Here is a 113,837-nt window from a genome sequence, read left to right on the forward strand (position 1 = left end):
CCGCTCTCCCCCGCCCCGCCCTCCACCCGCCCCGGAACGGAAGGTGCCCGCCCGTGCGACCGCCCGCCTACAAGGCCATCGTCGACGAGTACGCGACCGCCATCCGCTCCGGCACCCTCCCGGCCGGCACCCGGCTGCCGACCCACCGCGCGCTCGCCCGCGAACGCCGGATCGCCCTGGCCACCGCCACCCGGGTGTACGCCGAACTCGCCGCCGCCGGGCTGGTGGTGGGCGAACAGGGCCGCGGCACCTTCGTGAAGGTCCGCTCCGGCTACGACGGCATCGAGCCCTCCCGCGACCTGCCCGTCCCCCGGGTCGCCGACCTGTCCTTCAACCAGCCGCTCGCCCCCGGCCAGGGCGACCAGCTGCGGCAGGCCCTGCGCGCCCTCGCCGCCTCCGGTGACGCCGAGGCCCTGCTGCGCCAGCAGCCGCCCGGCGGCCACCGGCACGACCGGGCCGCCGTCGCCCGGTACCTGCTGGACCGCGGCGTCGACACCGCGCCCGAGAACGTCCTGCTGACCGGCGGCGCGCAGCAGGCGCTGGACTGCGTGCTGCGCGCCCTCACCCGGCCCGGCGACGTGCTCGCCGTGGACGCGCTCAGCTATCCCGGCATCAAACTGCTCGCCGGCGCCCACGGCTTGGACCTCGCGCCCGTCCCGGTCACCCCCGCGGGCCCGGACCTCGACGCGCTGGACCGGCTCTGCCGCACCCGCCCGGTCCGCGCCGTGTACACCATCCCGACCGTCCACAACCCGCTCGGCTGGGTGCTCGACCGCGCCCAGCGCGAGCGCCTGGCCGGGATCGCCACCGAGCACGGCTGCATGCTGATCGAGGACGGGACGTACGCGTTCCTCGCCGCGCCCGCGCCCGCCGCCGCCCCCGTCCCCGCGCCGCTGCACGCCCACGCCCCGGAGCGCACCTGCTACGTCGCCGGCCTGTCCAAGAACGTCGCCACCGGGCTGCGGTTCGGCTTCGCCGTCGTGCCCGGCCGCCACGTGCGCGCCGCCACCACGAGCCTGCGCGCGGCCGCCTGGGGCTCGCCCGGCCTGGTCACCGCCCTCGCCACCGGCTGGCTCGCGGACGGCACCGTCGCCCGCCTGGAGGATCAGCGCCGCGCGGACGCCGCCGCCCGCCAGCGCATCGCCCGTACCACCCTGGCCGGCCTCGACCTCACCGGCCACCCCACGTCCTACACCCTCTGGCTCACCCTCGAACCGCACCAGCGCCCGGCCCACGCCGCCGCCCTCCTCGCCGCCGCGGGCATCCTCGTCTCCACCTCCGACGCGTTCAGCACCGGCCCGCACACCCCCGCCGCCCTCCGCCTCGCCCTCGCCACGCCCCCGCTCCCCGCCCTCGCCCCGGCCCTCACCCTCCTCCGCCGCACCCTCGACTCCATCGCCCCCTGACCCCGACCGAAATGGAGGTGCGGAGCGGGCGCCGCGAGCGCTAGAACGAGGGGATGACCGTCTTCCTCTGTGCCACGTGCGGCACCGCGCTCACGCCGGAGCTGACCGAGCTCGCCGCGATCCCCGACCTCCGGGTCCACGAGCGGGACCAGGAGACCCGTCTGCTGCCCTCCACCCTCCCCCGCGGGTACTACGCGATCGACCCCGAGCCGTGGGGAGGGCCCTACGTCCTGCAGGAGGACCAGGAGGACCCGAAGCCGACCCATTCCCGCGGGTTCCTGGTCAGCCGCGAGGAGGGGTGGGTCGTCGCGGCGGGCCCCACGGGCACGGTGGTCGTGCACCCGGGGGACGCGCCCGACCTCCGGCCCCTGCCCGACATGACGGGCAGCGCCGGCTGCTGCGGGCCGACCGGCGAGTCCGGGCTCAACCAGGCCTGCCCGTGCGGTGCCCCGGTCGCCTCGCTCGCGGCGGACTGCTTCGGCCCCTACGAACTGCACCTCGACCCGGTGCGGACCTACCCGTTCGCGCGGTAGGACCGCCGCCACTCGTCCCTTACGGTGTCCATGACCACCGTGTTCGAACAGTCCGCACGGTGGGTCAGACCGGGGGATGGACCATGCACTTCAGCCTTCTCGGCCCGCTCCTCGTCCGCGTCGGCCACCAGGAACGGCCGATCGGCGGCGTCAAGGTCCGCACCCTGCTCGCCGTCCTGCTGCTGGAGGCCAACCGGCCGGTGCCGCCGGACCGGCTCAAGGCCGCGCTCTGGGGCGACCGGCCACCGGCCTCGGCGAACGCCTCGCTGCACAACATGCTGGCCCGACTGCGGACCCAGCTCGGCGACGAGCACGGCGAACGCCTGCGCTCCACCCCGCTCGGCTACCTGCTGGACGTCGCAGGCGACGAACTGGACGTCCAGCTCTTCGACCTGGGCGTCGAACGGGCCCGGGAGGCGCTGCGGCGCGAGGACTGGAACGCCGTGCGGCAGGAGTCGGCGACGGCCCTGGCGCTCTGGCGCGGCGCCCCGCTGGCCGAGTTCCCGGACCTTCCGCAGGCGCAGACCCCTCGCCGCCGGTGGCAGGAGGCCCACCTGCAAGCCCTGGAGTGGCGCATCGAGGCGGATCTGCGCCTCGGCCACGTCCAGGGGCTGGTCCCCGAGTTGACCGGCCTGACCGGCGAGCACCCGCTGCACGAGACCTTCCACGCCCAGCTGATGCTGGCCCTGCACCGCCTGGGGCAGCGCTCGGAGGCCCTCGCCGCCTACCAGCGGCTTCGACGCGCCCTCGTCGAGGAGCTCGGCGTCGAGCCCGGCCCCCGGGCCCGGAAGGCCCACCAGCACGTCCTGCGCGAAACATCCGGCGAGCCCGGCGAGCCCGACGAGCCGGGGAAGCCGCAGAAGCCGCAGAAGCCGGAAGGGCCCGCGCCGGCCATCCAGCCACCGGCCCAACTCCCTTCCGCGCTCTCCGACTTCACCGGCCGCCAGGCCGACCTGCGAACCCTGACCGAGGAACTCACGGCCCCGCCCGCCGGCGACGTCCCCCGGGTCGCGGTCGTCTCCGGCATGGGCGGCATCGGCAAGACCGCCCTCGCCCTCCAGGCCGCCCACGCGGTGAAGCACCACTACCCGGACGGCCAGCTGTACGCCGACCTGCGGGGCTTCGGCGCCGCCCCCGCCCGTGACCCGCACGAACTGCTCTCCGCCCTCCTGGCGGCCCTGCACCCCGGCACCTACTCCGGCCCTCTCCCCGAGCACACCGACGACCGCGCGGCGCTGCTGCGCACGACCCTCGCCGACCGCCGCGTCCTGCTGCTGCTCGACAACGCCCGGGACGCGGCCCAGGTGGAGCCCCTGCTGCCGGGCGGCTCCCGCAGCGCGGTGATCGTCACCTCGCGCAACACCCTCCCCGACCTCCCCGCGAGCGCCCGGCTCTCGCTGCCCCCGCTCGACGTCGAGGAGCAGCGCGCCCTGCTCTCCCGGCTCTGCGGCCCCGGGCGCATCCGGCAGGACCCGGACGGCGCGCTGCGCCTGCTGGCCGCCTGCGCGGGCCTGCCGCTGGCCCTGCGGATCGCCGGCGCCCGCCTGTCCTCCCGCCCGACCTGGTCCCCGGGCACCCTGGCCGGGCGCCTGGACGACAACCGGGGCCGCCTGCGCGCCCTGTCCGTGGGGCGGCTGGCCGTCGACACCACCTTCGCCACCAGCTACCTGGCGATCCGCGACAGCGAGGACCCGGTCGAGCGCGAGGCCGCCCGGGCCTTCCGGCTGCTGGGCCTCTGGGCGGGCCACACCCTGGGGGTGGACGCCGCAGCAGCCCTGCTGGACCGTCCCCGGGAGCACGCCGCCGACCTGCTCGAACTGCTGGCGGACGTCCACCTGGTGCAGACGCCGGAGCAGTGGCGCTACCGGTTCCACGACCTGCTCGGGGAGTTCGCCGCCGAGCGCGCCGTCCAGGAGGAGTCCGACGAGTCCCGGGAGGCGGCCGCGCTGCGGCTGGCCGTCTGGTACGCGGTCGCCCTGGAGGAGGCGGGGACAGCCATCAACCCGACCGGAGAGCCGCGCCTGGCCGAGGCGCCCGCCGCACCGGCCCCCGCCTTCACCGACCCCCAGCACGCCCTGGACTGGTGCCGGCAGGAGCTGCCCGTCATCAAGGAGGTGATCCGCAGGGCCGCGGACTCCTCCCGCCCGGACCTCACCTGGCGGCTCGCGATCTGGCTCATGGGGTACGCGAGCACCTTCTGGTGGACCGGCGAGTGGGACGCCTGCCTGAACCTCGCCCTGGAGTCCGCCCGGGAGCGTGACGACGTGCTCGGCCAGGTCTGGACGCTGCGGCGGCTCGGCGCGTCGCACGGCATGGCCTTCCGCAACGACGAGGCGATCGAGACCCTCGAAGCCGCGCTCGCCGTCGTCGACGGCCGGGACGACCACCACGACGACCTCTGCAAGGCCACCATCCTCGCGAACCTGTCCACGGCCCTCAGCCAGCAGGGCGGGCACGGGCAAGCCCTCACCTACGCACAGCGGGCCTGGAAGCTCCACCAGGAAGCCGGACGAACCGAGGGCGCACTCGGGGTGCTCTCGGCCCTGGCTCAGGCGCTCCTGCAGAACGGGGACTTCGACGCCGCCCACCGGCACTTCCGGTCGCTCACGGAGCTCTGCCGGGCCCAGGGCAACCTGACGCTCATCGCCATCGCCCTGGCCAACCTCGGCGACTGCCTGTGCGCACTCGGCCGGGAGGAGGAGGCCTTCGCCGCCCTCGACGAGTCCCTGGCGATCCGCCGGCACCTGGGCGACCTGAGCGGCATCGCCGACTCCCTGGTCATCACCGGCCGCGCCCACGCCCACTTCGGCCGACCGTCTCAGGCGCGGGCCTGCTTCGAGCAGGCGGCCGGGATCGGCCGCGACCACAACATACCCGCCTTCGTGAAGCAGGGCCTCGACGGCCTCGCCCGGCTCCGGCACCTGAGGCGGTGAACACGCCTGCGCCGCCCGAGGGTTGCTCCTCGGGCGGCGCTGCGGAGACGGCGGTCAGCCGGTGGGGATCCCGGTGGCCACCTGGCCGAGGCCGATCCAGCTTCCGTGGCCGTCGCCGCCGTTCCAGGTGTAGACGGTGGCGGCGTTGGACGGCGGGTCGGTGCGGATGTAGTCCGCGTTGCCGCCGCCGTCGAAGTCGGCGAACTGCACCCGGCTCTGGTCCGTCGTGAGGCCGGTGGCGACCTGGCCCAGGGCCACCCAGCCCCCGCCGGTGTCACCGCCGCGGTTCAGCCAGACCCGCACGGCGCCGCCGGGGTCGATGACGGCGTAGTCGGCCTTGCCGTCCCCGTCGAAGTCCGCGAGGCGGACGCGCCCGGCATCGGAGGTGAGGCCGGTGGCGACCTGGCCGAGGTCCTGCCAACCGCCGTGCCCGTCACCGCCCTTGTTCAGGAACACCCGCACCGAACCGTTCGGATTGATGACGGTGTAGTCGGCCCTTCCGTCCCCGTCGAAGTCCGCGAGCTTCACCCGGGTCGCGTCGGTCGTCAGACCGGTCGCGACGAGGCCCAGGTCCTGCCAACTGCCGTGCCCGTCGCCACCCTTGTTCAGCCAGACGTGCACCGAACCGTCCGCGTTGATGACCTCGTAGTCGGCCTTGCCGTCCCCGTCGAAGTCCGCCAGGCGCACCCGGCCGGGGTCGGTGGTGGCCCCGGTGGCGACCTGGCCGTAGTCCTGCCAACCGCCGTGCCCGTCACCGCCCTTGTTCCGCCAGACGTGCACCGAACCGTCCTGGTTGATGGTGAGGTAGTCGGCCTTGCCGTCCCCGTCGAAGTCCGCGTACCGGACGCGGCCCAGCCCGCCCGACTCGCTGGCGGTGTTGGACGCCACGGAGGCCCGCGCCGCGCCGGCGGAGTACGCCTGGTCCAGCCCGGTGTAGAAGGCCTGCGCCATCTGCTGGTAGCCGTTGTCGTTGGGGTGGAGGCGGTCGGCCATCCCGGAGGACGTCAGGGCCGGCGGCTCCACGTACCGGAAGCTGTTCCCGGCCTGGGCCTCGACCGCCTGCAACTGCCGGGCCGCGTCGTTGTAGGCGGACGGCGAGGTCTGGAGGCCCTGGGTGGTCGGGATCACGCCCTCCATGACCACCGCGACCCCGGGCCGGTCCGCGTAGATCCGGTCGAGGAGGGCCCGGAGGCGGTCGGGCGCGTGGGCCGGGTCCGTGCTGCGGTCGAGGTCGTTGACACCGATGTGCAGCAGGACGACGTCCGGGTGGGCTTCGGCGAGCCACTGGTCGATCCCGGCGCGGATGTCGTCGATCATGTATCCGGAGTGGCCCTCGTGGGCGAGGTCGGACAGCTGCCCGCCGGCCTGGGAGCCCACGTACCGGACGGTGTACCGGGACTGGCCGGCGACCAGGTTCCACAGCGGGGCCCGGTAGGACGACCAGGTCGGGCTGCCGGCGCCCGCGGTGATCGAGTCCCCCAGCGGCATGACGCGCAGCGAGGGCACGGCGGTCGTCCCGGCGGAGGCGGCGTGTGCGGACGGTGTGCCCGGGGCGGCGGCCGCACCGGCCACGCCCAGCGCGGCGCTGAGGCCGAGCATCAGAATGCGTTTCAAGGTTCCCCCCTTGACGAGATGTGCTGTTCGTTCCCGGGCGGGGGATTCGGCTGACGGACCGAAGCCCCCGCCCGTTACGCCGGTGACGGGTGTCCGGCGTCGGTCACGAGTGTCAGGCGCCGGTGGCGACCTGACCGAGGTTGGTCCAGCCGCCGTGGCCGTCCCCGCCGTCGTTACGATAGACGCCGACCGAACCGTTCGGGTTGGTGGTGATGAAGTCGGCCTTGCCGTCGCCGGTGAAGTCGGCGAGGACGACGGCGTTCTGGTTCGTGGTGGTGCCGGTGGCGATCTGCCCGTAGTTGGCCCAGCCGCCGTGGCCGTCCCCGCCTCGGTTCAGGTAGGTGAGGACCGCGCCGCTACCGGTGATGACGGAGTAGTCGGCCTTCCCGTCACCGTCGATGTCGGCGAAGCGCACCCGGCTGGGGTCGGTGGTCAGGCCGGTGGCGATCTTCCCGTAGTTGACCCAGCCGGCGCCGGTGTCGCCGCCCCGGTTGAGGTAGGTGGTGACCGAGCCGTCCCCGTTGATGACGTTGTAGTCCGCCCGGCCGTCGCCGTCGATGTCGGCGAAGCGCACCCGGCTGATGTCGGTCGTCAGGCCGGTGGCGACGATGCCGAGGTCCTGCCAGCCGCCGCCGGTGTCGCCGCCCCGGTTGAGGTAGACGTGCACCGAGCCGTCCGGGTTGATGTAGATGTAGTCGGACAGCCCGTCACCGTCGAAGTCGGCGAGGCGCGCGCGGTTGGGGTCCGAGCCGAGGCCGGTGGCGACCTGAACGGGCGAGCCCCAGCCACCGCCGGTGTCACCGCCGTTGTTCGTCCAGACCGTGACCGCGCCGGTGGAGCCGATGGTGATGTAGTCGTCCTTGCCCCTGCCCCAGAAGTCCGCCCACTTGACCCGGCCGTTGCCCCCCTCGGTGCCGTTGTGGTGGCTGATGGGCCGCTTGACCGCGCGCCACAGGGCGTTGTCGCCCGAGTTGCCCGGCATGCAGGCGGGGGTCTTGTTGTTGAGGACCTTGAGGTAGCAACCGGCGGGGCTGCCCATCAGCGTCCAGTTGTTGCCCGTGTCGAAGCCGTACGTCCAGGGGAACGTGTAGCCGTCGGCACCGCAGGCCACGGACACCGCGTTGGCGTACGCGTCCGTCGCCAGACAGGAACCGCCGCCCGGCACGGCGACATCGTCGAACCAGTTGTGGTTGATGATCGAGAAGTACTGGTCGTCGCTGCTGCCGCAGGGGGTCATCTCGATCGGGTTCGCGCTCCAGCTGGACGTCGCCTGGATGCACAGGCCGGTCGCCTTGTTCTGGACCCGGATCGCGTCGTAGGTCACCGCGGACGCCTGCCCCACGGAGAACGTCAGGCCGGCCACCAGCATGGCGACCACGGTCAGGGCCGCTCTGACGCGGCGGAATCGGAGGATTGCGGTTTTCACACTGTCCTGCCTCTTGCGTCGGGTGCGCGCTCCGGCCCGGACTTTCGCTGCGGGGGCCGGTCACGCGGGAACGGCCCCGAGGCTGGCAGGGCCCTCCAACAGCGGCCCAACAATCCACCAACACGTCGTGACCGGGCCTGACGAGCCGCACCTCGACCCGGTGCGGACGTATGCCGTCGCGCCGGTGAACCCTCGGCCGACAGGGTCCGCGCACGGCCCGGCCGACTTCCTACTCCCCCGCCCCCTCCTCCACCCCGGCCCCCGCGCGGCCGAAGCGGGCGCTCCAGTCGGCGAGCAGCGCGCGCAGCTCGGGCGGGTGGACGACGTGGAACTCCGCGCCGAGGGAGCCGAGGGCCATCGCGGGCCAGTCGAGGGAGTCCGCGGTCATGTGGAGGCGGCAGCGCTCGGCGGTGTCCTCCTCGACGGTGCCCCAGCGGCCGACGTGGGCGCGGACGCGCTCGGCCGGGGCCTCGACCAGCGCCTCCACCCGGTGCGGGCGGGGCCTGCCGCTGAGCCTGGCGCGGACGTACGCGGCGGCGTCGGCGGCCGGGAGGGCGCGCGGGGCGAAGCGGGCGCCGGTGTGCCGCGGGGCGGCGAGCCGGTCGAGCCGGAAGGTGCGCCAGTCGCCCCGGTCGAGGTCGTGGGCGACGAGGTACCAGCGGCGGTCGAGGCTGACCAGCCGGTGCGGTTCGACGTGCCGCTCGCCGGGCCGCCCGCCCCGGGCGGTGTACCGGAAGGCGAGCCGCTCGCCGTCGCGACAGGCCAGGGCGACCACGGTCAGCACGTCCGGGTCGATCCGGGTGCCGGCGGACCCGGCGCCCCAGTCGACGGGCACGGTCATCGCGCGCAGGGCTTCCACCCGCCGCCGCAGCCGGGCGGGCATCACCTGGACGATCTTCGCCAGCACCCGGACCGAGGCCTCGGCGACGCCCTCGACCGGGCTGTCCGCGGCCGCCTGGAGGCCGACCGCCAGGGCGACCGCCTCCTCGTCGTCGATGACGAGCGGCGGCAGCGCGGCGCCCGCCGCGAGCTGGTAGCCGCCGTCGACGCCGCGCTGCGCCTCGACGGGGTAGCCGAGCTCGCGCAGCCGGTCGATGTCGCGGCGCAGCGTGCGGACGGACACGCCGAGCCGGTCGGCGAGTTCCTCGCCCGGCCAGTACCGGTGGGTCTGCAGGAGGGAGAGCAGTCGCAGGGTCCGGGTGCTCGTGTTCGCCATGCCCACGATTCTCCCGGCAATTCAGGTCAGGAAGTGACCGCTGCGGTGCGTACCGTGGTTCTTGTCCGAGGGAACACGACCCGTACGAGAGGCCGCCATCATGACCACCGAGAACACCACCGCCGCCGCCACCGCCCCCGTCACCGGCGAGCGGGCCGACCTGCTGGTGGCCCTGGCCAAGCAGCGGCACTTCCTGCGCTTCACCGCCCAGGGCCTCACCGACGAGCAGGCCGGCCTGCGGACCACGGTCAGCGAGCTGTGCGTGGGCGGCCTGATCAAGCACGTGACCTCGACCGAGCGGGTGTGGGCGAACTTCATCGTGGAGGGCCCCTCGGCGATGCCGGACTTCTCCGCCATGACCGAGGAGGACTTCGCCCGCCGCGCCGACGAGTTCCGCATGCTGCCCGCCGACACGCTGGCCGACGTGCTCGCCGCCTACGAGGAAGTCGCCGCCCGTACCGACGAGTTGGTGGTCACCCTGCCCAGCCTGGACGCCACCCAGCCGCTGCCCGAGGCGCCCTGGTTCGAGGCCGGCGCGGTGTACTCGGCCCGCCGGGTGCTGATGCACATCGTCGCCGAGACGGCCCAGCACGCCGGCCACGCCGACATCATCCGCGAGGCCCTGGACGGCCAGAAGAGCATGGGCTGACGACGGCGCTCACGCCCGGCCGACGAAGGTGAAGCCGGCCCCGTCGACGGCGCCGCGCAGGGCGGCGTCGTCGAGCGGCCGCACCGAGGCGACGGTGACCCGCCCGCCGGCCGCGTCGGCGGTGACGTCGACGACGCCCGGCAGGGCGGCGAGCCCCGCGCTGACGGTCCGCTCGCAGTGGCCGCAGCTCATGCCGTCGACGGCGAGGACGGTGGTGACGGTGGTGACGGTGGTGACGGTGGAATCGGACATGGCGGTACCTCCGGTGGTGTGACGGAATTCGGCTCGGCACCACGACACCGGATTCCGCCGCCCGAGCCCAGGGACACGCCCTGCGGGTGGCACCATCGAGTGGTTCCGGGAACCAGCGGGGCCTGCCGCCCGACACGGGGTGAACGTTCCGGCCCCTTCTGTCCGTTGTGTCCGGTGACGACCTCCGGTCCACCGACCCCGTGAAGGAGCCGCATCCCATGACCCTCCCCCCGACCGGCGGCCGCCGATGAGGGCCCGAATACCCGCGGTCCGCCGCCGGCACGCCGCCCTCGCCCTGCTGTCGGCCGCCGCCGTCACGGCCGGCCTGCTGTGGTGGCACCCGTGGCAGCGCGAGGACGGCCCGACGCCGCTGGCGTTCACCACCGCCCCGGGCGGCTCGCCGCGGTTCGGCACCGGCGAGCACCTGTACCGCTACAAGGTGCGGGTGGAGGACGGCCTGGCCGAGCGCCCCGAGCAGTTCGCCGCCGAGGTGGACGCGGTCCTCGGGGACGTCCGGCGCGGCTGGGCGGCCGGCGGGCAGGCGTCGTTCCAGCGGGTGGCCGCCGATCCGGTGGACTTCACCGTCTACCTGGCCACCCCGGCCTCCACCGACCGGATCTGCGGCCAGTACGGGCTGGACACCGGCGGCTCGGTGAACTGTGGGGTGAACAAGCAGGTGGTGATCAACGTCAAGCGCTGGACGGAGCTGTCCGAGTTCTACGTCGGGAAGCCGGAGCTGTACCACGCGCTGGCCGTGAACCACGAGGTCGGCCACGTCCTCGGCAACGGGCACGTGGACTGCCCGGGCCCGGGCGCCCCGGCGCCGGTGATGATGCAGCAGATCAAGGGCCTGCACGGCTGCGTGCCCAACGGCTGGCCGTACTCCGAGTCCGGCGCCCTGCTGACCGGCCCACCGGTCCAGGCCCCCACCGCCGCGCCGTAGGAACCACCCCCCTCATCCACCTGACCGGCGCAGACGGGATAATCCTGGTCGACCCGGGGCGAACCCGGCCCTGACCACGGAGGAGAACCGTTGGACCGCGTGCCCGGCGCAGAGGACGCCCTGGACTACCCCCGCCTGCTGGCGGCCGCCGAGCGGGCCGCCCGGGCGACCACCGGCCAGGGCCGGGTCGCCGACTACATCCCGGCGCTCGCCTCGGCCGATCCGGAGTCCTTCGGCATGGCCGTGGCCACGGTCGACGGCCGGCTGTACGGCGTCGGCGACTGGGAGCGTCCGTTCTCCGTCCAGAGCATCTCCAAGCTGTTCACCCTGGCGCTGGCCCTGGCGCACGGCGGCGACGGGCTGTGGCAGGGGGTGGGCCGCGAGCCGTCCGGCAACCCGTTCAACTCGCTGGTCCAGCTGGAGACCGAGCACGGCATCCCGCGCAACCCGTTCATCAACGCGGGCGCCCTGGTGGTGACGGACCGGCTGCTGAGCCTGACCGGTGACGCGGCCGGCGCCGTCCGGGACTTCCTGCGCCAGGAGTCCGGCAACCCGCTGCTGGACACCGACGCCGAGGTGGCGGCCTCGGAGGCCGCGCACGGCCACCGCAACGCCGCGCTGGCGCACTTCATCGCCAGCCACGACAACCTGCACAACCCGGTCGAGGCCGTCCTGGAGCACTACTACGCGCACTGCGCGATCGCCACCAGCTGCCGGGACCTGGTGCTGGCCGGCTCGTTCCTGGCCCGGCACGGCGCGCGGGCGGACGGCAGCCGGCTGATGTCGCGCAGCGAGGCGAAGCGGATCAACTCCGTCCTGCTCACCTGCGGCACCTACGACGCCGCGGGCGACTTCGCCTACCGGGTGGGGCTGCCCGGCAAGAGCGGGGTCGGCGGCGGGATCCTGGCGATAATCCCGGGCCGGGCCGCGGTGTGCGCCTGGGGCCCGCGGCTGGACCGGGCGGGCAACTCGGTGGCGGCGGTCACCGCCCTGGACACCCTGACCACCCTCTCCGGCTGCTCGGTGTTCTAGAGCCCGCGAGGAGGCCCCGCGCGGAGGCCCCGCGAAGAGACCCCGCGCGGAGGGCCCGGCCGAAACGGCCGGGCCCTCCCCCGGACACGGCGCCTACTCCACCGTCACGCTCTTCGCCAGGTTGCGCGGCTTGTCCACGTCCCGCCCGAGCGCGACCGCCGCGTGGTACGCGAGCAGCTGCAGCGGGATGTTGAGCAGCAGCGGGTCCAGCTCCGGCTCGCTCTTGGGCACCACGATGCAGTGGTCGGCGAGCTTCTCCTCGGGCCGGCGGTGGGCGACGGCGATGACCCGGCCGGAGCGGGCCTTGATCTCGCCCAGCGTGGTGAGGTTCTTGTCCAGCAGCTCGTCGTCGGGGACGAGGGCCACGGTGGGCAGTTCGGGGCTGATCAGCGCCAGCGGGCCGTGCTTGAGCTCGCTCGCCGGGTAGGCCTCGGCGTGGACGTAGGAGATCTCCTTGAGCTTCTGCGCGCCCTCACGGGCGACCGGGTAGCCGCGGGTGCGGCCGATGAACATCATCCCGGCCGACTCGGCGTACTCGGCGGCGAGTTCGGCGATCTGCTCGCTCTGCTCCAGGACCTCCTGGATCTGCCCGGGCAGCGCCTGCAGCGCGGCGACGATCCGGCGGCCGTCCGCGGGCGAGAGGTCGTGGATGCGCCCGAAGTGCAGGGCGAGCAGCGCGAAGGCGACGACGGTGGAGGTGAACGCCTTGGTGGAGGCGACGGAGACCTCGGGCCCGGCGTGCAGGTAGATGCCGCCGTCGCACTCGCGGGCGATGGCGCTGCCCACGGTGTTGACGACGCCGAGCACCCGGCCGCCCTTGCGCTTGACCTCCTGGACGGCGGCCAGCGTGTCGTAGGTCTCGCCGGACTGGCTGACGGCCACGTACAGGGTGTCCGCCTCGATCACCGGGTTGCGGTAGCGGAACTCCGAGGCGGGCTCGCTGTGGGCGGGGATGCGGGCCAGCTCCTCGATCAGCTGGGCGCCCATCTCGCCCGCGTAGTAGGCGGATCCGCAGCCGAGGATCTTCACCCGGCGGATCTCGCGCAGCTCGCGGGCGTCCAGGTTGAGGCCGCCGAGGTGCGCGGTGGCGAAGCGCTCGTCGAGCCGGCCGCTGAGGGTGCGCTCGACCGAGCCGGGCTGCTCGTGGATCTCCTTGAGCAGGTAGTGCGCGTAGTCGCCGGTGTCGTAGGAGTCGATCTCCCAGTCGACGGTGGACGGCTGGCGGTGGGTGGTGCGGGCGTCGGAGGTGAAGGTGCGGAAGCCGTCGGCCCGGACGGTCGCCAGCTCGCCGTCCTCCAGGTGGACGACCTGGCGGGTGTAGCGGACCAGGGCGGAGACGTCGGAGGCGACGAACATCTCCTTCTCGCCGAGGCCGAGCACGATCGGGCTGCCGTTGCGGGCGACGACGATCCGGTCGGGCTGCTGGGCGTCGAGCACCGCGATGCCGTAGGTGCCGACGACCCGGCTGAGCGCGGCCCGCACGGCCTCCTCCAGCTCGACGCCCGCGGTGGTGTGCGCGGCGATCAGGTGCGCGAGCACCTCGGTGTCGGTCTCGGAGCGGAAGACGGCGCCGTCCGCGGTGAGCTTGGCGCGCAGCTCGTCGGCGTTCTCGATGATGCCGTTGTGGACGACGGCGATCCGCTCGGCGTTGTCCAGGTGCGGGTGCGCGTTGGCGTCGCTGGGCACGCCGTGGGTGGCCCAGCGGGTGTGGCCGATGCCGGTGGTGCCCTTGAAGCGGGCCGGCACGGCGGCGGCGAGGTCGGCAACGCGGCCCTTGACCTTGCGGACCTTGATCCCGCCGCTGCGGCCGGTGACGGCGACGCCGGCCGAGTCGTACCCGCGGTACTCCAGGCGGGCCAGACCCTCCAGCAGGAAGGGCGTCGCGTCCTTGGGGCCGATATAGGCCACGATTCCGCACATACGTGGTCTCCTCTTGAACGTTTTCGGTCGTCGAACACTCATCGGAGCGTCATCGAAGGGTCATCGGCGAGCCCTCGCGGGGCCGTCCGCGCAGCTGCGCCGGGGTGGCCGGCGCTCAGCCGTACACGATCCGCCGCAGCTGGCGGGCCGACAGCTCCGGCGCGGCCACCCGGCGGGCGGGCAGCTCCTCGGCGAGCCGGGCGAAGATCCGCTCGTTGGTCAGGCCGCGTGCCTGCAGCTCGCCGTGGCGGCGGCGCACGTACTCCTCGGTGGTTTCGGAGAAGTAGGCCAGCACCTCCGCCACGATCCGCGCCGCCTCCCGGGGCCCCAGCGGGCTGGTCCGGGTGAGGTGGGCGAGAAGGTCTTCGTGAGGGTGGGGTGAGCTGGACACGGTTGAGGAGCCTAGGCTCATCGACCCCCCGAAGCCAAAGATCCTGCCCGGATTCGGGCAGACATCGCGTTTTTCCGCACTGGCAACTTCCGCCGCTCCCGGCCGTCGCCTTCCAGCCAGACCCTTGAAGCCACCCAGGCCCGAAACGTAGCGTGATCCCGCAATCACTAAGCGGAAGAGCGGAGGCTTGCTGATGTGCGGGATCACCGGATGGGTCGCATTCGAACGCGACCTCACCGCCGAGCGGGGCGTCCTCGAAGCGATGACGACCACGCAGACCTGCCGCGGCCCGGATGCCGGCGGCATCCACCTGGAGCCGCACGCCGCGCTCGGCCACCGCCGACTCGCGATCATCGACATCGAGGGCGGCGTCCAGCCGATGACCGTCGAGCACGACGGCAGACTGCTGGCCGCGCTCACCTACAGCGGAGAGGTCTACAACCACCGCGAGCTGCGCGCGGAGCTGGAGGCGGCCGGACACCGCTTCCGCACCCGCAGCGACACCGAGGTCGTGCTGCACGCCTACCTGGAGTGGGGCGAGCACATGGCCGAACGGCTGAACGGCATGTTCGCCTTCGCCATCTGGGACGCCCGGCACGAGGAACTGCTGCTGGTCCGGGACCGGATGGGCGTCAAGCCGCTGCACTACGCCCCCACCCGGGACGGCGTGGTGTTCGGCTCCGAGGCCAAGGCCGTCCTCGCCCACCCCGAGGTCCGCGCGGTGGTCGACCTGGACGGGCTGCGCGAACTGCTGGCCGTCACCCGCACGCCCGGCCTGACCCTCTACCGGGGCATCCACGACGTGCGCCCCGGCCACGTGGTGCGGGTGCGCCGCCAGGGGATCTCGATGCGCCGCTACTGGGCGCTGGAGGCCCGCGAGCACACCGACGACCTGGACGCCACCGTCGCGACCGTCCGGGCGCTGCTGGAGGACATCGTCCACCGGCAGCTGGACGCCGACGTCCCGCTGTGCTCGCTGCTCTCCGGCGGGCTGGACTCCAGCGCCGTCACCGCCCTGGCCGCCAAGGCCCTGCGGGCCGCCGGCGCCGGGCCGGTGCGCTCCTTCGCCGTCGACTTCGCCGGCCAGGAGGAGAACTTCCACGCCACCGAGCTGCGGCCGACCCCGGACGGCCCGTACGCCCGGATGCTCGCCGAGCACGTCGGCGCCGACCACCGGGTGATCGAGCTGGACGCCGCCGACCTCAGCGACCTCGCGCAGCGCACGGTCGCGCTGCGCGCCCGGGACCTGCCCAGCGGCGTCGGCGACATGGACATCTCGCTGCTGCTGCTCTTCAAGGGCGTGCGCCGGCACTCCACCGTCGCGCTGTCCGGCGAGTCCGCGGACGAGCTGTTCGGCGGCTACCGCTGGTTCCACGACCCGAAGACCGTCGCCGCCGACGACTTCCCGTGGGCCGTCCACAACCTCACCTCCCTGGCCGGCCAGGGCGCCGGCCCGCGCGAGGCGCTGCTCGACGCCGACCTGCTGCGCAAGCTCGACCTGGAGAACTACCGCAAGGCGCGCTACCACGAGGCGCTGGCCGAGGTCCCGCACCTGCCGGGCGTCACCGACCCGGTCGAGCGGCGCCAGCGCGAGCTCGCGTACCTCAACCTGACCCGCTTCGTCTGCATCCTGCTGGACCGCAAGGACCGGATGAGCATGGCCAACGGCCTGGAGGTCCGGGTGCCGTTCTGCGACCACCGGCTGGTCCAGTACGTCTTCAACGCCCCGTGGTCGATGAAGACCTTCGACGGCCGGGAGAAGAGCCTGCTGCGCGCCGCCGTCCGGGACCTGCTGCCGGACGCCGTCGCCGACCGGGTGAAGAGCCCGTACCCGGTGACGGCCGACCCGCACTACCCGGTGCTGCTGCGCCAGGAGCTGGCCCGGGTCGCCGCCGAGGGCACCTCCCCGGCGCTCGGCCTGCTCGACCGGCGGGGCCTGGCCGACATGCTCGCCCCGGACACCGACCCGCAGTCGGTGCGCCTCGGCGTCGACCTCGCGCTGGACCTCGACGCGTGGCTGACGGAGTACCAGGTGACGCTGGAGCTCTGACACCCGGCGCACCGGACGGCGCGGCACCCCGCACCCGGCGGGGTGCTGCGCCGTCCGGGTGTCCGGGTGATCACCGGGAACCATCCCGGCGCCCCGGGGCGTCCCAGCGTGCGGTAGCGTCGCCGAGGTCTCCCGAATGGCGGGCGAAAACGCGGACTCCCGCCACCGCGCCGGTCACGATGGGGGGCGAACCGTCCGTCTCGATCCCCCGGGGGATTCCCGCCATGCAGCCGCGATTCTTCGCGATCGTCACCGCCCTGCTCCTGGGCGTCCTGGGCCTCTGCTCGGTGGCCGTCACCGACTGGTCGCCCGCGGGAGCCGCCGCGGCGGCCGCCGCCCAGGCCCCCGGCGGCACCTCGACCGGCGCCCAGCCGGTCGCGACGACCGCCGGCGCCACCCCGACCGGGGATCCCGCGGTGTGGACCAGGTCGACGCTGCGCAACAAGCTGATGGCCGAGATGGAGGCCAGCGACCCGGGCGTCGCCCTCGCCGACCTCGACAGGATCACCAAGGAGAAGCCGTACACCGTGCGCTTCTGCCACCCGATCGCGCACGAACTCGGCCACGCGGCGGTCAAGCGCTTCAACGCCGACTTCCAGAAGGTCATCTCCTTCCCGCACGAGACCTGCGCGGCCGGCTACCTGCACGGCGCCGTCGAGGAGATGCTGAACGCCTCCACCCAGCCCGAGGTGGACCTGCTCAAGCTGTGCGCGCCGAAGAACACCGGCCCGTGCATCCACGGCGTCGGCCACGGCACCATGTTCGTCGCCAAGCAGGACGTCGCCAAGGCGCGCGACCTGTGCAACAAGTTCACCACCGACCAGAACCGGATCCGCTGCTCCGAGGGCCTGTTCATGCAGCTCTTCGGCCCGGACGAGGAGGACGAGCAGGCCAAGGCCAACCTGCCGGCCGACAAGCTCGCCCAGGACCCGCTCTACCCGTGCAAGGACCAGCCGGCGCTGTTCCAGTCCGCCTGCTACTTCTACGCCCCGACCTTCTACCTCTCCTCGCACGACTACCCGAACCACCCCGAGGTCTACGCCGACGCCCTCAAGTGGTGCCTCAACGGCAAGGCCGGCGGCGGGGCGCAGGACTGCAGCCGGGGCGTCGGCTCGCGCACCATGAAGTACAACCTGGACCGCGAGGACTGGGCCGCCCAGCAGTGCGCGACCTCGGCGGAGGGCTGGCAGCGCAAGGCCTGCGCCGAGGGCCTGGTCAGCTACTACACGGTCAACTACACCGACGCCGGCGCGGCCGGCCGGCTCTGCGCCAAGATCACCAACAAGGAGATGCAGGGGTACTGCCGCTCCGCGAGCGGCCTGTCCGCCTCGCTGGACTGACCGCCCCCGTCCCAGCTGCTGGGCCCGCGCCGCACGGCGCGGGCCCTTTGCGTAGGATCACCCGACCATCGCCCGACCAGGCCCGACCGCTGTCCGACCAGGGTGCGCCGAGGACGCCGCGCCTGCCCCGTACCCCTCCGGAGCGCCCGCCCATGACCGCCGAGGACTTCCGCACCTCCGCCCACGCCGCCGCCGACCTCGTCACCGACTACCTCGCCGAGCTCCCCGCCCGCCCGGTCTGGCAGCCGATGGACGAGGCCGCCCGCACCGCGCTGCTCGACGGCCCGCTGCCCGCCGAGGGCCGCCCCCTCGACGACCTGCTGGCCGCCATCGGCCGGGACGTCCTGCCGTACCCGATGGGCAACGGCCACCCGCGCTTCTTCGGCTGGGTCAACTCCGCGCCCGCGCCCGCCGGGGTGCTGGCCACCCTCGTCGCCTCCGCGATGAACCCCAGCTCGGCCGGCGGCGACCACGCCGACGTCCACCTGGAGCGCGCCGTGGTCCGCTGGATCGCCGAGCTCGTCGGCTTCCCGCACCCCGCCGGCGGCGGACTGCTCACCTCCGGCACCTCGATGGCCACCATCGTCTGCCTCGCCGCCGCCCGCGACCGCGCCGCCCGCCGGGCCGGCGTGGACGTACGCGCGGACGGCCTGGCGGCACTGCCCCCGCTGGTCGGCTACGTCACCGGCGAGACCCACTCCTGCGTCCGCAAGGCCGCCGAACTGCTCGGCCTCGGCAGCCGGCACCTGCGCACCGTCGCCACCGGCCCGGACGGCCGGCTCGACCCGGACGAGCTGCGGGCGGCGATCGAGCGGGACCGCGCCGCCGGGCTGCTGCCCTTCCTCGCCGTCGCCTCCGCCGGCACCGTCGGCACCGGCGCCGTCGACCCCTTCGAGCCGATCGCCGACCTGTGCGCCGAGCAGGGCCTGTGGCTGCACGTCGACGGCGCGTACGGCGCCTTCGGCCGGCTCGACCCGGCGATCGCCCACCGCTACGCGGGCCTGGAGCGCGCCGACTCGCTCGCCCTCGACCCGCACAAGTGGCTCGGCGTGCCGGTCGACTGCGGCTGCGCGCTGGTGCGCGACGCCGGGGAACTGCGCGCCACCTTCAGCCTCGTCCCGTCCTACCTGCGCGACGAGACGGCCGGCTCGCTCGGCTGGTTCTCCGAGTACGGCACCGAGCAGACCCGCCCGTTCCGCGCGCTGAAGGTCTGGGCGACCATCGCCCACCGGGGCCGCGACGGCCTGCGGCAGGACATCGCCCGGTGCACCGCGCTGGCCCGAAAGCTCGGCGAACTCGTCGCGTCGGACGAGGAGTTGGAGCTGCTGGCGGAGGTCCAGACGTCCATCGTGGCGTTCCGTCACCGGGCCCCGGGCCTGGACGGGCCGGCGCTCGACGCGCTCAACCGCGAGCTGCCGGCCGCCGTCCAGCGGCGCGGCCGGGTCTTCGTCACCGGCGCCCGGCTCGGCGAGCGCGAGATGCTGCGCGCCTGCCTGCTCAACGCCGCCACCACCGAGGACGACCTGCGGCTGCTGCTCGCCGAGGTGAAGGCGGCCGCGCGCGAGCTGAGGTCGTAACCTGCCCCGACAGGCCGTAACCGCGAGGTCACGGCCGGTTCGCGGTCGGGAAACACCGTTCGGGCAGGGTGGAGGGCATGGAGCACTCGAAGCCTTCCTCGCGCCGAGCCCACCACTGGCGCCGCGACGCCGTCGAACTCGCCGCCGTCTTCCTCTCGGTGACCGCGGCCGACCTGGTGGCGAAGATCGTCGCCCGGGGCCCGGACGGCCCGGCGGTCCTCGCCGCCTCGGCGGTCGCCCTGGTGGCCGTCGCCCTGCTGCACACCTGGTGGTCGCCGCACGCCCCGCCGCCGACCACGCTCTGGCGGGTGCGCGCCGCGCCCCTCGCCCACACCCACGCGGCCCTGGCCGACCACGAGATCACCCTGCTGTCGCTGCACCCCGGCACCGGGGAGCTCTTCCTGCGCACCCCCCGCTCGCTCTCCCCCGGCGCCCTGGCCGGCCTCCTCACCGCCACCGGCCACACCCTGGCGGACTCCCCCACCCGGATCGCCTGACGCGGTCCGGCGTCAGGCCTCGACCTCGACGGCGGTGCGGATCTCCAGCGCGCGCTCGGCCAGGTCCTGCGGCCGGACCGCACCCGTCAGGTCGTCGACGAAGCCGACCGTGGTCCCGTCCGCCCACACGCAGATCGCCGTCCTGGAACCGGTGTCGGTGGGGACCGTCGCGCACTGGAGCACGCCACCGAGCGAGCCGGTCGGGTAGTCCTGGCGGTCCGTCACGTTCCCGCCCGACACGCCGGGCGCGGTCGGGTGGCCGAAGTACTTGTCCAGCTCCATCCGGGCGTCCGGGAAGCTCCCGGTCAGTCCGACGAACAGGAGTGTGCTCCCGCCCGACCCGCCGGTCCCGTAGCCGACCACCTCCAGCTGCCGGTACGGGCTCAGCGCGGTCAGCCCCGGCCGGAAGTCGCTCCGGGCGGCGGTGACCCACTTGTCGTCCGGCATCCGCACCTGGTCGCCGATCCGGTCCGCCAGCGCGATCCGGTGCGCCGGCGGTGCGCCCGCCCCGGTGACGGCGGCCACGGTCAGGGCGGTGAACAGGCCCACGACCACCACGACCGCCGCGATCACCTTCCGCGACACCCGGCGGTACCAGGGCAGCGGCGCCACGGGCCGGGTGGTGTTCGCCCAGATCGCCTGCAGGCCGGTCGGCTGCTCGCCCGGGTCGGTGCGGTCGGTCTCGGTCATGTCGTCAGTCCATCCAGCGGGCCGGCGGGAAAAGGGGCGAACGGGGCCGAACGCGTGCACGAACGGCGGCGCTCAGGGTACGTCAGTTCGCCGACGACCCGTCCACCCCTTTTCCGAGGCCCTGCTCAGCCGCCGTTCGACGGCTGCACGACGCACGCCGAGTTGGCGAGCATCGAGCCGAAGCCGCCGAGCAGCGTGCCGACCACCGTCCGGCAGGCGGCGGCCTCCTGGGCGTTCTTCGGCCCGTGGTTGTTGCTGTCGGCGGCGGCCGGCTGGGCGAGGGCGAGCGGCGCTGCCAGCAGCAGGGCGCAGCAGGCGGTGGTCAGCGCGGACTTCAGAGCGGTCATCGGGGAGCCCCTTCGGAGAGTCGGATCGGCGGTGAGCCGAGCCATCCCTATCCGAAGGGGCTCCCTCGTGTGCGGACGCTGCGCCGTCCGAGGGCGTGTCGGGTCAGCGCCCGGCGGCCTCGCGTTCCACGGCGCCGATCGCGGCGGCGAGTTCGAGCACGCCGTGCTCCTTCAGCACCGCGTAGTGGTCGCCGGCGAGTTCGACCACGGTGGGCGGGGCGGCGCTGTAGCCGCTGCTGCCCTCGATGAAGGAGTAGTCGTCGCCGGCGGCCTTGAAGACGGTGACCGGCGCGTCCAGCCGCCGCTCGGCGAGCTCGCGGAAGCTGTAGTCGAACTCGTAGGTCTCGCCGACGATCCGGGTGATCCGCCGGATCAGTTCCTCGTCCAGTTCCGGCAGCATCCGGTGGACGAACCGGACGAAGCCGTCCTCGTCCGCCGCCTCGGCCAGGCAGCGCTCCCGGTCGGGGCCGCTGATCGTGCCGGCGAACACCGAGAACAGGATGGACAGGTACGCCGGGTTGGCGTACGAGGACTCCCGGCCCCACCGCTCGCCCTCGCGGGCGCGGACCTTCGGGTTGCCCGGGCAGATCAGCAGCAGGTTCTCCACCCGCTGGCCGGCCTGCTCCAGCTGCCAGGCCGCTTCGAAGGCGACCCGGGCGCCGAAGGAGTAGCCCCACAGCGTGTACGGGCCCTCGGGCTGCACCCGCCGCAGTTCGGCGATGTCGGCGGCGGCCATCTCGCGGATGGTGGCGTACGGGGTCTCGCCGGCGTTGATGCCGTGCGACTGGACGCCGTAGAAGGCGCGGCCCGCGCCGGCCTCGCGGCCGAGCACCCGCAGGTTCATCGGGTAGCCGCCGAGCCCCGGCCAGCAGAACACCGGACTCCTGGTGTCGCCCGGCCCCCGCTGGTCCGGGTTGAGCGGGACGAGCCGGGAGACGGTGCCCGCGGCGCCGTTCAGGTCCCGCTCGACCCGGGCGGCCAGTTCGCCCAGCCGCGGGCACTCGAACAGCACCTGGAGCGGCAGCGTGGTGCCGAGCTCGCGGTTGATCCGGTTGACCAGGGCGACGGCGATCAGCGAGTTGCCGCCGACCGAGAAGAACTCGTCGGTGAGCGAGGCATCCTCGTAGTTCAGCGCCCGCCCCCAGAACCCGGCCAGCCGGCGCTCCACCTCGCTGCTCGGGGCGACGTACTCGCCGCGCACGTCGGCGGTGCGCACCGTGTCGGAGGCGGCGAGCGTCCTGAGGTCGACCTTGCCGTTGGCGGTCAGCGGCAGCGCGTCGAGGACCAGCACCCGGTTGGGCAGCATGTAGTCCGGCAGCAGGGTGGCCAGTTCGTCCTTGATGATCTCGGCCGGGCCCTTCATGTGGACGGCGTCCTCGCGCATGTCCTCGCCGCGGATCTGGTCCTCGCTGACCTTCCCGCCGAGGAAGAAGTACGAGGGGCCGGCGGCCAGGCCGGCCGACTCCAGGATCGCGTCGACGCGGCGCGCGGCGGGCAGCGGGTGGCCGGTCTTGGAGCTGTAGCCGGAGGACATGAAGCCCAGGCCCAGGCCGTTGCGCTGGAGGCGGTGCGCCTGGGTGCCGAGCGCGATGTACTCCAGCCACTCCTCGCCCGCGCCGGCCCGGCCGACCGCGGTGACGCCGAAGGAGGCCCGGGCGTACACCGCCTGGTTGATCGCGATCACGTGCCGGGCTTCGACGACCTCGTCCGCGAGGTGTGTCAACTCGCCGTCCGCGTACCGGTAGAAGCCGCCCGGCAGGCCGTCGATCCGGCCCTCGTGGGCCTGCAGGTACAGCTCGACGGGTATGCCGCGCCGCTCGCCGCCGCCGCGGCCGATCTCGAAGGCGCCCAGGTAGTGGTCCTCCTCGGCGACGTCCAGGCGCTCCCGGGCGGCCGGGTCGAGGCCGAGCGGCCGCACGGCCAGCCCGTACTCGGGCAGCACCTCCTCGAAGACGCCGAGCATGTGGCCGGTCTCGAACTCCAGCACCTCGCGGATGTTGTTCTTGTAGACCGGCTCGATGGCGGCGGTCTTCCCGGCGAAGTGCAGGGTCAGGTACGGCTGCGGGCGGGTCGGCGCGTCCGCGGTGCGGATCAGGGCGTGGTCGACCGGGTGGTAGTAGTACACGCCGGCCGCGAGCCCGTCCAGGCCGCCGGTCTCCAGGTACAGCTGGGTCGCGTACAGCGCGCCGGGCGAGGCGTAGGCGTACTTGGGCAGCAGCCGCTCGGTGCTGTGGAACTGGCCGAACCACCGCAGGATGCGGCCGAGTTCGGGCAGGCTCAGCAGGGCGAGGTCGCGGCCGAAGGCGCCGGCCGGGCGGGGGGCGAGCAGCGCGAGCAGGTCGTCCCGGGTGACCGGGCCGCCCTCGTAGAAGCGGTAGGTCTTGCGGGCGAAGACCGCGCGGCGCTGGTTCTCGGTCTCCCGGCGGCCGGGCAGGTCGATCCGCTCGCGCCCGGCGAGCCGGGCGGGGTCGCGCAGGCCCGGGTCGGAGAGCTGGGCGCGGACCTGCAGCCGGCTGGCCTTGGACTGGTGGTGGCCGCCGTGCACGCCCTGGTCCATCAGGGCGGCCTCGCGGGGGTTGAGCTCGACGCAGGCGACCAGGTTCTGGTGCCCGGTGCGCTCGTCGGCGGTGACGACGGCGGCGGAGCGGCGCACCCAGGTGTGCTCCTCGATCGCGCGGGCGATCTCGTCCAGTTCGACCCGGTGGCCGCGCAGCTTGACCTGGTTGTCGACCCGCCCGGCGAACTGGAGGGTGCCGTCCGGGTTCCACTGCGCGAGGTCGCCGGTGCTGTACAGCCGCTCGGCGGGCGCGAACGGGGAGGGCACGAAGCGCTGGGCGGTCAGCTCGGGCCGGTTGAGGTAGCCGCGGGCCAGCTGGACGCCGCCGATGAAGAGCTCGCCGACGCTGCCGAGGCCGACCGGCGCCAGCTTCTCGTCCAGGATGTAGCACTGGGTGTTGTCCACCGGGCGCCCGATCGGCACCGAGCCGCTGCCGTCGCCGAGGTCGGCCTGGTCGACGAGCTGCGCGGTGGCGTTGATGGTGCACTCGGTCGGGCCGTACAGGTTGACCAGCGCGGCGCCGGGCAGCGCGCGGCCCAGGTCGTGGGCGAGCCGCCGGGACAGCGCCTCGCCGCCGGCGAACACCCTGGTCAGGCCGGTGCACTCGGTGAAGCCCTCGGTGTCCAGCAGGGCCCGCAGCAGGGTCGGCACGCACTGCAGCGTGGTCACGCCGTGCCGCTGGACGGCGGCCACCAGGGCCTCCGGGTCCCGGTGCAGGCCGGGCGCGCCGGCCACCACGCGGGCGCCGACGGCCGGGGCCAGGATCTCCCACTGGGCGGCGTCGAAGCTCATCGGGGTCTTCTGCAGCACGGTCGCCTCGGGGTCGAGGTGGCCGGCGCCGAGCAGCCAGCGCAGCTGGGAGACCACCGAGCGGTGCTCGATCATGACGCCCTTCGGGCGGCCGGTGCTGCCCGAGGTGTAGATCACGTAGGCCAGTTCCTCCGGCTGCGGGCCCTCGCCCTCGACCCGGGCCCGGCCGGCCCGCGCCTCCTCGACGGTGAGGACCGCGGTGCCGCGCGGGGCCAGCGCGGTCAGCCGCTCCCGCAGGTGCTCCTGGGTGAGGACGACGCGGGTGCCGCTGTCCTCCAGCATGAAGCGCAGCCGGTCCTCGGGGTACTCGGGCGCCAGCGGCAGGTAGCCGGCCCCGGCGTACAGGATGCCCCAGGCCCCGGCGACCAGGTCCGTCGACGGCTCGGCGAAGAGGCCGACGCAGCCGTCCGGCCCGGCGCCCAGTTCGCGCAGCCGCGCGGCGAGCCGGCGGGCCTCGTCGGACAGCTCCAGGTAGGACAGCTCGCGCCCGTCCCCGACCACGGCCGGGGAGGCGGACCGGACGCGGACCTGACGGTCGAGCAGATCGGTGAGCGCGCTGCCGGCCGGTGCCCGGCGGGCGTGCGGGACGGCAGGGGTGTCGGTACGAGGGGTGGACGGGGTGAACAACATGGGAAAACCTTTGCTGGACGGAGAGTTGACAAGGCGCTCCGATTGGGGCACGCCGCGATCAGGCTCCACCGTCGCCCGCCCGTTGTCCCAGTCACAAGGGATGCAGGTCTGAACCTCTGGCCGGTTTGTCCCGAGCCTTGGCGCGTTCCCGATCATGCCGCCGGGCCCGCCCGGCCTCGGCGCGCTTCCGGTCGCGCCCCCACACGCCCCAGGAGTCCCAGGCGTCTCAGGGGCCCAGGCATTCGTGCGTTCACGATCACGTAACCGGGCGGAAGCGCGGTCTCGGTAGCGTCAGCGGCATGACGGCATCACGCACTCGCCTCGAACGGTTCTGGCACCGGCCCTTCCGCAGGTCCGACCGCAGGTGTGCGTCGCCCGAGGGCCGGGCCGCCCGGCTGCCCGCGCTCACCGGCGGCCCGTTCCGCCTCGCCCGCCCGCACCCGCCGGTCGACCGGCACCCGGCGCCGGCACCGGCGGCGCTGCCCCCGCTGCGGTCACTGCCGTCACCGGCGCCCCTGCCGTCCCTGCCGTCCCTGCCGTCGCCGCCGGGCCCGTCCCGGTTGTCCCTGGCGGATGGGACCGAGCTCCTGGTCCGCCCGGCCGGTCCCGGCGACCGGACGGCCGCGCTGGCGATGCACGAGCGCTGCTCCCCCGCCTCGCTGCGGCTGCGCTACCACGGCCCGGTCCGCGACGCCGGCCGCTACCTGGACCACCTGCTGGACGCCCGGCACGGCCGCAGCCTCGCCGTGACGGCCCCGGACGGGCGGATCGTCGCGCTCGGGCACCTGATGTGGGACGACGGCGAGGCCGAACTGGCCGTCCTGGTCGAGGACGCCTGGCAGCGGCACGGGCTGGGGACGCTGCTGCTGCGCCGGCTCGCCGCGACGGCCCTGGCCGCCGGGATCGGCACGGTCTACGCCGTCACGCACGCGGGCAACGCCGGGCTGATCGCCGCGATGCGCCGGCTCGCCGCGCCGCTGGACATCCGCGCGGACGGCGGCACCCTGGTGATCACCGCCACGCTGGCGGCGGAGGAGGAGCCGGCCGCCCCCGCCGGTCGGACCGGCCGCTGATCGTACCGTCGTCCCGTCGCCGCCCGGCGCCCTCCCGCGGCGCCGGCGGGCGCGCCGACCCGGCGCGAGCGGGAACCCCGGGCGGCCCCACGGCGTCCTCGACCGTGACCGGCCCGTCCGTACACCGCCCTCCTCGACGGCCCGTCAGCAGCCCCGCCGACCGCGTCGCAGCAGGCGGCGTGGGGTCCGGATCGTGGAGCCGGGCGACGGAGTCGGTAGGCTGATCCCGTCCCCGCCGCCCGCCGGCCCGTTGTCCGGCCCCGGGCGGTGCCGCAGCAAGGAGGAACCACTGAGCATGGCAGGCACCGAATCGGAGCCCACAGGCGCACGCGACGCCTCGCTGCCGGCCCGCGCGAAGATCGCGGTCACGGCCGGGCGGGTCGCCGCCGCGGTGTCCCGCAAGGCCGGGCGCGGAAGCGGCTCGGTGATCGGCGGCAAGGTCGCCCTCAAGCTCGACCCCGACCTGCTCGCCACCCTCGCCGACCACCTGGACGTCGTCCTGGTCAGCGCGACCAACGGCAAGACCACCACCACCCGCCTGATCGCCGAGGCGCTGCGCGCCGCCGGCCCGGTGGTCTCCAACGCCCTCGGCGCCAACATGCCGGCCGGCATCACCTCCGCCCTGGCGGGCGGCACCGACGCCCGCTTCGGCGTCATCGAGGTCGACGAGAAGTACCTGGCGACGGTCGCCCGCGACACCCGCCCCAAGGCGATCGCCCTGCTCAACCTCTCCCGCGACCAGCTCGACCGCGCCGCCGAGACCCGGATGATGGCCGAGAAGTGGCGCGAGGGCCTGCAGGACACCGAGGCCGTGGTCATCGCCAACGCCGACGACCCGCTGGTGACCTGGGCCGCCTCCTCCTGCAAGAAGGTGGTCTGGGTGGCCGCCGGACAGGCCTGGAAGGAGGACGCCTGGTCCTGCCCCGCCTGCGGCGGCGTGATGCAGCGCCCCGGCGACGACTGGTTCTGCCAGGACTGCGGCTTCCGGCGCCCCAACCCGCACTGGGCGCTCCAGGGCACCCACGTGATCGACCCGCAGCGCGGCGCCTGGCCGATCCAGCTGCAGCTGCCCGGCCGGGCCAACCTGGCCAACGCCACCACCTCGGCCGCCGTCGCCGCCGTCTTCGGCGTCGCCCCGCAGGTCGCGCTGGAGCGGATGCAGTCGGTGGCCGCCGTGGCCGGCCGCTACGACGTCGTCCAGTACCAGGGCCGGGACATCCGGCTGCTGCTGGCCAAGAACCCGGCCGGCTGGCTGGAGACGTTCTCGCTGATCGACGGCCCGCCGGCCCCGGTCATCCTGTCCGTCAACGCGCTCGACGCCGACGGCACCGACACCTCCTGGCTGTGGGACGTCGACTACGAGCGCCTCGCCGGGCACCCGGTGTTCGTGATGGGCCAGCGCAAGCTCGACCTGGCCGTGCGCCTGGAGGTCGCCGGGCTGCAGTTCCACGTCGTGGACTCGCTGGAGCAGGCCGTCCGGATGGCCCCGCCCGGCCGGATCGAGGCCATCGCCAACTACACCGCCTTCCAGCAGCTGCGGAAGGTCGTGGCCGGCTGATGCCGCGCCCGAACGCCCAACTTTTCGTGATGGAAGGCCTTCGAGGATGAGTGAGAGCAGCCTGCGCGTGGTCTGGGTCTACCCCGACCTGCTCAGCACCTACGGCGACCGCGGCAACGCCCTGGTCGTGGAGCGCCGGGCCCGCCAGCGCCACCTCAACGTGACCCGGATCGACGTCCGCTCCGACCAGGCGATCCCCACCAGCGGGGACATCTACCTGATCGGCGGCGGCGAGGACCGCCCGCAGCGGCTGGCCGCCGAGCGGCTGCGCGCCGACAGCGGCCTGGTCCGGGCCGCCGAGAACGGCGCGATCATCTTCGGCGTCTGCGCCGGCTTCCAGATCATGGGCCACGAGTTCATCAACGACCTCGGCGAGCGCGAGCCGGGCCTGGGCCTGCTCGACGTCTGGACCCGGCGCGGCGAGGGCGCCCGCTGCGTCGGCGACGTGCTGGCCGACGTCGACCCGCAGCTCGGCCTGCCGCAGCTGACCGGTTTCGAGAACCACCAGGGCGTCACCCAGCTCGGCCAGGGCGTCCGCCCGTTCGCCACGGTCGGCGTCGGCCGGGGCAACGGCACCGGCGACGGCACCGAGGGCGCCTGGCGGGACACCGTCTTCGGCACCTACCTGCACGGCCCGGTGCTGGCCCGCAACCCCGCCGTGGCCGACATGCTGATCAAGCTGGCGCTGGACGTCAACGCCCTGCCGCCGGCCGACACCACCTGGTACGACGCGCTGCGCGCCGAGCGCATCGCGGCCACGACGCGCCCCGCGTAGTACTCCGCGACGCCCCGACCGGTTGCCCGCAATGCGGGCAACCGGCCCGCGGGCGGCCCCGGACGTACGACAATGGGGCTGCCTACTGCACACCCTCCTCGGCAGCAGGCTGCACTTCCACGCGGGGGCGCCGACGGCGCCGCTCCCGCGTCGGCTCCTGCCCGGCCGGACCAGGGGCCGTATGCTCGACTTCGCGGCCGTTTTCGGGCGTTCCGTCCGGATTCGGCCGGTCCTCCACCTCGCGGCCACCTCCCCGCCACTGCGGTGCGGGAGCGCCCCGCCACGGTGGCGGCTCGTCGTTCCAGCCTGTAGTCCGGCCGTTCCTCGGTTGCTCGGGAGTTGCAAAGCTAATGCGTATCGGAGTGCTGACCAGCGGCGGTGACTGCCCCGGACTGAACGCCGTGATCCGTTCCGTGGTGCACCGGGGGGTGGTCGACCACGGCGACGAGATCATCGGGTTCCAGGACGGCTGGCGAGGTCTCCTGGAGGGCGTCCACCGCCCGCTGACCCTCGACTCGGTGAGCGGCATCCTCGCCCAGGGCGGCACCGTCCTCGGGTCCTCCCGGGTGCAGCCCAGCCACCTGCGGGACGGGGTCGAGCGGGCCAAGAAGTACTGCTCCGACCTCGGCATCGACGCCGTCATCCCGATCGGCGGCGAGGGCACCCTGAAGGCCGCCAAGCTGATGAGCGACGCCGGGCTCCCCGTCGTCGGCGTCCCGAAGACCATCGACAACGACATCGCCGCCACCGACGTCACCTTCGGCTTCGACACCGCCGTCTCGGTCGCCACCGAGGCACTGGACCGGCTGAAGACCACCGCCGAGTCCCACCAGCGGGTCATGGTCGTCGAGGTCATGGGCCGGCACACCGGCTGGATCGCGCTCAACGCCGGCATGGCGGCCGGCGCGCACGCCATCGTCGTCCCGGAGCGCCCCTTCCACATCGACAAGCTGACCGACGTCGTGCGCGAGCGCTTCGACCGGCAGAAGAAGTTCGCGATCGTGGTCTGCGCCGAAGGCGCCAAGCCCGAGCCCGGCACCATGCACTGGGAGGAGGGCAGCAAGGACATCTACGGCCACGAGCGGTTCACCGGCATCGCCACCCAGCTCTCCCGCGAGCTGGAGCACCGCCTCGGCAAGGAGGCCCGCCCGGTGATCCTCGGCCACACCCAGCGCGGCGGCACCCCGACCGCCTACGACCGGGTGCTCGCCACCCGCTTCGGCTGGCACGCCGTCGAGGCCGTCCACAAGGGCGCCTTCGGGCACATCACCGCGCTGCAGGGCACCAACATCAACCTGGTCCCGCTGGCCGAGGCGGTCGCCGAGCTGAAGACCGTCCCGCAGGAGCGCTACCAGGAGGCCGAGACGGTCATCTGACCGTCCGCCCCTCCGGCGCCCCCGGACGCGAAGTCCCGCTCCGGGGGCGCCCGGACGTGTTCCTCCACCGGGACACCCCGAACACCCCGTCCGCATCGGCGTCGTGCGACCGGCCCGCGACGCGGACCCGCCGGTGGTCGGCGGGTCCGCGTCGCGGGCCGTGTCCCCCGGTCGGGGGTGGCGTCAGGCCGGGACGACCCGGTAGCTCTGGGCCGGGAAGGGCAGGTTGGACTGGGCGAGCGAGCCGCTGAGCCACGAGTAGCTGCCGGTGCAGCCCGCGCCGGGGTAGAGCTGCACGGAGGCGGAGCCGTTGGCGACCTGGACCGACCGGGCGGGCGTCGACAGGGCGTGGCAGGTACCGAAGTCGTTGAGGTCGACCGTGGTCACCGCGCCGCTCCCGCCGGTGCCCGTGTAGAGGTAGGCGCCCGGCTGCAGCGGAGGCCAGCCGGCGGCCTGCGCCCCTCCGGCGCCGAGGCCCAGCACGGCCGCGGCCACGGCGGCCGTGACGGCCGAACTGCGGAGCACCGCCTTGGGAGTGAACATGTGAACCACCTTCCAATCGTGTGAGGGTGTTGCGGGACCGGCCTCCATCGTTCGTCCCGAACCTTCCTTCCGCATCAGTCATTTGACTGTACGTCGATCATCGGATCGCACGGCTTCGGAAGCGGCGCGCGAGGGCTGCTACAGTCGAGGGGACCTGTAGTCGTGTGATCGAGGAGTGGCAGACGTGGCGGGTGACGACGACATCTCCGGGTGAGATCCGGATCTGACGGCCACCGGCCGGTGCTCCAGCAGCGCCGCCGAGGTGGTCCGTTTCGTCGTACCCCTTTTCCCGTCCCCGCCCAGGGCAGAGGCCCGCCTTCCTGCCCTCGCTCTCCTTCGAGGTCATCTCCATGTCCGACGCTGCCGTCGTCTGCTCGAACGTCTCCTTCGCCTGGCCCGACGACACCCCGGTCTTCCACGACCTGTCCTTCACCGTTCCCGCCGGCCGCACCGGCCTGGTCGCCCCCAACGGCTCCGGCAAGAGCACCCTGCTCAAGCTGATCGCCGGCGAACTCCGGCCCGCCACCGGCTCGGTGACGGTCACCGGCAGGCTCGGGCACCTGCGCCAGAGCCTGCCGCTGAGCGCCGACCTCACCGTCGCCGAGGTGCTCGACGTCGCCGGGATCATCCGCGCCATCGACGCCGTGGAATCCGGGGACGTCGACGAGCGGCACTTCACCACCATCGGCGACGACTGGGACATCGAGGAGCGCACCCGCGCCCAGCTCGACCGGCTCGGCCTGACCGGCCTGACCCTGGACCGCAGCCTGAGCACGCTCAGCGGCGGCCAGATCGTCTCCCTCGGCCTCGCCGCCCAACTCCTCAAGCGCCCCGACGTGTTGCTGCTCGACGAGCCGACCAACAACCTCGACGCGCGCGCCCGGCACCAGCTCTACGACGTGCTGACGGACTTCACCGGCTGCCTGCTGCTGGTCAGCCACGACCGCGCGCTGCTGGACCGCATGCAGTCCATCGCCGAACTCGACGCCGGCGAACTGCGCTTCCACGGCGGCAACTTCACCGCCTACCAGGAGGCCGTCCGGGCCGAGCAGGAGGTCGCCGAGAAGAACGTCCGCAACGCCGAGCAGGAACTCAAGCGCGAGAAGCGGGAGATGCAGCAGGCCCGCGAACGCGCCGAGCGCCGCCAGAGCAACGCCGCCCGCAACCTCAAGAACGCCGGCCTGCCCCGCATCTTCGCCGGAACCATGAAGCGCGGCGCCCAGGAGTCCGCCGGCCGGGCCGGGCAGACGCACGCGGCCCGGGTCAGCGAGGCGAGGGCCCGGCTCGACGAGGCCGGACGAGCCCTGCGCGAGGAGCAGCGCCTCGCCCTGGACCTGCCCGACACCCAGGTGCCCGCCGGACGCAACCTCTTCCTCGGCGAGGGGCTGCAGGTGCGCCACGCCGGCCGGCCGGTGTTCGCCGACCACGGCGTCGACCTGAGCATCCGCGGCCCCGAGCGGATCGCGCTGACCGGGCCCAACGGCGCCGGGAAGAGCACCCTGCTGTGCCTGGTCACCGGCGAACTCGCCCCGGACGGCGGGGAGATCAGGCGCAGCGACGGTCGGATCGCGTACCTCTCCCAGCGCCTGGACCTGCTGGACCTCGACCGCACCGTGGCGGAGAACTTCGCCGCCTTCGCCCCCGAGCGGCCCGAGGCGGAGCGGATGAACCTGCTCGCCCGCTTCCTGTTCCGCGGCGCCCGCGCCCACCTGCCGGTCGGGGTGCTGTCCGGCGGGGAGCGGCTGCGCGCCACCCTGGCCTGCGTGCTGTGCGCGGAACCGGCGCCGCAGCTGCTGCTGCTCGACGAGCCGACCAACAACCTCGACCTGGTCAGCGCGGGCCAGTTGGAGAGCGCGCTGAACTCCTACCGGGGCGCGTTCCTGGTGGTCAGCCACGACGAGCGCTTCCTCGCCGAGATCGGGGTGAACCGCTGGCTCCGGCTGGCCGACGGCGGGCTGGAGGAGGGCGCGGCCCCGGCGGTGTGAGCCGGCGCCGGTCGGGCCGCCCTACCGGCAACGGCCTACCGGCGGTCGGCCCGGTGTGCGGGCGGGAGTCCGGGTGGGAGTCCGGCCGGGAGTGCGGGCGGTTCGGGCAGCCAGTCGCGGGTGGGGTCGTACTCCAGCCAGCGGCTGCGCCCGGCCTCCTCGGCGCAGGCGGCGGCGAGGTCGTTCAGCCCCGGGTGCCCGTTCCCGGTGCACCACAGCAGCGACCAGGCGTACAGCGGCGTGGGGTCGACCAGCGGGACGGAGCGCAGCCCCGGCACGTCCGGCAGCGGCACGTCGGCGGGCACCAGCGCGAACGCCCTTGGCTCGCCCGCCACTTCGGCCAGGAAGTGGGCGAGGCCCAGGTTGACGCCGGTGGCCGTGCGCCGGACGCCGAACCGGTCGGCGAACCGCCGCAGGAAGTCGAGCCGGTCCAGCGCGCCGGGCGCCAGGAGCGTGCTGTCGCTCAACTGGTCCGGCCGCAGGGCCGGTTCGGCCGCGAGCGGGTGGTCGGTGCTCAGCACGGCGTCCACCGGTTCGAGCCGGACGAGGCGGTGGGCGAGCCCGGCGGGCAGCGGCGGGTGGACCCGGCCGAAGGCCGCGTCGATGTCGCCGTGCAGCAGCGCGGCCGTCGCCGAGGGCAGGTCGCGCCCGTGCCCCAGGGCCAGTTCCCCGGCCCGTCCGGCGACTTGGGCCAGGGTGCGCAGCGGCGCGTAGAGGTGCCCCCAGACGTCCACGCGCAGCGGACGGTCCGTCCCGGACACCGCCGCGACCGCGGCGTCGGCGGCGGCCACGGCCTGCCGGGCGGGCGGCAGGAAACGCCGCCCGGCCTCGGTGAGGCGCACCCCGTTGCCGCCGCGGTGCAGGAGCTCGGCGCCGAGCAGGGACTCCAGCCGCGCGATCCGCTTGGACAGCGCCTGCTGCGAGATGCCGAGCGCGGCGGCCGCCCGGCCGAAGTGCAGTTCCTCGGCGGTGCGCACGAAGGCCCGCACCTGCGCCACGTCGAGATCCATGGCCCCCAGCGTAGGCGACAACCGACGGCTGTCGGCCTCGCTCGTTCGTTGTTGGATCGCCGGGCGGCCGCGGCGGTTGCATGGTCCCCATGCAGAGACTGATTCCCACCGCGGAGCCCACCCGTCCCGTCGCCTTCGCCGACGCCTCCCAGCCCGTCCCGGAGCCCGACGAGGCCCTGATCAAGGTCGAGGCGTTCGCCCCCAACCGGGGCGAGACCTTCCTCCTCGAACGCCCCCGGCCGCAGTGGCTGCCGGGCAAGGACATCGCCGGGCTGGTCGTCCAGGCGGCGGCGGACGGCTCCGGCCCCGGCGTCGGCACCCGGGTCGTCGGGCACCCGCCGCAGGGCGGCTGGGCCGAGTACGCCGCCGTGCCCACGCACTCGCTCGCGGTGCTCCCGGACGGCGTCGACAGCGTACGGGCGGCGGCCCTGCCGCTGGCCGGGATCACCGCCCTGCGGCTGCTGCGCACGGCCGGCTCGCTGACCGGCCGGCGGGTGCTGCTGACCGGCGCCTCGGGCGGCGTCGGCCACTACGTCACCGAGCTGGCCGTGGGGGCCGGCGCGGAGCTGACCGCGGTGACGGCCACGCCGGCGCGCGGCGCGCGGCTCGCGGCCCTGGGCGCCCGGGTGGTCCACGACGTCGCGGCCGCCCAGGGGCCGTTCGACGTCGTGCTGGAGTCCACCGGCGGGCCGAACCTGCCCGTCGCCCTGTCGAAGGTGCGCCCGGGCGGCCTGCTCGTCTGGTTCGGCCAGGCGAGCCGCACCCCCGCGACCCTCGACTTCTTCGACCTGCTCAACGGGCCCGAGCGCGTGACGATCCAGCACTTCCACTACGCCGGAGCCCCGTACGGCGACGACCTCGCGGCACTGGTGAGCCTGGTGGAGCAGGACCGGCTGCACCCGGAGATCGGCCGCACCGAGGACTGGGCGCGGACCGCCGAGACCCTGGTCGACCTGCGGGAGCGCCGGATCCGCGGCAAGGCCGTCCTGCTGACCGGCGGAGGACGATGACCGGCGCGAGGTCACGCGGAGCGCGCCGGGAGGGGGGACCGCCCGGCGCGCTCCCGGCGTAGCGGCGCACACTGTGGACGCCCGTGACGCAGGCTTTGCAATTGCATGACAAGCGCCTGCGAATGCTTCCCTCGCCGCCGATCATGATCACAGAATGTCTCGACACCAGGCCGCGATCACCTCCGATTCCGAGGGATCGGCCGCGCGTTTCCATCCCGCAGAAAGCCACGTCGAGCATGCGCAGAACCGGCCCACCGCCACCCGCCCCCCGCACCGCGCCCGGTACGGCCCCGAGCGCCGCACCGCGTACCGCGACCGCCGTACCGGCGCGCGGGAAGGCGGGGCCGTGCTCCGCCACGTGATGCGCAAGGCGGTCGGCTGGCTGGCCATGATCGTGGTCGCCACCAACGCCACGTACGTCCTCGCCTCCTGGTTCCTCGACCCGAGGTCCAACTACCTGGGCACGCGCCCGATCCGCACCGAGGCGGAGATCGACCGGGCCCTGGCGCCGTACAACCTGGACCCGCGGGTGCCGCTGGTGGACCGGTGGTGGCACTGGCTCCGCGACGTGGTGCTGCACTTCGACTGGGGCAAGTCCCCGGTCGGGGCCCCGGTGAACGACGAGATCGGCTTCCGCGTCCTGGTCAGCGGCCAACTGGTCACCGCCGCCACGCTGTTGTCGGTGCTCCTCGGTGTCGCGCTGAGCGTGTCCACCGCGTCCCGGCAGTACGGCTGGTGGGACCGGTTCACCCAGCTGGTCTCGGTCTTCCTGTTCAACGTCCCCACGGCCGTCGCCGCGCTGGGCGTGGTCCTCGTCGGGATCTGGCTCAACCAGAGCCTCGGGCTGCGCTTCCTGTACGTCGCCGGGGAGAAGTCCCCGACCGTCGAGGGCCTGCTGCCCACCCTGGCCGACCGGCTGCAGCACCTCATCCTGCCGACGCTGAGCCTGACCCTGCTGGGCTACGTGGGCTACCACCTGACCCAGCGCACCCTGCTGCTCGACGCCATCGACTCGGACTACGTGCGCACCGCGCGCGCCACCGGGCTGACCCGCGCCCAGGCGATCCGCCGCCACGCGCTGCGCGCCTCGCTGATCCCCACCGCCACCTCCCTGGCCTTCGGCATCCCCGCCGTGTTCACCGGCGCGGTCGTCACCGAGACCGTCTTCGGCTGGAACGGCATGGGCCAGTACTTCACCCAGACCATCGCCAAGAACGACGTGCACGGCGCCGTCGCGGTCGCGGCGTTCGGCGCGGCCATGACCGCCATCGGCGCCGTCCTCGCGGACATCGCCGTCGTCGTCCTCGACCCACGGGTGCGGGTGAACTGACATGACGACATCCGTGATCCCGTCCGCGGCGCGGCCCGCCGCGGGCAGCGGCCGGCTGTACCTGCGCCGCTTCGCCCGCAACCGCGGCGCCCTGCTCGGCGTGGCGCTGTTCGCCCTCCTGGTCCTGTTCAGCGCCTTCGGCGGCCTGTTCTCGCCGTACGCGCCCACCGACGCGGACTTCACCGCGCTCACCCAACCCCCGGGCGCAGCCCACTACTTCGGCACCAACCAGGGCGGCAACGACGTCTACGCCCAGGCCGTGCACGGTCTGCAGCGCTCGCTGGTGATCGCGGTCAGCGTGTCGGCGCTGACCATCGTGCTGGCCGCGCTGATCGGCGCGGGAGCCGCGTACCTGGGCGGCCGGGTGGAGAAGCTGACCCTCGCGGTCATCCACTTCCTGCTGGTGGTCCCGTCGTTCCTGATCCTCGCCCTGGTCTCGCACCGCCTCGCCGGCGACTGGCGGGTGCTGATCGTCGTGCTCACCGTCTTCGGCTGGATGACCACCGCCCGCGTCGTCTGGTCGCTGTCCACCTCGCTGCGCGAGCGCGACTACGTGCTGGCCGCCGAGTTCATGGGCGTGCGGCCGTGGCGGATCGTGGTGCGGCACATCATCCCCAACCTCGGGTCCCTGCTGGTGGTCAACCTGACCCTCGGCGTCGTCGCCACCGTGCTCAGCGAGACGGCCCTGTCGTTCCTCGGCTTCGGCGTGCAGACCCCCGACGTGTCGCTGGGGACGATGCTCGCGGACGGCTCCGGCACCATCACCAGCGCCCCCTGGCTGTTCGTGTTCCCCGCCGGCCTCGTCGTCCTGCTCACGGTGTCGATGACGCTCGTCGGCGACGGGCTGCGCGACGCGCTCGACCCCACCTCGGTATCGGCCGCCTCGGGAGGCGCACGATGAGCATCACCCTCGCACCGGCCCCCGAGCGCCCGGCGCCCGGCGGCGGGCCGGCCCCCGTGCTGTCCGTACGGGACCTGCGGATCACCTTCCCGTCCGAGGCCGGACCGGTCGAGGCGGTGCGCGGGGTCAGCTTCGACGTGCTGCCCGGCCGGACGCTGGGCATCGTCGGCGAGTCCGGCTCGGGCAAGTCCGCGACCGCGATGGGCGTGATGGGCCTGCTGCCGCCGACCGCCCGGATGTCCGGCGAGGTGCTGCTCGGCGGCCGCGACCTGGTCGGCCTGGACGACACCCGGCTGTCCCGGGTGCGCGGCCGGGAGATCGGCATGGTCTTCCAGGACCCGCTGTCCGCGCTCACCCCGATCTTCTCGGTCGGCCGGCTGCTGTCCGACGCGCTGCGCGTGCACCAGAGCCTGTCCAAGCAGGCCGCGTGGGAGCGCGCGGTGGAGCTCCTCGACCTGGTCGGCATCCCCGAACCCCGGCGCCGCGCACGGTCGTTCCCGCACGAGTTCTCCGGCGGGATGCGCCAGCGCGTGGTCATCGCCCTGGCCATGGCGAACGCGCCCTCGGTCATCGTGGCCGACGAGCCCACCACCGCCCTCGACGTGACCGTCCAGGCCCAGATCCTGGACGTGCTGCGGACGGCCCAGGCGGAGACCGGCGCGGGCGTCGTGCTGATCACCCACGACCTCGGCGTCGTCGCCGGGTACGCCGACGAGGTCGCCGTGATGTACGCCGGGCGGATCGTCGAACGGGCGGGCGTCGACGCGCTGTTCCGGCGCCCCACCATGCCGTACACCATCGGGCTGCTGGGCGCCGTCCCCCGCCCCGACGCCCCGCAGGACCGCCCGCTGGTACCGATCGGCGGCGAACCCCCGTCCCTGGTGGCGCTGCCCACCGGGTGCCCCTTCGCGGACCGGTGCCCCGCCGTGCTCGACCGCTGCCGCACGGCGGAACCCGAGGCGGTCCCCGTCGCCGGGCACGGGCAGGTCGCCTGCCTGCGCGCCGAGGAGATCGCCGACGGACGGCTGCGGGCGGACGCGCTCTTCCCGGCGCCGGCCGGCAGCACCGTCGACACCGGAACCACCGGCGAAGTGGTCCTGCGGGTCTCCGGCCTGGCGAAGACCTTCCCCGTCACCAAGGGCGCGTTCCTCAAGCGCCGCACCGGCACGCTGCACGCCGTCAGCGACGTCGAGTTCGACCTCCGGGCCGGCGAAACCCTGGGCCTGGTCGGCGAGTCCGGCAGCGGCAAGACCACCACGCTCCTGGAGGTCCTGCGGCTCAGGCCGCCGGAGCGCGGCCGGATCGAGGTCGCCGGGACGGACGTCGCCGGGCCCCTCCCCGCCGACCGGCTGCGGGAGCTGCGCGGCGCGGTGCAGATCGTCATGCAGGACCCGATGGGCTCCCTCGATCCCCGCCTCACGGTGTTCCAGCTGCTCGCCGAACCGCTGCAGGCGGTCGGCGTCGACCGGCCCGCGGTCCGGGCCCGGGTGGCCGAACTCCTGGGCCTGGTCGGCCTCGACGCCTCGGTGACGGAACGCTTCCCCGCCGCCCTCTCCGGCGGGCAGCGCCAACGCGTCGGCATCGCCCGCGCCCTGGCCACCCGGCCCCGGATCGTGGTCCTGGACGAGCCGGTCTCCGCCCTGGACGTCTCCGTGCAGGCCGGCGTGGTCAACCTGCTCACCCGGCTCAAGCGCGAGCTCGGCCTGGCGTACCTGGTCGTCGCCCACGACCTTGCCGTGATGCGGCACTTCGCCGACCGCATCGCCGTCATGTACCTCGGACACGTCGTCGAGAGCGGCAGCACCGAAGCCCTCTTCACGGACCCCCGGCACCCGTACACCGAGGCCCTGCTCTCGGCGATCCCCGTACCCGACCCGCGGCGCGAACGCACCCGCGAACGGATCGTCCTCGACGGCGAGCAGCCGAGCGCCACCGACCTGCCGCAGGGCTGCGTCTTCGTCGACCGCTGCCCGCTGTACCGGCGACTCACCGACGACGGGCTGCGCGAGCGCTGCCGTACGCAACGGCCCGCCCTGGGCCCGGCCGCGCCCGGCTCCGACCACCGCCACGCCTGCCACGCCCGCTGAACACCCCACCGCACAAAGGAATGAGGACCCACTCCGCCATGCGATCGAGAATCGCCGTCCCCGCAGCCGCCCTCACCGCGGCCCTCGCCCTCGCCCTCTCGGCCTGCAGCTCCGCCGGCCCCGGCGCACCGGACGCCGGCAAGGCCCCCGGCCAGGGCAGCTCCGCCACCGCGGCCTCGGCGAAGGTCGACTACAACCCGCAGCCCTACGACAACGTCAAGGAGGGCGGCACCTACACCAGCGCGGGCACCATCGACGACCAGGGCAATCCCTTCAACGCCAACGCCACGCTCACCGCCAAGCGCGTCTGGTTCTGGTACAACCCGGACGTCATCACCTACTCCCCCACCGGCGAGGTGCAGTACAACCCGGACTACCTCAGCGACGTCAAGTCCGAGGTCGTCGACGGCAACCAGCGGGTCGTCCTCACCCTCAACCCGGCGGCCACCTACAACGACGGCACCCCGATCGACTGGACGGCCGTCAAGGCGACCTGGCAGACCAACAGCGGCGCCGACAAGGAGTACAACGCGGCCGACACCGAGGGCTACAGCCTCATCACCTCGGTCACCCGCGGCACGGACGACAAGCAGGCCGTCATCGAGTTCAAGGGCGCCGCCCCCTGGTGGTCCAGCCTGTTCACCACCTTCCTGCACCCCAAGGCCGCCACCGTCGCCGGCTACAACGACGCCTACGTCAAGGCCGTCCACCCCGAGTGGGGCGCCGGCCCGTACACGGTCGGGACCTTCGACGCCAAGACCGGCGACCTCACCTTCGTCCGCAACCCCAAGTGGTGGGGCAAGAAGGGCAAGCTCGACAAGCGCGTCTACGTCAACCTGGAGTCGGACGCCGCCGCCAACGCCTTCAAGAACGGCCAGATCGACTACACCTCCGCCGGCGACGCCGAGGGCCTGAAGCGGCTCTCCGGCGTCCAGGGCACCGGGATCCGCCAGGGCGGCAGCCCGTTCGCCTACTCCTTCTACCTCAACGCCAAGTCCCCCAACCTGCAGGACATCCAGGTCCGCAAGGCCCTCCTGGAGAGCGTCGACCGGGCCCAGATCGCCAAGATCCAGTTCCAGGGCCTGGGCGACTACAGCGAGCCGCTGCCCGGCTCCCTGCTGCTCTTCAGCTTCCAGAAGGGCTACTCCGACAACGTCGGCGCCGTCATCAAGCACGACCCGGAGGACGCCAAGAAGACCCTGGACGCCGCCGGTTGGAAGCCCGGCAGCGACGGCATCCGCGAGAAGGACGGCAAGAAGCTCACCGTCACCTACACCCTGCGCGGCAACGACCCCCTGGAGAAGGCCACCGCCGGCGCCCTCGTCCAGATGCTCAAGCCGGTCGGCATCCAGATCGACCTCAAGACCTCCACCGCCGCCGACTTCAGCAAGATCCTCACCGACCACAGCTTCGACATCTTCCTCGTCGGCAACCGCGCCCCCGACCCCTTCGGCACCCGCTACCTGTGCCAGTTCTACTGCAGCGACAGCAGCTCCAACATCGTGAGCATCGGCTCCCCCGACCTCGACAAGGAGATCCACGCCGTCGCCGCCATCGCCGACCCCGACCAGCAGACCATCCAGGCCAACGCCGTCGAACGCAAGGCCCTCGAACAGTACGGCTACCTGCCCCTCTTCAGCGGCCCCTCCATCTACGGCATCAAGACCGGCCTCGCCAACGTCGGCGCCACCATCTTCGCCACCCCCCTCCCGGAAACCGTGGGCTGGCAGAAGTAGCCCCCTCCCGCAACGCCCTGTGGCCGCCCCACCGGACCCCGATCCGGTGCGGCGGCCACCGCCACGCGCGGGCGTCAGCAGCTCAGGGCGGTCACCAGGTGCCGATGTCGGCGGGGTCGACGTCCGTGGTCCAGGGGACGGTGCGGTTGGTGGGGGGCTGGGTGGCGTGGTCGACCCAGGCTTCGAGGGCTTTGAAGGCGGTGCGGTAGAAGGGGAGGAGGGGGCGGAGGCGGTCGGGATAGGTGTCGCAGAAGCCGTCGACGTGGTTGCCGGCCTCGATGCGGTACTGGCGGTGGAGGTGGGCGCGGCCGGCGGTGGCGACGAGGTGGGTGTAGCGGTCGGAGTGGAGGGTGATGGGGAGGAGAGCGTCCAGGGTGCCGTGGAGGGAGAGGAGGGGTTTGCCGATCGCGCCGGTGAGGGAGACGCGGGCGACGGCTTCGCGGACGGCCGGTGGACGGGTGGGGTAAGGGTAGTCGGCGTCGGGGCCCGGGTAGTGGGGGTCGAAGACGGCGCGGTAGGTGCGTTGGGTGAAGTCCCAGTAGAGCTGGTGGTGGAGGTCCCAGAGGAACTCCGAGCCGGGCGGCAGGCCTGCCTCGATCAGCCGGACATGGGCGTCCGGGTCGGCGCCGTCGCGGTAGGCCGGGTAGTGGGCGAGCACCGCGGGCAGGTGGGTGAGCAGGTTGGGGCCCTCGGGGAGCCAGAGCGGGCCCTCCCAGTCGACGCCGCCGTCGTAGAGGTCGGGGAAGCGCTCCAGCTGGACCCGGGTGAGGTAGCCGCCGTTGGAGATGCCGGTGACGTAGGTGCGCTCCGGTTCGGTGCCGTAGTGGTGCCGGACGGCGGCACGGGCGGCGAGGGCGAGTTCGTGCAGGCGGTCGGTCCATTCGGCGAGGGCGTCGCCCGGCTCGCTGCCAACAAGAGAGAAGTCGGGCCCGGAGTTCCCCTTGTCGGTGGCGGCGTAGGCGTAGCCCTCGGCCAGGGCGTGGTCGGCGATCAGCCGGTCGGCGGCGTACTGGCGGCGGATGCCGGGTGCGGCGGTGACGACCAGGCCGCCGTTCCAGGCGGCGGGCAGCCGGAGGACGAACTGGGCGTCGTGGTCCCAGCCGTGGTTCGGGTTGAGCCGGGTGGCGGAGGGGAAGCAGCCGTCGACCTGCCATCCCGGCACCGGGCGGGCCGGCTGCGGGGTGTCCGCGCTGTGGAGTCCGTCCCAGTCGGCGAGGACCGTGTGGCCGCGGGACAGGGTGCCGGCGGTGGTCAGGTCGTCGAGGGCCACCGCGTGCTGCCGTTCGGCTCCGGGCACGCGCGGTGCCCATCCGGTCGGGGCGGTCGGGGCCGGGGCGCCCGTCATCGCGGGTCTCCTTCCGTTGGGGCCGGGTGATGGGGCCGGGTGATGGGGCCTAATCACGGGGCCGGATCACGCAGCTTCGTCGGGGCGCGCGGCCCCTGGCCAGGTGGCCGACCCCCACAGAGGGACGGTCGAGGTGTGCGCCACCGCCATAGGACGGACACGACGGAATCCGTAGCGTGTCACGCACTCGGCCCTCGGCTCGGAGGAGTGAACACGGCATGTGGAGAAGCGGTAGGCGAAGAGGCGCGGGCTGGGTGCTCGCGGGCGTGCTGGCGCTGGTCGGCGCGATCATCCCGTCCGGAACGGCCACGGCCGATGCGACAACAGCGGCGGTGCCGGCCAACCTGACCCTGGAGGCGACCTACCCCACCGTCGCCAACGGCTGGGACCACGTCGAGCGGTACCTCGACACCACCCCCGGCTTCCGGCAGGAGCAGTATCCGCCGGACGGCCGCGGCAATCAGGACGGCCAGCGCCTCACCTTCTTCGGCGGCGTCAAGCAGCCCTTCTCCGGCCGCTTCCTGCTCTACTCGGCCCCGGGCTGGAACACCGGCGCGCACCAGGTCCCGGTGCTGCTGGTGCACGGCGCCAACGACAACCCGGACCGGGCCTGGGCCAACCCCGGCGAGTCCGGCGGCTACGGCTGCGGCGCCGCCTCCTGCCCGAGCACCGGGCTGATGCAGAAGCTGGCCGGGCAGGGCTACCGGGTCTTCGCGATCGGCTTCGCGCACAAGCAGGGCGACAACCTGATGCAGGCCCAGGAGGTCGGCGACGCGGTCGCGCTGATCCGTGCCAAGCTCGGCGTCCCGCAGGTGGACCTGGTGGGCTGGAGCAAGGGCGAGATGTCCACCCGCGCCTACGTGTCCTCGGTCAAGCCCTCCTGGGGCCGCCCGTACGCGGGCGACGTGCGCAAACTGATCACCCTCGGCGGGCCGAACGGCGGCTACGACTACCCCTTCGCACACGGGTGGGCGCACGACTTCTCGATCTGGCCGCAGTGCGGCGGCGCGATCAACGCCCCGTCCCCGCACCTGCACATGACCTGCTACGGCACCTACACCGCGCACCCCGAGTTCTCCTTCACCCCCACGAGCGGCTACGACGACTACCCGGGGCAGCGGCAGATGCTGGCGCGCTGGGACTCGGTCTTCGGCATCGACCAGACCCAGCAGGACTGGTACACGACCTACTACGGCGGCCAGGGCTTCTACACCGACGGCGGTGGCATCCAGGCCGCGATCGACGCCGGCTCGCTGGTCGCCCCGCTGAAGCAGGCCGGGGTCCCGGCCTCGGTGACGGCCTACCTGCTGGCCGGCGGCACCCCCAACATCCTCGGCATCTACAACGAGAACCGCGGCCCCAGCGACGGCGTGGTCTTCGTGTCCAGCGCGCTGGACACCACCGGCTTCGGCACCGTCGGCGGCACCGCGCTGATCGCCACCGCCAACCACCTGGAACTCGGCTGGGACGGCGCGGCGAGCGCGCAGGTCGCCGGCTGGCTGAACTGAGGACGCCCCGGATGATCACCGACCGACTGACGGCCACCGACCGGTTGACCGTCAACTACGCCGAGGTCGAGGGCCGCACCACCGGGGAGCCCGTGGTCCTCGTGCACGGCAACGTCTCCTCCAGCGTCTTCTGGCACCCGACCATGGCCGCGCTCCCCACCCGCTACCGCCCGCTCGCGCCCGACCTGCGCGGCTTCGGCGGCACCGAGCCGCTGCCGGTGGACGCCACCCGGGGCCTGCGCGACCACAGCGAGGACCTGCTCTCGTACGTCCGGGCCCTGGCGCTCGGCCCGGTGCACCTGGTCGGCTGGAGCATGGGCGGCGGCGTGGTGCTGCAACTGCTGCGCGACCAGCCGGACTTGGTCCGCTCGCTCACCCTGGTCAACCCGGTCTCCCCGTACGGCTTCGGCGGCACGCACGGGGTCGACGGAACGCTCAACTCGCCGGACGGCGCGGGCTCCGGAGCAGGCGGCGCGGCGCCGGAGTTCGTCCGGCTGCTGCGCGAGGGCGAGTCGGGCGCCGGGTCGCCGTTCGCGCCGCGCGCGGTGCTGGACACCGCCTACGTCAGCGAGCCGTTGACGGAGTCGGACCGCTACGTGGCCGCGATGCTGACCACCCGGATCGGGGACGACCACTACCCGGGCGACAGCCGGACGAGCGAGGCCTGGCCGGGCTTCGGGCCCGGGGAGCGCGGGGTGCTCAACTCGATGGCGCCGACGCACTTCCGGATCGACGACCTCGAACTGGTCGAGCCGAAGCCGCCGGTCCTGTGGATCCGCGGCTCGGCCGATGTGATCGTCTCCGACACCTCGCTCTTCGACCTGGCCCACCTGGGCGCCATCGGCGCGGTGCCGGGCTGGCCCGGAGCGGACACCTGCCCGGCGCAGCCGATGGTCGCGCAGACGCGCGCCGTGCTGGACCGCTATGCCGCGGCGGGCGGCCGGGTGCGCGAGGTGGTGGTCGAAGGGGCCGGGCACAGCGTGCAGTTGGAGCGGCCGAAGGAGTTCCTGGCCGCCCTGGTGGAGGCGCTCGGCGACGCCTGACCGAACGACCCCGCACCCCCTGGCCGGTTGGAGCCGGCCAGGGGGTGCGGGCGGGTCAGCGCCGCGAGCGGCGGACGGCGATCAGGCTGCCGCCGAGCACCAGGAACAGCACGGTGATCAGCAGCGCCGGCACCGGGTTGCGACTGCCGGTGGGCGGCAGCGGCGGCTTGGGCGTCGGGCCCGGGCCGGGCGTCGGGCTCGGGCTCGGGCTCGGGCTGGGCGTCGCGCTCCGGACGGTGGTGCTGGTCGAGCAGGTGCCGTCCGCCGCCCGCCGGGCGGCCTCGCCGCCGGAGCAGTTGGAGCCGTCCGCCGTCAGCCGGTTGACCAGGGTCTTGCCGCCCGCGTCCGGCCGCACGGTGACGGTGTACGTGAGCGTCTCCGTCGCACCCGGCCGGACGTCCAGGGTCCACGTCAGCCGCGGCGCGGAGTAGGCCGTCCGCCCGCTGCTGGCACGGGCATCGGCGCCGTAGCTCGCGCCGTCCAGGACCCCGGAGAGGTCGTCGGTGACGACGGCGCCGAGGTACGTGCCGCCGGCCCGGTTGGTCGCGGTGACGGTGTACGTGACGGTGTCGCCGGCCTTCGGGTGCGCCGGGCTCGCCTGCTTGGTGAGCAGGAGGTCGTGCCGCACGGTGATCGGCTCGGTCGGCGTCGCCACCGCCGTGTGGGCGGTCGCCGCCGGGTCGGGACCGCCGGTGACCACCGCCGTGTTGACCGGGACGGCCGTGGCGTCCGGGTCCAGCGTGCCGGACAGCGTCCAGGACGCCGTCGTCCCCACCGGGATCTCGACGGCCGGGCAGGTCGCGACCCCGTCCGCGACCGGGCACGGCGTGCCGTCCGCGTCGGACGCCATCGACGCGCCGCCCACCCCGGCGGGCACCCGGTCGGTGACGACCACGTTCCGCGCCAGCGAGGGCCCGTCGTTGGTGACGGTGACCCGCCACCGGATCTGCTGCCCGGCGACGACCGGGGAGGTCAGCAGCACCTTGGCGACGGTCAACCGCGCTTGCGGCGAGGGCGAGGCGGACGGAGAAGCGACCGCCGTACGGGTCGGGTCGCTCGGGTCCGGCCCACCGGTCACGGTCGCCGTGTTGGTCGGCGTGACGGTGGCCCCGGCGTCCAGCGTGCCGGACAGCGTCCAGGTCATCGAAGCACCCACGGCGATCTCGACGGCCGGGCAGGTCGCGACGCCGCCGACGACCGGGCAAGCCGTGCCGTCATCGGCCGCCATCGAGGCGTTCGACACCCCGGCCGGGACGTGGTCCACGACGACGACATCGCGGGCCCTGGCCGGTCCCCGGTTGGTGACGGTCACCCGCCACCGGATCTGCTCCCCCGGCACCACCGGGTCGGTGAGCAGCACCTTCGACACGGTCAACCGCGCCTGCGGGGAAGGCGAGTTGGAGGGCGAGGCGACCGCCGTGTGGGTCGGCGTGCTCGGGTCCGGACCGCCCGTCACGACCGCCGTGTTCGTCGGCGTCACGGTCGCGTTCGGGTCCAGCGTCCCGGACAGCGTCCAGGTCCGCGTCTCCCCGGCCGGGATCTCGACCGCCGGGCAGGTCGCCGTACCGCCGCTGATCGGGCACGCGGTACCGTCCGCGTCGGACACCATCGACACGTTCGACACCCCGGCCGGCACTCGATCGGTCACGACCACGTCCCGAGCCCGCGAGGGCCCGTTGTTCGTCACCGACACCTGCCACCGGATCTGCTCCCCCGGCACCACCGGGTTCGTCAGCAGCACCTTCGACACGACCAGATTCGCCTGCGGCGACGGCGAGTTCGACGGCGAAGCCACCGCCGTGTGCGAGGACGCGGACGGATCCGGACCACCCGTCACCACCGCCGTGTTCGTCGGCGTGACGGTGGCGTCGGCGTCGAGCGTCCCGCTCAGCGTGTACGAGGCCGACTGCCCGACCTCCAGCTCGATGGCGGGGCAGGTGGCGACGCCGGTGCCGATCGGGCAGGCGCTCCCGTCCTCGTCCGAGACCATCGCGGCTCCGGACACGCCGTCCGGCACCCGGTCGGTGACCACGACGTCGCGCGCCCGGGACGGACCGTTGTTGGTCACCGTCACCCGCCACGCGATGGCCCCGCCCGGCACCACCGGGTCGGTCACCAGCACCTTGGCCAGGCTCAGCCGCGCCTGCGGCGACGGCGAGCCGGTCGGCGAGGCGACGGCCGTGTGGGTCGGCGTGCTCGGGTCCGGGCCGCCGGTCACCACCGCCGTGTTCGTCGGCGTCACGGTCGCGTCCTGCGCGAGGGTGCCGGAGAGCGTGTACGTCACCGTCCGGCCGACCGGGATCTCGACCCCCGGGCAGGTGGCCACGCCGCCCGCGACCGGGCAGGCCTCCTTCGTCCCGTCCGGGGACAGCGAGGCACCGACGACGCCGTCCGGGATACGGTCGCTGACCACGACGTTCCGGGCCTGGCTCGGTCCGTTGTTGGTGACGCTGATCCGCCACTCGATCAGTTGCCCGGGCACGACCGGGTCGGTGAGCAGCGCCTTCGACACGGTGAGGCGGGCCTGCGGCGACGGCGAGCCGGTCGGCGAAGCGACGGCCGTGTGCGCCGTCGCGGTCGGATCGGGGCCGCCGGTGACGGTGGCGACGTTGACCGGGGTGCTGGTCGCGGTGGAGTCGAGCGTTCCCGTGACGGTGTAGGACACGCTGCCGCCGGCCGGGATCTCGACGGCCGGGCAGGTCGCCGTGCCGCCGCTGATCGGGCAGGCCGAGCCGTCCGCGTCCGAGGTCATGCTCGGGCCGTCGACCAGGGCCGGGAGGGTGTCCGTGACGACGACGTTCCGCGCCCGCGACGGGCCTCGGTTGGTCACCGTCACCCGCCACTGGATCTGCTGCCCCGGGACGACCGGGTTGGTCACCAGCGCCTTGGCGATGCTCAGGTTCGCCTGCGGCGAGGGCGAGTTGGTGGGCGAGGCCACCGCCGTGTGCGCGGTCGCGCTCGGGTCGGGGCCGCCCGTCACCACCGCCGTGTTCGTCGGCGTCACCGTCGCATCCGGCGCCAGCGTGCCGGTCAGCGTGTACGAGGCCGTCTGCCCGACCTCCAGCTCGATCGCCGGACACACCGCCGTCCCGTTCGCGACCGGGCAGAGGCTCGCGTCCGCGTCCGACTGGAGAACGGCGTTGCCGACGCCGTCCGGGATCCGGTCGGTGACGATGACGTTCCGCGCCCGCGAGGGGCCGTTGTTGGTCACCGACACCCGCCACTGGATCGTCTCCCCCGGGACGACCGGGTTCGTCAGCAGCACCTTCGACACCGACAGGTTCGCCTGCGGCGCGGGCGAGTTGGTGGGCGAGGCCACCGCCGTGTGCGCGGTCGCGCTCGGGTCGGGGCCGCCCGTCACCACCGCCGTGTTCGTCGGCGTCACCGTCGCGTCCTGCACGAGCATGCCGGTCAGCGTGTACGACGCCGTCTGCCCGACCTCCAGCTCGATCGCCGGACACACCGCCGTCCCGTTCGTCACCGGGCAGACGCTCCCGTCCGCGGCGGTCATGCTCGCCGCGCTGACGCCGTCCGGTACGCGGTCCGTGACCACGACGTCCCGCGCCCGCGACGGGCCGTTGTTCGTCACCGACACCCGCCACTCGATCTGCTGTCCCGGCACCACCGGATCAGTGAGCAGCACCTTCGAGACGACCAGACTTGCCTGCGGGGAGGGCGAGTTGGTGGGCGAGGCCACCGCCGTGTGCGCGGTCGCGGTCGGGTCGGGGCCGCCCGTCACCACCGCGGTGTTCGTCGGCGTCACCGTGGCGTTCGGGTCGAGCGTCCCGGACAGCGTCCAGGTCCGCGTCTCCCCGGCCGGGATCTCGACCGCGGGGCAGGTCGCCGTACCGCCGCTGATCGGGCAGGCGGTACCGTCCTGCGCGGTCATCGACGGGCTCGACACCCCGGACGGCACCTGATCCGTGACGACCACGTTCCGAGCCCGCGAAGGCCCGTTGTTCGCCACCGACACCTGCCACTGCACCTGCTGCCCCGGCACCACCGGGTTGGTCAACAACACTTTCGACACGACCAGATTCGCCTGCGGCGACGGCGAGTTCGACGGCGAAGCCACCGCCATGTGCGAGGACGCGGACGGATCCGGACCACCCGTCACCGTCACCGAGTTCGCCGGCGTCACCGTCGCATTCGGGTCCAGCGTGCCACTCAACGTCCAACTCACCGACGAACCCACCGCGATCTCCACCGCCGGACACGTCGCAACACCACCACTGACCGGACACACCGACCCGTCCGACGCCACCATCGAGGCGCCACTCACACCCGCCGGCACCTGGTCCGTCACGACCACGTTGCGCGCCCGCGAGGGGCCGTTGTTCGTGACGGTCACCCGCCACTGGATCTGCTTCCCCGGCACCACCGGATCAGTGAGCAGGGCCTTGGAGACGGTGAGGCCGGCCTGCGGCGACGGGAAGGTCGACGGCGAGGCGACGGCGGTGTGCGCCGTGACGGACGGGTCGGGCCCACCGGTGACCACCGCCGTGTTCGTCGGCGTCGCCGTCGCGTTCGGATCCAGCGTGCCGCTCAACGTCCAACTCACCGACGAACCCACCGCGATCTCCACCGCCGGACACGTCGCAACACCACCACTGACCGGACACACCGACCCGTCCGAAGCCACCATCGAAGCACCACTCACACCCGCCGGCACCTGGTCCGTCACGACCACGTTCCGCGCCCGCGAAGGCCCGTTGTTCGTCACCGAAACCCGCCACTGCACCCGCTCCCCCGGCACCACCGGACTCGTCAACAACACCTTCGACACCGCCAGGTTCGCCCGCGGCGAGGGAGACGAGGTCGGCGAGGCGACGGCCGTATGCGACGACGCGTGCGGATCCGGACCACCCGTGACCACCGCCGTGTTCGTCGGCGTCACCGTCGCGTTCGGATCCAGCGTGCCGCTCAGCGTCCAACTGGCCGTCCCGTTCACCGGAATGGTCACGGCCGGGCACGTGGCAACCCCACCACTGATCGAACACGCCGACGCGTCCTGGTCGTTGACCATGCTCGCGCCGGTCACCCCGGCCGGGATCCGGTCGGTGACGACCACGTTCCGGGCCGTCGACGGGCCGTTGTTGGTGACCTCGACCTGCCACTTGATCGGCTGGCCGGGAACGACCGGGCTGGTCAGCAGGGTCTTGGACACCACCAGGTTCGCCTGGTGGTCGGGCGGGACGGGGTTGGCCCTGCTGGTGCAGTCGGGCGAGCAGCCGGGGTCGGTGGCGCCGCTCGGCGGGGTGACGGTGGCGCGGTTGTCCAGGGAGCCGACGGCGTCCGGCGGAACCGTCCCGGTGAGCCGATAGCTGACCTGGCCGCCGGCCGGGATGTCGACCGTCGTGTTGATGTTGCCGGTGCCGCTCGCCGCGCCGCCGCAACTGCTGCCACCAACCGCCGTACAGGTCCAGGTGAAGTTCTGGATCGCGGCGGGCAGGGTGTCGCGGACGGAGGCGCCGACCGCGTCCGAGGGGCCGTCGTTCTTCACGACGATCGTGTAGGTCAGCGGCTGCCCGGGCACGTACGGGCTCTTGTCGGGCGTCTTCGTCACCGACAGTCCGGTGGTCACCCGCCCCGGCGTGTCGACGGTGCTGGAGCAGGTCGGCCCGCAGTTCGGGTCCGTCGTGGCGCTCGGGCGGGTCACCGTCGCGGTGTTCGAGAGCGTGCCGGTGGTGGAGGAGGGGACGGTGCCCGTCACCGTGTACGTCACGGAGTCGTTCGCGGCGACTGTCGCCGTCGTGTCGATGCTGCCGGTGCCGCTCGCGGCGCCGCAGGCGCTGCTCCGGGAGCCCGCCGCACAGGTCCAGGTGAAGCCGGACAGCGCGGACGGCAGCGCGTCGCGGACGGCCGCGTCGACGGCGGGCGCCGGCCCCGCGTTGCTCACCACGACGGTGTAGGTGAGCGTCTGCCCCGGGACGTACGTGGTCGGGGCGGCCGACTTCCGGACGGACAGGGCGACCTGGGTCACCCACTCGATGACGATCTGGCCGTTGCCGCCGTTGCTGTAGCCGCCGCCGTCGCCGATGCCGCTGCCGCCCACGTACTGGGCGTCGGTGCGCCCGCCCGAGGTGCCGCCCACGCCGTTGCCGGTGCTGTTGGTGCCGTTGGAGGTCTGGGTGTTGGTGACGCCGGCGCCCCGGTTGTAGCCGGATCCGCCGCCGCCCATGCCGTTTGCGTCCAGGGCTCCGCCGCGCTGGCAGGCGCCACCGCCACCGCCGTAGTAGCCGCCGCCACCCCCGCCGCCGCCCTCGTACTGCGGCGCACTGGCACCCCGGCCGCCCTGGTACTGGCTTCCGGCTCCGGCGGTCGCGCAGGAGGTCTGGGTGGCCGCCGCGCCGCCCGCGGTCTGGGTGCCGCCCCGGCCGGAGGCGGTCGGTTGGTTGTCCTGGCCGCCGTTGGCGCCGCCACCGCCGCCGGCCGCCGGGGTGAGGGCGTCGGCGCCGGGCGAGGATCCGCCGCCACCGCCGGCGATGAGCAGCGGGTTGCTGCCGGAGGCGCCGTTCCACACGGCGCTCATGCCGCCGCCGCTGCCGCCGGTCGCGCTGGCCCCGGCGCCGTTGGTGAAGCCCTGGCCGCCGGCCCCGCCGCCGCCGTACGTCGAGCTGGTGCTGTTCAGCTGCCCGCCCTGCCCGACCGTGAGGGTCAGGGACTGGCCGGGGGTCACGGCGAGGGCGCCGGTGGTGTAGCCGCCACCGCCGCCGCCGTACTGGCCGGTGTAGTACGGCCGGGGGGAGCCCGCGCCGCCGGCGCCGAACACCCGGGCGTAGACGCTGCTCACTCCGGGCGGCACGGTGAAGGTCTGGTCGCCGCCGCTGTAGGTGAAGCGCGCGCAGTTGGTGAAGCCGGTGCTCGGCGTGCACGCGACCTGCGCCCGCTGCTTCGCGGGCAGGCTCCGCGGCGCGTGGGCGGGCGGGGCGGCGGCGAGCGCGAGTCCGCTCTGGGGCACGAGGCAGAGCAGCGCGAGCACGCCTCGCATCGCCGTCGAGAACCGACCGCCGAGCAACGACTTCACCGGAGCCATCCGGCGTCTCCTCTCGCGACCCGCGCCGCCGCGCACCTGCGCCGACGCGGATGTGCGGGCGCGGCTGTGCGGGCGCGGCTGTGCGGACAACACGACAGTCAGGGGAATGCGCGCATGCGCGATCAGAGGATTGCCGAGGTCAGGCGCACGTCAGCGGGACCTGACCTCGTGTCATCGGCTTTTCACAGCGGAATCCGCGCGTTCGGCCCAGCCCGCACTCCGTTCGGCGCAGCGGGCCCGGACGGATCGAAGAACCACCGGACGGAGGCGGAACGCGGGGCGGGCGGCGTCAGCCGAAGGCCGGCACCGTGTCCAGGATCGCCAGGCGCGCGTTGGCCGTCCTGATGCTGCCGCAGAGCACCTGCGCGCCGCCGACGCGGTAGTCCTCGCCGCTGCCGGTGGCCTTGATGACGGCGCCCTGCAGCGAGTTGTACTGCTTGTCCTGGAGGTCGTCCTTGCGCAGGTCGCGGACGACGATCAGCTTGCGGACGAGGTCGCCCGCGCCCTGCTGGGTGGCGAGGGCCTTCTTCTGGTCCTCGGGCAGCTTGGCGAAGGCCGCGTCGTTCGGGGCGAAGACGGTGACGTTCTCCATCGAGTCGAAGATGTCCTTGGCCTTGGCCGTCTTGACCAGCGCGGACAGCTGGGAGAGGTCCTTGGTCTGGTCGATCGCGGTCAGCACGGGCAGGCCGCTCATGGCCCCGAGGCTGCCGGGGCCGTCGCCGGGCAGCGCCGCGCAGGCCTGGCCGAAGGCCTTCTCCGGCGGCGGGGGTGCGGCGACGACCGGGGCGGCCGCGTCGACGCCGCCGCTGCAGCCGGCGAGCGGGGCGAGGGCGAGTGCCAGGGCCACGAGCGTGGCGGGGCGGTGGGTGCGACGGCTCATCGTGGAGGTCCTCCTAGGGGAACCGGCCGAGTCGTTCCGGTGACGCCGGTACGCCGATTGGCGCCGGTACGTCGATACGCCCCAGATGGTGACACCGCGTCAGTCGGCCGCCGGGGAGGTCGGGCCCGCGCGGGGCCGCGTCACCCGTTCCGCCGACCCGCGGACGCGCCTGCCGGGCCGGGCGCTACCGGTCGCGGACGGCGCACAGGGATCGCGGTGATGTGGTACCCGGGTACGGCCACCGGGCACCCTCGCTCCGGCCGGCGGTGAACGCCCCCGGCCCCGGTCGCGTACCCCCGGGCGAGTCGCTTCGCTGGCCCACCGCCCCGCGGCCGGCGGCCCGTACGGAAGGAGCGTGCGCCATGCGCCGTGTCGCCTGGGCAGCCACCATGCTGCCCGCCCTGGCCCTCGCAGCAGCGTGCAGCAGCGGCGGCGGCAGTGCCAAGCCCGCCGCACCGAGCCCGCCGGCCTCCTCGGCGCCGGCCCCCTCGACCAGTCCGCCCGCCAGCCCGCCGAGCACGGGCGGCACGACGGTCGCCGTCCACAGCAACAAACTCGGCATGATCCTCACCGACAGCCAGGGCCGCACCCTCTACCTGTTCGAGAAGGACTCGCCGACGATGTCCGCCTGCGACGGCGCGTGCGCGTCCGCGTGGCCGCCCCTGACCACCACGGGCGCCCCGCAGGCGGGCAGCGGCGTCGACGCCGCCCAGCTCGGCACCGTCACCCGGGCCGACCACAGCCTCGAGGTGACGTACCACGGCCACCCGCTCTACTACTTCTCCGGGGACCAGAAGCCGGGCGACACCAACGGCGAGGGCTCGAAGGCCTTCGGCGCCGGCTGGTACGTCCTCGACCCCTCGGGCAGCAAGATCGACAACGACTGACGCTCCCGACCGTGGTTGTCGGTGGGGCCTGCTAGCGTCCGGCCATGATGAAGACCGTGCCGTACACCGGCGAGGAGAAGGAGAGCCTGCACACGGCTCTCGACCGGCACCGCGACGTGGTGGTCTGGAAGGTCCAGGGGCTGGACGACGAGCAGCTGCGCCGGCCCATGACGCCGTCCGGGACGAGTCTGCTGGGGCTGGTCAAGCACCTCGGCGGGGCCGAGCTCTGGTGGTTCCGCGAGACCTTCGGCCGGGAGACCGGTCCGATGCCGTTCGACATCGAGGCCGACGAGACCTCCGACATGCGGGTCGAGCCGCACGAGTCGACCGCCGACATCCTGGCCTTCTACGCCCGGGCCAGGGCGGCGGCCGACGAGGTGATCCGCGAGCTCGACCTGGACGCCACCGGCACCTCGTACTCCGGCACGACCGTCTCGCTGCGCTGGGTGCTGATCCACATGGCCACCGAGACCGCCCGGCACGCCGGCCACCTGGACATCCTGCGCGAGCTGGCCGACGGCGCGACCGGCGACCACGACCGTAGCTGAGGAGTCGCCGGCCGACCGGGGTGGGCCGAGGGTCAGTAGTAGTGGCGCCGGCCGCCGACCGCGTGTCCGACCGCGCCTGCCACCCACAGGACGAGGCCGATGGCGACCAGGATGAAGCCGATGGTCCACAGGATCGGGATCCCGAAGAAGAACCCGATGAGGAGCAGGATGACGCCGAGAACGAGCACGGTGTCGTCCCTCGGATGACGGGGACGGTTGTCGGACGGGGCCCGGTCCCGGCTCCCCCGCGCCGCGGCCACCACCTGTCCGGGGTGGCGGCCGCGGCATCTCCTGCCGTGCCCACGTACCGCGTCTACCGCTTCCGGGCCGTACCAAACCCCGCGAGCGCCCGGGTGTCGGCCGCCGCGGTTCGGGCAGACGCCGGGGCATGAACCCGATCGAACGCGGACTGCGCGCGGTGGACGGCCTCCAGCAGCGCCACCGCGCGCCCGCCGTGGTCGTCGGCGTCGTGCGCAAGTACGGGGACGACCGGGGCGGCCTGCTCGCCGCCCTGATCACCTACTACGGCTTCGTCGCCCTGATCCCGCTGCTGCTCCTGCTCAGCACCGTCCTCGGCTTCGTCCTGCACGGCCACCCCGGAGCGCAGCGGTCCGTGCTGAACTCCGCGCTCGCCGACTTCCCGATCATCGGCGACCAGTTGCGCCAGAACGTCCACTCGCTCCAGGGCAGCGGTCTGGCCCTGGCCATCGGCGGGTTCGGCCTGCTGTACGGGGCGCTCGGCATCACGCAGGTGCTGCAGCACGCGATGGCCGAGGTCTGGAACGTGCCGGGGGTCCAACGGCCGGGCTACTGGCCGCGGTTGGGGCGGGGCCTGCTGCTGCTTGTGGTCCTGGGCGGCGGTCTGGTGCTGGGCACCGCCGCCGCCTCGCTGGTCGGTACGGCGCTGGGCGGGGTGCCCGCCCGGGTCGGCGGCCTGCTGGTCTCGGCGCTGCTGAACACCGCGCTGTGCCTGCTCTGCTTCCGGGTGCTGACGCCGCGCGAGGTCACCACCCGCGCGCTGTGGCCCGGATGCCTCGTCGCCGGACCGCTGTTCACCGCGCTCCAGGCCTTCGGTTCGCTGCTGGTGACGCACGAACTGCGGCACGCCACCCAGGTCTACGGCTTCTTCGCGACGGTGATCGGCCTGCTCTCCTGGCTCTACCTGGCCGCGCAGATCACCGTGTACGCGGCGGAGGCCAACGTCGTGCTGGCCCGGCGGCTGTGGCCCCGCAGTCTGCTGCAGCCGCCGCTCACGGCGGCGGACGAGGAGGTCCTGTCCTCCGTCGCCCGCCAGGAGGAGCGCCGCCCGGAGCAGCGCGTCGAGGTGCGCTTCGGGGAGGAGAAGGAAGCGGAGGGGAAGGAAGCGGAGGAGGAGGACGGCGACGACGACAGCGGCGCCGAGGCCGACCGCCCCCGGGCTCCCTAGCCGGCCTAGCCGGCCTGGCCGGCCATTCCGTCCCGGAGCCGCGCGGCGTCGAACTCGGCCCAGACCGTCTTGCCCGGGCCGTTCGGCTCCGCGCCCCAGCGGTCGGCGATCCGCTGCACGATGAACAGGCCGTGGCCGCCGGGCAGGGCGGGGTGGTGCGGTTCGCGGAGGGCGGGCAGGTCCGCGGTGCGGTCGCTGACCTCGATCCGCAGCCGGCCCGGGGTGAGGTCGAGGACCAGCTCCCGGGGGCCGCCGCCGTGCAGCATGGCGTTGCCCACGAGTTCGGCGACGACCAGGACGACGTCCTCGGCAATGCCCTCACCGGTGCCCGGCCGCAGGAAGGGCTCGCACCAGTCGGCGAACGCCCGGGCGGTGTGGGCCCTGGCCAGGGCGACCGGCTTGGGGAGCCCCGCGAGGGGCAGCCGGCGCCGCTGGCCGCCGGCGGGCAGCACCGGGCCGGTCTGGTGCGGGTCGCCGTCCAGGGCTCCCCGGCTCATCGTCATCTGAGGGCACCCTTTCGGATCGACGACGCTTTCGCAGCTCGGTTTCCCGGCGGCTCCGGGATTATGCCTGCCCCCGGTCCGCCCTCGGCGGACGGCAGCCGGGCGGGGCGGTCGGCCGCCCCGCCGCTCAGCCCGCCAAGGCCGCCTCGACCGACTCGCGGAGGGCGAACACCACGTGGGCGCCGGTCAGTTCGAGCACCCGCATCACGGTGGGTGCCACCGCCGCGAGGCGCAGCTCCGTACCCTCCTGCTCCGCCGCGATGCGGGTCTTGAGCAGGAGGTTCAGCCCGGAGGAGTCGCAGAAGGCGACTCCGCGCAGGTCGATGACCAGTGTGGGGGGCCGCCGTGCGACCAGCTCGGTGAGCGTCGCCGCGGCCGGGGCCAGGGTCTCGACGTCGAGGTCGCCCGCCAGCGCGCAGACCGCCGCGCCGGTCCCGGTGACGCGGGTGGTCACCGTCAGGCCGCTCCCGGGTGCGGGCGTCACCAGGGCGGTGTCCCCCAGGTCGTCGTCCGATGGCGTCATCGTCGCCCCCTCTGTGTCCGTGCCTTCCGACCATACGCAGCCCGGGCCCCTCGGCGGAACGGGTCGGCCGGACGGAATCGGGCGGACCGGCGGGGCGGGCGGGTCCGCCGGGTGGGTGGCGGCGCGCCCCCTCAGGTGTCCTCGGGTTCGAGCCCCTCCCGCAGCCGCCGCAGCGTGCGGCTCAGCAGCCGCGAGACGTGCATTTGGGACAGGCCGAGGCGCTCGCCGATCTGGGACTGGGTCAGGTCCTCGCAGAAGCGCAGCGACAGGATGAGCCGGTCCCGCTCCGGCAGCGCGGCGACGAGCGGCTTGAGCGCCACCAGGTCCTCCACCCGGGCGAGGTCCCGGTCCTCCTGCCCGAGGCGGTCGCCCAGCGGGCCGGGGCCGTCGTCGCCCTCCGCGCCGCCGAGGTCCAGGGAGCCCGCGGTGTGCCCGTTGGCGGCGGTCAGCCCCTCGACCACCTCGTCGACGGAGACGGCGAGGTCCTCGGCGAGTTCGGCCACCGTGGGGGCCCGGTCGAGGTCCTGCGACAGCCGGTCCTGGGCCCTGGCCAGCGCGATGCGCAGCTCCTGGAGGCGGCGGGGCACGTGGACGGCCCAGGTGGTGTCGCGGAAGTGGCGCCGCATCTCGCCGAGGACCGTCGGCATGGCGAAGGTGGTGAACTCCACGCCGAGGTCCGGGTCGAAGCGGTCGATGGCCTTGATCAGGCCGACCGCACCGGCCTGGAGCAGGTCCTCCCTCGGCTCGCGGTGCGCGGTGAAGTGGCGGATCGCGTACCGGACGAGGGAGAGGTTCATCTCCACCAGGGTGGTGCGGACGTACGAGTACTCCCGCGTGCCCTCCTCCAGCGCGGCGAGGCGTCGGAGCAGGACCCGGGTGAGTTCCCGCGCTTCGGCGGGCGCGATGTCCTTCGGGTCCGCGCCCCCGGTCAGCTCCGCGGGGAGCGGGTCCGCCGGGCGTGGCTCCGCGGCGACCGGGTCCGCGGGCCTTCCGCCGGGGACGGCCGCGGGGGCGAGCAGTTCACCGGTGGGCGTGGGCATGCGAGTCCTTTCCCTGACGACACGACGGGACTCCGGGTACCCCCGGTCGGCGGATGGATGCGACCGACCGTGGTGAAGGTTCCGTGAAGTCCGTTCCCGGCCCGCCGCACGGCGTCGCCGCCGCGCACGCCGGCGCGGGCGGGACGACCGCCGTCCCGCCCGCGCTGCCCGGGCCCGTCCCGCCGACCGGCGCGGGTCAGCCCGCCAGGAGTCGTGCGAGGTCGTGGTCCCAGTCGATCCGGCTGTGTTCCGACCCGGCGGGCACCAGCTCGTCCGTGGCGGCCAGGAACCGGTCGAGCTCCTCGGTCCGGACGGCGAGCAGCGCCACGCCCTCGACCCCGCCGAGCGCGATCAGCGTCCTGGTCCCGTCGAACGGCGAGACGTGGACGTCCCCCTCGCCGGCGGGCGTGCGCACGCCCGCCGCGAGCAGGTCGCGCGAGAGCTCCCACACCGCGTCCGAGCCGGAGCCGCGGAAGTCGAGGCTGATCACACAGGGGTCGTCGGGCCGGTAGGACCAGGCGACGTCCAGGTCCCGGGTGTGGCGTTCGCCGGTGATCAGTCGCATGGTGATCGGCGTGGTCAGCGCGTGCATGCGGTTCCCCTTCCGAAGTCTTCCGAGGTTCTTCCGAGGTTCGTCCGAAGTCCTTCCGCGGGCGCGGCGCGATCGCGGCCACCCGGTGCGGCGCGGTTCGCGGCGGGCCCGGCGGGCTCAGAAGATCCGGCCACCGTAGAACGGGTCGTAGTAGAGCCCGTAGCGGTCGCGCAGGTCGGCCGTCACGTCGTTCGACCCGTCCTCGCCGAGCCCGGGGCCCCTCTTGATGTCGTCCTTCGAGCGGTCGACGTACACCTTCTGCTCGCCGATCTCGATCCGGATGACGGTGTACGCGGGCAGCAGCACCCGCCGCCCGAGGAACCACGGGCCGGTGTCGACCACCAGGTACCGGGCGCCGACCTCCTCGGACAGCTTGTCGATCCGGCCGACCGGCCCGTCGATGGCCTCGACGTGGAAGCCGATGAGGTCGGTGCCCGCGGTGTGCCCGGCGGTGTCCCGGAACTCCCAGATGTTGACGCGCTCGTTCACGATCGTCTCCTTCCCTCCGTTGCCGTGCACCCGGCCCGGGGCCCCGCCCCCGGGCCGGGTGTCGGCTGCGGCTGCCCCCGATCCCGGGGTTCATGCCACCGAACCGCCGGCCGTCACCGGGGGCCGCGGCCGTCGACCGCTACCGGGACACGGCCGCCGACCGCCGGTGCGGGCCGCCCCGCCGGACGGCCCGCGGGGCCCGACTGCCCCGATCCCGGCCAGGTATGCGCCCGGCAGGCATGGATCCCGCCGAACGGGAAAACGGCGGACCCGGGACCGGCCCGGCTGCCGGGGCCGAGGAAGGAGAACGAACGTGTGGTGGATGCTGATCCGATTGCTCCTGGCCGGCGTGGGGGTGGCGCTGACCACCTGCGTGCTGGACCGGGTCGCCGAACGGCTGGTCGGCAGGCTCGCCGCCCGGCGGCCCGGCAACGGGACGCCGGACCTGCTGCACGGCTGCCGGCGCCCGCTGCTCGCCCTGGTCGCCGCCTCGCTGGCGCTCGCCGCGCAGCCCTGGGTCGGCGGTTCGCCGCAGACCCGGGACCGGCTGCACCACGCCCTGGTCCTGCTGGCGATCGCCTCCGGCGGGTGGGTCGGCGCCCGGGTCGTCGGGCTCGTCGTGGAGGGCGCCGTCCGGCTCGCCGTCCACCGCCGCGACCCGTCCTCCGCCGGACGCGCCCGCACCCAGGCCGGCCTGCTCGGCCGGATCTGCCAGGCGGTCATCGCGATCGTCGCGCTCGGGGCGATGCTCCTGACCTTCCCGTCCGTACGCGGCATCGGCACCAGCCTGATCGCCTCAGCGGGCCTGGTCGGCGTGGTCGCGGGCATCGCCGCGCAGAGCGTCCTCGCCAACCTGTTCGCCGGGGTGCAGCTGGCGTTCGGCGACCTCGTCCGGATCGGCGACGTCGTCGTGGTCTCCGGCGAGTGGGGCACCGTCGAGGAGATCACCCTCACCGCGGTGGTGATCGCCACCTGGGACCAGCGGCGCCTGGTCATGCCGATGTCCTACTTCGCGAGCCGCCCCTTCGAGAACTGGTCCCGCCGCTCCAGCCGGATCACCGGCACCGCGTTCCTCCACCTCGACCACCGGGCCCCCGTCCCGCTGCTGCGCAAGGAGTTCGAGGCGTTCCTGGCCGACCACCCGCTCTGGGACGGCCAGGGCAGCGCCCTGCAGGTCGTCGACACCACCCCGAGCACGATCGTGGTCCGGCTGCTGGCCACCGCCGCCGATGCCGCCGACGCGTTCTCGCTCCGCTGCGAGCTGCGCGAGCACCTGGTCAGCCACATCTGCGCGCACCACCCCGAGGCGCTCCCCCGGGTCGCCGTCGATCCGGGGCCCCGGCCGCCCGGTGACCACCCCGGGAGCCGGTGACCACCCCGGGAGCCAGTGACCGCCCGGGGGCGGACACGACGGGACCCCCGCCCCGGCGGACTCCTGGTCTCGCCGGGGCGGGGGTCGGGCCTCAGGCGGTGTAGCCGCCGTCCACGGCGAGGGCGGTGCCGGTGACGTAGCGACCGCCGGGGCCGGCCAGGAAGGCCACGGCGGCCGCGATGTCCTCGGCCTGCCCGTACGTCCCCAGCGCGGTGAGCGAGCGCTGGAAGTCCGCGGAGTCGCCGTCGGCCGGGTTCATGTCGGTGTCGATCGGGCCCGGGTCGACGATGGTGGCGGTGATCCCGCGCGGGCCGAGCTCCCGGGCCAGGCCCTTGGTCAGCCCGGTGAGGGCGGTCTTGGCGGTCGCCTGCAGCACGAAGTTCGCGCCGGGGACGCGCCCGTTGAAGCAGGACCCGATGCTGATGATCCGCCCGCCCTCGCCCAGGTGCCGGGCGGCGGCCTGGGCCGCGAGGAACACCGAGCGGATGTCGACGGCGAGCACCCGGTCCAGCTCCTCGACGGTCACCTCGGCCAGCGGGCCGTAGGTGAGGAAGCCGGCGTTGTTCACCAGGATGTCGAGCCGGCCCAGCTCCCGCACGGCCGTCTCCACCGCCCGCTCCGCGGCCCCCGCCTCGGCGAGGTCGGCCCGGACGGCGACGGCCCGGCCGCCGGCCGCCTCGATCTCCTTGACCACCGCGCGGGCCTGCTCCTCGGCCCGTACGTAGGTCAGCGCCACCGCCGCGCCCTCGGCCGCCAGCCGCTTCGCCACCGCGGCGCCGATCCCCCGGCTGCCGCCGGTCACCAGGGCCACCTTGCCGGTCAGCTCGCTCATCGCTCTTCCCCCTTCGTGGATGCCGCGTCCGCGGCTCATTCACGGTAGGAGTTGACACCGGTGTCAGGTTCAAGCGCTTTTCCGCGCGGCGGCCGGCCGGCGTGCCGGGCGGCACCGGCCCCGCCCCCGGGAACCCGTACGGAGGGGGTGGGGGCACCGGCCGGGGTAAGGCCCGCCTAGGCTGTAGGCCAAGCAAAACGGGCGAACCGGACCCATCCGTGGGGCCACGAGGACGGAAAGCAGGACCCGCCGATGGGCGACGGAATGTCAGGCATGCACCACCACGGCGGGATGACCCGGCTAGGCCCGTTCACCTTCGACAACGTCTGGACGTGGTCCCCCGACTGGGTCTTCCTGCTCGGCGGGCTGGTCGCCCTCGGCCTCTACCTGGCCGCCGCCGTCCGGCTGTACCGGCGCGGCGACAAGTGGCCGGTCGGCCGGGTGGTCGCCTGGGCGGCGGGCGTCGGCTCGATGCTGCTGGTCACCTGCACCGGGCTGAACGACTACGGCATGGTGCTGTTCAGCGCGCACATGATCCAGCACATGGTGCTGTCCATGCTGACGCCGATCCTGCTGCTGCTCGGCGCGCCGATCACGCTGTCGCTGCGCGCGCTGCGCCCGGCCGGCAAGGGGCGTCCGCGCGGCCCGCGCGAGCTGCTGGTGGCGCTGCTGCACAGCCGGTACGTCCGGGTGGTCTCGCACCCCGCGTTCACCATCCCGCTGTTCATCGCGAGCCTGTACGGGGTCTACTTCACCCCGATCTTCGACTTCCTGATGCAGTACCGCGCCGGGCACATCTTCATGATGGTGCACTTCCTGGCCACCGGCCTGGCGTTCTTCTGGCCGATCATGGGCGTGGACCCGGGCCCGCACCGGCCCGGCCACGTGATGCGGATCATCGAGCTGTTCATGGGGATGCCGTTCCACGCGTTCTTCGGCGTCGCCGTGATGATGGCCAGCCACCCGCTGGTGACCACCTTCACGGTGGACGGCGCGCCGCCCGGGACGAACCTGCTGGAGGACCAGAAGCTGGCCGGCGGGATCACCTGGGCCTTCGGCGAGATCCCGACCGCGATCGTGCTGGTCGCCCTGGTGTACCAGTGGATGGGCTCCGAACAGCGGCAGGCCCGGCGGCGCGACCGGGCCGAGGACCGCAGCGGCGACGCCGAGCTGGAGGCGTACAACGCCTACCTGGCCTCGCTCGACAAGCGCGGCCAGCGCCCGGCCCCGGCCGCCCCGGCTGCCGACGCGGGCTGAGCCCCGCCGGGCCCACCCCGCAGGACCCCCGTTCCGCCCCAGGAACGGGGGTCCTGTCGTACGCGTTCGACCAGACATGCACGTCCTGCTCCTGCCCGCCCTCCTGCTCACCGGCTACGTCCTGCTCTGGCTGCTCGGCTTCCTCGGCTGCGCGCTGCGCCAGCGGCGCCGGGCGCTGCCGGAGGGCGCCGACTACCTGGTGGTGCTGGGCGCGGCGCTGGACGGCTGCGAGCCCGGCCCGGCGCTGGCGGCCCGGCTGGACGCCGCGCTGGAACGCCTAGCCGCCGAGGAGGCCGCCGGGCACGCGCCGCTGCTGCTGGTGACCGGCGGGAAGGGCCCGCACGAGGAGTGCACCGAGGCGGCCGCGATGGCCCGCTACCTGATCGCCCGCGGCGTCCCGGCCGGGCGCGTGCGGCGCGAGGAGCGGGCCGTGAACACCGCCGAGAACCTGCGCTTCAGCGCCGCCCTGATGGCCGCCGAGCGACCCGGCTACCGCTGCACGGTGGTCACCAGCGGCTTCCACGCCGTCCGCTCCGCCCTCGCCGCCCGCCGGGCCGGCGCCCCCGGCCCGGTGCTCGGCGCGGACGGCCTGCTCGCGCACGGCCCGTACGCGCTGCTGCGCGAGGCGGTGGGCACCGCGCTGGCCTGGCCCCGGGCCAACGGCGCCGCGCTCGTGCTGCTGGCCGGCGGCGGGGTGCTGCTGGCACTGGCCTGATCCCGCGGCCGCCGCACGGACCTCTGGATCGCCTCGCGCCGCTGCATTAGTTTGAGAACGGAACCGAGCGCGGAGGGGGGCTCTGTGACGTACCGACCGACTGGCGGACCAACTGGCGGACCGACGGACCGGACCCGGGGCGAGTGGAGCACGCTGCAGCGGGCCTGCGTGCCGGTGGCCCTGGTGGCGACCGTGGTCGCCACGGTGGTGGGCGGGCTGGCCGTCTGGCAGTGGCTGGCCGACGACCGGGGGGTGCGGTCCGCCTACGCCTTGGCCCTGGGGGCGGCCGTGCTGGCCTGCGGCGTCGCCGCCGTGCCGTTCCGGCGGCGGGACGTCCTGGCCGACGCCGTGGGGGTCGTCGTGGTGTTCCTGCTCCTGCCGACGCTGGTCGGTGTCGGCGCGGTGGCGTCCGCGACCAGCGACATCCGGGAGTGGAGGCGCACCAGCCAGGCGGTGACGGCCACACTGAGCGGCTGCTACGTCTCCGGCTCGCAGCCGATCGACACGGACCGGGGCACGATCGGCTTGGACGACCTCTACAGCTGCACCTACCGCTGGACGGCGGCCGGCCGGGACTGGGAGCAGGTCCGCCGCTCCCCGAACGGCGACCACCCGGACGGTTACCGGGAGCAGGTGTGGGCGGACGGCAAGACCGGCGAGGTGGCCGAGCACCACCCGATCAGGATCGGCCTGTGCCTCCTGCTCGCCCTCGGCTGCCTGATCGTCGCCGTGCCGTCCTGGATCGTGCACCCGTGGATGCTCCTCGAGTACGGCCTGCTCGGCCGCCGCCCGAAGGCCGACGCCTGACCACGCCTGAACACGCCTGAACACGCCGCAGGCCCCGGGTCCGCCATCGGACCCGGGGCCTGTGTCAGCTCAACTCGACCGGTTTCAGCCGAGGTTGGCGAGCGCCTCGTTGAAGGTCTTGGACGGGCGCATCACGGCGGCGGCCTTGGCCGGGTCCGGCTGGTAGTAGCCGCCGAGGTCGACCGGCGAGCCCTGGACGGCGATGAGCTCGTCCACGATGGCCTGCTCCTGGCCGGTCAGCGCCTCGGCGAGGCCGGCGAAGGCCTGCGCCAGCTCGGCGTCCTCGGTCTGCTCGGCCAGCTCCTGGGCCCAGTACATGGCCAGGTAGAAGTGGCTGCCGCGGTTGTCGATGCCACCGAGGCGGCGGCTCGGCGACTTGTCCTCGTTGAGGAAGGTGCCGGTGGCGCGGTCCAGGGTGTCGGCCAGCACCTTGGCGCGGGCGTTGCCCGCGGTGGTGGCCAGGTGCTCGAAGCTGGCGGCCAGCGCGAAGAACTCGCCCAGGCTGTCCCAGCGCAGGTAGTTCTCCTTGACGAGCTGCTGGACGTGCTTCGGGGCGGAGCCGCCGGCGCCGGTCTCGAACAGGCCGCCGCCCGCCATCAGCGGGACGACCGACAGCATCTTGGCGCTGGTGCCCAGCTCCAGGATCGGGAACAGGTCGGTCAGGTAGTCGCGCAGCACGTTGCCGGTGACCGAGATGGTGTTCTCACCGCGGCGGATGCGCTCCAGCGAGAACGTGGTGGCCTCGACCGGGGACTTGATCTCGATCTGCAGGCCGGTGGTGTCGTGCTCCGGCAGGTACCGCTCGACCTTCTCGATCAGCACGGCGTCGTGGGCGCGCTGCGGGTCCAGCCAGAAGACGGCCGGGTCGCCGGTGGCGCGGGCGCGGGTGACGGCCAGCTTGACCCAGTCCTGGATCGGCGCGTCCTTGGTCTGGCAGGCGCGGAAGATGTCGCCGGGCTGGACGGCCTGCTCCAGGACGACGTTGCCCTCGGCGTCGACCAGGCGGACGGTGCCGGCGGCCGGGATCTCGAAGGTCTTGTCGTGGGAGCCGTACTCCTCGGCCGCCTGGGCCATCAGGCCGACGTTCGGCACCGAGCCGATGGTGGCCGGGTCCAGGGCGCCGTTGGCGCGGCAGTCGTCGATGACGGCCTGGTACACGCCCGCGTAGCTGTGGTCCGGGAGGACGGCCAGGGTGTCGGCCTCCTTGCCGTCCGGGCCCCACATGTGGCCGGAGGTGCGGATCATGGCCGGCATCGAGGCGTCGACGATGACGTCGCTCGGCACGTGCAGGTTGGTGATGCCCTTGTCGGAGTCGACCATGGCGAGGGCCGGGCCCTCGGCCAGCTCGGCCTCGAAGGAGGCCTTGATCTCGGCGCCGTCGGCCAGCGCGTCGAGGCCGGCCAGGATGCCGCCGAGGCCGTTGTTCGGGTTCAGGCCGGCGGCGACGAGCACCTCGCCGTACTGGGCGAAGGTCTTCGGGAAGAAGGCGCGCACGACGTGGCCGAAGATGATCGGGTCGGAGACCTTCATCATGGTGGCCTTGAGGTGCACCGAGAACAGCACGCCCTCGGCCTTGGCGCGGGCGACCTGCGCGGCCAGGAACTCGTTCAGGGCGGCGGCGCGCATCACGGAGGCGTCGACGACCTCGCCGGCCAGCACCGGGACGCTCTCGCGCAGCACGGTGGTGGTGCCGTCCTGGCCGACCAGCTCGATGCGCAGGGCGCCGTCGGCGCCGATCACGGTGGACTTCTCGGTGCTCGCGAAGTCGTTGTCGGCCATGGTGGCGACGTTGGTCTTGGAGTCGGCCGTCCAGGCGCCCATCCGGTGCGGGTGGGTCTTGGCGTAGTTCTTGACCGACAGCGGCGCGCGGCGGTCGGAGTTGCCCTCGCGCAGGACGGGGTTGACGGCGCTGCCCTTGACCTTGTCGTAGCGGGCGCGGGCGTCCTTCTCCTCGTCGCTCTGCGGGGCGTCCGGGTAGTCCGGCAGGTCGTAGCCCTGGGCCTGCAGCTCGGCGATGGCGGCCTTCAGCTGCGGCACGGAGGCCGAGATGTTCGGCAGCTTGATGATGTTGGCGGCCGGGGTCTTGGCCAGCTCGCCCAGCTCGGCGAGGGCGTCGCCGATCCGCTGGGCCTCGGTCAGACGCTCCGGGAAGCTGGCGATGATGCGCCCGGCCAGGGAGATGTCACGGGTCTCCACCCGCACGCCCGCCGTCTTGGCGTACGCCTGGACCACCGGCAGGAACGAGTAGGTCGCCAGGGCCGGAGCCTCGTCGGTGTGCGTATAGATGATGGTCGAGTCAGTCATCGGTACTCCGCTTCACGTCTCCAACGTCTTGACGTCAAGATATCTCGTCCCGGGCCTCTCGCTCCACCTCCCCCCGCCCCGGAGCGCGCGCCGGGCGCCCCGGGGGGCGCGAGCACGGCCGGCTCCACCGTCCCCCGGGGCGCCCGCCGCGGCAAGCCGGGCGGGCTCAGACCGAGGTCAGCCGGGCCGCCAACTCCTCCTCGTCGGTGAGGAACCAGAGCTGCCGGCCGCGGTTGCTCTCCCGGACGAAGTCGCGCAGGGCGTCGGAGGCGGCGATCTGCTCGGCGATGTCGCCGAGCACGACCAGGCCGACGCGGTAGTTGACGAACTTCTGCACGATGCCGCCGGCGACGCGGGTGCGCAGCGCGAAGAAGTCCGGGTGCAGCCGGGCGACGGGGGCGACGACCCAGGTGGCGCCGTGGCCGAAGGCGTCGCCGATGACGTCCATGGCGTCCTGCTCGGTGCGGATCGGCGCGCCCTCGGCGGGCAGCCGCAGGACGGTCGGGCGGTCGGTCACGTCGGTCATCACGTTCTTCCTCAGCTGAAGGTGTGGACGATGGCGAGCAGTGCGGCGGTGTCGGCCGGGTCGCCGAGGAGGATCAGCCGCAGCGTGCGGCCCTGCGGGTCGTGGACGGCTTCGACGTGCAGCGGGCGGCCGCCGTCGCGCGGGCCGGCGACGGCGGCGAGGACGGCGGTGCTGAGCCGGTCGGCCTCGGCGCGGTCGACGTCCTCGATCCGGACGACGGCGGACACCTCGGCGCGCCGCCGGGCGGGGGCGACCGGGGCGCCGGTGAGCGCCTCCAGGTCGACCTGGGCGATCCGGTACTGCTTGCCGATCCGGGTGGCGGCGAGCCGCCCGTCGCGGATGTAGCCCCGGACGGTGCGCACGTGCAGGCCGAGGAGCTCGGCCACCTGTTCCACCGAGTAGTACTGCGCCACCTGCGGCCACCCTCCAAGGCTTCCCTATCCGCACACAAGATAGCACTCAGTAGGTGCGTTTAGGGAAGGATAAGGAGTGGTGTAGTCCATTCGAGGGACCCCGGCGTCAGGAGTGCGTCAACACATCACCCCATCAGGTCAACGCTGCGTCAGGACCGGCGACGGCCGGCCCGGGCAGGCCTAGCGTCGACTCGGAAGCAGTTCCGACAGGCACCACCACCCCACTCGGGAGCACTCGCATGGCCCGCGTCCTCTGGCACGTTCCGGTCACCGCCTCCGGCACCGGAAGCACCTCCGCCCTCCGCCTGTTCCGCCTGCGCGACGGCCGCCGCTGCGCGGTCGGCTTCTCCACCCCCGAGGCCCTGGCCGCCCTGCTCGGCCCGGACCAGCCGTACACCGAGCTCGCCGAGCCCGCGCTGCGCGACCTGACCGCGCCGCTCGGCGTGGACACCCTGGTGCTGGACCCGCGCCTGGTCGCCCCGCCCGTCGCGGCGGCGCCGCCCGCCCCGCTCGCCCCCGCCGGACCGGCCGCGCAGTTGCAGGCCCGGTGACCGCCCTCCACCTGGTCCCGGGCGGCCGGGAGCCGGAGCCCGAGCCGGCCCGGCCGCTGCACGCCGTCGCCCGGGTCAGCTACGGGCCGCTCCCGCTGGACTTCGACCGGCTGGCGGCGGAGTTCCCGGCCGTCCGCGGCGGCCTGGCGCTCGCCGGGGACGCCGACCTGGAGCTGCGCCTGGCCTGCACCGGGCCGGCGGAGTTACGGGCGGTGGCGGCGGCGCTGCACCGCGCGGGCGCGGCCAGCGTCCGGATCGACCTGGTGCTGCGCACCCTCACCCCGGGGCCGGTGACGCTGCGCCCGGTGAACTGACGAGGGATCAGTCCTCGTAGCCGGGGCGGGGGTTCGGGTTGACGCCCTGCCCGTCGATCGGCTGGCCCCAGGCGTCCTCCCCCTCCCCGCCCACGCAGTAGCCGCTGCCCTGCACCTGCCCGCCGGCGGCCCGGCACTGTTCGGCGGTGACGTCGCGGAGGCGGTCTGGCGCCGCCGCGGCCGGGGTCGCGGCGGCGAGGGCTATGACGGCGGTGACGGCGGCCGCGAGGGCCGCCCGGGCGCGCAGCGTTGTGGTCATGCGGCCCAGGACAGCACGGCCGCGCGGCACCGGCGACCACAGCGCGCCCGCCCGGGTGGACCGGCCGGCGGCCGCGCCCGGACCGGCCGCGCCGCATCGCTATGCGGTCGCCGCCATTCCCATGAACCGGAGCAGGCACCAATGGTGCCCGACCGGCGACCGAAGCTCAATTGCCGCTCAAATGCTGAACCTACTGGTCGGTCACGTAATAACCCGGAAAGCGGGGTGCCCCCTACCTGGGAGAATGTCGGGAAAAGAAAGTAAACATTCAGCAATGGAATCTGTGCAGAGGCCTATGAATAGCCCTACTGTGTGGCAACTCTCCGAGCTCCGCCCACCCCGGAGCCCCCACACACAGAGAGATCGCCCATGGCTTCCCTCAACCAGATCTCGCCGCCCGGCCAGAGCACCGGCACCGGCGCGACCACCCACCGGTCGCTCAAGCGCCACGTCGGCCTCGTCGGCCTCATGTGGGCCTCGGTCGGCTCGATCATCGGCTCCGGCTGGCTCTTCGGCGCCAAGAGCGCCGTCACCGCCGCCGGGCCCGCAGCCGTCATCTCCTGGGGCATCGGCGCCGTCGCGATCGTGCTGCTCGCGCTCGTCCACGCCGAGCTCGGCGGGCTCTTCCCGGTCGCCGGCGGCACCGCCCGCTACCCGCACTACGCCTTCGGCGGCCTGGCGGGCATGTCCTTCGGCTGGTTCTCCTGGCTCCAGGCGGCCACCGTGGCGCCGATCGAGGTCGAGGCCATGATCGGGTACGCCAAGGACGTACCCGGGTTCGGCGGTCTGCAGAACGCCGACAAAACCCTCACCACCAGCGGATTCATCGCCGCAACCCTGCTGATGGCCGTGTTCGTCGCGGTCAATTTCCTCGGCGTGAAGGTCCTCGCCCGGACCAACAGCATCGCCACCTGGCTGAAGATCTTCGTTCCTCTGCTCACGATCTTCATGCTGGCGATCACCAGCTTCCACGGCTCCAACTTCACCTCGCACGGCTTCGCCCCGTTCGGCGCCAAGGGCGTCCTCGCCGCGATCAGCACCAGCGGCATCATCTTCGCCCTGCTCGGCTTCGAGCAGGCCATCCAGATCGCCGGTGAGAGCCGCAACCCCAAGCGCGACATCCCCCGGGCCGTGCTCGGCTCCGTCGCCATCGGCACGGTGATCTACACCCTGCTGCAGGTCGTCTTCATCGGCGCGCTGCCGGTCACCGCCTTCGCCAACGGCTGGGACAAGCTCGACTTCCCCGGCATCGACGGCCCCTTCGCCGGTCTGGCCACCCTGGTCGGCCTCGGCTGGCTGTACTACGTGCTCAAGGTCGACGCGGTGATCTCCCCCGGCGGCACCGGCCTGATCTACACCACCTCCACCTCGCGCATCTCCTACGGCCTGAGCCGCAACGGCTACGCGCCGCAGAAGTTCGAGCAGCTGGACAAGAACGGCGTGCCGTGGGTCGGCCTGATCCTCTCCTTCGTCACCGGCGTGGTCTGCTTCCTGCCCTTCCCGAGCTGGCAGCAGCTGGTCAACTTCATCACCTCCGCCAGCGTGCTGATGTACGCCGGCGCCCCGCTGGCCTTCGGCGCGCTGCGCCGCCGCCTGCCGGACCGCGAGCGCTCCTACCGGCTGCCGCTGGGCGGGCTGATCTCCCCGGTCGCCTTCGCGGTCGCCAGCCTGATCATCTACTGGGCCGGCTGGGACACCCTGCTCCGCCTGGGCATCGCGATCGCCCTCGGCTACGGCCTGCTCGGCAGCTACGCCGCGTACGCGATCATCAAGCGCCTGCCGAACGCGCCGCGGCTGAACTGGAAGGCCGCCCAGTGGCTGCCGGTCTACCTGCTGGGCCTCGGCCTGATCTCCTGGCAGGGCGGCTTCGGCAACGGCGCCGGCCGGATCCCGCTGTGGGCCGACATGGGCATCGTGGTCGTGTTCTCCCTCGCCATCTACTACTGGGCGATCCAGGTCGCCCTGCCGGCCGAGGAGATCGAGCGCGAGATCGCCGACGTGGAGGTGGTCGACGCGGGCGGACACTGATCATCACCGATGCCTGACACGCGGACGGGCCCGCCGGTCATCACGACCGGCGGGCCCGTCCGCGCATGCCGGCCCTACAGGCTCAGCACCGTCCGCAGCGCCGCCGCCACCTCGGCCTCCGCGTCCCGCGCCGGGCCGGGCGAGCGCCAGGCGACGAAGCCGTCCGGGCGCACCAGCACGGCGCCCTGCGGGCCGAGGCCGTGCAGCTCGGCGAAGTCGGCGCCCGGCTCGGGTGCCAGGTCGTCCTCGGCGCCGGAGCCGATCCGGTAGGCGTCCAGCGGGACGGCCAGCCGGTCGGCGGCCCGCCGGGCGCCCTGCTGCCAGTCGGCGCCGCCCGGCCCGGTGAGCAGCACCATCGCCTGCTCGTACAGGTCCAGCGTGGACAGCCGCACGCCGGCCCGCAGGAGCCACTGGTGCGGGGCCCGGCTGCCCGGCTCGCCCGCCGACTCGAAGGCGTCCGGGACGACCGGCCCCGCCGGGTCGGTGCCGGCCACCGCGCCGACCGGGTAGCGGTAGCCGAGCGCCACCGCCAGCACCCCGGCCTGCCGGCCCACCCCCGGCACCACCGCGTAGCCCGGGTGGCTGTGCTCGGCCGAGCGGGCCGACGCGCGCTCGCCGGTCACCCGGGCGACCGGCAGCCGCTCCTGCCCGTACGTCTCCAGCAGGCCCGGGCCGGCCCAGCCGCACAGCACGGCGGCCAGCTTCCAGGCCAGGTTGTGGGCGTCCTGGATGCCGGTGTTGGAGCCGAACGCGCCGGTCGGGGACATCTCGTGCGCCGCGTCCCCGGCCAGGAAGACCCGCCCGACGCCGTACCGCTCGGCGACCCGCTCGGCCGCGTGCCAGGGCGCCCGGCCGGTCACCTCCACGTCCAGCTCCGGCAGGCCGACCGCGGTGCGGATGTGCCGCTCGCAGCGCTCGTCGGTGAAGGCCTCCAGCGGCTCGCCGTGCTCCGGGTGCCAGGGCGCGTGGAAGACCCACTCCTCCTGGTTGTCCACCGGCAGCAGCGCGCCGTCCGCCTCCGGGTTGGTCAGGTAGCAGGCGATGAAGTGCCGGTCGCCGACCACCTCGGCCAGCCGCTTGGCGCGGAAGGTGATGCTGACGTTGTGGAACAGCTCGCCCTTGCCGCTCTGCCCGATGCCCAGGCGCTCGCGGGCCGGGCTGCGCGGGCCGTCCGCCGCGACCAGGTACTCGGAGCGCACCACCCGCTCCTCGCCGCTCTCCCGGCTGCGCAGCAGTGAGGTGACGCCGTCCGCGTCCTGCTCGAAGGAGACCAGCTCGGTGCCGAAGCGGACGTCCCCGCCCAGGTCGCGGGCCGCCTGCAGCAGCACCGGCTCCAGGTCGTTCTGACTGCACAGGCACCAGGCGGTGGGGCTGAACCGGGCCAGCCGCCCGCCCGGGTCGATCTCCCGGAACAGCCACTCCTGCTCCTCGCCGGTCAGCGAGGGCGCCTGCAGGATGCCGTGGTTGCGGGCCAGCACCGAGGCCGCCGCGCGGATCGCGGGCTCGATCCCGGCCGTCCGGTAGAGCTCCATGGTGCGGACGTTGTTGCCCCGGCCGCGCGGGTGGTGCGAGGTGTCGGCGTGCTTCTCGACCAGCAGGTGCCTGACGCCCAGCCGCCCGAGGAACAGCGAGGCGGACAGCCCGACCAGCGAGCCGCCCACGATCAGGACCGGCACCCGGTCGTCGACCTTCGGATTCATCAATTGCTCCGCCCTGTAGGGGGATTCCGCGGCGCGGCGAATCGGCTCGGCGCCGCCCTCGACGGGCCCGCACGGCCGGGGCCCCGGTTCTCCATCCCCCGCCCGGCCGCCGTTGTGCCGCCCCTTCGCCCGGATGGCCCGCAAATCTCGCGGGCTCGCCGAGCGGCCGATGACGATCGACCTCAGGCCTGGCGCCGATCGCCCGGGCCGGTGTGGCCGAGAGCAGAAAGTGGATCATGACTACCCTGTCCGAACCGCAGCGGAAACAGCCCTCCGACGACAACGACTCCCGGCTGAGGGTGGTGCTGATGCTGGAGATCCAGGACGGCGCCCAGCAGCGCTTCCTCGACGTCTACGAGCAGCTGCGGCATCAGGTCGCCTCGGTGCCCGGCCACGTCAGCGACCAGCTGTGCCAGTCGATCAACGACCCGCGCCAGTGGCTGATCACCAGCGAGTGGCGGGACCAGGAGACCTTCCTGGAGTGGGTGGACAGCCCCGCCCACCGCGAGATGGTCAAGCCGATGCACGGCTGCGTCAGCGACAACTTCCGCTCCCTGCGCTACGCCGTGCTGCGCGAGACCTCGGCGGCCGGTTCCACCGGCACCCGCGCCCCGATGGAGGTCCCGCCCGGGCTGCCGCGCACCGAACCCGCCGCCGGGCAGGCCGGCCCGCCGAAGGCCGACCCGGGCCCGGACGGCGTCGTCCGCCACGCGCTCACCTTCACCGTCAAGCCCGGCAGCGAGCCCGAGGTGGCCCGCATCCTGTCCGGCTACGCCTCGCCCAAGGCCGAGGTGGACGAGCACACCCGGCTGCGCCGCACCTCGCTGTTCCTGCACGGCAACCGGGTGGTGCGGGCCGTCGAGGTGGAGGGCAGCCTCGGCGACGCGCTGCGGCACGTCGCGATGCAGCCCGAGGTACGGGCCGTCGAGGAGGCGCTCAACCCGCACCTGGAGGAGGCCCGGCAGCTGGGCGACCCGCAGTCCGCGCGCGCCTTCTTCGCCAAGGCCGCGCTGCCCGCCCGGCACCAGGCCATCGCCAGCGCCCCCTGCTCCGGGCGGCTGCACCGGCACGCCGTGCTGTACCCCGTCCGGCCGGGCTGCGGGCCGGCCGTCGCCGAACTGCTGGCCACCTACGACAACCTGGCCACCGCCGACCCGACCGGCCCGGTCGCGGCGAGCACCGTCTTCCACCGGGACGACGTGGTGGTGCGCCTGGTCGACCTCCGGGTGCCGGCCGAGGCCGACCCGGTGGCCGCGCTCGGCGTCGCCGGCGAGCGGGAGGCCGCCGCGCTCGGCGCGCTGCTCGACCTCGGCCCGCACGGGGACCTGCGCACCGTCGCCGGCCTGAGCGCGCTGCTCGCCGCGCGCGCCATGAGCCCGCTCACCGACCGCAGCGCGCAGGAATCCTGACGACACCCCGACCCATCGGAGGCAGCACACCATGACCACCACGCCGTTCCCACGGATCGTCTCCGTCCACGAGGCACCGGAGAACCGCCGCCACGGAGCCGAACTGCGCACCATGCTCACCCCGCCGAGCTGCGGCGCGACCAGCGGCTTCATGGGCCTGGCCATCGTCCGGCCGGGCGAGCGGATCAACGAGCACTACCACCCGTACTCCGAGGAGTTCGTGTTCGTCATCTGCGGCGACCTGGAGGTCGACCTCGACGGGAAGACCTACCCGCTCAAGCCCGAGCAGGGCCTGATGATCCCGATCAACGTGCGCCACCGCTTCCGCAACGTCGGCGCCACCGAGGCCCGGATGGTCTTCCACTGCGGCCCGCTCGCCCCGCGCCCCGACCTCGGCCACGTGACCACCGAGGAGGCCGACGCCGCCGGCCCGCCGGAACCCGCGAAGGTCGCCTCGTGACACGGCGCGTCGCCGTCACCGGGATCGGGGTGGTCGCGCCCGGCGGGGTCGGGGTTCCGGCGTTCTGGGAGCTCCTCACCGCCGGCCGCACCGCCACCCGGGGCATCACGCTCTTCGACCCCGCCGGATTCCGGTCCCGGATCGCCGCCGAGGTCGACTTCGACCCGGCGGCCCACGGGCTCGGCCCGGACGAGGTCCAACGGGCGGACCGCTACGTGCAGTTCGCGATGGTCGCGGCGGACGAGGCGATCGCCGACGCGGGCCTGGACCTGAGCGCCGAGGACCCGTGGCGGATCGCCGTCTCGCTCGGCACGGCGGTCGGCGGCACCACCCGGCTGGAGCACGACTACGCCCTGGTCAGCGCGCACGGCGCCCGCTGGGACGTCGACCACCGGCACGCCGAGCCGCAGCTGCACCGGGCCTTCGCGCCCAGCACGCTGGCCTCCACCGTCGCCGAACGGGTCGGCGCGCACGGCCCGGTGCAGACCGTCTCCACCGGCTGCACCTCCGGCCTGGACGCGATCGGCTACGGCTTCCAGGCCGTCGAGGAGGGGCGCGCCGACATCTGCGTCGCCGGCGCCTCCGACTCCCCCATCTCGCCGATCACCGTCGCCTGCTTCGACGCCATCAAGGCCACCAGCGAGCGCAACGACGACCCGCAGCACGCCTCCCGCCCCTTCGACGCCCACCGGGACGGCTTCGTGCTCGGCGAGGGCGGCGCCGTCCTGGTGCTGGAGGAACTGGAGCACGCCCGCCGCCGCGGCGCCCGGATCTACGGCGAGCTCGCCGGCTTCGCCACCTTCGGCAACGCCTACCACATGACCGGCCTCACCACCGAGGGGCTGGAGATGTCCCGGGCGATCGACCACGCCCTCGACCACGCCCGGGTGAACCGCACCGACGTCGACTACGTCAACGCGCACGGCTCGGGCACCAAGCAGAACGACCGCCACGAGACCGCGGCGGTCAAGCGCTCGCTCGGCGGACACGCCTACGAGACGCCGATGAGCTCGATCAAGTCGATGGTCGGGCACTCGCTCGGCGCGATCGGCGCCCTGGAGGTGGTCGCCTGCACCCTGGCGCTCGCCCACAACGTGGTGCCGCCGACCGCCAACTACGAGACTCCGGACCCGGAGTGCGACCTCGACTACGTGCCGCGCACCGCGCGCGAGCTGCCGCTGAGCCACATCCTCTCGGTCGGCAGCGGATTCGGCGGCTTCCAGTCCGCCGTCGTGCTCAACAGAACGGGGTGAGTTCCATGACGTCACGTCAGCAGGGCCGCCGGGCCGTGGTCACCGGCCTCGGCGTGGTGGCGCCGAACGGTGTCGGGGCCGACGCCTTCTGGAAGGCCACCAGGCAGGGCGTGAGCGTCCTCGACCGGATATCCCGCGAGGGCTGCGGCGGCCTGCCGCTCAAAGTCGCGGGCGAGGTACGGGACTTCGACCCGCAGGCGGTGATCGACAGCCGCTACCTCGTGCAGACCGACCGGTTCACGCACTACGCGATGGCCGCCGCCGACCTCGCCGTCGCGGACGCCCGCTTCACGCCCGACCCCGAACAGCCCTACGCGGTCGGCGTGGTGACCGCGGCCGGCTCCGGCGGCGGCGAGTTCGGCCAGCGCGAGCTGCAGCAACTCTGGGGCCAGGGGCCGAGGTTCGTCGGCCCGTACCAGTCCATCGCGTGGTTCTACGCGGCCAGCACCGGCCAGATCTCGATCCGCGGCGGCTACAAGGGCCCGTGCGCGGTCGTCGCCAGCGACGAGGCCGGCGGCCTGGACGCGCTCGCGCACGCCGCCCGCTCGATCGGGCGCGGCACCGACGCGGTGGTGGTCGGCGCCGCCGAGGCCCCGCTGGCGCCGTACTCGATGGTCTGCCAGCTCGGCTACCCCGAACTGAGCCTCGCCGAGCGGCCCGAGGCGGCCTACCTGCCGTTCACCGCGCAGGCCTGCGGCTTCTCGCCCGCCGAGGGCGGGGCGATGCTGCTGCTGGAGGACGAGCAGGCGGCCCGCCGCCGCGGCGCCACCGTCCGGGCCCACCTGGCCGGGCACGGCGCCACCTTCACCGGCGCCTCCCGCTGGGAGGAGTCCCGGGACGGCCTGGCCGCCGCCGTCCGGGCCGCGCTGGACCAGGCCAGGATCGCGCCCGAGGAGATCGACGTGGTCTTCGCGGACGCCCTCGGCGTGCCGGCCGCCGACCGGGCCGAGGCCCTGGCGCTGGCCGACGCGCTCGGCCCGGCCGCCGAACGGGTGCCGGTCACGGCGCCCAAGACCGGTACCGGGCGCGCCTACTGCGGCGCGCCGATGCTGGACGTGGCGGCCGCCGTGCTGGCCATGGAGGACGGCGTCCTGCCGCCCACCCCCAATGTCACCGAGGTCTGCCACGACCTCGCCCTGGTCACCGGCCGCGCCCGGCCGGCCGAGCTGCGCACCGCCCTGGTGCTCAGCCGCGGCCTGATGGGCTCCAACTCCGCGCTGGTGCTCCGGCGCGGCGAACGGCCCTGACCTCTCCGGACAACGCTCCCCGAAGGGACACCCCGTGAGCAACACCCTCAGCTACCCCGAGCTGGCGGACCTGATCCAGGCCCGGGCCGGCGTCAGCATCACCCCGGCCGACCTCGAACAACCCGGCGCCCACTTCGACGACTTCGGCGTGGACTCGCTCGGACTCCTCGGCGTCGTCGGCGAGTTGGAGAACCGGCACGGCCTCAAGGTCACCACCGGCGCCGAATCCGCCAAGACCCCGGCCGAGTTCCTCCAGCTGGTCAACTCCTCCCTCTCCGCGAAGGCAGGCGCCTGAGATGCCCGGACACACCGACAACGAGATCGTCATCAACGCTCCGCTCGACCTGGTCTGGGAGATGACCAACGACCTGGAGAACTGGCCGGACCTGTTCAGCGAGTACGCCTCCGTGGAGGTGCTGGAGCGCACCGGCGACAGCGTCCGCTTCCGGCTCACCATGCACCCCGACGAGAACGGCAACGTGTGGAGCTGGGTCTCCGAGCGCACCACCGACCGGCCCTCGCTGGCGGTGCGCGCCCGCCGGGTCGAACCCGGCCCGTTCGAGTTCATGGACATCCGCTGGGAATACGCCGAAGTCCCGGCCGGGACGAAGATGCGCTGGATCCAGGACTTCGCGATGAAGCCCACCGCGCCGGTCGACGACAACGGCATGGTCAACCACATCAACAAGAACTCCCGGATCCAGATGCAGCTGATCCGGGAGAAGGTCGAGAAGCGGGCGGCCGAGCGATGACCGGAACCGGAGGCGGGATCCACCGCGCCCTGATCGTCGCCCGGATGAAGCCCGAGGCGGCCCCCGACATCGCCGAGGTGTTCGCCGACTCCGACCGGGGCGAACTGCCGCACCTGATCGGCGTCACCGGGCGCAGCCTCTTCCAGTTCGGCGACGTCTACCTGCACCTCATCGAGGCCGACCGCCCGCCGGGGCCGGCCGTCGCCAAGGTCACCGGACACCCGGAGTTCCGGAGCGTCAGCGACCGCCTCACCGCCTTCGTCCAGGCCTACGACCCGGCCACCTGGCGCGAGCCGAAGGACGCGATGGCGCGCGAGTTCTACCGCTGGGACCGCTGACGCACCACGCGTCACCGTGTCCTCCATGGGCCCGCCCCCGGCCGTGCGCCGGGGGCGGGCCCAGGTGCGCGCGGGGCCCGCGCGGGCGTCGCGGCCGTCGCGGCCGTCGCGGGCGGTGTAACCCGGCATCACCCGGATCGCCGGGGCACCCGGGTGAACACACCCGGGACTCCACCCGAAGGGCGCACCGACCGTGGCGGCGCCGCCACGCTCCGGTGGCAGGCGGCCGCACGGTGGATGACGGTGGATCAGGCGCCCCTCCCCGCGACTCCCCTCGACCGGCACCCTGTCGGCGGTCGCGGCCCGTGCGCCGGAAGGATCATCCTCATGCGTTCTGCACGCACGCTGCTCGCCGGAGCCGCCGTCGCCGCCGTCCTCACCGCCGGAGCCCCCATGGCCTTCGCCGACGGCTCCGCCGACCAGGGCAAGAACCTCACCTGGCAGGAGAAGACGGACAAGCCCGCCGACGCCCCCAAGACCACCGACGACAAGAAGCCCGCCGCCCCGACCGAGGAGCACAAGGGCTCCGAGAGCAAGGGCACCGAGCACAAGGGCACCGAGAGCAAGGGCACCGAAGGCAAGGGCACGGAGAGCAAGGGCCTGGAGGGCAAGGGCACCGAGGCCAAGGAGGAGGAGCACAAGGCCCCGCACGGCGGCGTGCACACCGGCGGCGGCGGCCTGGCCCTGTCCGGCGGCGGGCTCGCCTCCGGCGCCGTCCTGCTGCTCGGCGGCCTCGGCGCCGGCGCCTTCGCCCTGCGCCGCGGCCGCCGCACCTCCGCCGCCCTCTGACTGCTCCCCCACCTCCTCCGCCGCCTCTGGGCGCCCCCGCTGCCGGGGCGCACCGGGGGCGGCGGGCCGTCCCGGAAGGGTGAACGATGGCCGGTCCCGGAATGCCCCGCTTGCTGCGCGCCGGCATGGGCGCGGCAGCGGTCGGCCTGCTGCTGATCTACAACTCGGTGGACACCACGCCGGCCGGCGACCCGGCGGCCGCCCCAGCCGCTCCCCCGGCCGCCACCGCGGCTGCGTCCCCGCCCCCCTCCCCGGCCGCCCCGGCCGCCGCGCCCGGCGCGCCGGTGCTCAAGCGCGCCAAGCCGACCCGGCTGCGCATCCCCCAGATCGCCGTCGACGCGCCGTTCACCGAGCTCGCTCTCGGCCCCACCGGCCAGCTGGACGCGCCGCCGCCGGACGACAAGAACCTGGTCGGCTGGTACCGCGACGGCGTCACCCCCGGCGAGCGCGGCAGCGCCGTCGTGGCCGGGCACATCGACACCAGCAAGGGCCCGGCGGTGTTCCTGCTGCTGAGCCTGCTGCTGCCGGGCAACAAGGTCGAGGTGAGCCGTGCGGACGGCACCGTCGCCGTCTTCTCGGTCGACTCGGTGGAGACCTTCGCCAAGAACGCCTTCCCCGACCAGAGGGTCTACGGCAAGACCCCCGACGCCCAGCTGCGCCTGATCACCTGCGGCGGCACGTACGACAAGCAGAAGCGCGACTACCTGGACAACGTGGTCGTCTTCGCCCACCTGGAGTCCTCCCACAAGGCCTGAGCGGGGCACACCAACGGCCGCCGCCCCGTCGAGTCGGGGAGCGGCGGCCGTTGGGCGCGGTGCGTGCGGGCGTCAGCGGACGGTGGCCTCGAAGGCGTGGAGGTAGGGGTTGACCGGGCGGACCTCGGTGACGGTCAGGCCGGCCTCGGTCATCAGGCGGACCATGCTGGCCTCGGAGTGCTTGGCGCCCCCGACGTTGAGCATCAGCATGAGGTCCATCGCGGTGGTGAAGCGCATCGAGGGGCTGTCGTCGACGAGGTTCTCGACGACGACCACGCGGGCGCCGGGGCGGGCGGCGGCGACGACGTTGGCGAGGGTGCGGCGGGTGCTGTCGTCGTCCCACTCCAGGATGTTCTTGATGATGTAGAGGTCGGCGCGCACCGGGATGTCCACCCGGCAGTCGCCCGGCACCAGGCGGGCGCGGTCGGCGAGGGCGCCGCCGTCGCGCAGCCGGGGGTCGGCGCCGGCCACGACCTTGGGCAGGTCGAGCAGGGTGCCGTGCAGGGCCGGGTGCTTCTCCAACAGGCTGGCGAGGACGTGGCCCTGGCCGCCGCCGATGTCGACCACCGTGTCGATGCCGGTGAGGTCGAGGTAGTCGGCGAAGTCCCGGGCGGACTGCCGGCTGGAGGTGGTCATCGCCTTGTCGAAGACCCTGGCCGAGTCGCCGCCCTCGCTGTGCAGGTAGTCGAAGAACTCCTTGCCGAACAGCTCGGGGAAGACGTTGCGGCCGGAGCGGACGGCCTCGTCGAGCATCGGCCAGGCCTCCCAGGTCCACGGCTCGGTGCACCAGAGGGAGATGTAGCGCAGCGAGTTGGGCGCGTCCTCGCGCAGCAGGCGGGACATCTCGGTGTGCTCGAAGCGGTCGCCGGCGGTCTCGGCGAAGATGCCGTAGCAGGTGAGGGCGCGCAGCAGGCGGCGCAGCGCGCGGGGTTCGGTGTCGAGGGCGGCGGCGAGTTCGTCGACGGTGGCCGGGGTGTCGTCGAGCGCGTCGGCGACACCGAGCCGGGCGGCGGCGCGGACGGCGGCGGCGCAGGCGGCGCCGAAGACGAGTTCGCGCAGCCGCATCGCGGCCTGGGGGTTGGCGGGGGCGGTGGTCATGGCGGTCCTTCGCGGTGAGGGGGGCGGCGGGCGTCGGGAGCGGGCGGGCGGTGGGCGCGGGTCAGCAGAGGCCGGACGGCTCGGAGACCGAGCAGGTGTTGCGGGCGAAGACGTTGCCGGCGCCGCTGTCGCGGTCGGCGAGGTCGGCCGGGGCGTTGCCGCTCAGGTGGTTGCCGGTGACGGTCGCCCGGGTGTTGGGGACGCCGACCGCGCTCTTGAAGAGGACGATGCCGCCGGAGAAGTCGGAGCTGCCGCGGTTGTCGTGGACCTCGTTGTCGGTGACCCGCGTGTCCTCGGTGCCGGTGAGCACGATGCCGGCGCCCTGGATGGCGCCGAGCCGGGGGTTGGCCGGGCAGAACTTGTTGTTGGCGACGACCCGGTTGCGGCGGACGTCGAGGTCCCCGGCGCGCGGCACGCCCTCGTCGCCGACCACGAAGACGCCGGCGCAGTTGCCGCTCATCTTGTTGTCCTGGACGGCCAGGCCGCGCAGCCGGCGGACGGTGACGCCGACCCGGTTGCCGCGCAGGTCGTTGCCCTCGACGACGGTGCCGCCGGTGTCGGGCGCCCCGCCCTCGCGGTAGGCGTAGTTGGCGAGGAAGACGCCGGACTGGCCGTTGTCGACGGAGCGGTTGTCGATGATCGTGGCCCGGGTGGACATCTCCTGGCTGATGCCCTGCTGGGCGTTGTCGTGGACGTAGGTCGACCGGACGGTCAGACCGGTGGTGCCGCTCGCGTCGATGCCGTTCTTGCGGAAGCCGGTGACGGCCAGGGCCTCGACCGTGACGCCGGCCAGCGGGGCCTGCTCGGTGCCGTCCACGCAGACGCCGTGCCCGGCGGCGGCGCAGGCGTTCTCGGTGCCCGTCCCCGGGGTGATCACGGTGGTCGGGCCGGCGCCGCGCAGGGTGAGGCCGGGGGTGGTGATGCGCACGCTGCCCGCGTAGGTGCCGGGCATCAGCTGGACGGTGTCGCCGGGGCGGGCGGCGTCGACGACCTGCTGGACGGACTCGCCGGGTTGGACGAGGTGCAGGGTACCTTCGGCGGCGGCGTGCGCCGGGGCGGCGGCGGTCAGGGTGGCGAGGACGGTGGTCAGGGCGGTGGCGGCGGCGGTGGCCGCGGCGAGGAGGTGGACCCGTCGCGTGGGCATGTGTGGTGACCTGTCTTTCCGGCGAGCCTCGTCGTGGACGCCGTGTGAGCGGGCGGTGACGGCCGGTGGGTGCGGCCGAATCGACGCTATGGGTGCCCGGGTGGGGCCGCCACCAGGGGTGGGCTGCGGGACTGACGGGGCGTCGGCCCCCGGGCGTGTCCTGCCGGACGGGGCGCCGTACGGGTGCCGCCCGGGCCCGTGGCATGCTCGGGGCCATGAGCACCGCGCCCGTTCCGTCCCTCGCCGACCTCCGCAACCCGATCGGGGCGCACGTCCCGGTCGCCGGGAAGGGACTGGTCGGAACGGGCCTGGCGTACGCACGGCGGGTCGGCGCCGAGACGGTGCAGGTGTTCACCGCCAACCCGCGCGGCTGGGCCACTCCCGCCGGCAACCCGGCGCAGGACGAGGAGTTCCGGGCCGCCTGCGCCGAGCTGGGAATGACGGCCTGGGTGCACGCCCCGTACCTGATCAACTTCGGCTCCGACAACCCGGCCACCCGGGAGCGCTCGGCCGCCTCGCTGCGGCACTCGCTGCGCCGCGCGCACGCGATCGGCGCGCTGGGCGTGGTGCTGCACACCGGCTCGGCGGTCGGGACGGCGCCCGGCGGCGGCTCGCGGCGGGCCGAGGCGATGGCGCAGGTGCGCGCCGACGTCCGGCCGCTGCTGGCGGAGCTGGACGGGCTCGGCGAGGACGCGCCGTGGCTGCTGCTGGAGCCGACCGCCGGGCAGGGCAGCTCGCTGTGCTCGCGGCTGGAGCAGCTGGCCGAGTACGTGGAGGCGCTGGACGGCCACCCGAAGGTGGGCGTCTGCCTGGACACCTGCCACGCCTTCGCGGCCGGGCACGACCTGGCCGTGCCGGGCGGGGTGACGGCCGCGCTGGACGCGCTCGCCTCGGCGGCCGGGCCGGGACGGCTGCGGCTGATCCACGCCAACGACTCGGAGGACGTGGTCGGGGCGCGCAAGGACCGGCACGCCAACATCGGCGCCGGGATGATCGGGGCGGAGCCGTTCCGGGAGCTGTTCGAGCACCCGGAGACCTCCGGGGTGCCGCTGGTGGTGGAGACCCCGGACCGCAAGCACGGCGGGGACGGCACCGGGCACGCGATGGACATCACGGCGCTGAAGGGGCTGCGGGCGCGGGCGGCCGTCGCCGTCTGAGGGCCGCCCGCGCCTGGAGCTGCCGGGTGGCGCGACCGGTGTCAGGCTGGAACGAGTCTCCGCCTCTGGGGGTAGTGCCGTGTCCTCGACCTGGAAACTCGCCTCGCTGCCGTGCGGGCGCCGGAGCAAGTGGGTGGTGCTCGCCCTGTGGTTGGTGCTGCTCGTCGCCCTCGGCCCGCTGGCCGGAAAGCTGACGGGCGCCGAGGACAACCAGGCGTCCAGCTGGCTGCCGGGCAGCGCCGAGTCCACCGTCGTCCTGAACGAGCAGCGGACCTTCCAGCCGGTGGACACCGCGCAGGCCGTCGTCGTCTACCAGCGGACCGGCGGCGTCACCCCCGCCGACCGGGCGGAGGCCGCGCGCGAGGCCGCCGGCTTCGCCGCCGTCCCGCACGTCGTCGGCCCGGTCGTCGGGCCGGTGGTCTCCGGCGACGGCCAGGCGATGCAGACCGTCGTGCCGATCGACATCAGCGGCAGCAACGGCTGGAACGCCCTCAAACCCGCCGTCGAGACCCTGCGCAGCACCGCCGCCGCGAACAGCCAGGGCATGACCACCCACGTCACCGGCCCCGGCGGGATCGGCGCTGACCAGGCCAAGGCCTTCGCGGGCATCGACAGCTCCCTGCTCGCCGCCACCGTCAGCGTGGTCGTCGTCCTGCTGCTGCTCACCTACCGCAGCCCGGTGCTGTGGCTGCTGCCGCTGCTCTCCGCGGCCGGCGCGCTGACCGTCTCCCAGGCGTTCATCTACCTGCTGGCCGAGCACGCCGGGCTGACCGTCAACGCGCAGAGCGCCGGCATCCTGATCGTCCTGGTGCTCGGCGCGGGGACGGACTACGCGCTGCTGCTCACCGCCCGCTACCGCGAGGAGCTGCGCCGCCACGAGGACCGGCACGAGGCGATGGCCTTCGCCCTGCACCGGGCCGGTCCCGCCGTCCTCGCCTCCTCGGCCACCGTGGTCGCCTCGATGCTCTGCCTGCTGATCGCCGAGATGAACTCCACCCGCGGCCTCGGCCCGGTGCTGGCGATCGGCGTGCTGGTCGCCCTCGCCGCCATGCTGACCCTGCTGCCCGCGCTGCTGGTGATCGTCGGCCGATGGGTGTTCTGGCCGGTCAGGCCCGGGTACGGCACGCCGGAGCCGACCCGCAGCGGCCGCTGGGCGCACGTCGGGGCGTGGATCGCCCGGCGGCCCCGCGCGGTGTGGGTCGGGACGGCGCTGGCGCTCGCGGTCTGCTGCGTGGGGCTGGTCTCGCTGAACGCCTCCGGGGTCAGCACGGCCGGGACGTTCACCGGCAAGCCCGACTCGGTGGTCGGCCAGCAGGTGCTGGAGCAGCACTTCCCCGGGGGGACGGGCGCCCCGCTCAGCATCGTGTCCACCGCGGCCGACGCGCCGGCCGTCCGGGCCGCCGCCCGGTCCACGCCCGGGGTGGCGGACGCCTCGCCGCCGATCGTCCGGGACGGGCGGGCGCTGTTCCGGGCCACCCTCACCGACCCGCCGGACAGCCGGGCCGCCAAGGACACCGTCGACCGGGTGCGCGCCGCCGTGCACGCCGTGCCGGGCGCGGACGCCAAGGTGGGCGGCAACACGGCCGTCGTGCTGGACGCCGGGCGGGCGGCCGCGAACGACAACCGGGCGATCATCCCGCTGGTGCTCGGCGTGGTGCTGCTGATCCTGGCCGTACTGCTGCGGGCCGTCACCGCGCCGCTGGTGCTGATCGCGACGGTGGTGCTGTCGTACGCGGCGGCGCTCGGGATCAGCGCGTTCTTCTTCGCGAACGTCTTCCACTTCCAGGGCCAGGACCAGGCGTTCCCGCTGTTCGTCTTCGTCTTCCTGGTCGCCCTGGGGATCGACTACAACATCTTCCTGATGACCCGGGTGCGGGAGGAGTCCGCCCAGCACGGCACCCGGCAGGGCGCGCTGACCGGGCTGTCGGCGACCGGCGGCGTGATCACCTCGGCCGGGCTGATCCTGGCCAGCACCTTCGCCGTGCTGGGGACGCTGCCGCTGGTCGCCTTCGCCGAGATCGGCTTCGCGGTGGCGCTGGGCGTCCTGATGGACACCCTGGTGGTGCGCTCGGTGCTGGTCACCGCGCTGACCATGGACCTGGACCGGCACATGTGGTGGCCGGGGCGGCTCTCCCGGCGGTCCGCCGACGCCCAGGCGCCGGAACCGGCCGGTCGGCGGCCCGGACAGCCGTGAGCCCGGGGCCGCCGAGGCGGTCCCGGGCCCAGGGCCGGATCAGCTGGATCGGCCGGATCGGCCGATCAGCAGTCGCCGGCGCAGAAGTCGTCGGTGTACGAGTCGGCGTTGAGCCAGTTGGCGTGCGGGCCGAACAGGCCGACGCCGGCGGAGCCCGTGCTCATGCTCATGGCGGACTGCGCGTCCGACACGTGCCAGGCCGCCATCGCCGGAGCCGGCGCCGCGAGGGCGGCGGCACCCGTCACGACGGTGATCACGGCGAGCTTGCGGATCTTCCCACGAAGCGACATCCGATGTCCTTTTTTGTTCGTCTCTGGTCCTCAACCCGCGCCCCCGAACGGTCAGTTCGACCGCAAGACAGAACGGGCGGCGCCCCACCTCGGAGCGCCGCGCCAAGGTTGGCACACGAACGCGGACCGGCGGGCGCTCGCCGCAACCGCGCTGGGACATCCGGGTGACACATCTCCCCCGCGCGGACGAACACGGCCGCACGCCCGCATATCGGGTCGAACGGCCTCGCGAAGGGCGCCGGACGAGCGCCGGACGAGCGCCGGTGCGGCCCGGGTGCGACCGGAAATCTTGCGGTGATCGGCTCGCCCGGGCGAACAAATCCCATCGATTTGGTGCACAGTTCGCCCTGGTCCGAGCATGAACGGTCGCTCCACCGAGCGCGAGCAGGACCACGAAAGGCGCACCACCCTCATGCAGACCAGCCCGGCCGCACCCCGGCAGGCGACCCGACCGAGCGGACCGGACACCCCGGACCAGGTCACCCCCGGACCCGAGAAGGCCGGCTCGACGAGCGGCTCGAAGAGCGGCTCGAAGAGCGGCCGCTTCGGGCTGCCGACCGCCACCGCCCTGGTCATGGGCAACATCATCGGCGGCGGCATCTTCATGATCCCGGCGGCCGTGGCACCGTTCGGCACGCTCAGCCTGGTCTCCTTCGTCGTGCTCACCGTGGGCGCGATCGCCCTGGCGCTGGTCTTCGGGCAGCTGGCGCGCCGCAACCCGCGCACCGGCGGGCCGTACGTCTACGCCCGCGAGGCCTTCGGGGACTTCGCCGGCTTCCTGTCCGCCTGGTCGTACTGGATCACCACCTGGGTGAGCAACGCCGCGCTCGCGGTCGCCGCGGTCGGCTACCTCGACGTGCTGGTGCCGGTCGCGCACAACACGGCCGTCAGCATCGCCGTCGCGCTCGCCTTCCAGTGGCTGCCCGCGCTCGCCAACCTGGCCGGCACCCGGTACGTCGGAGTCGTCCAACTCGTCTCCACCGTCCTGAAGTTCGTCCCGCTGGCGATCGTCTCGGTGGGCGGCCTGTTCTTCTTCGACCCGAAGAACCTCGGCCCGTTCAACGCGAGCGGCCAGGGCGCGCTCGGCGGCATGAGCGCCGCGGCGGCGATCCTGCTGTTCAGCTACCTGGGCGTCGAGTCGGCCGCGATGAGCGCCGGCCAGGTCCGCGACCCGGAGCGCAACGTCGGCCGGGCCAGCGTGCTCGGCACCACCGGCGCGGCCGTGGTCTACTTGCTGGGCACGCTCGCGGTGTTCGGCACCGTCGCGCACGACACGCTGGTGCACTCCAGTGCGCCGTTCTCGGACGCCGTGAACGCCATGTTCGGCGGCACCTGGGGCGGCACCGCGATCGCCGTCGCCGCGCTGGTCTCGATGACCGGCGCGCTCAACGGCTGGACCCTGCTGGCCGCGCAGGCCCCGTACGCGGCGGCGAAGGACGGGCTGTTCCCGGCCGCCTTCGGCAAGGAGAAGCGCGGGGTGCCGACCTTCGGCGTGATCGTCAGCGTCGCGCTCGCCTCGGTGCTGACGGTGGCCAACTTCGCCAGCGGCGCCAAGGGCGCGTTCGACATGCTGGTGCTGGTCACCACCTTCACCGCGACCGTCCCGTACCTGCTCTCCACCGCCGCCCAGCTGTACTGGCTGGTGCGCGGCGCGAGCGAGAAGGTCGACGGCGGGCGGCTGGTCCGCGACGCCGTGCTGGGCGTGGGCGCGTTCGGCTTCTCGCTCTGGCTGCTCGCCGGGGCCGGCTACGCCGCCGTCTACCAGGGCGTGCTGTTCCTGTTCGCCGGCATCCTGGTCTACGTGTGGATGGCCGGGCGCCGCCGAGGCGCCGAGGACTGACCGCACCGGCCCCGCACACAAGCCGTCCGCACCGGGGATCGCCCCGGCGCGGACGGCTTGTTCGTGGCCGGATAGGCTCCCGGCCGGGAGGGATCATGACGGGTCGGAGCTGGTACGAGGACCGGGACGGCGACGCGGACGCCGAGCGGGTGGCCGAACGGGCGGCGCGCGCCGAGCGCTTCGGGTGGATCGCGATCGCCGGGGTCAGCGGGCTCCTCGTGGTCGCCGTGCTCGCCGCGGTGGTGCTGGCCGTGGTCGCGGTCGTCGCCGGCTACCTCCTCCTCACCGCCTCGCGGCCGTAGGGGCCGTAGGGGCCGTCCCGCTACGGCTGGCGGGCGGGGCCGTCCTGGCGCAGCCGGTCCAGCTCGACGGCCTCGTACAGGGCCTTGATGTTGGAGGATCCGAAGGTCTCGGCGCCGAGTCGCTCGATGACCTCGAAGAAGAGGGTGCGCCGCGGGTGCGTGGACCGGGTGAAGACCTGGAAGAGCTGCCCGCCGTGGTCCTCGTCGACGAGCAGGTTCAGCTCGCGCAGCGCCTCCAGGCCGTGCCGGCGCAACTCCACGCGTCGGGCAAGCAGTTCGTAGTAGGTGGCGGGGGTGCTCAGGAACTCCACGCCGCCGCCGGACAGGGCTCGGACCGAGCCGACGGCGTCCTCGCTGGAGAAGGCGATGTGCTGGACGCCCGAACCGCCGTGGTTCTTCAGGAAGTCGTCGATCTGGCCGGGGTCGGCGGCCGGGTCCGGCTGGATGACGGTGAAGGTGATGTCACCACTGCGGCTCTGCACCACCTTCGACAGCATCGCCTGCGATCCGACGGCGATGCGCTCCTCAAAGATCTCCCGGAACCCGAGGGCCTGCCGGTAGAACGCGACCGTCTCGTCGAGCTCACCGACGTTCACGCACACGGCGAAGTGGTCGATCTCCAGCAGCCCGGGTTCCGGACCGTCCGAGCCGGCGCCGGTTGCGGTGCCGGCGCCGGTTCCGGTGTCGACGGGCCGGAACCCGGGCGGGAGCCCGTCGTCGGCGGCGTCGCGTTCGACCAGGGTGTGGACGACGTCCCCGAAGCCGGCGAGCTCGGCGACGGCGGTGCCCCCGACCTCGCCGGCCAGCGGCCGGGCTCCGCGGTCCACCGCGTGGGCGAGGGCGGCCGACGCGTCGCCGGTGCGCAGGGCGATGCGGGCCACGCCCGAGCCGTGGCGCCGGACGTAGACGGCGGCCGGGTGCTCCTCGTCGGTGCCTTCGGTGAGCACCAGGAGGATCCTGCCCTGACGCAGGGCGAGGCTGCGGCACCCGTCCGCCGGCCCGCCCGCGGTGCCGACGACGGCGAAGCGGTACCGGCCGGTCCACTCGGCGGCCGCGCGCTCCAGGTCCTCGACGTAGAGCTCCACGTGGTCCAGCCGGAGGTCGTCGACCGGGAGGACGGCGGCGGGCCGGGGGGCCTGCCGGGGACGATCGTGGCGCTCGAAGTCTTCCGTGACGGTCATGCGTGAAGTCCGATTCCGGGTCGGATCCGGCGCGCACGGCACCGGATCACGACCACTCCCCCGTCGCCCGGTGCGAGACATTCGGCCGGGCGTTCCCTCGCCCCGTGAAACGGGTTACCCAACCCATTGCGGACGGAGCGGAAACCGCCCGATCGGCGGCTCGGAGATCAGTAGATGCGCTCGAAAGCGAGCGCGTCAAGTGACCCACGACACGGTCCGGCCAAGGTGGCAGGGTCCGGCCAATCCGGCGCGAAGGAGACGGATCCGGCGGCCTCTTTGTGTCACGGGCGGCGAATTCCGGAAAGTGAAAGAACGTAACAGAAAAAGCCCGGCAATGGCCTTCGCCCCAAGGCCCGCAAGGCCGGCGTCGGTTTCGTCGAGGCCGCCGTGTTCCGCATGCCGGACGAGCCGCCGAGGGCTGGCGTTCCGGCCCCGTCCCGTGCAGTACTGTGAGGGAGATCCCGGCGCAACCGCCGGTCGACCGCGTGCGTCTCAGTGCGCAAGTCGCTATCGCATGGATGGCGCTCGCGCGGAAAGGGTAACGTCCGAACCGGGCGCACGCGAATGCCGCAATGCGGCGGCGATGACTCCTCCCGGTCCGTGCGGGGCACGGCAGAACCGGGACGGCCGCGCGGCGATCGAACGAGCGACGACAATTCCAGAGCACACAGGCATTCCACAATCACGGGGGGACATCGTGGTTCCGATGGAAAATGAAAGTCACACACGGAATTCCACCGGGGGGCGTCACGGCATCGAAACGGTGCACGGGCTGGTCCGCCGGTGCGCGGAGGAACGGCCGTCCGCGGTGGCGATCGTGTCCGGCGACCGGCGGGTGACCTACCGCGAACTGCAGGCACTCGCCGACGACTACGCCGCCGAGCTCGCGCGCCACGGCGTCGGGCGGGGCGATCTGGTGCCGGTGCTCATGGCCCGCGGCCCGGAGCTCGTCGCGGCCCTGCTGGCGGTGCTCGAACGCGGCGCCGCCTACTCCGCCCTCGACCTCCGGTGGCCGCGGGAGCGGCTCACCTCACTGATCGCGGCCCTGGACGCGAAGCTGCTGGTGACCTCGGAGGCCGGCGCGTGGCCCGTCCCGGTGGTGGCGCCGCCCCGGGTGGCGGACCTGACGGACACCCACGTCACCGCGGGCCGCGCACCGCAGCGGATCGAGGTGCGCGGCGGCGAGCCGTTCGCCGTGTTCTTCACCTCGGGATCGAGCGGCACGCCCAAGGCGACCGTCGTCCCCCACCGCGGCATGGTCAGCCTCTTCGAGGAGTGCGACTTCGCCGACTACGGCCCCGGCAACGTGGTGCCGCAGCTCGCGCCGGCGACCTGGGACGGGTTCTGCCTCGACGGCTGGGGCGTCCTGATGAACGGCGGCACGTCGGTGTTCGTCGACGACGCGGTGCTGGTGCCGGCCACGCTCCGCCGACTGGTGGCCGAGCACGGCGTCAACGGCGCCTCCCTGACGGCCACGCTGTTCAACATGATCGTCGACGAGGACCTCGACGCGTTCGAGGGGCTGCGCTGGCTGATCACCGGCGGCGAGCGCGCCTCCGCCGGCCACATGGGGCGCTTCGTGGCGCGCTTCCCGGCCGTCGCCCTGCACAACATGTACGGCCCCGTGGAGACCACCGCGGTGGTGACCGCGCGCCGGGTCACGGCCGAGGACTGCGTCGACCCCGCCGGCGTCCCGCTGGGCCGGGTGCTCGACGGGACGACGATCCTCGTCCTGGACGGGGACCGGCCCTGCGCCCCGGGCGAGACGGGTGAACTGTGCATCGCCGGGGCCGGGCTCGCGACGGGCTACCTCGGCGACCCGGAGCTCACGGCGAGGAAGTTCCCCGAGGTCACCGTCGACGGGCGGACCCACCGGGTGTACCGGACCGGCGACCTCGGGCACTACTCGGCCGAGCACGTGCTGTACTTCGACGGCCGCCTCGACCGGCAGGTCAAGATCCGCGGCCACCGGATCGAGCCGGCCGAGATCGAGCGGGCCGCCACCCGCGTCGCCGGGATCACGGCCGCCGCGGTGGTGGTGCTCGACGGCCCGGAGGGGCGCGGCCGGAGCCTGTGCCTGTGCTACGCCGGGCGCGGCGAGAACGTGCCCGACGAACCGGCCGTGCGCGCCGAACTGGCCACCCGGCTGCCCGGCTACCTGGTGCCCGACCGGATCCGCCGGCTCGCGGCGATGCCCCTGCTGGCCAGCGGCAAGGTCGACCAGCGGACGGTCGAGCGGCTCGCCGCCGAGGACGAGCACGACGAGTACCCGGACAACGCGCCGGGGGCGCAGCACGCGCTGGACCCCGTCGAGACGCGCCTGGCGGCCGTGTTCGGCCAGATCCTCGGCCGTGCCGGTGTCCCGCCGGAGCGCTCGATCTTCGAGCTGGGCGCCAACTCGCTCGACGCGGCCCGGCTCTGCGCGAAGGTGGCCGCGGAGTTCGGGGTGGCGGTACCGGCCTCGCAGGTGTTCGTGACCTCGACCGTGCGCGACCTCGCCGTCGCGCTGAAGCCGCTGCTGGACGCCCGGGAGGCGGGTACGGGCGGTGCCGCGGCGCACGGCACCGCGGCGGAGCAGGCCGGCGGCCCGGTCGCGCTGCCCGTGCACTACGCGCTGGCCCTGTGGGAGGGCAGGTCCGAGGCCTCCGACCTCGCGTACCTCTGCTCGATGGCGTGGTGGCTCGACGGCACCCCGGACCTCGGGGCGCTGTCCCGGGCGATCCTCGACGTCCACGGCCGCCACCAGGCGCTGCACTCGCGGTACCTGATGGACCCCGGCCCCACCGCGGTGCCCTCCCCCGACCTGCCCGGACCGGAGCTGCGGCAGCTGCCGGACGAGCGCACCGAGGACGAGGCGGTGGCCGCCCTGCACGCCGCGCTCTACCGGCCGCTGTCGCTCGCCGAGGGGAGGATCTGGCGCTGCGCGGTGGTGCGGAGCACCGACAGCGGACGCCTGCTGTTCGGTCTCATCGTCCACCACGTGGCGTTCGACGGCGCGTCCCAGGAGCCGATGGCCGCCGACCTGGCCACCGCCTACCGGGCCCGACTGCTCGGCCGCGCCCCGGAGTTCGCGCAGCCCGCCCAGACCCTGGCCGAGATCGCCGACATCTACCGGCGGCGGCGCGCGGCCGCCGACGTGGACGGCCAGATCGGCTACTGGACGCGGGAGCTCGACGGCCTCCCGCAGCTCGCCCTGCCCGGCCGGCTGCCCTCCTCGGCCACCGACGGCCCCCGGGTGTCGGTGTCCCGGCAGGTCTCCGCCCGGGAGATGGAGCCCTGGGACGCCGCCGTCCGCCGGCAGGGGTCGACCAGGCTGGCGGCGCTGGCCGTCGCGTACTCCTCGATCCTGCGCGGGCTGTCCGGCCAGGACGAACTCGCCCTGCTGGTGCCGTTCTCCAGCTGGGCCGGCGACCCCGGCCGGTCGATGTCCACCCGGATGGACATGTTCTGCCTGCGGCTGCGCCCCGCGACCGCCGAGAGCGACGTGTGGGACGGCGCCGGGCGGGCGGTCGGCGCCGCGCTCGCCGCCCAGGACGTGTCCTTCGCCGAGGCGGCCATGCCGGTGCTCGCCGGGATGGGCCAGGAAGCGCTCGGCCGGCTGCCGGTGCTCCTGGTGGAGAACCTGAGCGATCCGGAGCTGCCGCTGCCGTCCTGCCGCTCCGAGTTCGTCCGCATGGACGCCCCGACCACGATGAGCGAGCTGGAGACCGAGGTCTGGTACGCCGCAGACGGCGGAGTGCGGCTCAACGTGTGGGTGTGGACGGACCGTTACCCCGTGGAGTTCGCCGAGCACCTGGCCGACGCGTTCCAGCACGTCCTGCGCGCGGGGCCGGCGGCCCTGGCCTGAGCCGACCCGCCGCGACCTGACGGAGCGTCACCAACTAGCGTGGGTCCCTCGGCATCCCGGAGGAAGAGAGGCACGATGTTCACGACTGACGTCGAGACCATGGACGGCGTCGTCCGCGGACGACGGGCCCCGCGCGCGGTGCAGTGGCGGTCGATCCCCTACGCGGCCGCACCGGTCGGGGAGTTGCGCTTCCGGGCGCCGCAACCGGTGCGGCCGTGGACGGGCGTGCGCGACGCCACCAGGTTCGGCGACGCGGCCGTCCAGCGCCGCAACCCGATGGTGGGCCTGCGCCCGACCGGCGAGGACTGCCTGACCCTGAACGTGACCGCGCCACCGGACGCCTCGACACGGCCACGGCCCGTCATGGTCTTCCTGCATGGCGGCAGTTACCTCTTCGACACCGCGGCCCGATACCCCGGCGACTCGCTCGCGGCGCGCGGCGACGTGGTGGTGGTGACGGTCAACTACCGCCTAGGGGCGCTCGGTTACGTCGACTTCAGCGAACTCTCCAGCGCCGACCGGCCGTTCGAGTCGAACCTCGGCCTGCGGGACCAGCTGGCGGCGCTGAAGTGGGTGCGCCGCAACATCGCCGCGTTCGGCGGCGACCCGGACAACGTCACCCTCTTCGGCGAGTCGTCCGGCGCGGACGCGGCGCTGACGCTGATGGCCACCCCGGCCGCGGACGGGCTGTTCCACCGCGCGATCGCGCAGAGCCCGGCCGCGGACTGGGCGGCCGTGGAGCCCGCGGAGGCCAGGCGGTTCGCCCGCCGGCTCCTCGGCCACCTCGGCGTCACCCCGGCCGCCGCGGCGCGGGCCCTGCCCGAGGCGGCCGCCAAGGACCTCTGCCGGGCCACCGAGCGGGCCGTGCGGGACACCGTGCGGGCCAATCCCGGCAGTTACCCGATCGCACCGGTGATCGACGGGGACCTGCTGCCGCAGGCCCCGCTGGACGCCCTCGCCAAGGGCGGCGCGCGGGCACTGCCGCTGATCATCGGCACCAACCGCGACGAGAACACCCTCGCCCAGTTCGACGCGACCGTGCCGACCACCGCGCCCGCGCTGCGCGCCGCGCTGGAACGCTGCGGCGCCGACCCCGACCGGGTCGCCGCCGCCTATCCGGGGTACCCGAAGCGGGCGGCCGCGATCCGGGTCAGCACGGACTTCGTGCTGTGGCGGCCCGCGCAGGCCGTCCTCGAAGGCCACAGCCGCCGCGCCGCCACGTACTGCTACCGCTTCGACTTCGCGCCCCGCGCGCTGCGCCTCGCCGGGCTGGGGGCCATCCACGGCATCGAACTGCTGCCGGTGTTCGGCGGCGTTGACAGCGCGCCGGTGCGGCTGCTGACGCTGGCCGGCGGACGGCAGGGCTTCCGCGCCGTGCAGGACGAGGTCCAGGACCACTGGCTGGCCTTCGCCCGCACCGGCCGGCCGCTGGACTCCTGGCCGGCCTACACGCCGGAGCAGCGGAACACCCGCGTCATCGACCACCCGTCCCGGATCGAGGTGGACCCGCAGCGCGACCGCCGGCTCCTCTGGGAGGGCGTCCGCGTCCCCGCCGCGGACTGAGCCGGCCCTCGGCGGCGGGCCGTTCGGCGGCGGGCCGGTCAGTCGCGTCCCGTTCGGCGGCGGGCCGGTCAGGGGCGGGTGGCGACGGCGGCGCGGCCGGGAGGCCCTGCGGTGGGACCGGGCCCCGGCCTGCGACCATGGAGCCGTCCGCAAGATCGTTTGCAGGGGGATCCATGGAGCTACGGCAGCTACGCTGCTTCGTCGCCGTCGCGGAGGAGTTGCACTTCGGGCGGGCCGCCGAGCGGCTGCTGCTGGGGCAGCCCGCGGTGAGCCAGCAGGTGCGGCGGCTGGAGCGGGAGGTGAAGGTCGAGCTGTTCGACCGTTCGCCCCGGTACGTCCGGCTGACGCCGGCCGGGGAGCGCTTCCTGCCCGCCGCCCGGCAGGTGCTGGCCGCCGAGGACGCCGCCCGGGCGCTCGCCGCGGAGCTGGCGGCGCCGGCCGTGCTGCGGCTCGGCACCGTCACCGGGCTCGGCGAGCGGCTCGACCTGATCCTGGACGCCTACCAGCGGCGTGCCCCGGAGGTGCTGGTCGAGCTCCGGGCCGAGCCCGTGCGGGAGCGGCTCGCGCAGCTGGCGGACGGGCGGCTGGACGCCGCCTTCGTCCGCGGTGCCGTCGCCGAGGTCAGCCCCGAGCTGCGCTTCCTGCCGGTCTGGCAGGAGGAGTTGGTGCTCGCGCTGCCCGCCCGGCACCCCCTCGCCGAGCAGCCGGCCGTCGACCTCGCGGACCTCGCCGCCCTGCCGCTCCGGTTGACCGAGCGCCACAACCACCCGGCGCTGGTGGACCTGGTCCTGGACGCCTGCGCGCGGGCCGGGTTCCGGCCGAGCCTCCTCCCGTCGCAGAGCATCCTCCAGGACACCCTGGCCTCGATCGGCGCCGGCGCCCCCTCGTGGACGGTGGTGTACGCCGCCAACACCCGGATGACGACCACCCAGCGGATCGTCTTCCGGCCCTGCCGGACCCCGCTCGCCCTGCCGGTCTCCGTCGCCGTGCGCCGCTCCGCCCCGCTGCCCCGACTGCTCCTGGAAGCCTGCCGAGCAGCCTGACCTGCGACGATCAGGATCCGTGATCGCTGCCAGAGCGATTCGGGTCTGGGTGCGGACGGGCCCGATCGGGTGAACTGGTCTCAGCCGGAGGAACCGGCGGGACACCCCCGAAAGAGGAGCCGAAGATGCCGATCGTCACCATCCAGCAGGGCCCGCGCACCGTCGAGCAGAAGCGCGAGCTGGTCAAGAAGGTCACCGACGCGTTCGTGGAGGCCCTGGAGGTCCCCGCGGAGAGCGTGATGGTGTGGGTGCAGGAGTACCCGGCGGAGAACTGGGGCGTGGCCGGCACGCTCACCGCGGACAAGTAGCCGCCGGACTCCGCGGACGGGCGGCGGCCGCTACCCACGCGGTAGCGGCCGCCCGTTCGCCGTGCGGGTGCTCAGGCCCGTCAGGAGTCGCGGGAGGGCGCGGCGGCGTCCGGCGCGTCGGCGCCCGGCCCGGCGGCATCGGCCGCGAAGCCCGGCATGCCCGCGACGGCCTCCGCCCGGTAGGGGATCCGGGCGCCCAGCTGGCTGAGCATCGCCATCTCGGCCATCCACACCCGCTGGAGCTGCACGTGCTCCGGCAGCATCACCATGCGCTCCCGAAGGACCTCCGCGTCCTTGGTGAGCGTGGCCCTGCGCACCGCCTCGCGCAGCCACGCGCGGTCGAAGGTGAAGACCTCCTCGGCCAGCGGCTGGACGAGCATCTCCAGCGAGCGGGTCAGCCAGCCCCAGTCCTCGGGCTCCCCGCTCCCCCCGCCCCGGCCGCCCTTGCGCTCCCTGAGGAGCCCGGCCTCGCGCATCAGCGCGACCATCCGCTCCGGATCGCCGTCGACGCAGGCCCGTATCATCTGGCCCATCGACGGGATCGGGCCGTCCGGCAGCCGGACCACGGCGCCGAAGTCGAGCACCCCGAGCCGGCCGTCGCCGGTGAGGCGGAAGTTCCCCGGGTGCGGATCGGCGTGCAGCAGGCCGCAGCGGTTCGGCCCGGCGTGGTTGAACCGGGCGAGCAGCAGGCCCAGCCGGTTCCGGTCCTCCTGGGTGCCGTCCGCCATGACGGCGGAGGCCGGTGTGCCGTCCAACCACTCGGTCACCAGGACGCGTTCGGTCGCCTCGACCACCGCGGGCACGAGGAAGTCCGGGTCGTCGGCGAAGGCCTTCGCGAACACGGCCTGGGACTCGGCCTCATGGAGGTAGTCCAGCTCCTCGATCGTCCGCGCGCGCAGCTCCGCCACGATCTCCTTGACGTTGAGCTCGCCGCCGGTGACCCGGTCGATGATCGGGCTGATCCGGATCAGGTGGCCGAAGTCCGAGGCGAGGGCCTCGGCGGCGCCGGGGTGCTGGACCTTGACCGCGACCTCCCGGCCGTCGCGCCAGCGCCCCCGGTGCACCTGGCCGATGGAGGCGGTGGCCACCGGCTTGTCGCCGAACTCCGGCAGCGACTCCCGCCAGTCCTCGCCGAGGTGCTCGCGCAGCACGGCGTGGACGGTACGGACCGGCAGAGCGGGCCCGCTCTCCTGCAGGCTGGTCAGCGCCGCCCGGTAGGGCCGCACCAGGTGCTCCGGCAGCGCGCTCTCCATCACGCTGAGCACCTGGCCGAACTTCTGCGCACCGCCCTTGAGTTCGCCGAGCACGGCGAAGAGCTGCCGGGCGGTGCGTTCCTCGATCTCGGTCCTGATCAGGTCCTCGGCACCGCCCGCGAGCCGCCGGGCCAGCCCGAACGCGGTGCGCCCGGCGAATCCGACCGGCAGTGACGCCATCTTCATGAAGCGCCGCGCCGTGCCCTTCGGCAGTTCACCGTCCACAGCCGCTTTCCCCTCCCGATCGGCGGGGATCCGGCCGCGACGGCAGCCACCCTCCCGGGGAGCATTGTCGAAAATCCCCATGGCTCAGTCAAAGCGCGGCCGGTAATCAACACACCGCATTCACCTGGCAGTTGCCACTGCAGACGGCCACCGGACCGGCCACGCACCTCCTCCGGCCTGCGGATCTCCGCACGGCCCGGCCTCCCCACGCGGGATTCGCCACCCGTGCCGGCGGCCGCCGAAGCATCGAATTCGGCCAATTCCGGCCCGAACGGTTTCGGTCACGATCCGCCCCGCGGACGACACCGGAGCGGACAAATGGCTCACTTGCACACGCTCCCGCCCCCTCCGCACCCCCTGTTAGCATCCCGACCATCCATCTCAGCCCACGACTCTCCGACCTGAATTCGTTTCAGCCAACGAGCACCGCCCTGCCGCTGACGTGCTGAGACACCGTCGAGCAGCGCGCCGGGCCGCTCGTGAAGACCGTCACGCATGGCCGCACCGGATCTCCAAGAGCAAGCCTCCCAAGACGCTTCGACCGTGAGGATGGATCGACTATGAGCACGTCCGCGCCCGCCGCCGGTGACAACGCCGTGGGCTCCCTGTACGACCAGCTGACCGACGCGCTGTCCGCGGCGCTCGGCGACAACATCCATTTCGGGTACTGGGACGACGAGCACGACGACAGTCCGATCGACCGGGCCACCGACCGCCTCACGGACCTGGCGGGCGAGCGGCTCGTCCCGGCGGACGGGATGCGCGTGCTGGACGTCGGCTGCGGCAGCGGCCGGCCGGCGGTGCGGATCGCCGACCGGCACCGCGTCCACGTGACGGGCGTCAGCATCAGCGAGCACCAGATCAAGGTCGCCCAGGACCGGCCGGAGGTCGGGCAGGAGGCCGGCCAGGTCGCCTTCGAGCTGGCCGACGCGACCGAACTCCCCTTCGCGGACGGCTCCTTCGACGGCGCCTACGCGATCGAGTCGCTGGTGCACATGGCGGAGAAGGAGGCGGCCGTCGACCACGTCGGCCGGGTGCTGCGGCCCGGCGCGCGGTTCGTGATCGTGGACTTCTTCCTGGACGGCGAGGTCTCCCCGGAGCACGCCGAGGTGCTGGCCACCGCCTGCGGGCTGCTCCAGTTCGCGCCGCTCATCAGCCGCGCCGACTACCAGCGGCTGCTGGACCGGGCCGGCCTGGACCTCGTCGAGTTCACCGACATCCGGACCAACATCGGCCGCTCCTACCGGGTCGCCTCCGACGCCTTCCACCAGGCCCTGCGCGCCATGGTCGGCGGCGAGCTCGGCCCCGAACACGAGGCCGCGGCCAAGCTGTTCGAGACCTTCGGGGCGCTCCCCCCGGTCGGCTACGCGCTGATCACCGCCGTGCGTCGCTAGGCCGCGGGGCCGGATCCGGGCCCGGTGGCCGGGGGGCCGCGTCCTCAGCCGGGGCCGCGGCCCAGCTCCGCCCGCACCCGGCGGCGGACCCCGGCCACGGCCGGGGAGCCGGCGAAGGCGTCCGCGACCCTGACCAGCCAGGCCACCTCCTCGTCGATGCCGACCTGCCCCTCGGCGGCGACGTACCCGGTCGACGGTCCCGCCGGGTAGCGATGCCCGGCCGCGGTCGCCTCCAGGGCGGCGGCGATGCCGGCCGCCTCCACCGTCACCGCGAGCTGGTCGCGCCCGGCCGCGTCCGCCGTGAACTCGGCGACCCACGACGGCACGTGCGGGTGCACGTACGGTCGCAGCGCGAGCTGCCCGTCGCGGATCTCGATGACGCGGCGGTACAGCGCGAACTGCGCACCGTGCGGCGCGCGCCGGCCCGTCCGCGCGGTGTCCGGCAGCAGTTCCACCGCCGGTACCGTTGCCCGCAGCGCCGACCAGAGCGGCTCCAGCCGGCGGTAGGCGTACCGGGCGCGCAGCGGCCGCGACCAGCGCGCCAGCCGGCCGCGCCAGAGCGGCGCGGTCGCCCCCGCGAGCATCAGGACGACGCAGGCGAGCGCCACCACCGCGGACGCCGCGCTCTCGCCGCCGGCCACACCGCCGGTGGTCAGCGCCTCCACCACGTCGATGACGTTGCTGGCCGTCCAGAGCAGCCCGATCACGGTGCCGAAGGCCATCATCCGCACGCCCGAACGCAGCGCGCCCGGCGGCATCCGGGCGGCGGAGCGGCCGACCAGCAGACCGAACACGACCAGGCGCCAGACCAGGTGGGCCGTGAGCAGCCCGACATAGACGACCAGCAGCGCCCGCCCCCGGCCGTCGTCGACGACCACCCGGTTGCCCACCTGGGCGGGGTCCGCCGCGACGTACGCGGTGACGCTCAGCAGCCCGGCCCCCGCCGTGACGGCCGCCTGCCGGCGCAGCCCGGCCCGGAGCCCGCCCCGGACCGCGTCCGGCGGCTGGATCGAGTGGGCCAGCATCGCCAGGGCGCCGACCGCGAGGAGCTCCAGCTCGTCGCCGACCAGCCGCAGGCAGCCGGACCCGAGCCAGGGCCACGGCCAGGCCCGGGCGCCGGGCAGGCTCGCCGCGGCGAAGGTCCCCGGCGCCGAGAGCGCCAGCCCCAGCGCCATGCACAGCCCGGCGGTGTAGACGTGGCGCAGCGCCGGATCCGAGCGCCGCCCCCGGTCCGACCAGGCCTTGCCGGCCGTGCCGACGAGGGTGACCAGGCAGGCGAGGTAGTCGGCCGCGTCGGCCAGCCGGTCACCCACGGTCCGCCGCACGGGGGTGCCTCGGGGCCGGGCCGAACACGGAGCCCAGCCGGGCCACCCGGTCGTCGGCTTCGCCGGCGTCCGGGCGTGGGGCCCGGGCCCGGTGCCGGGCGCGCTGCAGGACGAGGGTGGCGATCAGTTCGGCCTCCTGCTCCTGCCGGTCGGAGTAGGCGGAGCGGCCGAGCACCCGCCGGATCAGCTCACCGGACAAGTGGGGCATCAGCGCCTCGGACGCGGCGGAGCCGAGCGCCGTCGCCCCGGTGTGCCCGCAGAGCAGGTGGCCGACCTCGTGGAGCAGGATGTGCTGCTGGTGCAGCACGCTGGTGTCGGAGGGGTACCCGATGTAGTCGGCCCGGTCGGTGCTGGCCAGGATCCCGCACGGGCCCCGGCTCCGCCCGGGCAGCGGCACCAGTTCGAGCGGCCGGCCCCGGGCCTGCGCCAGGGTCGCGGCGAGGGCCGTCACCTCGAACGGCTCCGGCAGCGGCAGCGCCTCCGCGATCTCCCGGCACCTTCGCCACAACTCCGCGTCCCCACCACGGTCCGCCCGCCTCACGGTTCCTCCCCCCGGCGCTTCCACAGCGCGCCGAGGAATGATCTCAGGCGTGGATGACGGACCGCCAGGATTCAGGCCGGTTCGGAGCCGTCCCGGGCGGCGGACAGGCGCAGCTGGAACGGCGACCCGGGGGCGTCCGGCCGCCAGCCCCGCGACCGTGCGGCCCGGATGCCCGCGGCGACCTCCCCCGGCAGGACGAGCTCGGCCGGCAGCAGGCGCGGTTCCTGGACGAACGGGCGGCCGGTCTCCACGACGAGCGTCGTCCCGGGGCGGTCCGCGTGCTCCACCGCGTACGCGAGGGTGCCGCCGTCGTAGTCGCAGCACCAGTGCTTCCGGCTCGTCCGCCAGCGGTACGCGACGCCGTCGACGACGATGCGGCGGGAGCCCTTCTTGACCAGTGCCACGCCGCTGCCCCTCGCCCTTCGACCGTCCGCCGGGCCGCCGGCCCGGTCACCGCTGTGCAGTCTCCTCGCGCGGGCCCCCGGTGTCACCGGGTTTTGCCCACTCCGTCACCCCCGTGGTCGCGTACGCGCGGACGGTGCCGACCGGGGGCATCGGGTGCGCGGCGTCCACGGGCGGGGCGGGTGGCACGGGAGGGGTGGCGCTACCGCGCCAGTGGCGGTGTCCCGCCTGGTCAAGGCTCGGTCATGCCGGTCAAAGCCTCGGTCATGGCATGGACACCATGCTTGTTCGCCGGTGCGGGCCCCGCTACCTTTCTCGCACTGGAGCCGCCAAGGCTCGGCACCACACCCCTGGCATGTCCTGGACACCCCCAGCTCCGCCCGGCCCCCGTCGCCCCATCGGGCTGACGCCCCCGGCCGCGCCGAGCCCCCGGGCAGCCGTCTGCACGTGCGCGTCTCCCCTCACCCCGGGCCTGCACACGGGCGGCCGCCTCACCTCGGCGCGCCCGCACGCCCGGGGCCCGACCCCCAACCGGGAGGGCTCCGTTGCACCAGCTCATCCGCTCCGTCCTGCGTCACGGCGGACCCCGTGCGAGCAGACTCCGCGCGAGCACCGCGACGCTCGCCGTCGGCGCCGTGGTCGCCGCCGGCCTCGCCGTCGCCGCGCCGGCCGACGCCACGGGCGCCACGGGCACCACCGCGCCCGGCGCGAGCGTCAGGCACGCCTGCGCCAAGCCGACCCAGCGTCACCAGATGGCCTGCCAGGCCCTGGTGCGCACCGACGTGGTGCAGCCGCACGCGTTCTCCCTCCACGCGGTGTCGCCCGACGCCACGCCGTCCGGCTTCGGGCCGAGCGACCTGCAGAGCGCCTACGGCCTGACGGCCAACGGCGGCGCCGGGCAGACCGTCGCCATCGTGGACGCCAACGACGACCCCAACGCGGAGTCCGACCTGGCGACCTACCGCGCGCAGTACGGGCTGCCCGCGTGCACCACCGCGAACGGCTGCTTCAAGAAGATCGACCAGAACGGCGGCACCAACTACCCGGCCGGCGACACCGGTTGGGCGGGCGAGATCTCGCTCGACGTCGACATGGTCTCCGCCGCCGCGCCGAACGCCCACATCCTGCTGGTCGAGGCCAACGCGGCCACCATGAGCGACCTCGGCACCGCCGTCAACCAGGCCGTCGCCCAGGGCGCGAAGTTCGTCTCCAACAGCTACGGCGGCTCCGAGGACTCCACCGACACCACCTCGGACAGCCAGTACTTCAACCACCCCGGCGTCGCCATCACCGTGTCCTCGGGCGACTCCGGCTACGGCGCCGAGTACCCGGCCGGCTCCCAGTACGTCACCGCGGTCGGCGGCACCTCGCTGAACCGCAACTCCAGCGCGCGCGGCTGGGGCGAGACGGTCTGGGGCTCCAGCGGGGGCGGCAACGGCGCCGGCTCCGGCTGCTCGGCCTACGACCCCAAGCCGAGCTGGCAGAGCGACAGCGGCTGCTCCAACCGGACCATCGCCGACGTGTCCGCCGTCGCCGACCCGGCCACCGGCGTCGCCGTCTACCAGACCTACGGCGGCAGCGGCTGGGCCGTCTACGGCGGCACCAGCGCCTCCGCGCCGCTCATCGCCGCCGTCTACGCCGACGCGGGCACCCCGGGTGCGTCCGATTACCCGGCCAAGTACCCGTACCAGCACACGAGTTCGCTGAACGACGTGACCAGCGGCGCGAACGGCAGCTGCTCCCCGTCCTACCTGTGCACCGCGGGCGCCGGCTACGACGGCCCGACCGGCCTGGGCACCCCCAACGGCCTGGGCGCCTTCAAGTCCGGCACCAGCACCGGCAACACGGTGACGGTCACCAACCCGGGCAACCAGAGCACCACCACGGGCAGCGCCGCCTCCCTGCAGATCCACGCCAGCGACTCCGCCTCCGGCCAGACCCTGACGTACAGCGCCACCGGCCTGCCGACCGGCCTGTCCGTCAACTCCTCCACCGGCCTGATCAGCGGCACGGCCTCCACGGCGGGCAGCTACAACGTGACGGTCACCGCGAAGGACACCACCAACGCCACCGGGTCGGCCTCCTTCACCTGGACGGTCTCCACCTCGGGCGGCGGGGGCGCGATCGTCAACGGCGGCTTCGAGACCGGCAGCCTGAGCGGCTGGACCGGCGCCGGTTCGTCGGCGGCGAACACCGCGGCCGCCCACAGCGGCGGCTACGGCGCCCAGGTCGGTTCGGACAGCCCGGGCACGGACTCCTCGATCGCCCAGACCTTCACCGCGCCGGCCGGCTCCAGCAAGGTGTCCTTCTGGTACAGCAACACCTGCCCGGACACCGTCACCTACGACTGGGCCACCGCCACCCTGAAGGACAACACCACCGGCACGACCACCACCGTCCTCGCCAAGACCTGCGCCGCGTCCGCGAGCTGGGTCAACAGGACGGCCACCGTCACCCCCGGGCACTCCTACACCCTCACCCTGAGCAACCACGACGACGACTACCCGGGTGACCCGACCTACACCTACTACGACGACGTGACCGTCTCCTGACCCGCACCACGTCGACCGGTGGGGCCGCGGACCGACCGCGGCCCCACCGCCGCGTCCGCCGTCAGGCCGGCTCGACCGTGACGGTGCACAGCCGCTTGGTGGCCCGGGTCAGCGCCACGTACAGGTCCCGCTCCCCGCCGGGGCGGGCCGCGACGATCTCCTCGGGGTCGAGGACGACGACCCCGTCGAACTCCAGGCCGCGCGCCTCGGACGCCGGCACGACGCGGGCGTGGCGGGCGACACCCCCGGCCGTCAGCTCGCCCGCCCTGGAGTCCGCGCAGACCACCCCCAGCAGCTCGCCCGGGTGCGCGGCGCTCTGGGCGCGGAGCTCCCGGAGGACGGCGGCGACCAGCCCGTCCGGCGGTGCGGTCACGGTGCGCGGGCTCTCCCCGCTGCGCAGTGACCGGGTGGGCCGCTGGTCCGGGGCGATCCGCGCGAGCAGGGCCCGGACGCTCTCCAGGATCTCCTGCGTGGTGCGGTAGCTGACGGTCAGCTCGTGCAGCTTGAACCGCGGTCCGACGTGCGGGCCCAGCGCCTCCTTCCAGTCGCGGGCCGTCGTGACCGGGCCCGCCTGGGCGAAGTCGCCCACCAGCGTCATCGCCCGCGCCGGGCAGCGGCGGACGATCATCCGCCACTGCATGGCGGTCAGTTCCTGCGCCTCGTCGACGACGACGTGCCCGTACGTCCGCCCAGGGGGGCCGTCGACCAGGCTCGCCGCCTCGTCCAGCAGCGGCACGTCGGCCTCGGTCCACGGGTCGTCCGGGCCGCCCAGCAGCAGGGACCGCTCCGGCGCGGTCAGGCGGGGCAGGTGCTCGGCGAGGGCGTCGGCGTCCGCCAGGAGCGCCCGCACGAGCTCGCCGGGCTCCAGCCGCGGCCACAGCGCCTCGACCGCCCGGTCGACGCCGTCGTCCTCGAGCAGATCGGCCCGGACGGCGTCCAGGTCCAGCTCGTGGGCCGGCCCCGGCTCGGCCGCGCCCTCGGCCCGGCGCCGGTCGGCTCCCGTGAACCGGTCGAGGTCGAGGCCCGTCATCCGCTCGGCGTCGGCGTCGATCTGCTCCAGGACGTCGCCCATGTCCCGCTGCAGCGCGTCGGCGACGGCGTCGACCAGGAGCTCCCTGAACACCTGGCGCGCGGGGTTGTGCCCCGGTACGGCCGCCACCGCGGCGTCACGCGCCTCGGCGACCTCCTCGCCCGACAGGTGGACCAGGTCCCGCCCGACCCGCACGGTGAAGTCGCCGGCGGGGGCCTGACGGACGCGCAGCAGGCCGGCCAGCGCCTCGGCGAGGTCGGAGCCGCCCTTGAGCCGGGCCGCGTCGGACGGGCCGACCGCGCCCGGGGTCACTCCGGCCAGCTCCCGGCAGGTCGCCAGGACGACGTCGTTCTCGCCGAGCGAGGGAAGGACCTGGGAGATGTAGTCGAGGAAGCGGGCGTTCGGGCCCACCACCAGCACGCCCTCCTCCGCGGCGCGCGGGAACGCGTACAGGACGTACGCCGCCCGGTGCAGGGCCACCACCGTCTTGCCGGTGCCGGGCCCGCCCTGCACCACCGTCACCCCGCGGTGGGCGGAGCGGACGATCTCGTCCTGCTCGGCCTGCAAGGTCGCGACGGCCGCCTGCATCCGGCCCGTCCGCCGCGCCGACAGCGCCTCGACCAGCGGGCCGTCCCCCACGACGTCCTCCTCGGTCGGGGCCGTCCCGTCCAGCAGCTCGTCGCTCACCGAGACGACCGTGCGCCCCTCCAGGCCCAGGTGCCGGCGCCGCCGCAGGCCCATCGGGTGAACCGGCGTCGCCTCGTAGAAGGGCCGCGCCGCGTTCGCCCGCCAGTCCACGAGCAGCGGCAGCTCGTCCTCCTCGGAATACAGCCCGATCCGCCCGATCCGCAGGGCCGAGCCGTCCGCCCGGTCGATCCGCCCGAAGACCAGCCCCTTTTCGGCGCCCTCCAGCCGGCCTATTTCCCGGCCCAGCCGCTCGGCGGCGATTTCCCTCTCGTACGCCTCACCGGCGCTTTCCGCCGGAGCCTTCAGCACACCCGCCCGCTGCGCCCGTGCCTCGGAAAGCCTCTCCGCGAGCAGCTCGTACAACGAGGACACGTAATCCCGCTCCGAGTCAAGAGCGCCACGCATTCCGTCGTTCCGCATATTGCAGTCACTCCCCCGACGCCCCACCGAACTTGACCGACTGGAATATAAGTAAGCCCCACAGCACTGTCAAGCCCGGAATTCCCCGCCAAAACCATTGCGCCCGGACGAACGCTATGCCTCTGCCGAATGTGCGGAACGAGCGGTTTTTGTGCCCTGGCGGGATTTGCGGGTCGACGGAATTCATGCCTCTGCGGCACCGGTCGGTCGGGGCGTGCCGCGCGGCCCGACGTCGTTCACCCGTTTGCCCCGCCGCCACCCGCCGCCACCCGGCGCCGCCCCGTCCGGCCGTCGTCCGGCCCGCTCGCCCGGGGGCGGGCCGCCCGCTCCGGACGTAGGTTGCGGGGCATGACCAGTGACGAGACGACGACCCCGGCCGTGGGGGTGCGCCCGCTGGCCGAGGTGTTCGACGCGATCGAGACGGCCAACCGGCGCCCGCAGCCGTGGACCGGGTTCGAGCACGGAGTGCTGGGCGCCTACCGGTGGGCCGCCGGAGCCCAGGTCGCGGCGCCGGTCACCGCCGCTGCCGCGCTCGGTGCCACCGGCCCCTGCCGGGCCCAGTTGCTGGCCGAGTGCCAGGCCGCCGCGGTCCGCCTGCGCGAAGCCCTGGCCGCGGGCGCGGACGGCGTGGGTGCCCTGGGTGCCTACCAGGCGCTGGCCTGGCTGTGCGGCCACCACGACGACCGTCCCTGACCACCGCACCGCCCGTAGCCGGGGGAGGAATCGTCCGTGAGCAACGACGGCGCACCGGGCCGCGACGAGACCGCGCAGGAGCGGGCCGACCGCCTGTGGACCGACATGCTCCAGGAGGTGCGCGTCTGCCAGACCGGCGCGCAGATCCTCTTCGGCTTCCTCATCGGCGTCGCGTTCACCCCGCGCTTCGCCGCCCTGCCCGACTTCGACAAGAACCTCTACACCGCCACCGTGATCCTCGGCGCCGTCGCCACCGGCGCCCTCGTCGCGCCCGTGGCCTTCCACCGCCTGCTGGCCGGCCGCGGCATGAAACCCGAACTCGTCCACGTCGCCGGCCACCTCATCGCCGCCGGCCTCGTCACCCTCGCCCTCACCATCGCCGCGGCCCTGCTGCTCCTGCTGCGCACCGCGACCGGTAGCCCGACGGCCGCGTGGATCATCAGCTCCGTCGTCCTCCTGTGGTTCACCACCACCTGGCTCGTCCTGCCCCACGTCGTGCTGCGGCGCGCGGCGGCCCGCCGGTCGGCCACGGACGACGACGGACGGCAGCGGTGAAGCGGGACGGATCACTCCGCGTCCCCGCTTAGGACCGGCCGACCCGGGCAGGCGCGAGGTCCGGAACATCCCGCTACCCGTGAGAGAGGCCGACTCCCATGCTCCTCCTCGTTCTCGTCCTCCTGCTCGCCCTGGTCCTGGGCGGCGCCGGCTTCGCGATCCACATCCTGTGGTGGATCGCCCTGGCCGTCCTCGTCGTCTGGGCGCTCGGCTTCGTCTTCACCGCCGGCGGAGCCTCCGGCGGTCGCCGGTGGTACCGATGGTGACCGGCCACCACACGTCCCCCGATCCGACCGTGAGCGGCTCCACGAGCGCCGTCGGTTCCTCGCTCCGCCGTGAGCGCGGGGCGTACGAGCCGGAGGGCGATCAGCCGATCGGCGGCTACCTCGCCGTCATGGCCGCCTACCTGGGCTGCGTCGGCGCGCTCACGGCCTTGGCCCGGCGGACGGGACGGCCGCTGCCGACACCCGGCCCGTGGGACGTGCTGCTCACCGCCGGCGCCGTGCACAAGCTGTCCCGGCTGGTGACGAAGGATCCGGTGACCAGTCCGCTCAGGCTGCCGTTCACCCGCTTCCGCGGCCAGGCCGGTCCGGCCGAACTCGCGGAGGACGTCCGGGGACAGGGGGTGCGACGCGCCATCGGCGAGCTGGTCACCTGCCCGTTCTGCACCGGCCTGTGGATCTCCACCGGCCTCACGGCGGGTCAGGTCCTCGCTCCGGAGGCGACCCGGCTCGTCAGTTCGGGGCTGTCCGCGCTCGCCCTCTCCGACCTGCTGCACTTCGCCCGGGTGGGGCTCCAGGACGTCGCGTCACGGTAGGTGCCCTGCGCGGCTTGCCGGGCGGTGCGCTCGCGGTGTCCCGGGGAGATGATGGGAGCCGGACGGTCGACGAAGCATCGGAGTCCCATGTCCGACCAACCGGACCGGCACGACACGGCGGGGCAGGCCGACGTGCGACTGCGGGTGACCGCGCGGGAGCGCGCCGTCCGGGCGCTGGTGTGCCGGCTCGCCGGTGAGGCGGACCACGAGACGAGGGCCGCCCTGGACGAAGCCCTGGCCGAGGCCGTGGCCGCCGGGCCCGACCTGCTGGTGGTCGACCTCGCACCGCTCACGTTCTGTGACTCCAGCTGCCTGAACGCGCTCCTCCGGGCCCGTGAGGACGCCGAGGCCGCGGGCGTCTGGCTGGTCCTGGCCGGGCCCGGGCCGCAGATCAGGCGGCTTCTCGCGATCACGGGAACCGATCAGGTCTTCACGGTGCGCGCGAGCCTTCAGGCCGCAGTGGGCGTCAGCAGGCTCCCGCACGGGTGATCCCGACCGGAGGCGGCCGCGGCGACCGGCGTGAGCGGGACGGCCGAGCCACGAACCCGGGCTTCTGGCACCGCCCGGGGCGTGACATGCTCGTTGCATGGCGGACCGCGAGCAGGTGGAAGAGCCCGTGCCGGGCGGCGGCCCCGCCGCGGAGGCCGGCCTCGCGGTGGTGCGGGAGGTCCTGGCCGGCCTTCCCGGTTCGGTGGTCTTCCTCCGGCCGGAGTTCGGGCCGAGCGGTGAGGTGGTGGACTTCCGGATCGCGGCCGCCTCGCCCGACGCGGTCGACATCGGCGGACGCGACGGTGCGCGGCTGGTCGGGCGCAGTGTGCTGGGCACGTACCCGGGCATCGACACCACCGACCTGTGGCGCGGCTACCTGGACGTGCTGGCGACCGGTGCCGTCCACGAGGGGGAGCTGGAGTACGAGGAGGCGGGGGCCGGTATTCCGCACCGGTCCCGGTTCGGCGTCCGGGCGTCCGCCTGTCAGGGCGGGCTGATCGTCTCCTGGGACCGGCTGGACGCCGGAGAGCGTGAGCAGCGCCGGCTGGCGCTCATGCAGCGGCTGGGGCGGATGGGCTGGGTGGATCGCGACCTCGTGAACGGCACGATCGTCTGGTCGGACGAGGTGTACTCGATCTTCGGCAGGGACCGGGCGCTGGGCCCGATGACGTTGGAGGAGCTGTCGGCCCGCGCCGAGGGCGAGGACCGTGCGGCGATGGAGGAGGCGGTGCGGCGCCTGCTCAAGAGCGGGGAACCGATGGACCGCACCTTCGGTGTCCGGCTGCCCGGTCCGGAGGTGCGCCAGGTGCGGGTGGTCGCCGAGACCGAGACGGATGTGCACGGTGACCCGGTGCGGGTCCACGGTTTCTTCCAGGACGTCACCACCGCCAAGCACGCCGAACAGCTGCTGCTCGAACACCGGCAGGCCGCGCTCGCCCAGCAGAGCCTGCTGGCCGCCGAACGCGATCTCGCCGCCCGCCTCCAGGACACCCTGCTTCCGGTGCCCCAGCAGACGCTGGAGCTCGCCGGCCTGTCCGTCGACGTCGCCTACCTGCCGCTCCAGAAGGGCCTCAGGCTCGGCGGCGACTGGTACAGCGCCATCGAACTGCCCGACGGCAGCGCGCTGCTCGTCGTCGGCGACGTCGCGGGCCACGGGCTGGACGCCGTCGCCACCATGGCCCTGCTGCGTTTCACCGCCAAGGGCATGGCCATCACGGGCACGCCGTTGCCCACCGTCCTGGCCAACCTGAACACCCTCCTGCTGCACACCCCGGACCGCACCGGGTCGACGGCCACCATGATCATGGCCGTGTACCAGCCCGCCGTCTCCCGCCTCACCTGGGTGCGCGCCGGCCACCCGCCGCCCCTGCTCGTCCGCGATGACCGCGCCCGGTTCCTCCCCACCGCCGGCGGCATCCTCCTCGGCGCCACCCCGTCCCCCCGCTACGAGGCCTCCACCGTCGACCTGCTTCCCGGCGACCACCTGCTGCTCTACACCGACGGCCTGGTGGAGAGGCCGAACGAGCCCATCGACGAGGGCCTCGCCCGCCTGGCCGCCACGGCCCTGGCCCACGCCCGCACCCCACGGCCCCTCGACGGCATCGTGCGGTCCCTGGTCGCCCCGCACGCCCGTCGCGACGACGTCTGCGTCCTGCACATCAGCCGATGACGCGGCCCCGTGAGCTCCGCCCGCCCGGCCGGCGCCGGGCTCCGCAACTCGAATGGCCGCCACCCGACTAGGTCAACTGGACGGCGAGGCAAGGGATTTGACCCTACTCTGCGACGAGGGGGTCACCTGAGCGAGAGGTACGCACTGACATGGCTGGGAAGTTCGAGCTGTACACGGACGAGAGCGGGATGCACCGGTTCCGGCTCAAGGCGAGCAACGGGACGATCGTGGTCACCGGTGACCCGCAGGAGAGCAAGGACGACTGCCTGAAGAGCATCGAGTCGATCCGCAAGCTCGCCCCGTACGCCGAGCTCAAGGAGACGGCCGGATCGGCCTGACCTCGCGGTACGTGTGCGCGGGCGGGTGGTGCGAACCACCCGCCCGCGGCTGTTCGCGGGGCTCAGGGCCGGCTTTCGATCCAGTCCACGACCTGCCGCCGCGCCCGGGCGTCGAGGGCCTGCTCGTGGGGCTCCGCGCGGTCGAAGCGGTGGAAGTACGCGCCGCGCACGCCGGCGAGTTCGGTGTCGAGGGCGACCCGGAGGACCGCCAGCGTCCCGTCGTCGAGCGTGGAGACGACCGGGAGGCCGCTCTCCCTGACCAGGGGCGTGGGCATCTCCCGTGCCGGGTGGACGACGTTGACCGGAACGCCGTCGCGGGCCAGCTCGATCGCGGACATCACCAGCGCGACCTTGCTGCGGCAGTAGGCCCGGATCCCGTCGTAGCCGCGCTCGAAGTTCAGGTCGCGCAGGTCGAGCGGCAGCTGGCCCATGCTGCCCACCTGCACGATCCGCCCCGCCGGGGACAGCGCGGCGGACAGGTCCCGGGCGATCAGGTGCGGAGTGACGGCGTTCACCGCCATCCTCAGCTCGACCCCGGCGGCGTTGGTCTCCCGGACGGTGGTGTCGGCACCGCCGCCGGCCGCGGCGTTGTTCACCACGAGGTCCAGCGGGCCCTCGCCGGCCAGGGCCCGGCACATCCGCCGGACCGCGGCGTGGTCGGACAGGTCGCACTCGACCACCCGCGGCGCGGGGGCACCCGTCCTCCCCGCGGCCGCCACCAGCTCGTCCGCCCGCGTCGAGGTGCGCACGGGCAGCACCAGCCGCCAGCCGCGCCGCGCCAGGTCCAGGGCGATCTCGCGCCCGAGCCCGGAGGCGGCGCCGGTCACCACAGCAGTCTTCACGTCATTCATGTCTTGAAGACTATCAAGACCTTGATGATGCTCAGGGCCTGTAGGATAGCGGGCATGGCACTGGCGGCGAGCGAACGGCTCGGGTACGACATCAAGGCCGCCGAGGCCGCGTTCATGGCGGCGAAGGCCGAGGCACTTCGGCCGATGGACCTCACGGTGGCCCAGTACGCCACCCTGCTGGCGCTTCGCGACAACCCCGGGATCAGCGGCGCGGGTATCGCCCGGGCCTGCCTGGTCACCCCCCAGGCATCGGCGGCCACCCTGAAGACCCTGGAGGCCAAGGGGCTGGTCGTGCGCGAAGCGGACGACTGGAACCGCAACAGCCGGCCCAACCGCCTGTCCGAGGAGGGCCGGCGGCTGGTCGACCGCGCCGACCGCGCCGCCGGCGCCGTGGAGCAGCGCATGCACGACGCGCTCTCCCCCACGGACCGCGACACCCTGCGCCGGCTCCTCGGCCGGTGCCGCGCCGCGGCCGCCTCGACCTCCTGACCCGGACGGCCCGGGCGCACGCCCGTCTGCCCGCCTGACGTGCTGCGGCCTGGGACGTTCTGGTTCGATGGGGGCGCCGTCACCGCCGCCCGCAAGGAGCAGGACCCTGAGCACGTCGTTCGCAGAAGCGCTGTCCGTCGGACTGCTGGTCCTGGTGCTGGTCTGCGCGGTGGTGCGGCCGTGGGGCTGGCCGGAGGCGGTGGTCGCGGTGCCGGCGGCGGGACTGGTGGTCGCCACCGGCGCCATCCCGTGGGCGCACGCGGTGGCCGAGGCGGAACGGCTCGGGCCGGTGATCGGGTTCCTCGCCGCCGTGCTGGTGCTGGCCCAGCTGTGCGACGACGAGGGGCTGTTCCACGCCTGCGGGGCCTGGATGGCCCGCACGTCGGCCGGGAGCCCGCGGCGGCTGCTGGCGCAGGTGTTCGCGGTCGCCTCGGTGATCACGGCGGTGCTCAGCCTGGACGCCACCGTGGTCCTGCTGACGCCGGTGGTGTTCGCCACCGCCGCCCGGCTCGGTGCCCGGCCCAAGCCGCACCTGTACGCCTGCACCCACCTGTCGAACACCGCCTCGCTGCTGCTCCCGGTCTCCAACCTGACCAACCTGCTGGCCTTCGCCGCCAGCGGGCTGAGCTTCACCCGCTTCGCCGCGCTGATGGCGCTGCCCTGGCTGGCGGCCATCGCGGTGGAGTACGCGGTGCTGCGCCGGTTCTTCGCCGCCGACCTGGACGCGGGCGCCCGGGCCGAGGGCGAGGTGGCGGCGCCGGAGATGCCGGTGTTCGCCCTGGTCACGGTGGCGGGCACGCTCGCCGGCTTCGTGCTGACCTCCGCGATCGGGGTGGATCCGGCCTGGGCGGCGTTCGCCGGCGCCCTGGTGCTGGCCGTCCGGGCCCTCGCCCAGCGCCGTACCGCTCCGGCCGCGATCGTCCGCTCGGCCGCCGTGCCGTTCCTGGCCTTCGTCCTCGCGCTCGGTGTCGTGGTCCGGGCCGTGGTCGACAACGGGCTGGCCTCCGCGCTCGGGCACCTCGTCCCGCACGGCACCTCGCTGGCCGCCCTGCTCGGCGTCGCGGCGCTGGCGGCCGTGCTGGCGAACGTGATCAACAACCTGCCCGCGACCCTCGTCCTGCTCCCGCTGGCCGTGCCCTCCGGGTCGGGTGCCGTCCTGGCGGTGCTGCTGGGGGTGAACATCGGCCCCAACCTCACCTACGCGGGCTCGCTGGCCACCCTGCTGTGGCGGCGGATCGTCCGCGAGCACGACACCGAGATCGGATTGGGCGAGTTCACCCGGCTCGGACTGCTCGTCGTGCCCGCTGCCCTGACGCTGGCCGTGGTGGCACTGTGGGGGTCCCTGCACGTCATCGGAGGCTGAGGAGGCCGACGCCCGTGACCGTCGTCGTCTGGATCGCCGAGGGCACCTGGCCCGCCTGTGTCGACGCCGCGCGCGTCCACGCGCCGCAGGACGCGGAGATCGTCCTGCTCCACGTCAGCGACCAGGACGTCCCCGGCGTCGCGCACGGCGCCTTCGCCGGCCTGCTCGGGCGCGGCCACCGCGAGCGCGACCCCGGCAACCGGGTGGAGCACCTCGCCACCGCCTCGGCCCGGCACCTCCTCGCCGCCGCCGCCGACCGCCTCCAACGGCCCTGCGCCCGCCTGGAGCGCACCGGCCGCACCGAACGCGAGGTCGTCGCGGCGGCGGCGGGGGCCGAGCTGCTCGTCCTCGCCCGCGACGGCGACCGCACCCGCCTCGGGCCGCACAGCCTCGGCCCCGCCACCCGTTTCGTCGTCGACCACGCCCCCTGCCCCGTCCTGTTGGTCTGGCCGGAGCCGGCACCGGGCGCCGAGACCCTCCCTCCTCCCCCGCCGCACCACCACCGGTGACCGACGATCAGCGCCCGGCGTCAGCATGGTGTCCATCCGATCGGGAGCGTCACGCGGCGGTGTCGAAGCGCTTCGACTCGAACATTCACCAAATGATTCGGGTTTCCTGATGGCGTGTCAGTGAAGAAATCTGCGCGCGGAGAATTCCGAGGAATTCATCGAATCGGTGTCGAATATCCGGCGAATCAAAGGCGTGCGGTCGAGCCGTCGAGCCTCGGTCGAGCGTCCCAGGACGAGGGAGGGCGGGCGGCCGGCTCGCCGCCGACCGCCCGCCCTCCGTGGGACCTCCCGCGAGGCCTGCCGCTCAGGCGCCGTGGCGGCGCCGGACGGCGGCGTACAGGACGACTCCGCCGAGCAGCACCAGCGCGCCGCCCGCGCCGGCGAGCAGGAGTGCCTCGCTGCCGGTCGGGGGCAGTTCGGGCAGCCGGTCGTTGTCGACGGTCAGCACGACCTCGCCGGCCTCGCCGATCCGGATCTCCGCCTCGGTGACGGGGTCGCCGGGCAGCCGGTAGCCCTTCGGAGCCTCGGTCTCCTTGACCAGGTACCGGCCGGGCCGCTGGGCGCCGAAGTCGCAGACGCCGTCCGCCCCGGTGGTGCAGGGCGGGCCGATCCGCGCGTCCCCTCCGTCAGCGCCGCCGGCGCGGTGCCAGAGCTCGAACACGGCGCCGGGCAGCCGCTGGTGGCTCCTGCGGTCCTGCTTGACGACGCGCAGGGCGCCGGGAAGCGGCCGGTCGACGGCGGTGGTGCCGACGCCCTGCCGCCAGTTGTCGGCGGTGAGCACCAGCGGGCCGAGGACCGCCGGATCGGGGAGCTGGTAGCCCCGGGGCGCCCGGGTCTCCTGCCAGTAGTAGGTGCCGAGCGGCACCGCCGCCGCGCACCGGCCGTCATCGCCCGTGGTGCACGGGCCGCCCGACTTCGTGCCGCCGCCCGCCGGATCGCCGTTCCACAGCTGGAACTCGGCGCCGGGCAGCGGCCTGCCCTGCGGGTCGGTCTTCAGCACCGAGACCTGGCCCCGGGCGGGCTGGTCCACGGCGGTGACGGTCAGCCCGGCGTCCGTGGCCGCCTCGGTCAGCGCGAGCGGCCCGGACACGGCCGGCCCGGGCAGCTGGTACCCGGCCGGGGCGGCGGTCTCCTCCCAGTAGTACGTGCCCGGCGGTACGGTCGCCGAGCAGCGGCCGTCGGCGCCGGTGGTGCACGGCCCGCCGACCTTCGTGCCGCCGCCCGCCGGGTCCCCCTGCCACAGCTGGAACACGGCCCCGGCCAGCGGCCTGCCGTCCGGATCCGTCTTCAGCACGCTGACGGCGCCCTCGGCCTGGTGGAAGCCGAAGTCGACGGTGTGGTCGTTCTCGCCCGGTCCGCCGGTGGTGAGCGCGTACTCGGGGTACCGGCCTCCGGGCGGGACGACGCCCTTGCTGTCGACGAACCGGTTGTCGCCCGCCCGGGCGACGGTCGGCACCCAGCGGTACAGCGGTCCGCCGCTCGCGTAGTCGGCCGGGTCGTCGACCCGGACGGTGTACGCGGTACGCGGCTTCAGGCCGCCGGGCACGTTGGTGTCGTCGAAGTAGTACTCGCCGCGCGCGGTCGTCCTCGTCGTCGCGATCCGCTGGCCGTCGGCGTCGTACAGGTGGACGGTGGCGTCCGGGACGGGCGCCTCGCCCGGGTCCTGGAGGCCGTCGCGGTCGACGTCGTACCAGAGCCGGTTGCCGATCTGCAGCGGCGCCTGGTCGCACAGGACTTCCAGGTCGGCCATCGAGCCGGCCTTGCCGAAGGAGGTGGTCAGCTGGTTGCCGACGCCGTCGCTGTGGGCGCCGGTGCGGGGGAAGAAGCCGGTGCCGCCGGTGTAGACCGTGGCGAGCGGGTCCATCGCGGAGGACGCGATGGTGGACTCGACCTTGGACAGGGCGATGCCGGCGAAGGCCGCGTTGTAGTGAAAGACGGTCCGCTGGGTGTCGTAGAACTTGTTGCCGCGCCCGGTCAGTCCGCAGCCGCCGTTGGCGTCCAGCACGAAGGTCCCGCCGGGGCCCGGGCACGCCCGGTCGAGGTCGCCGCCGGAGGCCACCGAGGAGATCCTGGGGTCCGTGGCCGAGTTCCGGGCGTTCACGCCCATCTGGTCGGCGAACCGGTCCCGGAAGCCGAGGATCATGCTGCCGTCGGTGTCGATCACGATGTC

Annotated in this window: 98 protein-coding genes (1 of these 98 running past the window's edge); 61 read left to right on the top strand and 37 right to left on the bottom strand. The window is 73.9% G+C overall.

The window, feature by feature from the left end:
* Positions 1–53 precede the first annotated feature (53 nt).
* The 3 genes from VM95_RS07295 (at position 54) to VM95_RS07305 (ending at position 4,872) form a co-directional block, all read left to right on the top strand.
* A complete protein-coding gene (locus VM95_RS07295) occupies positions 54–1,406 on the top strand; it encodes an aminotransferase-like domain-containing protein (protein ID WP_045693230.1) in 1,353 nt (450 codons plus the stop codon).
* 53 nt (positions 1,407–1,459) lie between these two features.
* Positions 1,460–1,939 carry a hypothetical protein gene (locus VM95_RS07300; RefSeq protein ID WP_045693231.1) on the top strand — a complete coding sequence of 160 codons (480 nt, stop codon included), beginning with the start codon at positions 1,460–1,462 and terminating at the stop codon, positions 1,937–1,939.
* A gap of 83 nt (positions 1,940–2,022) precedes the next feature.
* On the top strand, positions 2,023–4,872 hold the full coding sequence (locus tag VM95_RS07305; RefSeq protein WP_045693232.1) for an AfsR/SARP family transcriptional regulator: 2,850 nt from the start codon (positions 2,023–2,025) through the stop codon (positions 4,870–4,872).
* A gap of 54 nt (positions 4,873–4,926) precedes the next feature.
* Here VM95_RS07305 and VM95_RS07310 read toward each other — a convergent pair whose 3' ends face one another.
* The 3 genes from VM95_RS07310 to VM95_RS07320 form a co-directional block, all read right to left on the bottom strand.
* Positions 4,927–6,486 carry an FG-GAP-like repeat-containing protein gene (locus VM95_RS07310; protein ID WP_157882006.1) on the bottom strand — a complete coding sequence of 520 codons (1,560 nt, stop codon included), beginning with the start codon at positions 6,484–6,486 and terminating at the stop codon, positions 4,927–4,929.
* A gap of 112 nt (positions 6,487–6,598) precedes the next feature.
* The gene (locus VM95_RS38610; RefSeq protein ID WP_078859684.1) at positions 6,599–7,855 is read right to left on the bottom strand and encodes an FG-GAP repeat domain-containing protein; all 1,257 of its coding nucleotides are present in this window, start codon (positions 7,853–7,855) and stop codon (positions 6,599–6,601) included.
* 286 nt (positions 7,856–8,141) lie between these two features.
* Entirely contained in the window at positions 8,142–9,128 is a 987-nt protein-coding gene (locus VM95_RS07320) for a helix-turn-helix transcriptional regulator (protein WP_045693234.1), read from the bottom strand.
* Between the two features lie 100 nt (positions 9,129–9,228).
* Between VM95_RS07320 and VM95_RS07325 the strand changes: the two genes are divergently transcribed.
* The gene (locus tag VM95_RS07325; RefSeq protein WP_045693235.1) at positions 9,229–9,777 is read left to right on the top strand and encodes a DinB family protein; all 549 of its coding nucleotides are present in this window, start codon (positions 9,229–9,231) and stop codon (positions 9,775–9,777) included.
* 9 nt (positions 9,778–9,786) lie between these two features.
* Here the strand turns inward: VM95_RS07325 and VM95_RS07330 are convergent, their stop codons facing one another.
* Positions 9,787–10,029 carry a heavy-metal-associated domain-containing protein gene (locus tag VM95_RS07330; protein ID WP_045693236.1) on the bottom strand — a complete coding sequence of 81 codons (243 nt, stop codon included), beginning with the start codon at positions 10,027–10,029 and terminating at the stop codon, positions 9,787–9,789.
* 247 nt (positions 10,030–10,276) lie between these two features.
* On the opposite strand from VM95_RS07330, the gene VM95_RS07335 reads away from it, so the two are divergent.
* Positions 10,277–10,972, top strand: a complete 696-nt coding sequence (locus VM95_RS07335; protein WP_052707185.1) for a DUF3152 domain-containing protein — start codon at positions 10,277–10,279, stop codon at positions 10,970–10,972.
* 120 nt (positions 10,973–11,092) lie between these two features.
* Positions 11,093–12,004, top strand: coding sequence for a glutaminase (locus VM95_RS07340; protein ID WP_045693314.1), 912 nt, complete (start codon positions 11,093–11,095; stop codon positions 12,002–12,004).
* Between the two features lie 93 nt (positions 12,005–12,097).
* On the opposite strand, the gene glmS is transcribed toward VM95_RS07340, so the two are convergent.
* On the bottom strand, positions 12,098–13,924 hold the full coding sequence (glmS, locus tag VM95_RS07345; RefSeq protein WP_045693237.1) for a glutamine--fructose-6-phosphate transaminase (isomerizing): 1,827 nt from the start codon (positions 13,922–13,924) through the stop codon (positions 12,098–12,100).
* A 115-nt stretch (positions 13,925–14,039) separates the two neighbouring features.
* On the bottom strand, positions 14,040–14,315 hold the full coding sequence (locus VM95_RS07350; RefSeq protein WP_244178662.1) for a hypothetical protein: 276 nt from the start codon (positions 14,313–14,315) through the stop codon (positions 14,040–14,042).
* 193 nt (positions 14,316–14,508) lie between these two features.
* Here VM95_RS07350 and asnB point away from each other — a divergent pair, with 193 nt between their 5' ends.
* The 4 genes from asnB (at position 14,509) to VM95_RS07370 (ending at position 19,779) form a co-directional block, all read left to right on the top strand.
* Positions 14,509–16,365 (top strand): asparagine synthase (glutamine-hydrolyzing), encoded by a 1,857-nt coding sequence (gene asnB / locus VM95_RS07355; protein ID WP_045693239.1) that lies wholly within the window; start codon positions 14,509–14,511, stop codon positions 16,363–16,365.
* A 224-nt stretch (positions 16,366–16,589) separates the two neighbouring features.
* A complete protein-coding gene (locus tag VM95_RS38615; RefSeq protein ID WP_052706832.1) occupies positions 16,590–17,705 on the top strand; it encodes a hypothetical protein in 1,116 nt (371 codons plus the stop codon).
* Positions 17,706–17,857: 152 nt separating this feature from the next.
* Positions 17,858–19,282 carry a pyridoxal phosphate-dependent decarboxylase family protein gene (locus tag VM95_RS07365; protein WP_045693240.1) on the top strand — a complete coding sequence of 475 codons (1,425 nt, stop codon included), beginning with the start codon at positions 17,858–17,860 and terminating at the stop codon, positions 19,280–19,282.
* Between the two features lie 77 nt (positions 19,283–19,359).
* Positions 19,360–19,779, top strand: coding sequence for a hypothetical protein (locus tag VM95_RS07370; protein ID WP_045693241.1), 420 nt, complete (start codon positions 19,360–19,362; stop codon positions 19,777–19,779).
* A 12-nt stretch (positions 19,780–19,791) separates the two neighbouring features.
* On the opposite strand, the gene VM95_RS07375 is transcribed toward VM95_RS07370, so the two are convergent.
* The 3 genes from VM95_RS07375 to VM95_RS07385 all read right to left on the bottom strand — a co-directional run bounded on the left by VM95_RS07375 (position 19,792) and on the right by VM95_RS07385 (position 24,813).
* Positions 19,792–20,469, bottom strand: a complete 678-nt coding sequence (locus VM95_RS07375) for a hypothetical protein (protein WP_045693242.1) — start codon at positions 20,467–20,469, stop codon at positions 19,792–19,794.
* 125 nt (positions 20,470–20,594) lie between these two features.
* Positions 20,595–20,816: a hypothetical protein gene (locus tag VM95_RS07380; protein WP_045693243.1), complete on the bottom strand. Its 222-nt coding sequence runs from the start codon at positions 20,814–20,816 to the stop codon at positions 20,595–20,597.
* Positions 20,817–20,919: 103 nt separating this feature from the next.
* Positions 20,920–24,813 carry an amino acid adenylation domain-containing protein gene (locus VM95_RS07385; protein ID WP_045693244.1) on the bottom strand — a complete coding sequence of 1,298 codons (3,894 nt, stop codon included), beginning with the start codon at positions 24,811–24,813 and terminating at the stop codon, positions 20,920–20,922.
* A 299-nt stretch (positions 24,814–25,112) separates the two neighbouring features.
* Here VM95_RS07385 and VM95_RS43600 point away from each other — a divergent pair, with 299 nt between their 5' ends.
* The 4 genes from VM95_RS43600 (at position 25,113) to VM95_RS07405 (ending at position 29,595) form a co-directional block, all read left to right on the top strand.
* Positions 25,113–25,886: a GNAT family N-acetyltransferase gene (locus tag VM95_RS43600; RefSeq protein ID WP_052707186.1), complete on the top strand. Its 774-nt coding sequence runs from the start codon at positions 25,113–25,115 to the stop codon at positions 25,884–25,886.
* Positions 25,887–26,181: 295 nt separating this feature from the next.
* Complete coding sequence (locus VM95_RS07395) at positions 26,182–27,444, top strand: MurT ligase domain-containing protein (RefSeq protein WP_045693245.1); 1,263 nt, start codon at positions 26,182–26,184, stop codon at positions 27,442–27,444.
* Positions 27,445–27,490: 46 nt separating this feature from the next.
* A complete protein-coding gene (locus VM95_RS07400; RefSeq protein WP_045693246.1) occupies positions 27,491–28,219 on the top strand; it encodes a type 1 glutamine amidotransferase in 729 nt (242 codons plus the stop codon).
* A 350-nt stretch (positions 28,220–28,569) separates the two neighbouring features.
* The gene (locus VM95_RS07405) at positions 28,570–29,595 is read left to right on the top strand and encodes a 6-phosphofructokinase (protein ID WP_045693247.1); all 1,026 of its coding nucleotides are present in this window, start codon (positions 28,570–28,572) and stop codon (positions 29,593–29,595) included.
* Positions 29,596–29,778: 183 nt separating this feature from the next.
* On the opposite strand, the gene VM95_RS07410 is transcribed toward VM95_RS07405, so the two are convergent.
* Positions 29,779–30,138 (bottom strand): hypothetical protein, encoded by a 360-nt coding sequence (locus VM95_RS07410; RefSeq protein ID WP_045693248.1) that lies wholly within the window; start codon positions 30,136–30,138, stop codon positions 29,779–29,781.
* 350 nt (positions 30,139–30,488) lie between these two features.
* Here VM95_RS07410 and abc-f point away from each other — a divergent pair, with 350 nt between their 5' ends.
* Positions 30,489–32,123 carry a ribosomal protection-like ABC-F family protein gene (gene abc-f, locus VM95_RS07415; RefSeq protein WP_045693249.1) on the top strand — a complete coding sequence of 545 codons (1,635 nt, stop codon included), beginning with the start codon at positions 30,489–30,491 and terminating at the stop codon, positions 32,121–32,123.
* A gap of 35 nt (positions 32,124–32,158) precedes the next feature.
* Here the strand turns inward: abc-f and VM95_RS07420 are convergent, their stop codons facing one another.
* Positions 32,159–33,133: a LysR family transcriptional regulator gene (locus tag VM95_RS07420; protein ID WP_045693250.1), complete on the bottom strand. Its 975-nt coding sequence runs from the start codon at positions 33,131–33,133 to the stop codon at positions 32,159–32,161.
* An 89-nt stretch (positions 33,134–33,222) separates the two neighbouring features.
* On the opposite strand from VM95_RS07420, the gene VM95_RS07425 reads away from it, so the two are divergent.
* The 5 genes from VM95_RS07425 to VM95_RS07445 all read left to right on the top strand — a co-directional run bounded on the left by VM95_RS07425 (position 33,223) and on the right by VM95_RS07445 (position 40,197).
* Entirely contained in the window at positions 33,223–34,143 is a 921-nt protein-coding gene (locus VM95_RS07425; protein ID WP_045693251.1) for a zinc-binding dehydrogenase, read from the top strand.
* Between the two features lie 346 nt (positions 34,144–34,489).
* Complete coding sequence (locus tag VM95_RS07430) at positions 34,490–35,473, top strand: ABC transporter permease (RefSeq protein WP_045693252.1); 984 nt, start codon at positions 34,490–34,492, stop codon at positions 35,471–35,473.
* A gap of 1 nt (position 35,474) precedes the next feature.
* Positions 35,475–36,374 (top strand): ABC transporter permease, encoded by a 900-nt coding sequence (locus VM95_RS07435; protein WP_045693253.1) that lies wholly within the window; start codon positions 35,475–35,477, stop codon positions 36,372–36,374.
* Entirely contained in the window at positions 36,371–38,461 is a 2,091-nt protein-coding gene (locus VM95_RS07440; protein WP_107072875.1) for a dipeptide ABC transporter ATP-binding protein, read from the top strand. Before VM95_RS07435 ends, VM95_RS07440 begins: the two co-directional genes overlap by 4 nt.
* A 38-nt stretch (positions 38,462–38,499) precedes the next feature.
* Positions 38,500–40,197 (top strand): ABC transporter family substrate-binding protein, encoded by a 1,698-nt coding sequence (locus VM95_RS07445; RefSeq protein ID WP_045693254.1) that lies wholly within the window; start codon positions 38,500–38,502, stop codon positions 40,195–40,197.
* Between the two features lie 91 nt (positions 40,198–40,288).
* Here VM95_RS07445 and VM95_RS07450 read toward each other — a convergent pair whose 3' ends face one another.
* Positions 40,289–41,542, bottom strand: a complete 1,254-nt coding sequence (locus VM95_RS07450) for a tannase/feruloyl esterase family alpha/beta hydrolase (RefSeq protein ID WP_045693255.1) — start codon at positions 41,540–41,542, stop codon at positions 40,289–40,291.
* A 218-nt stretch (positions 41,543–41,760) separates the two neighbouring features.
* On the opposite strand from VM95_RS07450, the gene VM95_RS07455 reads away from it, so the two are divergent.
* Together VM95_RS07455 and VM95_RS07460 are read left to right on the top strand one after the other, a co-directional pair.
* Positions 41,761–43,050 (top strand): esterase/lipase family protein, encoded by a 1,290-nt coding sequence (locus VM95_RS07455; RefSeq protein WP_052707187.1) that lies wholly within the window; start codon positions 41,761–41,763, stop codon positions 43,048–43,050.
* Positions 43,051–43,061: 11 nt separating this feature from the next.
* The gene (locus VM95_RS07460; RefSeq protein WP_052707188.1) at positions 43,062–44,093 is read left to right on the top strand and encodes an alpha/beta fold hydrolase; all 1,032 of its coding nucleotides are present in this window, start codon (positions 43,062–43,064) and stop codon (positions 44,091–44,093) included.
* Positions 44,094–44,148: 55 nt separating this feature from the next.
* Here the strand turns inward: VM95_RS07460 and VM95_RS07465 are convergent, their stop codons facing one another.
* Together VM95_RS07465 and VM95_RS07470 are read right to left on the bottom strand one after the other, a co-directional pair.
* Positions 44,149–51,129 (bottom strand): DUF7927 domain-containing protein, encoded by a 6,981-nt coding sequence (locus VM95_RS07465; protein ID WP_045693256.1) that lies wholly within the window; start codon positions 51,127–51,129, stop codon positions 44,149–44,151.
* A 289-nt stretch (positions 51,130–51,418) separates the two neighbouring features.
* A complete protein-coding gene (locus VM95_RS07470; RefSeq protein ID WP_052706244.1) occupies positions 51,419–52,009 on the bottom strand; it encodes a fasciclin domain-containing protein in 591 nt (196 codons plus the stop codon).
* A gap of 362 nt (positions 52,010–52,371) precedes the next feature.
* Here VM95_RS07470 and VM95_RS44160 point away from each other — a divergent pair, with 362 nt between their 5' ends.
* The gene (locus VM95_RS44160; protein WP_045693257.1) at positions 52,372–52,896 is read left to right on the top strand and encodes a COG4315 family predicted lipoprotein; all 525 of its coding nucleotides are present in this window, start codon (positions 52,372–52,374) and stop codon (positions 52,894–52,896) included.
* A gap of 44 nt (positions 52,897–52,940) precedes the next feature.
* Positions 52,941–53,444 (top strand): DinB family protein, encoded by a 504-nt coding sequence (locus VM95_RS07480; RefSeq protein ID WP_045693258.1) that lies wholly within the window; start codon positions 52,941–52,943, stop codon positions 53,442–53,444.
* A gap of 32 nt (positions 53,445–53,476) precedes the next feature.
* Here VM95_RS07480 and VM95_RS43160 read toward each other — a convergent pair whose 3' ends face one another.
* A complete protein-coding gene (locus VM95_RS43160; protein WP_167352900.1) occupies positions 53,477–53,632 on the bottom strand; it encodes a DUF6131 family protein in 156 nt (51 codons plus the stop codon).
* Between the two features lie 200 nt (positions 53,633–53,832).
* Here VM95_RS43160 and VM95_RS07490 point away from each other — a divergent pair, with 200 nt between their 5' ends.
* Positions 53,833–54,870 (top strand): YihY/virulence factor BrkB family protein, encoded by a 1,038-nt coding sequence (locus tag VM95_RS07490; protein WP_045693260.1) that lies wholly within the window; start codon positions 53,833–53,835, stop codon positions 54,868–54,870.
* Between the two features lie 5 nt (positions 54,871–54,875).
* On the opposite strand, the gene VM95_RS07495 is transcribed toward VM95_RS07490, so the two are convergent.
* From VM95_RS07495 to VM95_RS07515, 5 genes are all read right to left on the bottom strand, one after another.
* On the bottom strand, positions 54,876–55,373 hold the full coding sequence (locus VM95_RS07495) for an ATP-binding protein (protein ID WP_078859673.1): 498 nt from the start codon (positions 55,371–55,373) through the stop codon (positions 54,876–54,878).
* A gap of 127 nt (positions 55,374–55,500) precedes the next feature.
* A complete protein-coding gene (locus tag VM95_RS07500) occupies positions 55,501–55,896 on the bottom strand; it encodes an STAS domain-containing protein (RefSeq protein WP_052706246.1) in 396 nt (131 codons plus the stop codon).
* 131 nt (positions 55,897–56,027) lie between these two features.
* Positions 56,028–56,936, bottom strand: coding sequence for a SigB/SigF/SigG family RNA polymerase sigma factor (locus VM95_RS07505; protein WP_078859674.1), 909 nt, complete (start codon positions 56,934–56,936; stop codon positions 56,028–56,030).
* Between the two features lie 196 nt (positions 56,937–57,132).
* Positions 57,133–57,528 carry an SsgA family sporulation/cell division regulator gene (locus tag VM95_RS07510; RefSeq protein WP_045693261.1) on the bottom strand — a complete coding sequence of 132 codons (396 nt, stop codon included), beginning with the start codon at positions 57,526–57,528 and terminating at the stop codon, positions 57,133–57,135.
* 117 nt (positions 57,529–57,645) lie between these two features.
* Positions 57,646–58,017, bottom strand: coding sequence for a PRC-barrel domain-containing protein (locus VM95_RS07515; RefSeq protein WP_045693262.1), 372 nt, complete (start codon positions 58,015–58,017; stop codon positions 57,646–57,648).
* Between the two features lie 322 nt (positions 58,018–58,339).
* Between VM95_RS07515 and VM95_RS07520 the strand changes: the two genes are divergently transcribed.
* A complete protein-coding gene (locus VM95_RS07520; RefSeq protein WP_045693332.1) occupies positions 58,340–59,389 on the top strand; it encodes a mechanosensitive ion channel family protein in 1,050 nt (349 codons plus the stop codon).
* Positions 59,390–59,480: 91 nt separating this feature from the next.
* On the opposite strand, the gene VM95_RS07525 is transcribed toward VM95_RS07520, so the two are convergent.
* Entirely contained in the window at positions 59,481–60,221 is a 741-nt protein-coding gene (locus VM95_RS07525) for a 3-oxoacyl-ACP reductase family protein (RefSeq protein WP_045693263.1), read from the bottom strand.
* A gap of 273 nt (positions 60,222–60,494) precedes the next feature.
* Here VM95_RS07525 and VM95_RS07530 point away from each other — a divergent pair, with 273 nt between their 5' ends.
* The 3 genes from VM95_RS07530 to VM95_RS07540 all read left to right on the top strand — a co-directional run bounded on the left by VM95_RS07530 (position 60,495) and on the right by VM95_RS07540 (position 63,000).
* Complete coding sequence (locus VM95_RS07530) at positions 60,495–61,478, top strand: cytochrome c oxidase assembly protein (RefSeq protein WP_045693264.1); 984 nt, start codon at positions 60,495–60,497, stop codon at positions 61,476–61,478.
* 76 nt (positions 61,479–61,554) lie between these two features.
* A complete protein-coding gene (locus VM95_RS07535) occupies positions 61,555–62,193 on the top strand; it encodes a YdcF family protein (RefSeq protein ID WP_052707189.1) in 639 nt (212 codons plus the stop codon).
* An 84-nt stretch (positions 62,194–62,277) separates the two neighbouring features.
* Complete coding sequence (locus VM95_RS07540) at positions 62,278–63,000, top strand: hypothetical protein (RefSeq protein WP_157882007.1); 723 nt, start codon at positions 62,278–62,280, stop codon at positions 62,998–63,000.
* A gap of 84 nt (positions 63,001–63,084) precedes the next feature.
* Here VM95_RS07540 and VM95_RS07545 read toward each other — a convergent pair whose 3' ends face one another.
* From VM95_RS07545 to VM95_RS07555, 3 genes are all read right to left on the bottom strand, one after another.
* A complete protein-coding gene (locus VM95_RS07545; RefSeq protein ID WP_045693266.1) occupies positions 63,085–65,304 on the bottom strand; it encodes an NADP-dependent isocitrate dehydrogenase in 2,220 nt (739 codons plus the stop codon).
* A 166-nt stretch (positions 65,305–65,470) separates the two neighbouring features.
* The gene (locus tag VM95_RS07550) at positions 65,471–65,830 is read right to left on the bottom strand and encodes a DUF4180 domain-containing protein (protein ID WP_045693267.1); all 360 of its coding nucleotides are present in this window, start codon (positions 65,828–65,830) and stop codon (positions 65,471–65,473) included.
* A gap of 11 nt (positions 65,831–65,841) precedes the next feature.
* The gene (locus VM95_RS07555; RefSeq protein ID WP_045693268.1) at positions 65,842–66,243 is read right to left on the bottom strand and encodes a helix-turn-helix domain-containing protein; all 402 of its coding nucleotides are present in this window, start codon (positions 66,241–66,243) and stop codon (positions 65,842–65,844) included.
* Between the two features lie 239 nt (positions 66,244–66,482).
* Here VM95_RS07555 and VM95_RS07560 point away from each other — a divergent pair, with 239 nt between their 5' ends.
* Entirely contained in the window at positions 66,483–66,794 is a 312-nt protein-coding gene (locus tag VM95_RS07560) for an SAV_915 family protein (RefSeq protein WP_045693269.1), read from the top strand.
* Entirely contained in the window at positions 66,791–67,108 is a 318-nt protein-coding gene (locus VM95_RS07565; protein WP_045693270.1) for a hypothetical protein, read from the top strand. Before VM95_RS07560 ends, VM95_RS07565 begins: the two co-directional genes overlap by 4 nt.
* A gap of 7 nt (positions 67,109–67,115) precedes the next feature.
* On the opposite strand, the gene VM95_RS07570 is transcribed toward VM95_RS07565, so the two are convergent.
* Positions 67,116–67,367, bottom strand: a complete 252-nt coding sequence (locus VM95_RS07570) for a hypothetical protein (protein WP_045693271.1) — start codon at positions 67,365–67,367, stop codon at positions 67,116–67,118.
* Between the two features lie 369 nt (positions 67,368–67,736).
* Here VM95_RS07570 and VM95_RS07575 point away from each other — a divergent pair, with 369 nt between their 5' ends.
* On the top strand, positions 67,737–69,395 hold the full coding sequence (locus VM95_RS07575; RefSeq protein ID WP_045693272.1) for an APC family permease: 1,659 nt from the start codon (positions 67,737–67,739) through the stop codon (positions 69,393–69,395).
* Between the two features lie 74 nt (positions 69,396–69,469).
* Here VM95_RS07575 and VM95_RS07580 read toward each other — a convergent pair whose 3' ends face one another.
* Positions 69,470–71,095: an FAD-dependent oxidoreductase gene (locus tag VM95_RS07580; RefSeq protein WP_045693273.1), complete on the bottom strand. Its 1,626-nt coding sequence runs from the start codon at positions 71,093–71,095 to the stop codon at positions 69,470–69,472.
* Between the two features lie 236 nt (positions 71,096–71,331).
* Here VM95_RS07580 and VM95_RS07585 point away from each other — a divergent pair, with 236 nt between their 5' ends.
* From VM95_RS07585 to VM95_RS07625, 9 genes are all read left to right on the top strand, one after another.
* A complete protein-coding gene (locus VM95_RS07585) occupies positions 71,332–72,504 on the top strand; it encodes a SchA/CurD-like domain-containing protein (protein ID WP_045693274.1) in 1,173 nt (390 codons plus the stop codon).
* Positions 72,505–72,535: 31 nt separating this feature from the next.
* On the top strand, positions 72,536–72,964 hold the full coding sequence (locus tag VM95_RS07590) for a cupin domain-containing protein (RefSeq protein ID WP_045693275.1): 429 nt from the start codon (positions 72,536–72,538) through the stop codon (positions 72,962–72,964).
* The gene (locus VM95_RS07595) at positions 72,961–74,217 is read left to right on the top strand and encodes a beta-ketoacyl-[acyl-carrier-protein] synthase family protein (RefSeq protein WP_045693276.1); all 1,257 of its coding nucleotides are present in this window, start codon (positions 72,961–72,963) and stop codon (positions 74,215–74,217) included. The genes VM95_RS07590 and VM95_RS07595 overlap by 4 nt, the downstream gene beginning before the upstream one ends.
* A gap of 5 nt (positions 74,218–74,222) precedes the next feature.
* Positions 74,223–75,464: a beta-ketoacyl synthase N-terminal-like domain-containing protein gene (locus VM95_RS07600; protein WP_045693277.1), complete on the top strand. Its 1,242-nt coding sequence runs from the start codon at positions 74,223–74,225 to the stop codon at positions 75,462–75,464.
* 34 nt (positions 75,465–75,498) lie between these two features.
* Positions 75,499–75,759: an acyl carrier protein gene (locus tag VM95_RS07605; RefSeq protein WP_045693278.1), complete on the top strand. Its 261-nt coding sequence runs from the start codon at positions 75,499–75,501 to the stop codon at positions 75,757–75,759.
* 1 nt (position 75,760) lies between these two features.
* Entirely contained in the window at positions 75,761–76,216 is a 456-nt protein-coding gene (locus VM95_RS07610) for an SRPBCC family protein (RefSeq protein ID WP_045693279.1), read from the top strand.
* Between the two features lie 17 nt (positions 76,217–76,233).
* The gene (locus VM95_RS07615; protein ID WP_045693338.1) at positions 76,234–76,554 is read left to right on the top strand and encodes a TcmI family type II polyketide cyclase; all 321 of its coding nucleotides are present in this window, start codon (positions 76,234–76,236) and stop codon (positions 76,552–76,554) included.
* Between the two features lie 327 nt (positions 76,555–76,881).
* Complete coding sequence (locus tag VM95_RS07620; RefSeq protein ID WP_045693280.1) at positions 76,882–77,343, top strand: hypothetical protein; 462 nt, start codon at positions 76,882–76,884, stop codon at positions 77,341–77,343.
* An 86-nt stretch (positions 77,344–77,429) separates the two neighbouring features.
* Entirely contained in the window at positions 77,430–78,098 is a 669-nt protein-coding gene (locus tag VM95_RS07625; RefSeq protein WP_045693281.1) for a class F sortase, read from the top strand.
* A 72-nt stretch (positions 78,099–78,170) separates the two neighbouring features.
* Here the strand turns inward: VM95_RS07625 and VM95_RS07630 are convergent, their stop codons facing one another.
* Complete coding sequence (locus tag VM95_RS07630; RefSeq protein ID WP_045693282.1) at positions 78,171–79,196, bottom strand: methyltransferase; 1,026 nt, start codon at positions 79,194–79,196, stop codon at positions 78,171–78,173.
* A gap of 61 nt (positions 79,197–79,257) precedes the next feature.
* Complete coding sequence (locus VM95_RS07635; protein ID WP_045693283.1) at positions 79,258–80,340, bottom strand: right-handed parallel beta-helix repeat-containing protein; 1,083 nt, start codon at positions 80,338–80,340, stop codon at positions 79,258–79,260.
* A 215-nt stretch (positions 80,341–80,555) separates the two neighbouring features.
* Between VM95_RS07635 and VM95_RS07640 the strand changes: the two genes are divergently transcribed.
* Positions 80,556–81,497 carry a deoxyribonuclease IV gene (locus VM95_RS07640; RefSeq protein WP_045693341.1) on the top strand — a complete coding sequence of 314 codons (942 nt, stop codon included), beginning with the start codon at positions 80,556–80,558 and terminating at the stop codon, positions 81,495–81,497.
* A gap of 79 nt (positions 81,498–81,576) precedes the next feature.
* Positions 81,577–83,691 (top strand): MMPL family transporter, encoded by a 2,115-nt coding sequence (locus VM95_RS07645; RefSeq protein WP_045693284.1) that lies wholly within the window; start codon positions 81,577–81,579, stop codon positions 83,689–83,691.
* Positions 83,692–83,756: 65 nt separating this feature from the next.
* Here the strand turns inward: VM95_RS07645 and VM95_RS07650 are convergent, their stop codons facing one another.
* Positions 83,757–83,981: a hypothetical protein gene (locus VM95_RS07650; RefSeq protein WP_045693285.1), complete on the bottom strand. Its 225-nt coding sequence runs from the start codon at positions 83,979–83,981 to the stop codon at positions 83,757–83,759.
* 412 nt (positions 83,982–84,393) lie between these two features.
* On the opposite strand from VM95_RS07650, the gene VM95_RS07655 reads away from it, so the two are divergent.
* Entirely contained in the window at positions 84,394–85,821 is a 1,428-nt protein-coding gene (locus VM95_RS07655; protein ID WP_107072878.1) for an amino acid permease, read from the top strand.
* A gap of 95 nt (positions 85,822–85,916) precedes the next feature.
* Positions 85,917–86,123: a hypothetical protein gene (locus VM95_RS07660; protein ID WP_045693286.1), complete on the top strand. Its 207-nt coding sequence runs from the start codon at positions 85,917–85,919 to the stop codon at positions 86,121–86,123.
* 20 nt (positions 86,124–86,143) lie between these two features.
* Here VM95_RS07660 and hppD read toward each other — a convergent pair whose 3' ends face one another.
* Positions 86,144–87,304: a 4-hydroxyphenylpyruvate dioxygenase gene (hppD, locus tag VM95_RS07665; protein WP_045693287.1), complete on the bottom strand. Its 1,161-nt coding sequence runs from the start codon at positions 87,302–87,304 to the stop codon at positions 86,144–86,146.
* Between the two features lie 706 nt (positions 87,305–88,010).
* Here hppD and VM95_RS07670 point away from each other — a divergent pair.
* The 4 genes from VM95_RS07670 (at position 88,011) to dmpI (ending at position 94,065) form a co-directional block, all read left to right on the top strand.
* A complete protein-coding gene (locus tag VM95_RS07670) occupies positions 88,011–91,151 on the top strand; it encodes an amino acid adenylation domain-containing protein (protein WP_279616817.1) in 3,141 nt (1,046 codons plus the stop codon).
* Positions 91,152–91,226: 75 nt separating this feature from the next.
* Positions 91,227–92,714: a carboxylesterase/lipase family protein gene (locus tag VM95_RS07675; protein WP_045693288.1), complete on the top strand. Its 1,488-nt coding sequence runs from the start codon at positions 91,227–91,229 to the stop codon at positions 92,712–92,714.
* A gap of 173 nt (positions 92,715–92,887) precedes the next feature.
* Entirely contained in the window at positions 92,888–93,757 is an 870-nt protein-coding gene (locus VM95_RS07685; protein ID WP_045693290.1) for a LysR family transcriptional regulator, read from the top strand.
* 125 nt (positions 93,758–93,882) lie between these two features.
* Positions 93,883–94,065 (top strand): 4-oxalocrotonate tautomerase DmpI, encoded by a 183-nt coding sequence (gene dmpI, locus VM95_RS07690; RefSeq protein ID WP_045693291.1) that lies wholly within the window; start codon positions 93,883–93,885, stop codon positions 94,063–94,065.
* Positions 94,066–94,145: 80 nt separating this feature from the next.
* Here the strand turns inward: dmpI and VM95_RS07695 are convergent, their stop codons facing one another.
* Complete coding sequence (locus VM95_RS07695) at positions 94,146–95,543, bottom strand: ABC1 kinase family protein (protein WP_244178664.1); 1,398 nt, start codon at positions 95,541–95,543, stop codon at positions 94,146–94,148.
* A 560-nt stretch (positions 95,544–96,103) separates the two neighbouring features.
* Between VM95_RS07695 and VM95_RS07700 the strand changes: the two genes are divergently transcribed.
* On the top strand, positions 96,104–96,937 hold the full coding sequence (locus VM95_RS07700; RefSeq protein ID WP_045693292.1) for an SAM-dependent methyltransferase: 834 nt from the start codon (positions 96,104–96,106) through the stop codon (positions 96,935–96,937).
* A gap of 44 nt (positions 96,938–96,981) precedes the next feature.
* Here VM95_RS07700 and VM95_RS07705 read toward each other — a convergent pair whose 3' ends face one another.
* The 3 genes from VM95_RS07705 to VM95_RS07715 form a co-directional block, all read right to left on the bottom strand.
* Complete coding sequence (locus VM95_RS07705) at positions 96,982–98,262, bottom strand: MAB_1171c family putative transporter (protein WP_052707192.1); 1,281 nt, start codon at positions 98,260–98,262, stop codon at positions 96,982–96,984.
* A complete protein-coding gene (locus tag VM95_RS07710; RefSeq protein WP_208615419.1) occupies positions 98,243–98,803 on the bottom strand; it encodes a M78 family metallopeptidase domain-containing protein in 561 nt (186 codons plus the stop codon). Before VM95_RS07710 ends, VM95_RS07705 begins: the two co-directional genes overlap by 20 nt.
* A 71-nt stretch (positions 98,804–98,874) precedes the next feature.
* On the bottom strand, positions 98,875–99,207 hold the full coding sequence (locus tag VM95_RS07715; RefSeq protein WP_045693293.1) for a hypothetical protein: 333 nt from the start codon (positions 99,205–99,207) through the stop codon (positions 98,875–98,877).
* Positions 99,208–99,750: 543 nt separating this feature from the next.
* On the opposite strand from VM95_RS07715, the gene VM95_RS07720 reads away from it, so the two are divergent.
* Complete coding sequence (locus tag VM95_RS07720) at positions 99,751–101,757, top strand: putative Ig domain-containing protein (RefSeq protein ID WP_244178665.1); 2,007 nt, start codon at positions 99,751–99,753, stop codon at positions 101,755–101,757.
* Between the two features lie 61 nt (positions 101,758–101,818).
* On the opposite strand, the gene VM95_RS07725 is transcribed toward VM95_RS07720, so the two are convergent.
* The gene (locus VM95_RS07725; RefSeq protein WP_244178666.1) at positions 101,819–103,846 is read right to left on the bottom strand and encodes a HelD family protein; all 2,028 of its coding nucleotides are present in this window, start codon (positions 103,844–103,846) and stop codon (positions 101,819–101,821) included.
* A 396-nt stretch (positions 103,847–104,242) separates the two neighbouring features.
* Between VM95_RS07725 and VM95_RS07730 the strand changes: the two genes are divergently transcribed.
* The 7 genes from VM95_RS07730 (at position 104,243) to VM95_RS07760 (ending at position 108,455) form a co-directional block, all read left to right on the top strand.
* A complete protein-coding gene (locus tag VM95_RS07730) occupies positions 104,243–104,587 on the top strand; it encodes a hypothetical protein (protein WP_045693295.1) in 345 nt (114 codons plus the stop codon).
* A 36-nt stretch (positions 104,588–104,623) separates the two neighbouring features.
* Complete coding sequence (locus tag VM95_RS07735; protein WP_045693296.1) at positions 104,624–105,142, top strand: DUF6328 family protein; 519 nt, start codon at positions 104,624–104,626, stop codon at positions 105,140–105,142.
* A 98-nt stretch (positions 105,143–105,240) separates the two neighbouring features.
* The gene (locus VM95_RS07740) at positions 105,241–105,408 is read left to right on the top strand and encodes a hypothetical protein (RefSeq protein WP_045693297.1); all 168 of its coding nucleotides are present in this window, start codon (positions 105,241–105,243) and stop codon (positions 105,406–105,408) included.
* 29 nt (positions 105,409–105,437) lie between these two features.
* Positions 105,438–105,959: a DUF1360 domain-containing protein gene (locus VM95_RS07745; protein WP_045693354.1), complete on the top strand. Its 522-nt coding sequence runs from the start codon at positions 105,438–105,440 to the stop codon at positions 105,957–105,959.
* An 87-nt stretch (positions 105,960–106,046) separates the two neighbouring features.
* Positions 106,047–106,448 (top strand): STAS domain-containing protein, encoded by a 402-nt coding sequence (locus VM95_RS07750; RefSeq protein WP_045693298.1) that lies wholly within the window; start codon positions 106,047–106,049, stop codon positions 106,446–106,448.
* Positions 106,449–106,545: 97 nt separating this feature from the next.
* Positions 106,546–108,117, top strand: a complete 1,572-nt coding sequence (locus tag VM95_RS07755; protein ID WP_078859680.1) for a PP2C family protein-serine/threonine phosphatase — start codon at positions 106,546–106,548, stop codon at positions 108,115–108,117.
* A gap of 149 nt (positions 108,118–108,266) precedes the next feature.
* Positions 108,267–108,455, top strand: a complete 189-nt coding sequence (locus tag VM95_RS07760) for a YegP family protein (RefSeq protein ID WP_045693299.1) — start codon at positions 108,267–108,269, stop codon at positions 108,453–108,455.
* A 62-nt stretch (positions 108,456–108,517) separates the two neighbouring features.
* Here VM95_RS07760 and VM95_RS07765 read toward each other — a convergent pair whose 3' ends face one another.
* The gene (locus VM95_RS07765; RefSeq protein ID WP_045693300.1) at positions 108,518–109,306 is read right to left on the bottom strand and encodes an SDR family NAD(P)-dependent oxidoreductase; all 789 of its coding nucleotides are present in this window, start codon (positions 109,304–109,306) and stop codon (positions 108,518–108,520) included.
* A 54-nt stretch (positions 109,307–109,360) separates the two neighbouring features.
* Here VM95_RS07765 and VM95_RS07770 point away from each other — a divergent pair, with 54 nt between their 5' ends.
* From VM95_RS07770 to VM95_RS07780, 3 genes are all read left to right on the top strand, one after another.
* Positions 109,361–109,795, top strand: coding sequence for a MarR family winged helix-turn-helix transcriptional regulator (locus VM95_RS07770; RefSeq protein ID WP_244178667.1), 435 nt, complete (start codon positions 109,361–109,363; stop codon positions 109,793–109,795).
* Positions 109,796–109,901: 106 nt separating this feature from the next.
* Positions 109,902–111,158, top strand: coding sequence for an arsenic transporter (locus tag VM95_RS07775; protein WP_045693360.1), 1,257 nt, complete (start codon positions 109,902–109,904; stop codon positions 111,156–111,158).
* Positions 111,159–111,172: 14 nt separating this feature from the next.
* Positions 111,173–111,667, top strand: a complete 495-nt coding sequence (locus tag VM95_RS07780; protein WP_045693301.1) for a universal stress protein — start codon at positions 111,173–111,175, stop codon at positions 111,665–111,667.
* A gap of 304 nt (positions 111,668–111,971) precedes the next feature.
* Here the strand turns inward: VM95_RS07780 and VM95_RS07785 are convergent, their stop codons facing one another.
* Positions 111,972–113,837, bottom strand: partial view of a SpaA isopeptide-forming pilin-related protein gene (locus tag VM95_RS07785; protein WP_244178669.1) — the 3' portion only. Its footprint extends 1,374 nt past the window's final position; 1,866 of the gene's 3,240 nt are visible here — the last part of the coding sequence; the start codon falls outside the window, past its right edge; the stop codon is at positions 111,972–111,974.

It is taken from the genome of Streptomyces rubellomurinus (assembly GCF_000961885.1).
Taxonomy (GTDB): domain Bacteria; phylum Actinomycetota; class Actinomycetes; order Streptomycetales; family Streptomycetaceae; genus Kitasatospora; species Kitasatospora rubellomurina.

Bases quoted from the DNA above. Each gene is read 5' to 3' on its own strand.
- VM95_RS07320 (WP_045693234.1), bottom strand. From the start codon at position 9,128: ATGGCGAACACGAGCACCCGGACCCTGCGACTGCTCTCCCTCCTGCAG.
- VM95_RS07510 (WP_045693261.1), bottom strand. From the start codon at position 57,528: ATGCACGCGCTGACCACGCCGATCACCATGCGACTGATCACCGGCGAA.
- VM95_RS07505 (WP_078859674.1), bottom strand. From the start codon at position 56,936: ATGCCCACGCCCACCGGTGAACTGCTCGCCCCCGCGGCCGTCCCCGGC.
- VM95_RS07730 (WP_045693295.1), top strand. From the start codon at position 104,243: ATGACCAGTGACGAGACGACGACCCCGGCCGTGGGGGTGCGCCCGCTG.
- VM95_RS07750 (WP_045693298.1), top strand. From the start codon at position 106,047: ATGTCCGACCAACCGGACCGGCACGACACGGCGGGGCAGGCCGACGTG.
- VM95_RS07330 (WP_045693236.1), bottom strand. From the start codon at position 10,029: ATGTCCGATTCCACCGTCACCACCGTCACCACCGTCACCACCGTCCTC.
- VM95_RS07440 (WP_107072875.1), top strand. From the start codon at position 36,371: ATGAGCATCACCCTCGCACCGGCCCCCGAGCGCCCGGCGCCCGGCGGC.
- VM95_RS07495 (WP_078859673.1), bottom strand. From the start codon at position 55,373: ATGACGATGAGCCGGGGAGCCCTGGACGGCGACCCGCACCAGACCGGC.
- dmpI (WP_045693291.1), top strand. From the start codon at position 93,883: ATGCCGATCGTCACCATCCAGCAGGGCCCGCGCACCGTCGAGCAGAAG.
- VM95_RS44160 (WP_045693257.1), top strand. From the start codon at position 52,372: ATGCGCCGTGTCGCCTGGGCAGCCACCATGCTGCCCGCCCTGGCCCTC.
- VM95_RS07400 (WP_045693246.1), top strand. From the start codon at position 27,491: ATGAGTGAGAGCAGCCTGCGCGTGGTCTGGGTCTACCCCGACCTGCTC.
- VM95_RS07525 (WP_045693263.1), bottom strand. From the start codon at position 60,221: ATGAGCGAGCTGACCGGCAAGGTGGCCCTGGTGACCGGCGGCAGCCGG.
- VM95_RS07460 (WP_052707188.1), top strand. From the start codon at position 43,062: ATGATCACCGACCGACTGACGGCCACCGACCGGTTGACCGTCAACTAC.
- VM95_RS07530 (WP_045693264.1), top strand. From the start codon at position 60,495: ATGCACCACCACGGCGGGATGACCCGGCTAGGCCCGTTCACCTTCGAC.
- VM95_RS07405 (WP_045693247.1), top strand. From the start codon at position 28,570: ATGCGTATCGGAGTGCTGACCAGCGGCGGTGACTGCCCCGGACTGAAC.
- VM95_RS07410 (WP_045693248.1), bottom strand. From the start codon at position 30,138: ATGTTCACTCCCAAGGCGGTGCTCCGCAGTTCGGCCGTCACGGCCGCC.
- VM95_RS07640 (WP_045693341.1), top strand. From the start codon at position 80,556: ATGAGCACCGCGCCCGTTCCGTCCCTCGCCGACCTCCGCAACCCGATC.
- VM95_RS07660 (WP_045693286.1), top strand. From the start codon at position 85,917: ATGACGGGTCGGAGCTGGTACGAGGACCGGGACGGCGACGCGGACGCC.
- glmS (WP_045693237.1), bottom strand. From the start codon at position 13,924: ATGTGCGGAATCGTGGCCTATATCGGCCCCAAGGACGCGACGCCCTTC.
- VM95_RS07425 (WP_045693251.1), top strand. From the start codon at position 33,223: ATGCAGAGACTGATTCCCACCGCGGAGCCCACCCGTCCCGTCGCCTTC.
- abc-f (WP_045693249.1), top strand. From the start codon at position 30,489: ATGTCCGACGCTGCCGTCGTCTGCTCGAACGTCTCCTTCGCCTGGCCC.
- VM95_RS07545 (WP_045693266.1), bottom strand. From the start codon at position 65,304: ATGACTGACTCGACCATCATCTATACGCACACCGACGAGGCTCCGGCC.
- VM95_RS07765 (WP_045693300.1), bottom strand. From the start codon at position 109,306: ATGAATGACGTGAAGACTGCTGTGGTGACCGGCGCCGCCTCCGGGCTC.
- VM95_RS07385 (WP_045693244.1), bottom strand. From the start codon at position 24,813: ATGTTGTTCACCCCGTCCACCCCTCGTACCGACACCCCTGCCGTCCCG.
- VM95_RS38615 (WP_052706832.1), top strand. From the start codon at position 16,590: ATGCAGCCGCGATTCTTCGCGATCGTCACCGCCCTGCTCCTGGGCGTC.
- VM95_RS07375 (WP_045693242.1), bottom strand. From the start codon at position 20,469: ATGACCGAGACCGACCGCACCGACCCGGGCGAGCAGCCGACCGGCCTG.
- asnB (WP_045693239.1), top strand. From the start codon at position 14,509: ATGTGCGGGATCACCGGATGGGTCGCATTCGAACGCGACCTCACCGCC.
- VM95_RS07535 (WP_052707189.1), top strand. From the start codon at position 61,555: ATGCACGTCCTGCTCCTGCCCGCCCTCCTGCTCACCGGCTACGTCCTG.
- VM95_RS07590 (WP_045693275.1), top strand. From the start codon at position 72,536: ATGACCACCACGCCGTTCCCACGGATCGTCTCCGTCCACGAGGCACCG.
- VM95_RS07580 (WP_045693273.1), bottom strand. From the start codon at position 71,095: ATGAATCCGAAGGTCGACGACCGGGTGCCGGTCCTGATCGTGGGCGGC.
- VM95_RS07755 (WP_078859680.1), top strand. From the start codon at position 106,546: ATGGCGGACCGCGAGCAGGTGGAAGAGCCCGTGCCGGGCGGCGGCCCC.
- VM95_RS07445 (WP_045693254.1), top strand. From the start codon at position 38,500: ATGCGATCGAGAATCGCCGTCCCCGCAGCCGCCCTCACCGCGGCCCTC.
- VM95_RS07575 (WP_045693272.1), top strand. From the start codon at position 67,737: ATGGCTTCCCTCAACCAGATCTCGCCGCCCGGCCAGAGCACCGGCACC.
- VM95_RS07550 (WP_045693267.1), bottom strand. From the start codon at position 65,830: ATGACCGACGTGACCGACCGCCCGACCGTCCTGCGGCTGCCCGCCGAG.
- VM95_RS07520 (WP_045693332.1), top strand. From the start codon at position 58,340: ATGCTGATCCGATTGCTCCTGGCCGGCGTGGGGGTGGCGCTGACCACC.
- VM95_RS07685 (WP_045693290.1), top strand. From the start codon at position 92,888: ATGGAGCTACGGCAGCTACGCTGCTTCGTCGCCGTCGCGGAGGAGTTG.
- VM95_RS07650 (WP_045693285.1), bottom strand. From the start codon at position 83,981: ATGTCGCTTCGTGGGAAGATCCGCAAGCTCGCCGTGATCACCGTCGTG.
- VM95_RS07500 (WP_052706246.1), bottom strand. From the start codon at position 55,896: ATGACGCCATCGGACGACGACCTGGGGGACACCGCCCTGGTGACGCCC.
- VM95_RS07630 (WP_045693282.1), bottom strand. From the start codon at position 79,196: ATGACCACCGCCCCCGCCAACCCCCAGGCCGCGATGCGGCTGCGCGAA.
- VM95_RS07465 (WP_045693256.1), bottom strand. From the start codon at position 51,129: ATGGCTCCGGTGAAGTCGTTGCTCGGCGGTCGGTTCTCGACGGCGATG.
- VM95_RS07670 (WP_279616817.1), top strand. From the start codon at position 88,011: ATGGAAAATGAAAGTCACACACGGAATTCCACCGGGGGGCGTCACGGC.
- VM95_RS07380 (WP_045693243.1), bottom strand. From the start codon at position 20,816: ATGACCGCTCTGAAGTCCGCGCTGACCACCGCCTGCTGCGCCCTGCTG.
- VM95_RS07365 (WP_045693240.1), top strand. From the start codon at position 17,858: ATGACCGCCGAGGACTTCCGCACCTCCGCCCACGCCGCCGCCGACCTC.
- VM95_RS07700 (WP_045693292.1), top strand. From the start codon at position 96,104: ATGAGCACGTCCGCGCCCGCCGCCGGTGACAACGCCGTGGGCTCCCTG.
- VM95_RS07655 (WP_107072878.1), top strand. From the start codon at position 84,394: ATGCAGACCAGCCCGGCCGCACCCCGGCAGGCGACCCGACCGAGCGGA.
- VM95_RS07450 (WP_045693255.1), bottom strand. From the start codon at position 41,542: ATGACGGGCGCCCCGGCCCCGACCGCCCCGACCGGATGGGCACCGCGC.
- hppD (WP_045693287.1), bottom strand. From the start codon at position 87,304: ATGACCGTCACGGAAGACTTCGAGCGCCACGATCGTCCCCGGCAGGCC.
- VM95_RS07335 (WP_052707185.1), top strand. From the start codon at position 10,277: ATGAGGGCCCGAATACCCGCGGTCCGCCGCCGGCACGCCGCCCTCGCC.
- VM95_RS07490 (WP_045693260.1), top strand. From the start codon at position 53,833: ATGAACCCGATCGAACGCGGACTGCGCGCGGTGGACGGCCTCCAGCAG.
- VM95_RS07395 (WP_045693245.1), top strand. From the start codon at position 26,182: ATGGCAGGCACCGAATCGGAGCCCACAGGCGCACGCGACGCCTCGCTG.
- VM95_RS07600 (WP_045693277.1), top strand. From the start codon at position 74,223: ATGACGTCACGTCAGCAGGGCCGCCGGGCCGTGGTCACCGGCCTCGGC.
- VM95_RS07455 (WP_052707187.1), top strand. From the start codon at position 41,761: ATGTGGAGAAGCGGTAGGCGAAGAGGCGCGGGCTGGGTGCTCGCGGGC.
- VM95_RS07620 (WP_045693280.1), top strand. From the start codon at position 76,882: ATGCGTTCTGCACGCACGCTGCTCGCCGGAGCCGCCGTCGCCGCCGTC.
- VM95_RS07740 (WP_045693297.1), top strand. From the start codon at position 105,241: ATGCTCCTCCTCGTTCTCGTCCTCCTGCTCGCCCTGGTCCTGGGCGGC.
- VM95_RS07635 (WP_045693283.1), bottom strand. From the start codon at position 80,340: ATGCCCACGCGACGGGTCCACCTCCTCGCCGCGGCCACCGCCGCCGCC.
- VM95_RS07585 (WP_045693274.1), top strand. From the start codon at position 71,332: ATGACTACCCTGTCCGAACCGCAGCGGAAACAGCCCTCCGACGACAAC.
- VM95_RS07610 (WP_045693279.1), top strand. From the start codon at position 75,761: ATGCCCGGACACACCGACAACGAGATCGTCATCAACGCTCCGCTCGAC.
- VM95_RS07570 (WP_045693271.1), bottom strand. From the start codon at position 67,367: ATGACCACAACGCTGCGCGCCCGGGCGGCCCTCGCGGCCGCCGTCACC.
- VM95_RS07770 (WP_244178667.1), top strand. From the start codon at position 109,361: ATGGCACTGGCGGCGAGCGAACGGCTCGGGTACGACATCAAGGCCGCC.
- VM95_RS07625 (WP_045693281.1), top strand. From the start codon at position 77,430: ATGGCCGGTCCCGGAATGCCCCGCTTGCTGCGCGCCGGCATGGGCGCG.
- VM95_RS07435 (WP_045693253.1), top strand. From the start codon at position 35,475: ATGACGACATCCGTGATCCCGTCCGCGGCGCGGCCCGCCGCGGGCAGC.
- VM95_RS07420 (WP_045693250.1), bottom strand. From the start codon at position 33,133: ATGGATCTCGACGTGGCGCAGGTGCGGGCCTTCGTGCGCACCGCCGAG.
- VM95_RS07305 (WP_045693232.1), top strand. From the start codon at position 2,023: ATGCACTTCAGCCTTCTCGGCCCGCTCCTCGTCCGCGTCGGCCACCAG.
- VM95_RS07470 (WP_052706244.1), bottom strand. From the start codon at position 52,009: ATGAGCCGTCGCACCCACCGCCCCGCCACGCTCGTGGCCCTGGCACTC.
- VM95_RS07325 (WP_045693235.1), top strand. From the start codon at position 9,229: ATGACCACCGAGAACACCACCGCCGCCGCCACCGCCCCCGTCACCGGC.
- VM95_RS07300 (WP_045693231.1), top strand. From the start codon at position 1,460: ATGACCGTCTTCCTCTGTGCCACGTGCGGCACCGCGCTCACGCCGGAG.
- VM95_RS07480 (WP_045693258.1), top strand. From the start codon at position 52,941: ATGATGAAGACCGTGCCGTACACCGGCGAGGAGAAGGAGAGCCTGCAC.
- VM95_RS07560 (WP_045693269.1), top strand. From the start codon at position 66,483: ATGGCCCGCGTCCTCTGGCACGTTCCGGTCACCGCCTCCGGCACCGGA.
- VM95_RS07760 (WP_045693299.1), top strand. From the start codon at position 108,267: ATGGCTGGGAAGTTCGAGCTGTACACGGACGAGAGCGGGATGCACCGG.
- VM95_RS07370 (WP_045693241.1), top strand. From the start codon at position 19,360: ATGGAGCACTCGAAGCCTTCCTCGCGCCGAGCCCACCACTGGCGCCGC.
- VM95_RS07675 (WP_045693288.1), top strand. From the start codon at position 91,227: ATGTTCACGACTGACGTCGAGACCATGGACGGCGTCGTCCGCGGACGA.
- VM95_RS43600 (WP_052707186.1), top strand. From the start codon at position 25,113: ATGACGGCATCACGCACTCGCCTCGAACGGTTCTGGCACCGGCCCTTC.
- VM95_RS38610 (WP_078859684.1), bottom strand. From the start codon at position 7,855: ATGCTGGTGGCCGGCCTGACGTTCTCCGTGGGGCAGGCGTCCGCGGTG.